The sequence below is a fragment of the Paenibacillus sp. Leaf72 genome (assembly GCF_001422685.1).
In the GTDB taxonomy this organism is placed as follows: domain Bacteria; phylum Bacillota; class Bacilli; order Paenibacillales; family Paenibacillaceae; genus Pristimantibacillus.
The window spans coordinates 230687-346029 of the sequence record NZ_LMLV01000034.1; the positions used below are offsets into that span (position 1 = coordinate 230687).

Here is a 115343-nt window from a genome sequence, read left to right on the forward strand (position 1 = left end):
TGACTACCTTCCATTGAAGAATCAAGAGAAGATGCTTTTTTCCTTTTAATAAGGCCTACTTGATCACAAAACTTCTTAACGACGTTGTTGTAATCCTCACCTCCACCAGGAATTAAATCCAACGAGCGTTGAATGATACTAGGATCATCAGGGATTGTAAGCCATACTTTCCTATCTAGCATTCCCTCCACTACGCCAGCAAGCATTTGAGGAGCGCGATTGAGAATCAATTTAATTCGTTCACTGTCAACGTCCTTCTCCATTCTTTTGAGCTCTTTCAGCGTGTAAAGATTATGCGATACTTGTCCATCCGTAAATACTAAAACTTCATCAGCCAGTTTCATACTTGTTGATGTTCCAGGCATCAATATTTCGCTTGGAAGATCAATAAAGACAGCCTGAAACCCAAGTTCATCCAGTTCCTTGATGATGTGGTAGGGCATATCTGCTTTCAAGCGTAACGAAGCTGCTTCGAATCGGTCCATGTGCTGAGACGGAGTGAATAAATATAGCTCTTGTGGTAAATCAGAAACAGCATCGGAGATATCCGACCTTTCGTTAGACATCTCTTGAGACCAAATATTAGAATTCAAGAGATAATCTTTAATTTCACGATATTTTTCTGCTCCTGCTGCTTTTCCTAACCATGATTCCAAGTTTCGAGTTTTATGACTCATACCCAAAGTAACTGCCGTTGATGCATGAAACAGATCCAACTCGACTAAAGCCGTTCTTATCCCTCTTTTAGCACTTTCTATAGCTGCAGCAGTCATAAACGTATTTACGCCCATTCCACTCTCACAAGACCAACCTGTTATAACTTTGCAACGACGTACGTATTCTTCAACTTCTTGGTTCATCATATTATTCTGCTCCTTTCACAACTGAACTCACAACGGTACTGAGATCCAATTGTTTTGACTTAATGTATTCCTTAATATCTAACGGATTCACTTGTTCAACATCCGGTAGTGTAATGCCGTCTTTATCATCCGGTTGGGGAACCAATATAATGGCACTATCCGAGAATGCTGAAGAAGTAGAAGCTGTCAGTAGCTGAAATTGTTCTTCGCTTACAGCAAGTTGTACTACTGTTGGATAAAGCTCTTTTTTAGCAGAGGTTGTCTTACCATTTGCGTCAGTCGTAGTTGTTGTATTCTTCTGTACAATATCTTCAGCCTTTTTGTTTTTAGCGCTGATCACTTGTACTCCTTCATACAAAGATCCGGCAATCCACTTCTTTGATGTTGCCCCGGTGGTCACATCATTTGTCTGTTCAACTGCTTGAAACCACACATCCACCTTTGTCCCCGGAAGCACATTACCTGCAGCAGACTCGTACAAATTGACATCTCCAGTCCACAATTTTTGACCAGGCTGTAATTTCATACGGGCAGCATCCATTAACTCGTCTTCTGTTACAATTTTTTGTTGGTAGAAGAAACCGTTCTTGGGAATGCCATATTCAGCCTGTGTGAATTTGCCTACAATTTGCGCCTTGTTCAAAATAATACCTGGAGGAAGCCCCTTTTTAGGTAACGAAATTCCCTCTACCATAGCTTCAGTAATTTCTGTGTGAGCAGGAATGTCGTCAACTGCAAAATATACAAGTGTAGCTTGCAATTCATTCTTCACTTTATATTCACTGATAAAGAAAAATGCCCCTACCACCAATGCTGCACCAAGAATAGCTAGTAATCTGCGTTTTTTCATAAAATTCTTCCTCCTGATTAAGTTAATCTTTTATTTTTCATCCCAGATAAATACAACTCGATGCCGCGGATAATGCCAAACATACTTTTCGAATGCGGAACCAAGAAATTTCATGGATCTAGCTTCAGCGGACTTTCCCATTTGCACAGCAGCGAAGGGTGCCAAACGTACGACAGCATAGACTGATGTATAACTAGTATTCATTGCTTTGGTCCCGGCATTTAGAGCTCCATAGTGCTCAAACTCATCATGAAATTGTTCTACATCAATTCTAGGTAGGTGCTTAGTTCGTATCCCGCCTTCTTCAATCGATCTCATCATAGCAATTTGAGTCGTATGCCTTGATGCACTATCAACGGATAGTTTCTTAGTACCAATATCAATGATATCGATTAAAAAGTATGTCAACAGCACCAGCGTCATAAATAAAAGAAGCAACTTAGGAGTTGACATGGATTGATTCTCCTTTCTTAGAATTTCATTGGAAAGAATAAGTAAAGAGTGAGACCTACGGACATAGCAATCATTACCGCACCAGGCAATACCCTCAAATCTTTCCCGTCCAGTTGAGTCACTGGCGCAAAAGCAGCCAAACCTAATCGACTTAAAATAAATCCAACACTCCCGCTGAACAATGTAACAAAAACTCGTTTCACACCATATTTACGTGCAAACCGGTAGGCATCGATCAGAAATAGGAGCAATACAAGACTCCCTGCATAAAGAAACATAGCATTTCTGAAATCAGCTAATACAAACTCTCCTTTCACTAGTAAGATGTAACTACTCAATCCTACTCCGTTTGCCATCATCATTTTGGTGTCACCAGGAGCTGTTGAACCAACACGCTCCAATAAGAGGCCTCCAAAAAGGAAAGCAAAGCAACCACCTAATAAGATCCACCCTACTGAACTTGGTGCCTGCCAGATCACCATACCCAAGAATATGAGCATAAATAGTAGATGCCAAAGATTTTTGGTGATACGCCAACGTATGTCACAATACATGTTGAAAACATTGTATACACCTATTAACACCATACAAATGACCAACAAACTCTTTACCTCCTTCACATTCCTATTCTCATATTTCTTCTTCACTCTCAAATAAAAAAAGAGCCCCCAATATTGGGAGCTCTCGTTTTAATTTGGCCAATTCTTTGTACCGTTAGCAAAATTAGTCCAATCAGTAAGTCCTTGCAGCTGACCAACATCATTTCTCCAAATAGATGTTGGTCCGGCTGGGAAAAGTTCTACCGGGAAAGGACTTTCCGGTATGATTTGTCTAACATAGAAATCATCCATCAGGGTTCCATCAATATTGACCGAAACATATAAACACTTATTTAAGTTATTCACGCCTGTAGCATAAAGATCGATTGTGAAATTGTACGTCCCACTCTCGGACTCTAAAGAAGTATAATATGCTCTGCCGCCTGGATAATAATAATTATCTGCCGTTGGGTCTTTAGATCCCGGATTTGACCCTTCGCGGTAAATAACCTCATCTCCATGTTTTGCTACCCAAGCAGTAGGCAAGCCCCATTTAGCATTGTTTCTGCTGGAGGCTATCTTCACTAGATCAATGTCTAGTACAGTACCGTCAGGCTGCGGGAAATGTGCAACGGCTCTATTTACAGAGCCTGTTAAGTCACGATCCTCCCAGTATCGCGCATCCACTTCAAAGTTAAAACCTTGTCCTGCTTTTACGGTCGTACTCCCTGTTCGAACCAATGGTACGTCAATGCCATTTATCTCATCAGCAGATTCCTCAACAAATGTACCTGATACTCCATTAGTTAGATTTGCATTAAAGTACTCATAATAATAAACCGTAGTAAATCCATCCGTATAAAAACCAGAGATAGCGCTGGTTATTTCAATACCACAATACGTATTTGATGTTCCACCAATAATTTTAAGCGAAGAAGTTAGAGAGTTATCTGCGTATGTTCTCTCTGCTTGGGTAGGAGGTAAATTTACGGTAGCAATGAGTGTATAGTCCCCTATAGCCATATCCCCGGTATTCCATGAAACAAAAACGGTACTTTTCTCACCAGGCATCGCTACGGTTACATTTTGGGTGACTAATAAACGCTCGTTACTATTTGCATCCATTGCATAAAGTCTCACGACTGCTGTTTTAGCTTCTTTTTGATCATCCGGAAGGTTCTCCCTCCCTACTTGAATTCTGGTAGTGACAAATTGATTCTGTCCCGCTGTAGCTCCGCTAACACTTGCTAAATACCAATTAAGCGTCTTTTCATTCAAAGCATATTCTCGCTTAATAATATTATCTTGCCAAGGGTTACCTCCATCTGCGCGAAGTTCGTTTGCCGGCCGATCATGACCACTATTAATTTCTGCTTTAATACTTAATCGATTACCTTCAGGTACACTAGAAATCGTCAAATCAGTGATCCATTTCTGCTCCCTAGGGGCCAAAGTGAAGTTTGCAGGACGTATCTGCTTAGAGCCATTCACTTCCCAATCAAGATAAGTATTCACAATGGTTTCCGTATAACTTTCGTTATAAACAAGAACATCTACTTTTACCTCTTTACCGCTTTGAGGTTTAGTTGGATTAATACGCATGTCCATTGCTTTTAGATTTACTTCCCCCGACCCGATTTTGATCTCACACCGATTATTCGCCCAGGAACTTTCGTTAGTCGGTGAATCTTTATAACCATTAAGATTTAATATTAAGAGTGCCGATCGATCAGGGTACTTCACGCTAAAAGAAATTGTCCTGGTTTCATTTGCCTTGAAATTCTTAATAGGCACTTTTTGAATTGTGCTACCTGAAGTATTCCAACGCCAAATTAAATAAGTTTCCGAAATGTCTACATTACTATGATTTGTTACCTTCACAGATACTGTAGCTTCCGTTCCGACTGGTTGTGGAGCAATAGGATCAATAGTTACGCTGCTGCAATCGCAACCTAAGTCCTGTTCATATACGCCTAGCTTAAAATTTGATACGTTAATGCGATCATAACCATCACTGACAACTAAAGTGAAATCATGAGCTTTCCCATCCGCAGTCATAATGGAGGAAAGATCGGTGATTGGTAATGTCCCATTAAAATTGAAGGTGCGTTTGTTCTGGGTATCAAATGTCTTGTACACACTCTCCGCGTAGCCATTAAAACGTCTAGCATCGTCTTTTCCTGACTTAGCGGTTGTGGCATTAATTTGATTGAGCACAGATTGGGAACTATGCTTCCCTTTCAGTATCCATATCTTATGTTTATTTGAGTTATATGAAAAGGTCGTTGTACTTAAACGGAATTTTCCATTTTTCGCATCAACAACCTCACGTTGAACTCCATTATCTGAACCGTAGGCAGCATATATTTTGGGCCAAGGTGTAGTGTAATATGTGGCTTTAAAAGTAGGAAAAGTTACCCCACGATCTATACTAGTAGTAGGTCGCTGCGCAACCTGATTCTCCAGTTCAATTCCGCCACCAGATAAACCGACGATCGATGGGAACCTGAACCATAGGTTTTGTGTTGGTCTCATAATATTGCGAGCCCCTACCCAATAGTAGTTACTTTCATGCAGGAAATAATTCGCTTCGTTACCGACACCAAATTCATCAACTTTGTTTTTAATGTAGGTTGGGTTCCCACCTGCCCAGCCAGCAACTAAACCAATGTCCTGATAGGGAACAAGGTGATACCCTTCTCTTGCATTGAAATCATCACTTGCCTGAGTTTCTTGAATGTTAAAATGAATTGTTGCAAGGTAATTCCCATTTGGAGTTGCAGGCTCCCACTTGTTATTAATGATATCTTTGAAACGCACATCGAGCCACAAACCTAATGCAGGTCTTATTGCACCATTCAATTCTGGTCGATCTGGTCCACTAGGTGTTAAATCGCCCGTTAATTGATAGCTATTAGATTTAGTATATGGGTAAAACTCCAACCCATATTCCGGAGCCGGAGCTGCCGCAAATACCTTCCATGTAAAAAAAGAAATAAACAAGACAACTAAAAGAAGCGTCGTCACAAAGACGCGCTTCTTTTTACGAGCTAAATTATTCAGTTTTAACATTAGTGTTTTGCCCCCCAATACACGTTGCCATCGGCCATAACAATAATATTTTGCTTTGCATTGTTTTTTACATACAGTGTAAACTCAAAACTCTCGGGCATCTTAAAAGATTTAGTTTCTCCTCCGTTTACCTGACGCATTACTGTAGTGTTGTCAGTCCCAACAAGATAGGCAATATAACCAGCAGGTATATTATCCGGGATAGTTACAGTAGCTAATCCATTTTTAATTACAATAGAAGATATAAACTTTCTAATTGCAGGTTCACTAACCTTATCTTGCGGCATGAACTCAATATACTTTTTCATAATAGGGTTTTTTACATCATCTTTTGACCTTTCGACAATAACAATATTTCCGGCATCAACTTCATCTGGAAGCTTCGGAATATCGTTTGGATCAGATGGAGTAGACGGACGATCCTTCAGCTCATTCAGCCCTTTATCAACAGCATTTTTAATAAACTGGACTGTTTCAGCACGAGTAAGAAAATCATTACCATGGAATCCGCTCACCGTAACTTTATCCTCTTTGCCTTCTGCATATTTGTTGGTCAATAGATAGCGAATAGCGTCATCGCCAAGATAATTCACACCAGCTGCACCGCTGATAATTTCCGCTACCCGTGTTCGGTTTATTTTCTTGTTAGCAATGCTTTTATTACCATAACCTTTAATGGACCAATTTTTTTCTTTTGCAAGCTTGTAGTAACCAGATGACCAATCGCCGTCTTGAACTGGATCTTGATTCTCCAATACAGCGCTGATGAACATTTTCAGGAATTCAGCCTCAGTTACATCCTGATTTGGTTTAAAGGTATTATCACCGTAACCATCTACAATGTTCTGCTCGACCCCCCACGAAATAGTATCATGGGCCCAATGCTTGGTAGGAACATCCGTAAATTTATCATGTGCAAAGGAAGCCATGACAACAGTAACCGTGGTTAAAGCAATTATCAGTTTTTTCCGCACTCTAGATTTTTTTTCTTTCATAACAATGCCCTCCTTATACAAATTTTCTGTCTGGTCACTAGCCTATTAAAACTTTAACATGACTTTAAATATTATCAAGTAAATTAAGGGATAGGTGTTTGGATTTTCCTCACAAAATAAAAAGTGTGTTGCCTCATAGTGGCAACACACTTCAATTATGGAAACGCTGGTATGACTTCGTATGTCCTGCTCTCATAAAATAGTATAACTCATAGCTGTAATTCTTGCAATACAGACTAATAAATTATTTTTCCTTCACTAAAAACTGCATCACCTAAAACAAGCGTCGTCGTTGCCACATCACTTTTCATATAAATTCTAATCTTTTTCTTATTCCGTAAATCCAGATCGATCTTTTCAGGTGATTTATTGGGTTTGATGCTTGCCGTAAAGAAAGATACTTCGTTATTACCAAGTACTTCTACTATCCGAACCTCAACAGCTTTGTCAGGGTCAACATTTTTTGCATTAGCCTTAACTGTCTTTTTGGCTGCTAAATACATAGAAAGACTGTTGAAGGGTGTATCACCAAAATCCAATGTAGTGCGAACAGAACTTCCTTCCATTAACCCCCCTTGTCTAAATTGTACGCCACCAAAATTCAAATCAGTCTGTACTTTTGTTAACATAATCCCTTTATCAACTGTTCCCTTAAAATCAACTAAGTCCAGGGTTCCAAGAGAAGTCTGCGCCTGCTCAGCAAGTACGACAGTTCTAGTTGTTTCATCCCATTGGACTGAAAGACCCAATGAATCCGATATTGCACGTAAAGGCAAATAAGTTGTCCCTTCGATTAACACCGGGGTAACAATCCTTCCTTGTGCGTCTGAGAGGGTGAGGGTAATTCCATTCTTAATGATACGCATATTAGCATCGATAATGCCTTGTACTGTTGCATTTGTATTTGCTAAAGCAGTACCAACAACCATAATAAACAATAAAATTGCCAACATGCTGACTTTCAGCCATTTTTTCGTTCTAAAGATTTTCATATATTTCTCCTTTTACTAATAGGATATAGTGAATGTATGAATGAAAACGATGACTCCACCCATTATTACTGTTCAATTACCCTGTGTTACTTGGATATAAAGCCAAGATGTTGATTTACACTTGTATGAAGTGTATGCTTCCATTTTTTCGAAAGTCTGTCCTTTGTTAAAAACCCAATAACAGGCACCTCTAAAACTCCTGTCCAATCAATTTTCTTCCCGCTTACCTCCTGAACTAAAAGACCAATCTTTTGCCACTCACCACCCATTTTCTTGAGATTAGCCATCTGCAAATCAGCCATTCCCAAGTGTTCATCCGTATCTTGAACGACCCAGATCACCCTTGTAGCCCATTCGTGAGAGCCCATTAGAATCAAAGGTGAACTTTGACTTTGTAGATCGGCCAGAACAGTTTTGCCTGGAAATGCTCTTTGCGAACGACCTAGCCACTCCCTAAGCATTTCCTCGTTGAATGATTTTTTTACGGGAAACACCCACGGTGCACATAAATACTTTTGGTTTAAGACCGCATACTCTTCCATTCCTTCTTCGACGTCAGCTATCGAGTATTTTGGCTTTAAATCCAGTAGCCCAGCAAGTTGACCATAACTGTATGCTATTTCTGCCAATCCTACCGAATTGTTCATTGCATTTTCTGCCAATTCAGTAGAAACAGTGGTAGCTCCTGCTCCACCTTTAGGTGAATATACAATTACTCGATGTGGAACTGAAAAGGTGAAATGCGGCTCTGTTTTATCATCTGGGCTCCCATTCAAGTCGTCCACTTTTTCTCCAACAGCAACTAACTGGTCCTGCAATGGTATTTCAGTTTCATTTTTCATCCCACCTACAAAATTTGTAAAGAAACTATTCACTCTTTTTAACTGACTGGCTACCTTCGAGAATTTAGAGTTGTTCGTTTCACTATTTATAGGATTATCTATATCTAAAGTGTCACAGGCTTCTTCTTCCTGACTGACTCCTTCAGTGAGAGAAGAATTTACAACGATCTTCCTATTATCATTCGTTTCTGCAGTAGCACTAAGCTCTTTAACTGTCTCCTCTTCTATTTGTTGCTGTTTAATCAAATCGAGTCTGGAAAGATATTGGATTTTATCTGCCTGCAGAAGATTCACCAGTGCTAATTCTGCTGCTTTGATGTCATCATAGGATTTCGTTTCTTCTGCTCTCACTACAGCTGCTTCTGCATCTAAAATCCTTGTTTGATGAACGAGCTCGTGTTCAATCATTTCCAAACGTTTTAGAAAATCCATTTGATGTGAAGGTGTTAAGCTAAACACCGTATCCTGTGCTTCCATCAAAACTTCCTTCGTTCTTTTATGTTCTGCTTCTGCAACTAACCCCTCAGCTCGTTTAGAGAGGGCTTTATACTCCGTTTCACTTTTCAGCATTAAAAGCCTAGTGCCATATTTGGATTTCTCTTCATTACGCAATTCGTCAATTAATAACTCAGCTGATGCTATATCTGGTAGTAATTCAGTTTTTTCAGCCTTTAATAATGCTTCGTACGCCTTATCCACCTTAACTTTGTAATCATTTTCAACTTGGAGAGAAGGTACCTCAACGGGAATAACACCTGGGGAATTAACATCCTCCGTCTTCATCGGATTTTCAGCAGAATCAATTTCAGACTGTGCATTAGTAACCGGAGCTACCTTAACTTCTTCAAAATATTCTGCTACCTCTTCACGTGCTCTTGGCACTTTAATGATACGCTCAATATCAATTGATTTGATCTCGTTGCCACATAAAAAGTCATAGAATCCTTTTTTCACAAGGCCCTGCATAAAAGAAGGATTATTTCTTTCAAAGAGTAACATAGCAACTCTTACCTTAGAATTTTTATATTCTTCAACTAACTGCTGAATTTTTAGTTCACGTATGGTGCTTTGATAAGAGGACAAGATACTCTCCTCCAGAAATAACGTTTCAGCTCCATTTAAATTTTTTTGATCTGTTAGTGCCTCTTGAAAGTTATTAATTCTCGCAACTACCGTAAGTCCAGCAAAATTCTCGATCAAGTTAATCATCTTTTGATCAGATGCAACAACCGCAATCTTCAAACCAACTGAAACTGACTGCGTAGTTGTTTTAGACACATCAACGACAGGTTTAGGTACGTCTCCTCCGTTCTTCACTACATCAGTATGATCAGTATTGCTTGCCATTTCTGTACGTAATGATTGTAGCCAATCCTTCGACACTTTACCAAACCCTTGATTTTGCCCGCTGTAAACTAGTAAGGGTAGCGGAAAACTTTTAATTTGTTCGTAAAATTGAACACCAGCTTCAACAATTATCCCATCAACCTTTTTTTCTTGCATGTACTTTAAGGCTTCATTCCATTGAAACAACGGTGGAGAGATAGTCACATCAGTAGCCTTATCTGTTAATGGTGTCGCTATTCGATCATAAATCCCTTGTCTGCATATCACTGCAATATTGATCATATTACACCTCTTCTCAAATACTGGTTCATTCTTTAAAAAAATAAGCGACGGGATCATCCCGCCGCTCTTACTTAAAAATAGTTTCTGAATGTTTCGGTCAAATAATTAATAATATCCAGCATTTTTTTCACATCACCGAGAATTAGCAGTGATAATACCGAAACCAGAAGAGAAATTCCGCCTGCAGCAAGAGCCTTTCTAGAAAAAACCCCACACACTAATAATACGATAGCTAGTATAAGGCTTACAAAGAATATAGGGATAGATATTGATTCACCAAAAGAAGATAAATCATTGCCGGCTTTTTGCATGCCTGCATTTATCCGCCCCTGGTCTAGTGGTGAAATGTCCAACGGTTGTTGAGACGAACTACTAGAGCTAGCTTTCGTTTCGTTTGCATAGGCGGGTACCGCAACTAAAGATAATAAAACAAACATAATTCCGATTAATGAAAAAATTCTAGTTTTCATGGTCATCTTCCTTCCCTTTCACTTAACATCAAATCTATTTATTTGGGAACACATTCCCCCCTTCCATGAGCAACAACTCAGAAACTAAAGTATTGTGCAGGATCTACAGCCGTACCATCGATATGCACTTCAAAATGCAAGTGGTTGCCTGTAGAACGCCCGGTACTTCCGACTCCGGCAATTTGTTGTCCTGTTGTTACTTTTTGCTTAGTCTTAACAAGAAAACTACTATTCTGCAAATGGCCATACAACGTCTGAATACCGTTACCATGGTCGATTATTATGCAGTTTCCGTACCCACCTTTTACTCCTACAAATGCAACAATGCCATCTATAGGTGAACGTACAGGTGTCCCTTCTGGGGCGGCTAAGTCAATGCCCTTATGGCTTTTGGTTTCACCCGTGAATGGATCTTGTCTGATATCAAAAGGACTAGAAACTCTATATTTACCTGGTTCAACCGGATAAACAGCTTCCTCCCATTTTGGCTTAGGTTTCTGAAAGAGTTCTATATAGGATAAAACCTCCTCGACGTACCAATTAGCATGGTTATATTGGTATATAGCCTTTCTAGGATCGGCATTGTAATTATTTGAAGCTAAAAAATATGCGGCACTAAAAATAGCATCTTGAATATCCCAAGGATCTGCCTTACCATCATTATTTGCATCCTGACCGTAACCGCCACCGTCAAATATCGTTACAAGATCCGTAATATCAATATCTGAGGAAACTAAACCTCCACCAACGTTATATTTCCAGCCAACCCAAGTTGCCGGCATAAACTGCATGTGGCCAATGGCACCAACAGAGGATATCATCGTTGGATCAGTAGAGAATCTTGTCTCAACACGATGGATAGCTGCAAGTGCAAACCATGGCACTCCATATTTAGCTTCAGCTGCTTGATAAATTGGCAAAAACTCTGCCGGTACTTGCGCACTGACATATTCAGAATTGCCAAAATGACCACCTTCGCTGCCAAATGGAATATCCACAAAGGATGGGTCATATGTTTTTGCTAGCTCGACTACAAAATCGGTATCCTCATTTATTAAGCCATTACTACTCAGATAAGTTGTTAAACGATCAACCGTGCGTGGTGTTGATACGATTTTATCTACTATTTCACGCTCAATTGTTGTTTGACTATTATCACTTCCACTTGAAGTTATCTCCGTTTTGTAGCTAATCGTCATCGTTTTATTGTACTGGTCCACTGAAGTAATCAAATCCGTTTCATAAGTGACAGAACTACAAGATGTTCCTTCAGATGTTGTGGTACATGTTTTCACTGTAACTGTCGAGTCTTTCCACTTATAACGAGGTCCAATAGCCTTATAAATTTTCTCTGGATTTGGATTACGAGTTTTTCCATCCCCAAGAATAGGATCACCCAGTACACGATCTGCTCCTGCTAATAAAGCCCAAGAAACCTTATAAATTTTTGCTTGGTCAAAAGGACTCATCTGATATGGAACAGCGTTTTTACTACCAAACCTCATATCTTTTGGTGAATCAATCCCATTATTAGATAACTCATCATATTTAACTTGTAACTCTCTATCATTACCTAAATTCCACTCAGGGTCAGATGAATCTACAGTGAAAAATGCCAGTTGCCCTTCTTCTTGCTCATACTCTTTAGGCACAGAAAAAAACATGGCCCAAATACAAACTACTAACAACAAAACAACTAGTGCTATTGCTATATAGGGGCCAGCAACCGTTATTACTTTAGCAACTATCTTCTTCCCTGCTTGTTTCACTAACTGCTTGATAAGTTGTTTTCCTATTGTTTTAACACCGTTTGCTCCATTTTTTATTAAAGATTCAAAATCCATTGCTTCCCCCTTCACCCGACAATAAAGAAAGAAAGCGCCGACTGTGAAACAGACGACGCTTTCTTTTAGGCTTTATAAACTGTGGCACCATTAACTTTCATAGGTTTTACATCGATAACAACAGGCTTCGGCCTACTAGATTGAGTGTTTGGACTATGGCCACTGAAGCCTCTAGGAGGCGCAGAAGGACCGTTTGGCGTTGCTCTGTTGTTTGAGCTACTCTGCGTCCCATTATTCCCTTGTCCCCCGCGATAACCACCTCCAGGTGGTTGTGATCCCATACTCCCAGAAGATCCACCACCCGGTTTCCCTCGATATTGAGGTTGTGCCCTTGCAGAAGATTGTGGCCTCGGTGCTTGTGGTCCACCATACCCGGAATTTCTCCCCCCTGTTGCTTGCCTAACTCCGGTTTGCTGCCCAACGCTTTGTGTTCTCCCATTCGGGGTTTTAGCACCCATTTGTCCAACAGAACCAGGATTAGGTGTAGAGGGATAAACAGGTTTATGTGAGTGACTTACCATAACTCCAGATTTGTCTGCCAACGGCGTATGAACGTCACCAGGCAATTTAGGTGGAGTTCCACCTCCAAATTGCTCATTTCCTGAAGGAAGTGCCAACATAGGTTTACTACTGCCCATTGGTAGGGCAAGTGGAGGCTGCTTCAAGCGGGTTTCCTGAACTGGATTATCCTTACGAAAGTTAGAATAAGCCTTACCTGCCTCATACATACCTTTCCCGACTGACAGGACCCCTTTACTTGCTAGTTCCCCAGCTTTTCCACCCATTGTTGCGCCAACAAATCCGCCACCGACACTACCTGTTAATGCAGTACCAGCAATAAAACCAGTACCCATCCCCACTGCTTTTGGAGTGTGCTTGATTGCGCCAACTACACCTCTCTTAGCTAAATCAGCACTCCCTCTTCCAACTGCTCCCATCGCCATGTAACCAGCTTTTTTCGCAACAGCCGCTTTACCACCATTTGCTTTTGCAAAGTCAGCAAAGGATGCCGACTTTCCTCCGGTTCCTTGGAATCCCCCACCTCCATTTTTGAAAAAGTTACCCATAGGATTTCGACCAGCTGCTACAGCAGTAGTTGCAGATCCTAACTTGCCGAACATCGCTGCCATTGGATTTTTCTGAATTGGTGCATTTCCTGCACTAGAAGGAGCACCTGCAGTGACTGGACCATTCCCATTAAATACACCACTTCCTTTAACACCTCTCATCATGGTGTTCATGGCCATTAGCGAGCCAATCCCCATACCGCCTCCGATTGTTCCACCGCCAGGTGCTCCAAAGAGCAAACGAATTAAACTTGTGATCGTTGGCATGCTGATAAGAAAAGCAAATAAGATCCAAAAACTTGGTTGCTTGGCTAATAGAGCAACAAAAATAGCATATCCAAGAGCATGTCCCCCTTGCGTATATACCTGTGACAAAAACTCCTTAAACCAAGTATCAAGAGCTTTCTGATTACCTGGATACATACCGGCGTACAAAACAAGAGGGAATATAATGATTAAAAACATTAAGGTAACTAGTCGAACAGCATACTGATAATTAAGCATACCAACGCACAATACAACTACGAAAACTAAGATGGAATGTGCGAAGTTGGTCGTCTCCATACTAACGACTTCAAGTATGCTAAATTCATTAACGTTCCACCCGGTTACTTCCTTTAAACCATCTATAGACCATAAAACAATTAAACGGTTACCAAAGAATACGAGGTCAAACATGTACCCGCCGAGATACAATCCCAAAAAATACACTAAGATTCCTCTACTCATTTCACTAATAGAAGACTGTCCTAATTGACTCCCGCCCCGAAACATAATGGTGAAAGCCCAAAAGAATAGGGCGAATACGCAGAGCCAACCACTGACTCTAAGGAATGAATTAAAAAATCCCGTAATGACACTAAATAATTCTGCTTCAAAAGTATTAAAAATTAAACTATTCGCATTTACTTGAAAGATTAACTCATTGTAATCTTTTAATCCTAGTACATCTAAGATAAACTCGGTTGTGCGAATAGTAATTTTAGCAATTTGCCTTTCCAAATAACCTGGTCCATCATCGTCTGATAGCCTATCACCGAAAACACCGTCTTTTATTTGTTCAGTTGGGGTTTGGGCCGCTAATACTTCCTGCGGAGACCATAATCCGTTTAAAATAACCACAAACAAAAATACAAATAAGAGCAGCCTCAAGAACGAGCCCCTCTGCTTACTTATTTGGAGCATATGATCACGCCCCCGCATTTACATAATCATTAAAGTCATTTGGATTGGTTGTATATTGCCAGTACTCATTCTCAGTAGCCTGTATCCTGACAATCGTTGATTCTTCATCAACTTTCAGGATACCAATACCACTACTTGCTGTTAGCAGGAAGCGTGCCTCACCTTCTGCTAGATCAAATTTCCCTTGGACAGCATCAATATCAATTGATTCTTGTCTGAGTAACAATTTAGTTGGGGCATTCTTTAGAATCCCCATTCCCTCTGGAACTCTTAAGAAAACCTCAAATCCTTGTGTAACTGCACACATCGATACATTGAGTTTACGCCCACGACGATATGCGTTTTCCAACCATCTCGCTTCTTCGGGATTTTCCATCATCAGTTGTGCTTCTTCAGCAATGATTCGCTTTGGTTGTTGACGATTTTTCTTAGCAAAACGTTCCCAAACCCACTTGGTTGCAATAAAGGTACCAATCGGTTTCATCCACTCGTCGTCAAGATCAGCAGAGGAAATTCCAAAAACAGGCGCTTCCCTAATACTAAAAGTAGATGGACCATCAAAAATGGCTTTATTCGGATCTCCACCTTCTCTGGTAAACATCTTAATAATTGGGTGAATTCCTTGAAGGTCCGGATGATCTTTCATTAACAAATAATGATCAAACAATTCAGGCATTCGCTTATTAACCCACTCGTCCTGAACTAATTCGTACAGACTTTCAGGAGACTCATCAATCTCGAAATTCTTATATAAGTCATTGACGGTATTGTGAACTGCTACCTTAACCGCCCCGCTTAAAAGATCTGGTGCAACGGTTCGAATCATTTTGAAGATAACCGCTTGAACACCTTTAGACGCTTCATCAATATTGACTAATATTCGACCGTGCTCGTCTTCTTCTTCCGAAACTTCATATATATTGATCCGCTCATGATCAGCCTCTTTTGGAGAGAGTTCCGCATATGATCCACCCATAGCCAAAACAAGATTTTTGTATTCTCGTTCGGGGTCAATGATACCCGTTTGGATGCCAATCATAGCACTTCGCCTTGTTAATACTTTAATGCTAAATGATTTACCGCTTCCTGCTCGACCAAAGACGACCATGTGCTGATTCGCAAGTCGCCTGTCCCACCCATCGTAAAAAACTGGCCGATTATAATGATCAAACCCAAGCAAAACCCCTCGACGATGAGAAAGACCACCATATCCAAACAAGAAAAAGTCAGCAACGTTACTGCTTTCCATCTCCCTATACGTGTCTTTAATATTCTCCCGGTTTCCAATACCAAGGGAATGTCGCCAGGTTTCTAATTGCCTTGTATCAGCAGCTTGGAATTTCACACCCATTGCACCTAAACGTTTAATTATCGTCCGTCCTAATCGCCTAAGTTTTTCAGGCTGGTTAGCAGCAACATTCATGGTTACTGATGTGTTGAACAGTTTTTCCTCGTTTACACGTAAACGACTCATCTGTCCCTCTAAATCCTCAAGTTCTTGCAACATAGCCCCTGATTTTGCCGAATTATGCTGCGTTGTCAATTCAGCTCTCAGTACAGCAATTCGATTTGCCAACTGATTCATGACAATATTCGCTTCTGCTGGTTCTACAGCCACTGTCAAATCAACAGCTGCTTCACCTTCAGCAAGCATGATTGGATCAAGCATGCCAACCCATGTCGTGCGACCGGTAAATTTCATAAACCATGATCTTAAATACCTTGCCCCACCTGTATTGTCACCAAACTCCACCCAGTAATCAGTCGCATCCTTCTCCCCAGGTAGTCGTTCAATAATTGTCGGTGGTGATATCATTTCCGCTTCATGTTCCGTCAATCCGCCCTTGATAGTGAATGAGTTTTCATTTTTGGTTTGATTATCTTTCTTTCGTGGAAAGAGCTTGAATTTAAACATTACGAGGCCCCCTCATACAACGTTTTTCCAAATGACTGAACAGGTTCACCTCTTGCCGCGGTTCGAAGCAGCATCTCTTCAAGGGGTAATACTCCCGCAATTTCACGATTTGTTGTTTTATCAAAATATTGAATAACCTCTTCACGTCGCATCGCATATGTCCAAATTCCAACATTGTGATAAGAAGCTTGAATAATCCTCAAACTATTCATTAATTCTTGCCGAATCGTATCCATGTCGTAGACTGACTGCTGGTTTTGTTTGTTACGTTTTAACAAGTCATGAATAACTGGATTAGAGACGTCTGCAGCCAGCTCACTCAAAAAGCGAGAATCAGTTTCCAAGAATACATAGTACTTCCTGTCTTGAATCTGATTTAGTTCTATCATACTTTTAAACATATCATGCAGCTCTTCCACATAATCTGTATTCGCCAGGTCATCAAGTTCCACAGCCCGCGCTTTTACATCTTGAAAATAGTCTTCCAAATCATAGGGGTGACTCTCTGACTTATATCGCGTCGGATGCGGGATCATGTTGATACAGTCCCTAAACGCTAACCAAATCATTTTTTGCTCTACTGGCGACTTTAGCGCAAAAGACACGGGCTGCACTTCAAGCATAAGGAGAAAACGATCATCCTCCGTCGTAATTAAGCCATCGGCATCAATGTTCTTCACTTGAAGCCAATCTGCTGCTTTTTCCTTTTTAGCTCCTTGTTTTGCTCGGTTGCTACTTCTTTGAAGGTAATAAGCGGCCACCAAAAGTAACAAAACTAAAATGATATCTGACATTACTCATCCTTCTTTCAATATAGCCTGTCTTTATGTTCTCTTTTAGATTTTGTTTTATGTGCAATTAAAGAAGATTCGACTTCTTTAAAAACTAGGTGAATTGAAAAAATTATGAAGCAAGCAGCTAGAAATAAGACGATAGTATCGAGATTGAAAAATACGTATTTATGAATCCAATTCTTCATCTGTTTATCTCCAACGAAAATCTGGAAGGGGCTAGGTTCTCCCCTCCAGATTAAGTCTCCTATCATAGGAAGGTACGTTTTCTCATTCTGCATGCTAAATAACTCTTAATAAACGTAAACAATCCCATACCTGTCGAAGGATGCGTTACATGAGCAAAAGCTAAGCATATTAAGAACGGTATTAAATGCGGGATATAACCCCAAAGGCCAATACCAGGTATAGCAGGAATGTATTCTGTTGCTTTCATTGAAGTAAGTCCTCCCGCAATCCACCAGCCAACTTGTAAGTAAGATAGTCCATAAACAACTGTACTTTTCGATTGACTTTTATACGTCAATAAATGCTGCTCACCATACATCAGTATTCACTTTTTCCTTTCTAGGTTGTTATCGTGAAGACACCTGTAACGAAACCAACGATTTTATCGGCAAGGATGACAACGATTAAAGAATAAATGGTGTACTTAAATTTTTCCTTAGCCATTTGCACTTTCTGAGTATCTCCACCCGCTCCTCCGAGTAAGAGTCCACCCCAGATTAAAAAAACTGCTGCAACGAGCCCAACAATACCTCGTACCGCCTTTGCAGCATTGTTAGCAGCAGTTTCAATTGTTTTCTCTAGACCTGTTGTGTCATTAGGATTCAGCACAGATGCATCCGCTACTGAAGCAAAGCTAAAGCAAATAAACATAATTAAGCTTAACTCCACCCAAAACTTTTTCGATTTCAAAAGTGTTTTTCGTGTCATTCTAATCTTCCTCCAAGTAAGTAGTGTTAGGCCTCTTTTTATCCAAAAAGTTCTCTCTTACTTGTCTCCGATTGTTACCCTCCTTCTATCCCTAAATAAAAAAAAGCCTAGTTCTCAAAATCAGAACTAGGCTTTTTTTATTTAGGGATACTCTACGCAAAATTCTCCAACTTTATTAAAGTTTAAATGAACTTTCAATCAGTTTCGAAAATACATTACTAGCAATTAAGTGATATCCAATAAAAAGTACTAAGAATATCCGAACACTTCCATCTACAATACGGTATAGCCAAAACGGCATCTTTATACCATAGCTTTTTTGATGAGGCCAAAATAATTTAATTTGCCCCGTCATCATATCTCCAATCATATGAGTCAAAATTCCCGCGCCAAAAGCTAGTGATAATTTCCACGAATAGAAATAAGCCGAGATTGGAATAGTTACAAGGATCATCGCTAATAAAAATAACAAAGAATGCGTAACTGTCCGATGTTTTAAAGTCCACTTTAATGGAATCGATATTATTAGAAATAGCCGGCCAATATAACTCTCAGGCTCATCAATATCTGATAGTAGTCCACCGAACATTCCAGCACCCACCCCTAAGAAACTTGGATAAACCAAATATCCCGCAATTGCTCCCGCTAATACGTGCGTCTTAGCATACATAACGTTACTCCTCATTTTAAATTAGTATAGCTATTTCTCAACATAAAAAGAGCCTTCTTTCTGAAGGCTCTTTTTATGTTCTTCACGTTTTACGCGAATATGTGTATTTTTCTTAATTTTCGATTGAAAAAATTACGATAATACCCTTGTTTCCTTATACTATCACACACCAATGTCTGTATTCAACTGTAATCAGGAAATTTCTTATTTTAGGCTTATATGATAGCTATTATCTATTTCTAAAGTTTTAACAGGTTCACCAGCATCAAATAAGCTGATAGATATGACATTTCGGTTAACGATTGAGATTAAATCTTTTACAAGAAGACTCCCATCAGATGAGTTTTCTAAATTCAAATCTACCATTAACCAATTTGATTCACTACACATATAAAAGTTAATTACTTCTCGATTTTCAGGATGCCGCTTTAGTTGATTAATTAAACTTCTTAAACAAACCAACGTGCTCAAAACAGTACCTTTAACCGGTATTAATACTTTACAAACTGGAATAGTCGTTGGATCAATTCGCAATCTAACTGGTCTAACTTTTGTCACTTCACCTTTTTTAGAAATAAACATAATCCCCTTCCCTTAAAGCTAATAATCAACATGATGGCAACTTAACTGCGTTTCTTTTACTTCTCCTTTATCATTAGGAATCTCCAATCTCCACCAAAAGAAACTAAAGATTTTGGCATTTCTGATTCCGACTTTCCTTATACGCCTAGACAATGCCGGATCATCAGACAGGGTATTCATCAATAGAAAATCGCTTTTCAAAAATGTTTCAGCTTCAAATTTTTCAAATGGTCCCTTCTCTTCAGCCAAATAACTTGACGCATGCAAAGCAGTAATCTCCATCACTTTCAACAATTCGTTTTTAATAAAGCTGTATGTACCAATAGAACGATCCTCAGGTAATCGTTTACGCAACAATTCTTCATAACCAGCAACTCGTAGATCCATTTCTCGTTGATCCAGATGTACGACCTGACAGTTCTTAGAAAAGTACTCAATAACATTATCTAAAAATCGTACAGCTACAGTCACAATTTCTTTAAAATGGCGCGTATCAAAAACACCATTATTATTTAAAAACGCGGGTAAGTTAATCGTTCCTTGAATAATTAGATTATGAATACTCTGTACTTTACCATCATTTACAAGTGTATTGTTATTCACTTTTCCTATATACATAAAAATAGGATTGGACGGAATCAATTCTTCATACACCAGAGCTTGATAAAAACGACGATACGTTTTTTTCCTCAAGCTGCTTTTTTCTACTGATGCTAATCCAAAAGCAATTCTATGGCAGATTTGCTCATAATTGAATTCTAGTAGTTTAACCATCTTCACATTTTCTTGCACGAAGTAACCTCCAGCATTAGGGCCAGATATCAACTCTATGATAAGCGACTTCTGCAATAACAGCTCACTACATGTGTTTAAATTATTGAGCTCCGCATCCAAACGAAATGACGCGTTGAGAGGCTCCTTGTTATCCGCGCCGAAATCTTCCCTAATGATACCAATTTCCTTCACTGTGTTATGGGAAGACATAGTTGTCGAACAAATAACCCAATCTCCTATGTATAAATGATCCGATTCTTCTTTAAGTGCATAATGCTCTAATTGATATTTTTCTTTTTCATTTAACAAAGTAATCCTCCATTAGCTTAATCTAATCCTTAAATATCTGCCTCTACAGATCAGAATAACGATTTAAACGTCTCAATCAGCCTTCGTGAGCTTTTAAAAGTGTGGATCTCAAATAGCCCTACTGCTTTGAAGTAGGGCATCAGAAAGGAAATATGACCGTTTAATCAGTAGATCTTTTAGGAATATGGTCCATTGGTAGTTTACCGAGTGAGCGCCATGTTTCATTTCCATTCTGAATCCGGATAAGAGTAGGCGTTCCTTTTATTAAATTATCCTTAACCGTACCATCACTATCGCTGCTTGATACATCTACAGCAAATATTTTGAGTGCTTCAGGAGCAATTGAGTAAGTTTCAAGTGTTGGGAGAAATTCTCTACAGTTTGAACATTCCTCAGAGAAAAAGTAAACAAGATAGTCATTTTCATCTTGAGATTCAAATTGATCTGCTTTGATTATCGCCATATTCTTGTTGTTCAATACTGATTCAACTACTGAGCTCTCACGTCCCTCAATATTTTGGTTCATATTTTCACCATTCTTGGAATCCACAATAAAAAGCACAGCAAGGATTAGCAATGCAAATAGCATATAAAATACAATAAAACGTATGAATCTCTTTAAAGTCATGATATCATCCTAACCTTATCAAATTAATATACGATTTTTTATGTAGGTGTTTCCTAAGGCCAATACATAATAATCTCAGATTATAGAATAGTTTTCTGTGGTTCATGACACATAAATGAAGGAATAAGCCCTATTTTACCTTTCTGAATTACCTTCATATAGTTCGCAACTTCTTTCCCTCTAAGTTCAGCGAGAATTAAATAATCTCGTTTAGCCAACGGCAAATCTAATTTTTTTTCTAGCATAATGACATCACTCTCCATGAATGACAAATTTCATTTCTCAAAGCATTTAATCTAATTTCAGAAGTAAATAAAATGAATAAGTAGCTCGATGCCTGAACCAATAAACATTAGTATAAATACAACAATCAGCACCCACTGCCACCAGTTAAAAGGATTAAATCCAGACATCCCCCACCCTCTCTTTCCCTGTTACTTGGATCTCATTTAATGGGCATAGAAAATAAAGGTCTTTTCCGAGATATTTTATCCGAGTGCCGGTCAAAACCATCAGCAGCTGGTAAGTACCCTTAACCATCTGTTGAATTTAATTCAAGTACCGTTTCTCGAACCTCGAAAGCTCCTCAACACTAATCTGAAAAAAACTCCTAATTGACGAGAGAATGTACTGTGGGTTTCGTTCATTGACCCGATCTCGCAATCCAATATCGAAATCTAAAATATCTTTATATACCGATATTGGTATGCGGAAAATTTCTTTAGAGCCTTTTTCAAATGAACGAAACAATTTACCGAAAAGAGTAGTTTTACGAACGCCCTCAGTACCCACTGAATGAGTACATCTTTCAGAACCCATAACACCTTTTTCATCTCGTTGAACAGCTGGTGTTGAAAACTCCTCTGCTACACACTGACTCTCGTTTTCGGCTTTTTCTGATACATCTGAAGTTTCAACCTTTACATCGATACGAACTTCGACTTCTCCGGCACATTCCAAATGCATTTTTTCAATTTCTTCTGAGCTGATCGGCAGCATATCTAAAATCTTATATACGCCTGGGACACTTTTAAGAAAATGCCAGAGCGTACCTGTGAGTTCATCAAGTTTAACAAAAATATAGCCGGTGAGAACCGCCTCTGAATCCAATTTCCGTCCTCTCGTGGTCATACGTACGATTTTCTTCACTCCTGCAAATGTGTCTTTGATTTGCTCTTTCAAATTCTTCATTTGGGCAAATCTCTTCACATTCTCAGCAATCTCCAATTCAAAGCCTGTTCTCACTTGCAAAGCGTACCAATTTGTAGATGTCATAATTGTCGTTTCCTCCTAATTATGTTTAGAGAAGACCGCAAATAATATGTTTCTAGTCCTCTTGTTTGGAATCGGAATCTTGTAATTCGCGTATGTGTTTCGTCATTTTCCTTATTGCCTTCTCATACCTAATTTTCGTATTGGCTGTTGACAAAGATAAGTTATGGCCAATAGCCGAATACCCTAACCGGTTTTCAATACGCATCCTAACGATTTTTTGATCTTGACTAGACAATATCTTAAGTAAAGCTTCATCAATCTTTTCACCTTGCACATTGATTGATTCGATTGCAAAGTTACAATGTGAGACATAGCGGCTAATGGCACGCTGATGCAAGATCCCTTCTCGCTCTTCTTCGCTAAAAAAATCATCTAGTCCGATTTGATGATCTTCCCGTTTATCTTTCAAGCATTGACTACGGTTATCTTGATAACTAGCCAATAATTCCAAAGAGCTGCTCACAATGAATTACACCATCTTCCTTTAAAAATCCTTATTGCATTACATTAATCAAAAGTGAATGTATTCGAACTCCTCATCAATATATCCATTCAGAAATGATTCAATAAAATGAAAGTGAAATACCCTTCCAATCAGAAGCGCTATAATTCGCGATAATTTTTATATTTTTGTTTACCTCAAAAAGCTAAATGTGCTACAATGTAATCACAGGATTACATTTCTACAAAGATTCGGTTTACACTTCATCTTCCAGGATCTTATAAAAAAACAAAACCGAATAACTTCACCAATCGATTACTTTTATAAGTAATTCATGAAGAACAAAAAGGGTTAGGGAGGTGACGCAGAGTAGGGGGTTGCAATAAATAATTCTTCCACCGGCTTTTTAAGGTGAAAGGCTAGCGCCAGAGCTAACCAAAATTCTGGAGTTTCACCCTTCTCTACTTTACCGATAGTTTGTCTAGTTGTTCCGACCGCATCTGCTAATTCTTGTTGCGTTTCTCCGGTTAGTTTCCTACTATCTCGAACAACGTTTGTAATTACAAAACGAACTTTGGGTTCCTTATTTTTTTTCATTTTTCTCCCTGTTTCAAATCCCTTTGCGAGAGGGAATTTGTGTTATTATTTTGATTGTCCAATCAAAAGCTTGTATCTATATATTAACGAATTTAAAGATATAGTGTCAACCATGAATTACATTTTTGATTACATTTTGATTACGGGGTTTACAAAACATTTTGTTTGGGTACAATATGTTTTAAATATGTTAAGTATTTATTGTAATGAAAGGTGGACCCTATAGATGAGTACGACAAAAAATATGGATTCAAGTAATGAGAACGTACAAGTTGAAAGAACTCAAACGATCCTCGGAAAATTGCTATATGATCTTAGAATAGAGAATGATTTATCCCTAAGAGAAGCAGCCGATATTTCTGATATCAGCCATTCGTATATTAGAAATATCGAAAAAGGCTATGATCCAAGAACATTTAAAGCAATATCTCCAACGCCTGAAATTCTAAGAAGGTTTGCATCAGCCTACAAAGTAAAAGTTCAGTTATTACTTGAGGCAGCTGGTATTATTGATGGGGAACTTGAGACAGATACAAATGTAAAAAGACTTCGCGAAAAAGCATTTTGTCAAAGACTAACTTTCCTTACCGATAAATCAGAACACTCCATTACCGAAATATGCAGAAAAGTCGGTATAAGCCGAACACAATTCGAAGATATCGAGCGCGGGAAAACACTACCTTCTGTCGCAGAAATTTATAACTTAGCTGCACTATTCAAAGTAACCCCGGATTATTTAGCAGGTTATGTAGATGATGAAAAAGCACTTCATCCCGATATGCCAAAGCTCATAGACATGTTGGAATTCATTAATACTAGTAATGTTCAGCTATTTGGTCGCCCAATGTCTAGAATAGATAAGGAAAGACTAGAACTCGCTTTAACTGCTGTATTCTTAGATTCACATCAGAGACATATTGACGATAAATAACATACCTATTGTTATAAATATTTATTCAGAAACAAGCGTAGTGATTTTTACTACGCTTGTTTCTTTGTGTTTTAGATAGACTTATTTCTATCTTCGTGTCGGAGAATAATTAAGTTCTAGATAGACGCTTAAGACTGCTAGTAGAGCAACCAGGACCACTTGCACAGCTACTGTCCACCGTTTAATCGATCACGCTTTATTAACGCATCCGCTCGAACAACCAGGCGTACGAATAAATTTTAAAAGGAGAATCCAAATGAACTTGAAAAATATTATTGGTAAATGCTTTAACTACTTTCGTTACTTTGATGCCGAAAAAGAACGTCATTTCGACCTTATTAGCAATCAATTTTCATTATTATATTCAGAAATTATGAAGAGTGACCTCCCTCCTCTTCTTTCTTTTGATTTTGCTTTGTCAAATCTTCAAATTCTTCGAGAAAAGTTAAAACTCTTTTCTACCCCAAGTTCACTTGATTTACTTAATCAAATTACAGATTTAGAGTTATACTTAACCGAAAATAATAAAATAGAGCAATCGTTCTTACTTAGTCATTTACTTTCGGAGATATTTCTTTCTATCAAAGCATGTGATGCCTTAAAGGTATTTGCTGAGTATAGTAGTCATATAGAGCCTTCTAATTTACATATTGGTATACGTACATTTAATAACATGAAAAAGAGTACATTCATACTATATAAGTTGAATCAAAGTTCTTAGCAAACCCTAGCAAGGAAAAATGAACCATTTGTCGAATAAGAAACAGATCAATAAACGGACAAGTGGGGACTGCCATGGAGACGGTTAAGCTTCCGCAGCGTCACGTTTCAGCGTCGGCTTGATAGCTGATTTTAAATNCTATATAAGTTGAATCAAAGTTCTTAGCAAACCCTAGCAAGGAAAAATGAACCATTTGTCGAATAAGAAACAGATCAATAAACGGACAAGTGGGGACTGCCATGGAGAAGCATACCGAACTGGAAAAAGTAACAATAGCCATGAAACAAGCCAAAGAGCGTCGCATGTATGAACGCTACCAAGCCATTTATTTGCACTTAAAGGGTACTTCGATGTCGGTGATCGCTGACATTCTAAATCGAAACCGAATGACGGTGAGCAGTTACATTCATACCTATGAAAATGGTGGATTGGCAGCCTTGCAGCTCAAGCACTCATCTGGCGCACCTACTCGGTTAACGAAGGAACAGCAAGAACAATTGATACAAACCATCGCCTATTCGGTTCCCGATGAGGTCGGCTTTACGGCCAAGCATAATTGGACGCTTGAGCTCATTTCTGCGTATGTGGAACGAGAATGGGGTCACCGCTACTCGCTTCGAGGCATTTCCAAGGTCATGGAACGATTAGGACTTAGCTATACAAAACCAACCTACACGCTCGCGGCGGCAGATCCCGAAAAGCAACGCCAATTTGCCGAAACGACCTTTCCTGACTTGAAAAAAAGGTACTGAACGACGAGATTGATCACCTGCTGTTCGAGGATGAATCTATGATTCGGGATTATCAAGCGATTCAGAAAACCTGGTTTCTTCGCGGAAAACAACGAATCATACCAACTACAGGTAAACATCGCGGGGTCAAACTACTCGCGACGCTTGACTATGAAACGGGACGAATCGTTTGGCAAGAAGACGAACTCTATACCGCTGAAACCTTTTTGACATTTCTTCAAAAGGTCCTCACGGCCTACCCTGCGGGGAACATCGTCATCGTATTAGACAACGCCCGAATTCATCATGCGAAGCTGCTACTACCTTTTCTGGACGAACAGAAAGATCGGCTTGAACTGGTGTTTCTGCCACCTTACAGTCCTCAGTTGAACATTGTGGAAGGACTCTGGCAATGGCTTAAATCCAGTGTGATCAACAATGTGTTTTATTCCACCGTTGCTCAAATTCGACTGCGTGTCAGGNCAGTTGAACATTGTGGAAGGACTCTGGCAATGGCTTAAATCCAGTGTGATCAACAATGTGTTTTATTCCACCGTTGCTCAAATTCGACTGCGTGTCAGGYAATTCATGGAAGAAATTATGAAGCATCCTCATGTAATCATTGATCGCCTATGTGTTCGGCTTTGATTGCTAGTTTCTTTCGTTCAACTTATATAGATTAACAGACATTCGTCATGCCGCGCTTAGTGAATTGTCCAACTGTAAAAAGCAGAATATAAACTTTGGCCATATTGAGAGGATTGCCGGGGCTTTAGAAATTGAAGATATTCGTAAAATCATTGGTTTAATAGATACTGAAAATGAATGAAGACCGCCCTGGAAAGGCGGTCTTCATTTTGTTTATGAAAGGAACTAGGTTCTATGGCTGTGCCGCCCGATTCATCCGGCACTGGGTGGGGGTTAAAAGAAAGACCTTGAGGATTGCCGCCCCCAAGGCTCTTGTAAAAGTCATACTAAATTCCTGTTTTCTCCTCTTCCAAAGGTAATCTTACTGCATCCAAAAATTCAAGGGATATTGCACCATAATCCTTAAAATTACTCTTTGCTTCTCTCAAACATATGGAGTTAGCCCCACCTACTCGATCCGGTTCGGCATACTGTAAATTATCATCTTCCCAATAACAAACAGGACATATTTCAAAAGTTCCCGGCGGTTCTTCTGACAATGTTAAGTATTTACAACAAGGACATGAATATTTTTCTGTCATACTTAGTTTCCTCCGTATGTTGTAACTTGATCTTTCCAGTAACTCATCCCATCATCTGGTCTAAATAAAGTTTCAATAGTTCCGTCAGGTTTTGCTGTAGCAAACTCGTTCGTTTTTGAATTATATCGAAAAACATAGCCATTTTTCGATGTGAATCCGTGTATATCTCCACCAATATTGCTATTTAATAAATTTTTGGCTCTATTCAAGTACCCTTCTTTTGTAAGTGAAAAGCCTAAGTCAGCCCATTCTTGTTTCTTAACAACATGTTTTTGGAAATGTTTATCAAGCTTTCCAGAAACGAAATTACCTGCCGACCAATTAACTTCACAATTATGAACCCAAATCCCAAGGTTAGACACAAAATAAGAATTAAAGTCCTCGACCTCAAAGTTATAAACCGTTGCTTCGCGCGACTCTTTTTCAATCTTGTCTATCGCCAGTTTAGTGCCGTCACTCGAAACAAGCAAGTCGCCGACTTTCAAGTCTTTAACAAACGTCCATCCCTTGCCATCAAGCCAGAATGGATGCTCGCCTGTGACCTCGATGATTTCATCCCCGATGTGGACGTAATAGATTTCGTCAGCCTGTTTCTGGAACAGCCCCACGACCTCTTTATATGCCACTTCTCCGGTTTCGTCGTCTTTTGAGAGAACCTTATCCCCTACCTCGATTTCCTCGATAGGTTTCTCCCCTTCGTCTGTCAGAACCTTGGTTCCTGCTGTAAAGCAGTTACATTCGTAGACGAGTTTTTTCGTCGTTTTAACCGTACCCTCACCAAAAATATTCTTCAGCTTCGAACCCGCCCAAATGACACCCTTCGTACCATACTTACCCGCATGCTTCAGACCCGGAATCGGAATGATGCTCAGCGTTGCTCCAATTCCTTCGCCCCAACGGTCTCCCGCCGAGAGATGTTCGCCGGTAATATAGTTGTTACCCGTTAATGCCTGCTGGAAGCCTTTTACGTCATATTCTTAATATCCTATCTAAACGGTAACTTTTTTGATTAGCGGTGCCGCTAAAAAAAGACCACAAGAACGAGCGGCTAGCTCGCATTGTGGCTTATTACTTGGGTTATATGTGTTATTGGCTAAATCATGGGTTCATTCAGTACTGGGTAGCCCCACATAAATTTGAGAAATGCAAAACCAATCGAGTCTTATTTTTCACATATCTGAATAATTTCTCTGGGTACGGATTCAAAGACCAACACTTCTGGCTTTGTATAAGTCTTCTTTGAAAAATACTCTTCAAGCGTCATCATACTATCCCAATATCTTTTAATCCAATACTCCAAAGTTTCACCAGTGTCAAAATCTAACGCTTCCTCAAATGTAAACTTATTTTCTTCATAGAATGCTTGATCATAAATATTCATTGTAATATTTCCATCAAAAACTAAGATTTTATCCGTAAAGATAGGAAAGTAAAATGATTTCGGAACGTGTGGTTCTAAATTTGCGCCTGAAGCCTTCTTAAAATTTGCCCACATAGGAGCTTTAAGTGGTCTCACCTTATCAGTTATAAGCGGCTTCACCTCACCACCATTCCCATACCAGTTATTAGATTGTGTTGAAAAGCTTATCCCTTCTTTCATGATTTCTTCAATTGAAACATGATGATCATGGTCTTCAGGCAATACTGCATGGTAAAGAAATTTTGTCATTTTTGTACCTGCTTTCTATTCTTTGTTTCTAGGGACATATGGAAAATGAGAACTACTTTTCGGATTATCCACATTTTCAAAGACTCTGTGACTTCCTGTCGGCGTGTCAGGTGTACTAATATTCCCATCAAATTCTTTATAATATTTCGTTATTCTATTTGAATTTGGATTGTTCGGATTAGGCCAATTTGAATAAGCCTTGTCTGGATTGATCATGGTATCTGTTCTCAATGCATTCACATCAACATCCTGACCGTATTGAGATTTATTCTTTGTAGAAGGTCTGCTAGGGTCATACATGTGTTTTTTCGCGTGTTCATTTACGAAATTATTAGGATCACTACCCCCACCAGATTTTGTAGGTACAGGATTACCATTAATCGAACAGTTATGAACCCAAATCCCCAGATTCGACACAAAATAAGAATTAAAGTCCTCAACCTCAAAGTTATAAACCGTTGCTTCGCGCGACTCTTTTTCAATCTTGTCTATTGCCAGTTTAGAACCGTCACTCGAAACAAGCAAGTCNAAAGTCCTCAACCTCAAAGTTATAAACCGTTGCTTCGCGCGACTCTTTTTCAATCTTGTCTATTGCCAGTTTAGAACCGTCACTCGAAACAAGCAAGTCACCGACTTTCAGGTCTTTAACAAACGTCCAACCCTTGCCATCAAGCCAGAATGGATGCTCGCCTGTGACCTCGATGATTTCATCCCCGATGTGGACATAATAGATTTCGTCAGCCTGTTTCTGGAACAGCCCNTTGCCATCAAGCCAGAATGGATGCTCGCCTGTGACCTCGATGATTTCATCCCCGATGTGGACATAATAGATTTCGTCAGCCTGTTTCTGGAACAGCCCTACAACCTCTTTATAGGCCACTTCTCCGGTCTCGTCATCCTTTGAGAGAACCTTATCCCCTACCTCGATTTCCTCGATCGGTTTCTCCCCTTCGTCGGTGAGAACCTTGGTTCCTGCTGTAAAGCAGTTACATTCGTAGACAAGTTTTTTCGTCGTTTTAACCGTATCTTCACCAAAAATATTCTTCAGCTTCGAACCCGCCCAAATGACACCCTTGGTACCATATTTACCAGCATGCTTCAGACCCGGAATCGGAATAATGCTCAGTGTTGCCCCAATTCCCTCTCCCCAACGGTCTCCCGCCGAGAGATGTTCACCAGTAATATAGTTATTACCTGTAAATGCCTGCTGGAAGCCTTTTACCGTGCCTACCCATGGCACGAGATCAGCAAGGAAGCTTCCGCCTTGCAGCCATGCAGAGTCTCCATCACGGCTTAAGCCAAATGGATCGACATAGGATATTGGGTTGCCATTCACATACGCGTAACGGTTCAGCGTTTGTGAATCGCTAATCGAGCCTGTCAGTACATCCCGGTTGATAAAACGTTTGATTTCTGGATTATAATAACGCGCACGCATATGGTACAAGCCGTTTGCGTCTGTAGCAACGCCATCCCGTCCATTATACTGGAACGGCTGCTCTGTCGTTCCCATATGACGGATTTGTTCACCATACGGTCCGTATTCATACGTATCGGTGATCACGCCGTTGTCATCCGTCAGAGCGACTGTGCTTCCACGACGGTCATAATGATACGTGGCATAACTGCCATCCGCTGCCTCGCGGCCAATCAATCCGAGACCGTACACATAATACGCCGTCGGATTACCTTGTCCATCTGTCTCCATCAGCACTTGCGATAATACCGCCTGCGGATTTACGACATAACGAGTCGTTACCCCGTTTACAGTGACGGAGGTGCGTACGTTTTCGCTATTGTAGCCATAGCTGATGCCGCCTGCTTCCATTAGTCGGTTGCGCGAATCGTAGCTGTAGCTTTGCATGCTGCCACCGCCAGCAAGCGGACCGGTGATCATGTTGCCATCCTGATCATACACGACTGGATTACCGTTATAGGTCGCCAGACGATTGTCCGCTGTGTAGGTCATTTCCGTGTTGCTCATGCCAGGCGGAAGCTGCATCTCTGCTGAATCTGGCTGCAAGCCAGCAGCATCTCCTGGTACGTATACACTGCCCGACACATTGCCGTATACGTTCTCGCCTACACTTAATCCGTTCAAGTATACACTGTCGGTGACGGTTGGACCGCCATTTTCGCTGATGACATTGCCAACCGCATCATAGCCATACGTATACGAAAGAATTATGCTGCTATCCAAGCCAATGTCGTTGATCGTCAGCAATTGCCCCTTCGCATCATACGTTCTGGTTTCCGTTGTGCCATTAGGTCGAAGCGTTGATGCAAGACGGCCATTGGCATCATAGCTGTAAGCTGTTACACGGCCATTCCAATCGGTTACGCTCGTCATACGCCCCGCACGGTCATACGTGTAGGTAACGGTTTTGTTATCTGGATAGGTGAGCAGCGTCATATTGCCTGCTGCGTCATAGCTGTATTTGATGACATTGCCGAATTCATCGGTATATTGCACGACGCGGTCCAGCTCATCAAATACACGCGTTAAGGCTTTGCCTTGCCCATCCGTTACCGCGGTTATATTGCCGTTCGCATCATACGTATAGCTGACTTCACCAGCTTGATCAACGAACTTGCTAAGTCTTGACGCTGCGTCATAGTTATAGGACGTCGTCAGTCCGCGACCATTCGTCTCCACATCCGGCAAGCCTAAAGCATTATACGTGTAAGTCGATGTTTCGCCAGCTGCATTCGTTTCGCCAATTAATCTTCCTGCCAAATCATACGTATACGTTGCCGCATTCTGATTCGGATCGGAGTAACCGATAACTTGGCTTAATGAGTCGTAGCTGCGGCTTGCTTCGCCTTTAAGCGCATCGCTTACGGTCGTCAAACGACTAAGATCGTCATAAGCGAACGTAGTAGAACGATTCATCGGATCAATCGTTTCAACGAGGCGATTGAGTTCATCGTACACATAAGTTTGCGAATGATTCAGCGCATCCTTAATCGTGACCGGATTACCCTTCGCATCATAGACAACCTCGTAGACTTTGGTATTGTCCGCATTATAGGCTTCTACAAGACGATAGAGGGAATCATACACATAACGAACGCTTTCCCCTTCTGCATTCGTCTGAGTCAGCACATTGCCGACTGCATCATAGACAATTGTCACACTGTCGCCAAGCGGATTGACGGCCTCAATCAAACGGCCCTCAGCATCATAAATGAGCTGCGAAGCTTGATTCCGTGCATTTACAACCTGTGTCAAATTGCCATTGTTGTCATAGGTGTAATGTGTCGTGTTGCCACGCGCATCAACCTCTGACGCAAGGAAGCCTTGCTTGTCATAAGCATACGAGTACGCATGTCCCAGCGCATCCGTATCGCTTAGCAGCTGATCATCTGCATTGTACACGAGCTGGCTTGTATTTCCTGCCGCATCGGTTACGCTTGCCATTCTTCCGGCTGCGTCATAACCATACGTCGTAACCTCGCCCGCCGCATTGTTCATGCTGACCAGTCGGCCTCCACTATACGTATAGGAGGTTTGCGCACCTTTTGGATCAGTAGCCGACAATAACATGCCAGCTGCATCATACGCATAGGTAGTCACTTGTCCATCTGTATCCGTTACGGATATCAAACGGTTCTTATTGTCGTACGTATACGTAATCGTATTGCCATCAGGCCCTGTTGCGCTGAGCAAATTGTCCTCATTGTCATAGGTCATATTGACCTGCGCACCCGTATAATCGGTTGAACGAATCAGATTGCGCCTGTCATCATAGACATAGCTGATCGTCTGATTTAGCGGATTAGTCGCGGTTAGGCGATTGCCCTGCACATCATACGTAAAGGACATTTTATTCCCTAAGCTGTCTTCCGTTTGAAGCAGTTGGTACTGCGCATCATGTGTTAACTTCTGCACATCGCCATTACGATTGGTAATCGTCGTAACTAACTGCTTGTCCTTCTCCTCATAGCTGAACGTAGTTGGAGCATGCCCAGCAACTGCATCCTGCTGCTTGATGACGCGACCTTCATGATCATACGTATTCTCGAACAGCTGGACGCCCTCACTCGATGCGCTGACAATCCGATTGCTGCTGTCGTAGCTGTAAGTCGTGGCATTTCCAGCTGCATCAGTTATTTCGCTCAAGCGACCGGCTGCATCATAAGAAAATTGGACGGAACGCGCTGCCGGATCAACTACCTTAGCCACTCGGCCTGTCGCATCATAGCTGAGTGTCAAAGCCGCTCCTGTCAATGGATCACTGATGGTCGATAAAGCACCATTCGCGGCATAACCAAATGCCAGCTTCAGCCCGCTTTTCTCCTCGATTTCAGTCAAGCGCCCTGCAGCTGTGAAACGATAGAATGTACCGTCATTGCGTTCAAGCACATAAGTACCATCCGAATTTTTCGTCAAATGATCCAATCTGGTTGCTTTATCGACTGACGAATAAGTACCGTCCGCTGCTCTATTAAATACATTCGAACGGAAGGCATTCCAGTAAATCGTTACGTTGTTCACGCCAGCCTCAAGCTTCATCTCGAAGTTATGGCTCCAGCCGACTCCCAGATCACCAGTACCCGTTAACAACGAATGATATTGGGCCTGAAAAGGAATCGGAACCGCGCCATGTGCCGTAAGCAAGGTGCGATTAATAATTTGCGCTCCCGTTGCCGTATCGATCGGGTCCGCATGGAACGTCTGTGGATCATAATCCGACGGGTCCAGCGTCTTCACTTTGTCCGCTGCACCGATGCCGGATATCGGTGTGCTATCCACTCCAGGGAAGCTCAGATCAATGGCGCCAAATGGTGCAAATACGATATATTCCGCGCCGCTTGTATTCGTAAGCAGCAGCGTTGCTCCCGCGTTTACATTTAGCGGACTTTGTCCTGGCTGCTCACTGCCCGAACCGCTACGATACGTAAAGGAGCCGCCGGCTTTTAGCGTTTGAGTTGACGAGGTCAGATTTTTAGCCTGAGCCGTTTGATCAGCTTTCAGCGTTTCCTGCTCAAGTGCCGGATCAGTACGATCTACATAGCTGAAAGACTCATACGGTCCCCAAATACTTAACGATTGACTAAGAGGACTCGTTACAATCATCTTTTCAGCTAGAACAAGCTCGTGCGTTGCTGCTGTATCACGAGAAGCGTAACCAAGCACTGTTCCCGTGCTATTATACGATGCCCAGTCCATTGTGCCACTGCTCGTAAAGGACCAAACCTTCGGGCTGGTATTCGTCAGCTCGACCGTATTTTTGAACGAAACCGGAACAATTCGCAGGGCTGGCTCATCCTGCTCCGTTACAAGGAAAGCAAGCGCGCCACCCGTAACAACGGTTCCAGTACCAATCCGGCTCGTGATGACTAGCTTATGACCTGCCGGTACGCTTATAGCTGTATTAGTTGCTTCTCTTAAATAGCGTACAGGAGCTCCCGCGCTATCATACAAAGCGTAATCATATTTGCCGCTAAGGTTGATCGTAGACGCGCCGCCCGATTGATTTTTCACCGCCAGCGTTTCGCCTATTGCCAAAGCTTTTACAAACTCATTGGCATTGCCGCCGTCGGTTACATTAATCGCATCGGTTGGCGCCATAACCGTTATAGGAGCGATATCCGCGTTGGTAATCAGCATCCGCTCGGTTGAATCAATCACACGCGGGTTCACCAAGCTGCCGTTGCCGAAACGCTGCATATTTCCCCATAAATCATAAATCTGATAGTCATATTTCCCAATGATCCGCAGATTGAAAGAATCAGGTGAAATATTGCGCAGCGAATAGGAAGCCCCTGGATCAAGCGACTTAATCGTCACGGCCCGAATCATTCTCGGGGTAATGTCGAAAGCATCATAAGCACCGCTAACGGTGACCGTATGCGTAACAGATGGGGTCAGCACAAACTTCGCATCAACCGCAATAATCTGCTCCTTCTGCGTTGCCCCAGCCCCATAGCTGTTAACGGAGCCATCTGCTGCGTATTCTGCATTATCATATGTGCCATCTAAATACAGGCTCATTCTTTTATTCGTTTTTTGCTTAATTTCCAGCGTCCCATCTCCGGAGAGCGTACGGACAAAAGAAACCGGATTTGCCCGATTGCTAAGCTGGAACAAATCATATGCCCCATAAGCAACCATATTGCTAGTGCCGCTATTCATAATGGCTGCTTTTTCGCCTACAGTGACAGCCTGTCCAATAGAAGCGTTCCGCTCGCGATAGTAGCTTTTAATCTCGCCTGCTGCATCGTACAGCGCCAAATCATAGACGCCTGTCATTTTCACATTGCCATCCTTCGTACCGGTGTAAGCAGCCTCAAAGCTGCTGCCCGGCTGAAGCGTACGCTCGAATAAAGCAGGGTTCGTACGATTCGTCAATTGGAAAGCGTCATAAGCGCCTTCAACCGTAATGGCTTGGGAATTCGCATTCGTTAGCGCGATGCGGTTTCCTGACGAAATAATCTCAAGCGCCGCCGTTTGATCCCGTCCGAGTTCCCTGACATCCTGATCCGCAGCAAACTCAACGAAATCATATAGTCCGCTCGGATAGACCTCATAAGGAGTCAGCTCCTTGTTTGTCGCTTCAAAGCTTTCGCCTGGAGCGAGCGTACGCTGAAACGTTACGGGATTCGTACGGGCATTGTTGTCAAAAACATCATAAGCACCGTAAACGACGATGGACTGAACATCCGTGTTCATCACCGCAATTCGCTGCCCCGTATTTACCAATCTATTTTTAATGATGTTTTGCTGCCTTGCATAGGTTTTTAAACCATTTTGATCAAAAAGCGAATAATCATATTTGCCCGTCATATAGACAGAGGCATCATCCACACCTTTAAAAACAGCCTCCATGCTTTGACGAGGTGCAAGGGTTCGTTCAAAAAGCGCAGGATTCGCCCGGCCTGTCAATGCGAATACATCATATGGCCCTTCAATAGCCATAGAAGAAGCCTGTGCATTCGTAACCGCCAAACGATTGAGCCCAGACACATTTTTGACCGTTGTACCATGCTCACGCTCGACATCGGTTACATCATTGGCAGTATCATATTGCGCCAGATCATAAAGTCCTGTCGAATAAACCGGGAACAGCTTGCCCGTCTGATTTCGCAGCTCCATGCTCTCATTCGCCGTCAATACCCTGCTGAACGTAACCGGATTAGCACGGCTCGTAATCGCAAACAGCTCATAAGGGCCATAAACCTCCATCGCCGTTGTACCGGTATTCATAACGGAGACATGTTTACCTGCATCCACATCGCGGTAAGCGATCGTGCGCCCGCGTGCATAGCTGTCTGGATTGCCGGCGGCATCATAATCCATAACATCGTGCTTGCCTGTCAGATCCACTCGATCATTATAAGTGGACGTATTTTTCGCCTGGGCACTTTGCCCAACTGCAAGCTCCTTCACAGCCAAGGCTGGATTCGTACTCGCTTGAACAAGCGTCACATCATTAGGCGCAAGAATTTGCAGCACGGAGCTACCGCTGCCTGTCAGCGTTATCCGTTCCGAGTTATAAAGAATTTGTCCGAGGGAGGTTTCCTTGCGCTTTGATGAGCGCGGCTCTCCTGTCGTTTTATAACTGGCCTGATCGTACGTTCCTGACATATTTAAATGGAACAGCGTCGGGCTTATATTGGTCAGGCGCATGCTCTGCCCATTGGCCAAAAAGCCCTTGTAAAGCGCAGGAGCTGATCGGTCCGTTAAGCGAAAAGCATCATAAGGGCCCGATAAAACAATTGGCGCCGTACCGCTGTTGGAGATGATGATTCGCTCCGTATCATCTACAATATGGCTGTCAGCCGTCTGCGGATTGCCGAATTCGCTCACTTCATTTCCCGTATCATAGGTGACATAATGATGCTGATTATTCAAGCTGACCGTAAATGATTTAAGCGAGATATTATCAGCCTGAACGGTTTCCCCTGCCACCAGTGTCTTATTAAAGCTTACGGGGCTCAAGCGCGATACGAACCTAAACGCATCATAAGGCGCAATAATTTCCGCTGCCCCGCTGCCGACATTCGTAAAAGCGGCGCGTTCTCCCGCACTGATGCTGAAGCTGCCTAAAGAACGATTTGCATAGTAATTATTAATATTCCCTAAGCTGTCGTACATCGCATAATCGTACAGGCCATTCATCGTAAACGATCCGTTGCCTGACAAGCGATTCGTCGCTTCATAGCTTTGTCCTACTGCTATTGAACCAATAAAAAGGGCTGGATCTGTACGGCCCGTGAAGCTGAATCCGTCTGGAGGCCCGACGACTTCGGCTGTACCTCCATCTGTCTTGGTAATGACGATGCTGCCGCCAGCAGGAATTGTCTTCGTCCCTGCCGTTGTCGTTATTTTCCGTCCATAATCGGCAACACTGCCGTTTGCGCTATATTGTGCAAAATCATATGCCCCTTTTAAATTCAGGACATAGCTTTCGGATGATGTGTTTTTGACTAGAACACTTTGACCACTGGTCAGCGTCTGCGTATAAAGCGCAGGGTAAGCGCGCGCTTTAGTTGGAATCGCATCATAGGGACCCTCGATTACGAGCGGTACGTCCGAATAGTTGCTCACAATTATTTTCCGCCCAGCAGTCAACATATCTGATGTATAGCCTGTATGTCCATAGGAGTCGAGAACGCCTGCGGCATCGTAAATCGCATAATCATAATTTTTATGGCTGAAATACATCGTGAACGTATAAGGGGTTACATTTAGAGCTTCCAAATGCTGACCCTGCTGCAGCGTTTTCACAAACACCGCTGGATTAGTACGGCTAGCGAACGAGAACACCTCATAAGGCGCAAGCACCTCATAGCTGACGGTTCCTGTATTTGTAATCGCTATACCTTCCCTTGCTGGAATCGGCATCGTTCCACCAGCATGAGTGCGGTCATAGGTGTTGGGAATATCATTGGCATTGTAATCGGCATGGCTGTTTTTGCCGCCTACGTCAATGCTTTCCGATGAGGTGATGAGATTGGTTGCCTTCATGCTCTGCCCTGGAAACAGCAAATATTTTTTCAAGGCAGGTGTAGAGGTATAGCTTGCACCAAGCTCTCTTGTTACCGTCTTCAGCACAACTCCGCTGGCTGACGTATTCGTAATAACGAGCCGCTGCCCGCCTACGATGCTAAGCGACTTTTTGCCTGTTCCCTGGCCAAAGTTGACAACTGACCCATTGGCTGCATAACGGGCATAATCATAAGACGTGCCTTCAGCGGTTACCGCTGTAGTGGATGCAGCAAAACTAGAGGTTACAACCGCTGAAGAATAACCTGGAACGGTATAGTTAAGCGGAGCTGCATAAGTGACATTTGGCTTCACGAGGAAACCCATCGTAAAAGCTAAAGCAAGGCAGGCTAAGGTCAGCCACTGTATCGTTTTGCGAATCATTATGGTTGCCTCCGGCTGATTGTGAAGTCATCTACATAAAATCCAACGGTTGCATCAGAGCTTTCGACATACAGAGAAAGCTCCGATGCATCTCCGCTATAGCTGTAGGGCCCTTCAAGAATCGCCCATTCCCCAGCCTTTACGACATTTACACTGACGTTATCGTAGTAATCGGCACCTTCTGCTGTCTTTCTGTGAATCGTCATCAGCAGATTGGCTGGTGCAGAATCGTCTAGCAAACGAAAAGCCGCTCTCACCGTGTAGGACTGGTCCGCTTGCAAGGCGTTCGTCAAATTCAATAGCGGCCCTTGCCACTCTGCCGTGCGATTGGTTACCTTAAGACTGCGTTGTCCACTGCTGGCTGCCTCATCCGAATTGCTTAATACGACTCCTTCTCCGAGCGCATTCCAGCCTTGCAAGCTGCCATCTTCAAAATCATGACTGATAACAGGAGGAGCAGCTTCATGCTTCTTCACCTGAAACTCATCCAAATAGAAGCTGGCCGTGGCGTTCGCGCTTTCCATATAAACGGTTAAATGGGTTACCTCCCCGGTAAAGGTATAAACCCCTTTGAAGAAAGCCCAGCCATCTGCCGTCACATGGCTCGCACTAATATTTTCATAATAATCCGTACCATCCGCGGCTTTGCGATTCATCGTTAATAAAATATCAGAGGAGGGCGTTCCTTCCGAAAGCTTAATTTTGCCGCTAATATCGTAAGTGGCTCCTTTCTTCATAAAGGAGGTCAAATTCAGAATAGGGCCTTGCCAGGAAGCTGTTCTTCCCGAAATTTTGAGGCTGCGGCTTCCGGCACTTGCTGCCTCCTGGGAATTGGCTGCCACAACACCATCACCCTGCGCGCTCCAGCCTTGCGTCGTCCCATCTTCAAAATCATGCAATAGCGTTTCAGTAGAAGGGGCAGGAGCAACATAAACATCAATGCTCACATCATCCAAATAAAAGACAGCTGTATCGCTTGTGCTTTCCAAGTAAAGAGATAGATTAGACGCCTCTTGGCTAGTCATATAAACGCCCTCTAATACAGCCCAGCCATCAGCGGTAACCGTTTGGGTATTCAAATGGTCATAAAAGCTGCTTCCATCAGCCAATGTCCGCCTAATCGTCATCATGATTTGTGTCGATTCTTCCCCTTGAGCAAGACGTACAGCTGCTTTAATGCGGTAGCTTTTTCCTTTCTCTATCCATTGGGTTGCATCAAGAATCGGGCCCTGCCACGCCGCTGTGCGGTTGGTGACTTTCAGACTGTGCTTCCCGCTTCTCGCGATCTCCTGAGAATTAACGAGTTGAACACCGTCGCCTTGCGAGGTCCAGCCCTGGGTGGTGCCATCTTCAAAATGGTGGACTACGCCTGTTCCACTTACCGGAGGAGCTACTGGGGGAACTACATCCGCTTTCGTATATTTGGAAGAAAGCATATTTCCATTTTTGTCATAAACATATTCCACACGATCGCCATTGTCATAATCTACAGCTACCAGGCGATTAAGCTCATCGTACGTGTACGTAGCCGCAAAAGCGGCTGAACTAAGCAAACCAAACATAATCAATGTAAACAAACTAATTTTGCCCCACAAGGTGAAACGGCTGCCGCTGTCCTCTGGCGGTGCAGCGCGTTTCATTCCAAGAAATATAGAGAAAGGATGAAAATCATCTACTTTCCTATATTTAGAAAAATACGTAAAACCTTTTAATAATCGACTTCGCCTCCTGCTTTCTCTTGCTGCATCCTGCATGTCATCCATCCTTTTTTGTCATTTATTAGGTCCCAACTTTACTATACAGACATTTCCAATCCTTTTCATTGAGGGATTTTGTCGAATATAGCTTTAAGATGTCGAATCGCGTGAACAAATTTTGATTTAACGACATTTTTCTCCTTTTTATTTTCCTTTTCAAGGTTTTAAAACAAAAAAATAGAACGATTTGTTAACCGTCTATGAAGACAGTTAAACAAGTCGTTCTATTGTTATAGCCACGCTATAAAATATCGGTTACCCCTCGCGCGCTGCCTCTCCACCGGAAGCATAATACAGAATACGCTCAAGCGTCGCTTCCTCTCTTAACATCGTATGGCGGATGGACCCGCCGTGCATGACGGCAATTCTATCGGACATGCCGAGCATTTCCGGGATATCGGAGGACAGCATAATGATCGATTTGCCGGACAGCACCAGCTCGTTCATAATGTTGTAAATGTCGATTTTGGAGACGACGTCGATGCCTGCCGTTGGCTCTTCAATAATGAAAATACGGGCATTGCTGAACAGCCACTTAGCTAAAATGACCTTCTTCTGTTTGCCGCCGCTGAGGTGCATCGGCAGCTCCGTCTCTTCGCCGGTAATTTCCAGGCGATCCATCAAATCTCTCGCATAAGCAGCTTCCTGTCCGCTGCGTATAAATCCGGCTCGCGACACGCGCGGGAGATTCGTCAGCGTAATATTTTCAGCAATCGGCGCATTTAAGATCAGCCCTTCCTCTGAATGGAGGCCCGTCACATAGCAAATGCCATTTGCCTTCGCCTTATGCGGCGTCATCTCCTTAAAGATACGCCCATTCAAATGAATCGCACCTTCATAAGGACCCTCTATGCCAAAAAGCACCTTCGCGAGCGTTCGCCTCCCCGCGCCGCCAAGCCCGGCAATCGCCAAAATCTCGCCCCTGCGCAAGCTCAAATTGACATGGTTCAGCCTTCCCGCCACGCAAAGCCCTTCCGTTCTCAGCAGCTCGCCGCCGAGCTGTACCTTCAGCTTCGGATAGCGGTTATGCAGCTCCTTGCCCGCCATCGCTTCCATTATTTCCGGCATGCTGGCCGCATCGTTCATGCGCCAGGTCCGAATGACCGCACCATCACGCAGCAGCGTAGCCTGATCGGCAATTTGCTGGAGATCCTCCATGCGGTGGGAAATGTAGATAATGGCCACACCCAGCTTTTTCACATGACGAATAGCCTTGAACAGGCGCTCGCATTCCTGATTGTTCAGCGCGGCCGTCGGCTCATCCATAATAATGATCCGGGCCTGCTGGGACAGCGCCCTGATCAGCTCGACGAAACGTTGATCGCCGATGGACAGCGTATTTACGCGAGCCCGGGAATCGACCGCCATATTAAATTGCTGCAAGTAGCTTGCGGCCTGCTCATGCAGCCGCTCCCAGTCGATCAGCTTCGGCCATAACAGCGGCTTCAAGGGCTCGCGGCGCATAAAAATATTTTCCGCAATGCTCAAATCCTGAAACAGCCGCAGCTCCTGATGAATCGCTGCAATGCCAAGCTCCTGCGCCTCATTCGGGCTGCCAATGCTGACAAGCTCCCCACCAATCGCAATCTCTCCAGAGTCTGGCGGAAACAGTCCGGCTAATATTTTCATCAGCGTCGATTTGCCCGCCCCATTTTCCCCGATAATCGCATGAACCTGGCCGCTTTCAATCGTCAAATGGATGCCATCCAGCACACTCATTTCATTAAAGCGCTTTCTAATATTTCGCAGCGTCAATAATTCGCTCAACTTCGTTCTCTCCCCCGCAGGACTACTCCAGCTCAAACGTCGTATACAGCTTGATTGCATGTTCAAAATAATATTTTTTATATTCGGCCGGCAGCTGTTTGTTTGTGATTACTTTGCCCGCCATCGTCAGCTCTCCCAGCTTCGCAAAGCCCGGCGCATCAAATTTCGTATAATCCGCTGCTATAATGATTTCACTCGCCATGCGCTGCACGCTCTGAATCATCATCGCTTCCTCATAGCTGTCTACCGTATAACCCGCCTGAAAATGAGCTCCCTTCACGCCAATAAACGCCTTCGTCACATAAATGCCGCTCAGCGTCTGCAGCGCAAAACCGCCTATGAGCGTAGAGGTGCCTGCAATTAAATCGCCGCCTGTCAGCATAACCTTCACACCTTGCGTATCTTTAAGTGCTAACGCGACTAGCAAATCATTGGTGACGACCGTCACTTTCTTCTCCTTCAAATGCCTGGCAATTTCCAAACAAGTTGTACCCGTCCCGATAAAAATCGCTTCGCCGTTCTCAATATGCCGCGAGGCAATTTGCCCAATAAGCCGCTTCTCGCCCTGCAGCTTGTCTTCTACTGCCAGTGTCGGCATGCCCGGCTGATCTTCCTCATTCAGCACGGCACCGCCATATATTTTCACCAAAAAACCTTGCTGCTCCAGCTTGTCGAGATCCCGGCGAATCGTTACCTCGGTTACCGAGAAACGTTCGCTCAGCTCCACAACGTCAACACGCTTGTCTTTTAATAAAATTTGTTTGATTTTTTTGATTCTCTCTATCGCAAACATAAGGTATGCTCCACTTTCTATGAATGATTCTTATGGTGCGATTATAGCATATTTCTGTTTGTTTGTGATTGGCCCTCTGCCCGCCCTAATAACGCCTTCTATTTTTGCCGATACATATAGGTAGTAAAACTTACGAACTATTGCTGCAAAAGATGCCAGGGAGGCTGCTTTCATTGATGAATAGCTTGTTTATGCGTATTTTTTTGTTTTTCTCGATTATTTTGCTTATTATTGGCTCGGTGCTTGGTGTTACGCTCTATCGTGCTTCCGCTCATTTAGTAGAAAACTCGATGGGAATGCAAGCGCAATCCGTAGCGGAGCGGGCAGCCAGCCTTGTTGATACGCAGCAATATGATAAGCTCAGCGAAGGCATGGAGCAAACTGATTATTACAATGAGCTTCGTGCCCAGCTTAACGATATGCGTGAAGCGAACGGCTTAAAATATTTATACACGCTCGGCATGCGCGAAGAGGACGGACAGCCGGTCTACTTCTACGTCGTTGATGGCGCCCCTCAGGACGTAGCAGAGGATGATTTTTCCCCCTTCGGTTCGGTTGAAGAGACTCCCTATGCTGGCATGATTACAACCTTTCAAGAAATGAAGCCGAGCATTGGCGAGCTGACTCAAGATGATTATGGGTCTACTTTATCTGCTTATGTGCCGATTATGTCTGCCGATGGCAAGCTGCTTGGCCTCGTCGGCGCTGATCTTGATGCGACTAAGGTGTTCGAGCTAATGGAACAAAACCGCAACACGATGATATGGATGGCACTGGCGATTTTTGTGCTCAGTCTGCTGCTCGTTTATTTGCTCGCCCGTTATTTGACAGGGCCGCTCGTCCAGCTTAAAAAGCTGATTGCCCGTGTCGGCAGCGGCGACTTAACGGTCGCCATTGACCTGAACCGCAAGGATGAGGTTGGACAGCTGGCCGCTGCTTTCAAGACGTTTGTAGAAGATACGCGCATGGTCATTAGCGGCATTCGCAGCAGCTCAGACCGGCTGCTTACAGCTGCCGAAGCCGTTTCTTCCCATTCCCTTGCGACGAAGGAAGCAGGCGTTACGATTACAGACAGCATTCAGCAAACGTCGGAAGGCGCTGCCGCTCAGGTTGTACGTGCTGGGGAAGTCACGCATGCGATGGAAGCGATAACTTCAAGCATGCAGCACATTGCCCATTCCGCTGCCATCGTCTCATCCGTTTCGGAAGCGACGACAAGCAGCGCTAAAAATGGCGAAGAAGCGATTTCCGCTGTCATTGAGCGGATGGACACCATTCATGCCGCCACTTCCAAAATGACCGAAACGTCTGCCCAGCTTGAGCAGCATTCCGGTAAAATTGTCGAGATTATTGCGATTATGAAAGGCATTGCCGCACAAACCAATTTGCTTGCCCTTAATGCTGGAATCGAGGCTGCCCGTGCAGGCGAGGAAGGGCGCGGCTTCGCCGTCGTTGCCTCCGAGGTGAGGAAGCTTGCTACACAATCACAGGAATCCTCCGAGCATGTGGCAACGCTCATCTCTGAAATTGTCCGCCATACCTCCGAGCTGTCCAGGCAGATGGAAACGAGCAATACGGAAGTAGTCGCAGGATTAAGCGTTGTACAGGAGGCCGGAGCATCGTTCTCCTCCATCCATTCCGGCATTGGTACGATTAATGAGCGCCTGCACGAAGTATCTGCCGCATCCGAACAGCTGTCCGCCGGATCGCAGGAGGTTGCGGCCTCCATCGAGGATATGGAGAGCATCTCCCGCGGGTCGGCCTCCCGTTTTGAACAGGTTGCTGATGCTTCCGGGCTGCAGCTGGCCTCGATGAATGAGATCAGCTCATCAGCGGAATCGCTGCGTCAGCTCTCTGAGGAGCTAAACGCACTCATTAGCCGTTTTAAAACGGAACAAGCGTAAATAAACGTTTCCTTCCTTTGTATGCGGCGCCCGTTTCGCAGTGAAATAGAAGCATAAAATCCCGTCATTTCTAGGGCCTTCATTTCCCCGAAGGCCCTCCTTGTTATATAATGAAGGTTGGCCCATTAGCCCTGCCATGCTGGCATGGAAGCCTGGTTTATAGATAGGAGAGTAGATATGGACATTATACAAATGGATATTAATCTGATTGATGAAGATACGGACCAGCCCCGTTACCAATTCGACGAGCAGTCGCTGCAGGAGCTCATAACCAGCATCTCGGAGCTTGGCTTGCTGTCGCCGATTAAAGTCAGAAAAACGGATAACGGACGCTACAAAATCATATATGGCAACCGCAGATATAAAGCTTGCATCGCGCTTGGGAAGCCGACGATTCCTTGCATCGTCTCGACGATGACCAATGAAATGGATATTTATTTGGAGCAAATTGCCGAAAATTTGACGCGCGAGGGCTTCTCGCCGATTGAAGAGGCGGAGGCGTTTCACAAGCTGCTGAACAATGAGAAATTCAGCAGCTCGGTGAAATTTCTGGCGAGCAAGCTCAGCAAGCCGGAATCGTATATAAAAAATAAATGCGAGCTGCTCAAATTCAGCAGCGCGGTCAAGAAGCGGATCGTCAGCGGCACAGCAATCCGCAAGGATATGCTGACGGAAGATCAGCTGCTTCCGCTTAAAGATTTGCCGATGGAGCTGCGCGACCCGCTCGCGCTTATTTTTGCGCGTGACGAAATGCCAGTCAGCGATGTCAAGAAAATCGCCAAGCTATTCAAAGATCCAGACATTTCCGCTAGCACGAAGGAGAAGCTGCTGTTCAAGAACGGCCCCGCGCTGCTCGAAACGTGGTCCATCCGCCAGAACAACAAAGCTGAACGGGCTAAGCCCGCCCAGCCAGCAGAGCCGAAAAAGAAAGCTGCCCCCTCGCAAGCGGAGCAGCAATCTGGGCAGCAGCCTATGCAGCAGCTTGTACAAGGGCAAGAACAGCAGCAGGTCGGCGTATTGGACAATCTGCCTAATCAAACAGCTTTGCTTGCTGCTGATGCGGCTTCTGCAGATATCGCAGCTGTTTCGGTTTCGACCGCGCAGCCACCAGCTGCTAATGGGTCTGCAGCAACTGCTCCTGCTCCTGTTACAGGCGTAGTGACAGGAGCTACTGCCGAAGCAGAAGCGGATGTCGATGGCATGCCTCCTGTGCTGGCCCAGCTTCAGCAATTAATGATGACGCTGGAGGCTGCGGGCGCGCCGCCACTGGCGAAAGCGCTTGAAAGCATGGAAACGGAAGCCAGAGACACTTTTCTACAGGACGTCGACAAGCTAATTGTCCATTTGCAGCATCAGCTGATGGAATGGAACCAGCTTAAAGAATAGCCTACCTAATACCAAGCTTTATACGTTCTTTAAGAGTTTACTATTGCTATTGCTAGTGCTACTACAATTGCTATAAACCCGCTGCATCAAACACAAAAAAGGCTGCCCTATCGTCCATACAGACGAGTTGCAGCCTTTCTCTATTGCAAGCTGAATCCAGCTCTATTATTCTGCGTACATTTTTTCCCGAAGCGCTTTAACCTCTTCGCTTTCAAGGTACTCATCATACGTCATCATGCGATCTATCAGTCCGTTAGGCGTAATTTCCATAATGCGGTTGGCAATCGTTTGAACGAACTGATGGTCATGCGAAGTGAACAGAACCGTGCAATCCGTATCGATTAAGCCGTTATTGAGCGCTGTAATGGATTCGAGATCCAAGTGATTCGTCGGCTCATCCATCAGGAATACGTTGGAGCCGCTGAGCATGATTTTGGATAGCATACAGCGGACCTTTTCTCCACCGGACAATACGCTTGCTTTCTTAATCGCATCGTCGCCAGAGAACAGCATGCGTCCAAGGAAGCCGCGAATGAAGGTCTCATCCGGATCTTTGGAATACTGGCGCAGCCACTCGACCAAGTTCAGATCAACACCGTCGAAGTACGACGAGTTGTCTTTCGGGAAATAGCCTTGCGTTGTTGTAACGCCCCACTGGTAAGTACCAGCATCCGCTTCAACCTCGCCCATCAAAACTTGGAACAATAGCGTCTTCGGCTGTTCGTTCGGGCCAACAAAAGCGATTTTATCGCCTTTATTAACGGCAATCGTCAGGTTATCCAGCACCTTCACGCCTTCTACAGACTTCGTCAAGCCTTCTACGAGCAGCAGCGATTTGCCTGCTTCGCGTTCGCCCTTGAAGTTGATAAACGGATATTTCCGGTTCGAAGGACGAATGTCATCGAGGGAAATTTTATCAAGCAGCTTCTTACGGGAAGTTGCCTGCTTGGATTTCGATTTGTTCGCGCTGAAACGCTGAATGAACGCTTGCAGCTCTTTAATTTTGTCTTCCTTCTTCTTGTTCTCGCCGCGCATCAAGGAAAGCGCCAGCTGGCTGGACTCATACCAGAAGTCGTAGTTGCCGACATACATCTGGATTTTACCAAAATCGATATCGGCGATATGCGTACATACCGTGTTCAGGAAGTGACGGTCATGGCTGACCACGACGACAGTTCCTTCATATTTTGCAAGGAAATCTTCTAACCAGCGGATCGACTCAATGTCCAAGTGGTTGGTAGGCTCATCGAGCAGCAAAATGTTCGGTTCGCCGAACAATGCTTGCGCGAGCAATACACGTACCTTCTCGTTACCGCTCAGCTCCGACATCGACTTGTCATGCAGATCTGGCGTGATGCCAAGGCCGTTCAGCATTTCTGCCGCTTGCGACTCGGCTTCCCAGCCGTTCATGTCGGCGAATTCAGCTTCCAGCTCGCCTGCGCGCATGCCGTCTTCATCGGTAAAATCAGCTTTCGCATACAGCGCATCTTTCTCTTTCATTACATCATAAAGCTTCTTGTGGCCCATCATAACCGTTTCAATAACAGCAAACTCGTCATATTCAAAATGGTTCTGTCTCAGTACAGCAAGACGCTCGCCCGGTGTAATATGAACCTCACCGCTTGATTGCTCTACTTCTCCGGACAATATTTTCAAAAACGTCGATTTACCTGCGCCGTTCGCGCCAATAAGGCCGTAGCAGTTGCCCGGCGTAAACTTAATGCTAACATCTTCAAAAAGCGCCCGCTTCCCAAATCGAAGCGTTATGCCAGTAGTACTAATCATGGTTCCAATCCCGTCCTTCACATTCATTCTCATTATCTTGCATTATTATAGCACAGTATGCCCGCAAACGAACCTCGAATTGTCAATTCGCTGCATTTTTGCGCGCGAACAGGCCCCGGTGAAGCTGCCGTTTCAAACGGCGACCTTCGGGACCGTGCTCCTTATGTGCCCTGCGCCTGCAAGGCCGCATACGGCCTTCTGCGCTGCTAACCCTGCTCCAAGCTTAGTCCCAGTGCAGCTTCACTTCATTGCCGGTACGGGAAGATTCGTAGATCGCATCCAATATCCGGCTGTTCGTATATCCACTTAGCGCCGAAGCAATCGGCTGCTTGCCTTCGTTAATGCAGTCGATGAAATGCCTGCTCAGCAGCACGCGGTCCTCTTCTCCATCAAATGGCGCGATTTCTGATTCCACTACTTTATCATCCTCATGGGTAACGAAGCAGCCGTTCGTGCCAACAAGCGCCGCTCCGCCTTCCGTACCCATCAGATGGATAAATGGCTCCTCGCTTAGCGAAGCCGAATGTGCAGCCCAGCTTACGTCCAGCGACAAGGTCGCGCCATTTTCAAACTTGATCAGCGCTGTCGCCAAATCCTCAACATCATAATAGCCGTCCCAATTCGGCGTACCCCAAGTGCCGATGCCGCGGCGCTTCGGGCCAAACTCGGCATACGTCGAGCCATATACCGATACCGGACGCGGGTTTCCCATCAAATATAGCGACAAATCAAGCATATGCACGCCAATATCGATAAGCGGGCCGCCACCTGCCTGATCCTTGCGGGTAAACCATGAACCCCAGCCTGGAATGCCTTTTTTGCGGAACCAACCGGTTTTTACATTGTAGATGGAGCCGAGATCGCCATTTTCCACACGCGCTTTAATGGCACGGTTAATGCCGAGCCAGCGCATTTGATGCGCCATCATAAGTACTTTGCCAGCAGCCTGCGACGCTTCATAAATGGTGCGGGCCGCCTCGGAATCAATTGCCATCGGCTTCTCAAGCAGCACATGCTTGCCCTGCTTCAATGCCTCAATGGCTAAAGGCGCGTGAAATTGGTTCGGAACGCCGATAATGACTGCATCGAGCTCCGGATCTTCCAAGAGCGCCTGAGGGCTTTCGTGAATCGTCGCGATGCCAAATTCCGCTGCGCGCTGCTCAGCAAGCGGCAAATATACATCCGTTACTGCCGTTACAATTGCGGCTTCGGCCCCAACCTTCTGAAACGTTTCCATATGCACTTTGCCGATAGCCCCGGCCCCAATAATCCCAATACGAATCGGTTGACTCATTACGTGCTCCTCCTAATAACGATGCGCTGTTATTTATTATTGTCGTTCATTGTCTATTTGCCTGCTTACTAAGTATACGCTTGAAACGGGCAGGAAGTCATTTCACAGTTTTGGCTTTCTCTTGTCCGCGTTTGGCATTTATTGTCCTGCAAGCCGCCAAGATTCCCCATGAGGCAGCACGACTATCCGCTCTTCCTCAATACAGCGGCTTTCCCGGCAAGCTTCTAGGCGGTCCAGCGCTTCGCGCGGCGTATCATCAGCCAGCTTGAAGGCACCATAATGCATCGGCACAAAATACTTCGCCTTCACATCCTCGAACGCCTGCAGCGATTCCTCCGGCGTCACATGCTGCGGCCCCATGAACCATTCCGGCTCATAGGCGCCTATCGGCATGAGCGCAACATCGATATGGAATTTGCGCCCAATGTCCTTAAAGCCGGGAAAATATCCGCTGTCACCTGCAAAATAGACGGTGGGCGCAATTCCCGTTACAGGACGGGCAGCATGTCCCGGCCCGTGGGAATGGCCCAGGCAATCTGCTGCTTTGACTGCTTCCGATGCCGCTGCTGCTGGCTGCTCACGCTCCGCCACACTGCTACTTCCGCCCATGCCGTGCAGATGCACTTGCGCGTGCGAGTGGTCGCCGCTTCCGCTTGGCAGCGTTGCATATGGCTCCATCACCCAGCCGCCCCAATGCGAGCTGTTCGTATCCCACGGATTGCGCCTCGTCCAGTGCTGAGACGGCACGAACGTGAATTTTACGCCATGAATATGGACCGATTCCCACCAATGCAGCTCCTTAATGCGGCGAAAACCCTTGAGCTTAAGCTTGCCTGCAAGTCCCGCAGGGACGAGAATTTGCTTCACGCCTCCCAGCTTGCGGAGCGAGTTAATGTTCAAATGGTCATAGTGCGAATGCGAAATGAGCACGACGTCAACCGGGGGCACATCGCTGATGGGAATGCCCGGGGGCGCAAGCCTTTTTTCAAAAGCCATATTCCCTGACCAGACCGGGTCCGTCACAATGTTGAGCCCCGCCATCTGGATTAGAAAAGTCGAATGTCCGACCCATGTGACGGAAGGATGCTTGCGATTGTGGTGCAAATATTGCAGATCCGGCTCTACATTCGGCACGGTATATGAATAATCTTTGATTTTCATCTTGTTTGATCGTTCTGAGCGCCATCTTTGAAACTGTTTAAAGGAGTTATGCTGTTCAACCTGCTGCTGATTCTCAAATCTTCTGGGTTTCATCCTGGCTTCCTCCTACGCGTTACGAAAATAGAGTATAGCTTTAAGATACCAACTAAGAGTGATCGAAGCAACTTTCCTGACACTTCTAATGCACCTTGTATTCGCATCCTCCTGCAAATTCATGTAAACTAAACCCATAACCTTTGAATTGTATGAACGGAGGATGATAAATGTGAAGCTTTTATCCATTGAACCGACGCCCAGCCCGAACTCCATGAAACTGAATATGGATGAATCGCTGCCGCGCGGCGTAAGACAAACTTTTTCGAAAAAAGAAGCAGAAAGCGCACCGGAGCCACTGAAAAGCCTCCTTGCTATAGAAGGGGTGCGCAGCATTTTCCGCACCGCTGATTTTATTGCCCTGGACCGCGTATCGAGTGCGGATTGGGCGTTCATTCTCGCCGAAGCAAGAACGCTGCTGCACGGCGACGACAGCGGAGCTGGGCAAGCAGCCTTGACCGAGAACAGCTACGGCGAGGCGCATGTGCTCGTACAGATGTATCGGGGCATTCCGATGCAGGTACGAGTGAAAAATGGCGAGCGCGAAGCCCGCTCCGCGCTGCCCGAGCAGTTCACGAACGCCGTCAGCGAGGCGGCCGGCTCCTCGATGATCCGCGAACGCAAGCTGGAGGAGTTCGGCATCCGCTATGGCGAGCTTGAAGAAATCGCCGCCGATGTCGTCCGCGAGCTGGAAGCCGCCTATACGGCGGAGCGGCTAGTAGAGCTAATCGCCGCCGCCAAGGCGCAAGGCGCAGCGGACGGCGATGCCGCACCCGCTCCGGCACGGCCGGCTCCGCTAACCGCGGGCGAAATTGCCGAGCGGCTGGAATCGCCGGACTGGCGCATTCGTTATGCCGCGCTTGACCGCCTGACGCCCGAGCCTGCGCTGCTGCCGCTGCTTGCCAAGGCGCTGACCGACGACACGGTGTCGATCAGACGGCTCGCCGTTGTCTATTTGGGCGACCTTCGCACAGATGAGGCGATGCCTTATTTATTCCAGGCGCTTCGCGACAAATCGGTATCGGTTCGCAGAACAGCTGGGGATACCCTTTCCGATTGGGGCGATCCTGCCGCTACTGCGCCGATGATCGAATCGCTCAGCGACACGAACAAGCTTGTGCGCTGGCGGGCCGCCCGTTTCCTGTATGAAGTTGGCGACGAATCGGCTATTCCTGCCCTGCGCATTGCAGCACAGGACAGCGAGTTCGAGATTCAGCTGCAAGCGCAAATCGCCTTGGAGCGCATCGAGCGTGGCGAGGAAGCGGCAGGCTCCGTCTGGCAGCAAATGACGGCCGCCCGCCAGCAGGGCAAATAAAGCTCGAGCTGCATATGCTTTGCGCTCTTACTTAAAGATTACCTTTTCTTTTGCCGCTATAAACAAAAGACCTCCTGGCTCACCTTCAGTAAGTTGAAGGGAGACAGGAGGTTTTTTTGCTATTTGAATCGCTTTGCTATTGGGATCATTTTTTCACTGTGAAGCTTATGCTTAACTGTGCGGCTCGTACAATATTCAATAGGTCAGCTGCAATTTCACCAGCTGCGAGCCATCATGCAAATAGGGCTCATAGCGCGCTGAATAGCCAATCGGCACTTGCAGCGCAGCTACGGCGCTTTTGAGATCAGCAGAAAACGTATCGCCTTTCAAATAGCGAAACTCCAGGCTGGTCGCTCCGCGCTTTACGCCAGCGCGGATTTTTTCGGTCAGCGCCGCGCGATCAGCGACGATGTTTTCCGGCTTCAGCCACTGAAAGCCAAGCTGCTGCCCAAGCTTTTTGTAAGAAGCTGCGGCGGAGCCGCCTTTCTTCTCAAGCTTGTCTAGCTCTGCGGAATACGAAGTAGTCGCGGCTGGATAGCTTTTTTTCCATTGATGGTCATGACGCATTTCCTTGTCCGTTTTTAAATAATAGCTGTACTGGATCGTATCGGCTGGCGCTGCGGGATCGGTCGCTACCGGATCATCCCATGTCACATCGAGATGGTACCAATGCCCATCCAGCTTCACCATATTCCACGCATGATCGCCCGTATCAACTGTACCCTCGGCAATTTTCGTCGTAATGCCCGCTTCACTCAGCATTTTGTAGGCAAGCAGCGCATAGCCCTGGCATACCGCGCTTCCAGTCGTAATCGCTTCATAAGCGGTATAATTGCTCAGCGACTGGTCATATCTCAGCTTGCCCGCAATCCAGTCATGAATAGCCTTCACCTTCAAATGGTCATTCATGCCTGAGGTTATAAGCTTCTTAAGCTGCTGCGCGACTACGCGGTCAACCTCGGCCGTCTGCTCCTTCGATTCCCGGTAGCTCGCCTCCATCTTGATCGTTGAACGAGTACCGAGACTGCGCGTCGTATACACATACGACTCCAAAATATACGCCGTATAATCATCCTTCGCCATCGCGCGGTCAATAATAGATTTAAGCTCCGCCGACAGCTTGCTGCTATCCCCGTTATATTGAAGCGTAAAATGCTCTTCTCTATTTTTAAAATGTGCGGCCAATTCCTGCTCCAATTGACTGATCGTTCCGCTGCCTTGGCCCTGCTGCTCCGATGCTGCAAATACAGGCAGCCACTCCGGCTTCATTGTAAAATAAAGCGTGCCTAACACCGCCACCGCAATAACTGCCGGTTTCCAAATGGAAAAACGCATCATACTCACCCACCTTTTTTGTAACCGATTTCCTTCTTGTAATAAAACTGTAATATATCGCTCAGGTTATATTCATCTTATCCAATTATACTAGCTTTATGACCCCCCTTTATTATATATTCTCTCTTGCAGCCTGCGGCCTTGTTGCCGCAGGCCCTTTTGTTTATTCATTACCCCCATTGGATGATAGAAAACTCATAATATACAATTGCTAGTTTGGGGTAACGATGGATGAGCCCGAATTACAGCTTGCTCACCGCATCAACGAACTGCCGCGCCCGCTCCGTAACAAGTTCAAGCTTGCCTTCGCGTACCCATTCAAGGTTAACGAGCTTGCTGCCCAGACCGACGGCATTTGCGCCAGCGCCGAAATATTCGCCGAGGTTATGCAAATCCGCTCCGCCTGTCGCCATAATCGGAATATGGTCCAGCGGGCCGCGAATTTCAGCCAAATATTTTGTGCCCAGCGTTCCCATCGGGAACAGCTTGACCGCTTCCGCTCCAGCCTTCCAAGCTTTGACGATTTCGGTAGGGGTCATGACGCCAGGCCACACAGATACGCCATGCTCCGCGCCGTAAGCAATAACCTCCTCGTCGAGATTCGGCGAAATAATAAACTGTGCCCCTGCCGCTAATGCCTCCTGCGCCATCTTAAGGTCCAGCACCGTACCTGCGCCGACAATAGCCTGACCGTCAAACTTGTTTCGCCAGCGATGGATCATCGTTGTAGCGCCTTGCGTATTCAGCGTAATTTCCATTAGGCGGATTCCGCCGTCTATTAATGCTTGTCCTGCCGCATCAGCATGGCGATCCTCAATTCCTCTAAGAATTGCAACGATTTTGTGCTCAAGCAGTTGCTTCAACGTTTCGCTCATTCCAAAGCTCCCCCTTCGGCTTTACAAATCCTGATTCCAATAATCTCGTAAAATTTTCAAAAATAAATTCGGAAAGGCCAGCTCATCCATATGCTCCGGTCCAATCCATCGATACGGCTCGCGGGGCTCTCCCTGCTGCTCCGTCTGCTCTGTTCGCTCTGCCTGCCCTGCTTGCTCAACCTGCTCTGCAAGCTGCTTTCCAGCAGCTGTATAGACAGCCGCAGCTTCAGCAGCCATTTGCGCCATTGGCACCGTAGGCCCTGCATTCATCGTACCTAGATCCGCCTTATAAACTCTCATTTTCCAATGGATATGGCTGAAAATATGATCGGCATCCATCAGCTGGCGCTGAGGACGAATGAGCAAGCCCGTATCGCCTGCGACGGCCTCGGTCAGCAGACCGCCAAGCGGTGCTTGCTCTGTCAGCTGCTCTTCCCCGAAACGCAGCAGCGGTTCCAGCTCCTTCGGCACGAGCAAATGCGGCAGCTCCCACATTTGGGCAAGCAGCCCGGTTGCCGGACGCTGCCGGACAAGCACCTTGCCTTTATGCTCACCTGAGCCTTCGATTATGACGCCAATGCGCGCTTCCGGCCGCGGCGGCTTCGCCTTCGATTTAATAGGAAGCACCGTCTCGCGGCCTTCGATTCTTGCCTCGCAATGCTCCATAACCGGACATGGCAGGCAGCTAGGCGACTTTGGCGTACAGACGAGCGCTCCCAGCTCCATTAGTGCTTGATTGAAATCGCCTGCTGCGCCTTCAGGAATGAGCTCGGCGGCGAGCTTTTCGATTTTCACCCGCGTGGCTGGCTTCGCAATATCATCCTCCAGCGCAAAATAACGGGAAAGCACGCGCATGACGTTGCCATCTACAGCTGGCTCAGGCCGATTAAAGGCGATGCTCATAATCGCCCCGCTCGTATAAGGCCCAACGCCTTTCAATGCGGCGACGGCTGTTTTATCATCCGGCACCTGCCCTTGATGCAGCTCCATCACTTGGCGCGCTCCCGCTTGCAAATTCCGCGCCCGCGAGTAATAGCCAAGCCCCTCCCAGCACTTAAGCACCTCAGGCTCGGGAGCTTCGGCAAGCGCCTGAACCGAGGGGAATTTGTCCATAAATCGTTCATAATAAGGAATAACGGTATCGACTCTCGTTTGTTGAAGCATAATTTCCGATACCCATATCCGGTAAGGATCGCGGCTTTTACGCCATGGCAAATCGCGATTGCCTCTCCGGTACCAATGCAGCAGTTCTCTGCTGAAATGTTGTTTTGCTTCCGCTGTCATGTATTTCTGTACTCCTCTCGATCTGTTTGCCCCGCCTCCTGCCAAGCGCTGCTGCATATAATTCGGCGGTATTCCGAAGGCGTAATGCCCGTCTGCTGCTTGAACAGCCGTGACAAATAATGATTGAGCATGCCGACCTCCGCCGCAATTGCGGCAATCGGCAAATTCGTCGTGCGCAGCAGCTTCTTGGCGGTCGCTATTCTCCGCTGCGTGATGTATTGAACGAGCGAGCAGCCGACTTTATTTTTAAACGCAGCATGAAATCCTTCAGCCGACAGGTCTGCCAGTCTGGCCAGCACACCAATTGGAATTTGATATTTCAAATTTTCTTCAATAAAATTAAGCACTTCATCATAGACGAGCACATCATTCCAGTGCTCATGCTCGGACAGCTGCAGCAAAGTTGTGTTTTGCGTCCGGCTGTCCTCCATGAAAAGCGCAATCAGCTCGAAAAGCACAGCCTTCGTCCGCAATTCTCCCGTGAGGTCGCTCTCTTCCTGCGCCGCGAGCATCTTCGTAAACAGCTGCTTCACGATCTGCGCATCCTTTACTTCAACCTCTAACGGCAAATGAGCCAAATGGATATAGGATTCGGCAGCCATCTCCGCGCGGAAATGGCACCAATAATGGATAAAATGATTATCGCCCAGCGAGCCATACCTTCGTGCCCAGCCTGGACGCAGCAAATACAGCCGCCCGGCGCTGACCTTATATTGGGTCTCGTTCATTTCCAGCCAACCTTCACCTTTATCGACGTAGCATAAGCAGAAATAGTCAGGCTCAGCGCGCCTCATTATCCAGCCTGCTGGGCTTTTCGAATAGGATGCCACCATCACATCAGCCTTTAGCTGCTTAAACTGTTGGTTGAGCATATGTTCGCCAGTTATTTCCATATTCCTTCCATGCCTACCGATCTCTTGTCGTATTTTCTTGTTAGCCTTTTCTATTATAGCGCCCCCCTTGGCAAAATCCTATGGAAGTTGCAGCAAGCAATCCGCTATACTGAGTCTATGATTTCCTAAAATTGATAACTTGGGAGGAACCCTTATGTTACGCATTTCTCTATCAGTCTGGGGCAAAATGCTGCTGCTTGCAGTCCTGACTACCGTTTTGCTTGCTGCCTGCGGAGGCACTTCACAGCCAGGAACGAAAGCAACGCCGCATATGGATGCGCCTGACGGCACCGCCTCTGTCTATAAATCCAATTGCATCAGCTGCCACGGCACAGACCTGCAGGGCCGCATGGGTACTGAGACCAATCTGCAGCAGGTTGGAGCCCGGATGAGCGAGGCAGACATTGTGAAGCAGCTCCAAAATGGCAAAGGCTCCATGCCTCCCTTCAAGGATCGTCTCACAAGTGAGGAAATCGCTGGACTAGCCGCTTGGCTTGCTGGCAAGAAATAGACGAGCAGGCTTGTCCGCCGCCATCGGAATAGGCGGCGAGCAAGCCTGCTGCCAACACATGCTGTATAATATAACGTGCCGAATGCTAGCGGCAGCTAAGATGCTTGAATTCAGTCTCCTTATCTTTATCGGCAGCAAGCCCCCTGATAATGACAAAGTTGACATCAACATTACAATTCGTAGCATAATTTTGTATAACCAACTATTTTGCTACAATAAGCAGCTCGTTTAGGCAAGCTGTTCGACAATGGCTACGGCAGATGCCAGCTCCCGGTCATGCGTAATCGTAATATGAACGCGTATTGCGGCAGCAGATAAACCCAGCCTTTGCCACGCCCCTTCGGACAATACACACTCCGGCTTCCCGGATTCCGAACGTAAAATATTAATATCGCCAAAGCCAATAATGCCGCCAATGCCACAGCCAAACGCTTTGACTACCGCCTCCTTCGCCGCAAAACGGCCCGACGCAAATTGAACTTTTCGCTTCCCTTCATAACCCTCTCCGAGTTTAAGCTCCTGCTCTGTCAAAATTCGCTGCAAAAATCTCCTCGCCGAGCTGCCGGCAAGTATCCCCTGCATTCTGTTCATATCCGTTATATCATGGCCAATTCCTACTATCATTGCTTCGCCTGCCTTCAATGATTACTCGCTCTGTGCTCTGCCTGACTCCTGTGTCCTATCGCTATCCCGCCTGCAAGTGCTACCAAGGCCGCTGCGAGCCATCTGGATTCAAAAGCATAAGCTCCGGTCTTGCCCCTGACTTCACTTCGACAAGCTGGCGCTCCATCATTTCAATAAGCGCAATCGCCGAACGATCCGGCGTAAAATCACCTTCTGCATCAAGCTTGCCCTGCATATAGGTTTGAACCCGGCCGGGATGAAGCACGAGCACATGGCCTCCGCCCTCTTTAATACGGTTGTAAACGAGTTTGGATTGCATATTTAATGCTGCCTTCGACATACAGTAGCCAAACCAGCTCGTACGCGTGCTGTCTTCGATGCTGCCCGCTTCAATCGAGCTCATCCACCACGCTGGCCTCAATATCGCCAAGTATGGCCGCATTGTTGATAACGATATCCAGCTTATCGGTATGTATAGCTACAAGCCGCGATGCTTCCTTAACGGAATCATCAACTGCGACGTTTAATTCAATCATATGAAGCCGCTCGCCGTACTGCTGCTTTAGCTCAGACAAGCCTTCCCGATCCGAGGCATAACGCCCGGCAAATACGGTAAATCCCTTCAACAGCAGCTGCCTGACAAAGCCGAGGCCCAGACCGCGATCCGCTCCGGTCACTAACGCATATTCCATACCCTATCCCCCATATGACGTATTTGCTCCATAATAACAGAAGCTTGCCCGCTTTTGCAGCGGACAAGCTTCTAAAAATACGTTTTTAACTATATGCCAGGAATAGGCGAGCGCTTGTGCTCGGTTTTCAGGTATTGCTTCTCCAGCTTTTCCTTCGCCTCTGCGCCAATTTCCTTACCTTCCAAATAATCGCTGTTGTCATTGTAGGTAATGCCAAGCTCATCCTCATCGGTCTGCCCATCCCATAAACCAGCGGATGGCGCTTTATCCAAAATGCTCTTCGGCACGCCAAGATGCGAAGCAAGCTGGCGTACCTGGCGTTTGTTCAGCGAGCTGAGCGGCGTAATATCAACCGCTCCGTCGCCCCATTTTGTATAAAAGCCTGTAATCGCTTCGGATGCATGATCCGTACCAACAACGAGCAAATTGAGGTCAAAGGCGAGCGCATATTGGACAACCATGCGCGTTCTCGCCTTCACATTGCCTTTGCCGCCACGGCTAAGATGACGATGGATGCCGATACCTTTCAAACCATGCTCCGTCTCAATGGCGATTTCGTCTACCGCTTCGCCAATGTTCGTTTCCACAGTCTTCGTAATACCGAATGCCTCCGATACCGCGTAGCTGTCGGAAATATCCGACTGCTCGCTGTACGGCTGGTACACGCCAAGCGTCATATAGTCACGGCCGGTTTCAGCTGTCAGCTCATCGGTCGCTTTTTTGCAGAGGCCCGCTGCGACAGCGCTGTCGATGCCGCCACTGATGGCGATCAACAGACCCGTCGTATGGGAGTCCAATACATATTTTTTGAGAAAATCAACGCGGGTGCGGATTTCCTGATCTACATCAATGACCGGCTTAACGCCAAGCCTTTTAATAATATCTGCTTGTAAGCTCATAGTTCCTCCTGCCCTTAGCGGCAGAACCGATCGAACGCATCAGCCAGATCGGCTGCAATATCCGACGCGGAACGGTTCTCGATTTGGTGACGCTCAATGAAATGAACAAGCTCTCCGTCCTTCATTAGCGCGATGGATGGGGAAGATGGCGGGTACGGTGCGAAAAACTCGCGCGCTTTAGCCGTTGCTTCTTTATCCTGTCCAGCAAATACAGTAAACAAATGATCTGGTGTAATATCATGCTGCAGCGCTTCCGCTACACCCGGGCGGCACTGGCCAGCTGCACAGCCGCATACGGAGTTTACGACTACAAGCGCCGTTCCTTTTGCATCGGGAAGATTTTGTTCCACATCCTCCGGTGTGCGAAGCTCTTGAATGCCAAGACGCGTCAAATCATCACGCATCGGTTGAACCATATCCAACATGTATCTCTCAAATGACATGGACACTGAAATACACTCCTTTTTGATAACCTAAATTTAGTTACTATTATAACGCCGGGCAGGAAAATAAAGCAACAGCCGTCCATGTCGCAACTGCTGCTCTATGTTTCCGCACTCCTCCTGCAAGCTGCAAGCAGGCAGCGCTCATCGCTCGCCTCATTAAATAGACGGACGATTCGGGCCGTCCAGCTTCTTGTCGAAACCAGCTTCTGTTTCGGACGTCCCTTTGCGCTTCTTGGCATTTTCAGCATTTTGCTGCTCCTGCTGCAGGGATTGTTCAGACTTCGCTTGATTGCGCTCCATATGTTCTCCTCCTTCATCCGTCTTATGATGACTGACAGGCAAAGGTAGTATGTGCAGGTTTAGTTTCCATTATGTTAATAGCGCGCAGACAAGGCATCCGTTTCCCCTAGCATAAAGGTTAAAATAAAAGTCGTCCCCTCGCCTTCCTCAGACTCCACCTCCAGCTTGCCATTATGCCTTTCGGCAATGCTGAGGCAAAGCGGCAGCCCGAGTCCCGTTCCTTTGGACTTCGTCGTATAAAATGGCTTAAATAGCTCGCTCATCTGATCTGCTGGAATACCTACACCATTATCACGAATGCGAAGCACCACTTTATTTTCCAGAGGGATATAGCAAGTAAATATGTGCAGAACGCCCTTCTCCCCCATCGCTTCCATGCCGTTGCGCACAAGATTAATAAGCAGCTGCTTCATTTCCTTGTCTGACATAAGAAAGGCGGGCAAATCCTCGGCAAGCTCCGTCTGCACAACCTGACCTCTAAGATTGGCGTCTGCCTCAAGAAGTGGCAATATTTCCTGAATAATCGTTTGCAAGGAATGTTTCTGCATCGGAACCGAACGATTTTGCGCCAATGACAAAAAGTCGCTAATAATCGTATTCGCCCGATCCAGCTCCTCCATAACGATCTGATAATACTGCTGCTCATTCAGCCGGCTGCGCTCCCGCATCAGCTGCATAAAGCCCCTTATTACCGCCATCGGATTGCGGATCTCATGCGTAATGCTTGCAGCCATTTGACCAATTAGACTAAGGCGCTCCATTCTTCCCAGCTCATCGCGCAGCAGCGTAAGCTCCGTTACATCTTGGACAATAAGGGCGGCTCCCGCAATGGATTGATCCTCCTGCCTACGGATGGCGAATGCTGTCTTAAGCAGCGTTTTGCCATCATAGGTGTGCGGTCCTGTACTGCTCTTGGCTCCAGCGAGCGCATCCTCAAGCAGTTTTATATAAGCACCGTCCTCTTTTGCAGCAAAAAAGGTGTCCATACGTACATTTTCGGAAAATAAATCTCCGCTTGCCTCAAACTGCCGCTGGAACAGCTCCTTGCCCTTCGCATTCAAATGCGTGATGACGCCGTGCTCATCTGTGAACAAAATCGCCAGCAGCATTTCATCTATGAACTGCTGCTGTTTTTCTACTTCGAGCCGATAGCTGGACGAAACATTTTTGAGCTCCAGCTGCAGCCGCGAATTTTCAACAAATTTTTCCACAATAAAAATAGATAACCAAATGGCAATGATCGAACCAATCATAAGTAAAATAAATACCGCCACCAGCTCAGTCGACCAGTAAAAGTCCTCATTCATCATAAACATGACAAACATAAATGATATGTAGACGGAGATCGGCGTTATCGATTTCACGCCTATGAGCCGCTTTCGATGCAGAGGCTTTTTGCTAAATCGCTTGGCATAGAGCAATATAATAGGCACATGAACAAACATAAAAAAGACAAAAACCATTTTCTCCGCATCGGTGTCAAGCGCTGGCACTCTAAGGAAAATATAAAGCAGATCAAGAACGAGCGCGCCATACACCCCTCCGTATAAAGAGCCCAAAATAAACGGAACGAAGCGGAAATTCAGCTCATATCCATTAAAATCCATCGAAACCGACATGCACGCAACCATTGCGATAGCGCTTGCAGCCGTTATAAACACTCGAATATGGTTTTCCTTGCGCTGCTTATAATGCCAGAGCTGAAAGGAAAATACAGGAATAAGTGAAATAACGAATTGTAACAGCAATTCTTTCAACACGAACGACAGGTCTCCCCCCCTAATCGCTTACTAGATTAAATTGCGTGATCCTTATTTTCATCTGTATGCATATCCAGCCAGTTCGTCACCACTTCAATAAAACGTTGTGCTTCAAGATCATTATGCAGTTCATGATAGCCGTCAGGCCAAGAAACAAAGGTGCATGCCTCGCCAAGCCGCTGCGCCACCTGCTCGCTCGCATGATGAGAGGTGATTTTGTCAGCTGCGCCGTGAATGAGCAGCAGCGGCACATGCAGCTGGCCGCAATTGGCTATCGCCCATTCGCCTGAATCATGGAGACTCAGGAAGGTTTTAACCGTAATACGGGAATGGCACAGCGGATCTCCTTCAATATGGGCGGCCTCCTCATAGCCTCGCCGATACAGCTTCCCACTTCCCAGTCCCGTCGATTGCGGCAGCCCTGGCCAAAAGGCAGCCAGCCGCTTCCCCAGCCAAAGCTGGGCACGGGGTGGTGTAAAGGCCAGCCTTAGCCATGGGCTAGAAAGCACTAGCGCCTTCACTGCAGGCTGGAGCCGCAGCGCGCAATTCATCGCGATATTTCCTCCCATGCTGTGACCATAAAGAAAGATTGGCAGCTCTGGATGACGCTGCGCGGCCTGCTCCACCAGCATGGCGGCATGGGCTGCCGCATCATCTACAGACGGCAGATGCCCTCTGGGGCCGGATGAACGGCCGTGGCCTTGCTGATCGAGAGCGATTACAACATATTGAGCCGCAACGAGCTTCGCCGCGTAGGCGCTATAACGATCACCATGCTCGCCCATGCCATGTATTAGACATAAAACGCCTTTTGGACGCTCCTTATCAGGCTTCCACTCCCTTACGTATAGTTCGGTATCCCCACAACCTTGAAACGTCCATTCCATACGAATCATCCAAGGCACCTCCAGCTGATGAATTATGTTCTATTATAACTCAATATTTTGTCGAAAGAATGGTACAATGAACAAGATTGTAGAAAGAAAGGCTGAGTGAATCATGTACGATATTATAATTGTTGGCGGAGGCCCCTCCGGCTTAATGGCAGCAGTAGCTGCAAGCGCGCACGGAGCCTCTGTTCTTCTCGTTGACAAAGGAGACAAGCTGGGGCGCAAGCTCGGCATTTCCGGAGGCGGACGCTGTAATGTAACGAACGCAAAAGAGATGGATCAGCTCATCCAACATATACCCGGAAACGGGAAGTTTTTATTCAGTGCGCTAAATGCGTTCGGCAATCGCGATATTATCGCCTTTTTCGAAGGGATGGGCATCGCCTTGAAGGAGGAGGACCGCGGCCGGATGTTCCCGGTATCGGACAAGGCCAAAACGGTCGTCGATGCGCTCATTCGCAAAGTCCGCGAGCAAGGGGTCGACATTCGGACGAATACGCCAGTACGAGAAGTTCTATATAAGGACGGTGCGGTAAAAGGGCTGCTGCTGCAAAATGGTGAAAAGCTCGCAGCGAAAGCCGTCATCATCGCTACGGGAGGCAAATCCGTCCCCCATACCGGCTCAACTGGAGACGGCTACCCTTGGGCGATCAGCGGCGGGCACACGATTACGGAGCTGTATCCGACAGAAGTGCCTCTCACATCCTCCGAGCCTTGGATACGCAGCAAAACACTGCAAGGCATTTCACTGCGCGAGGTAGAGCTTACGGTATGGAATGCGAAAGGAAAAAAATTGATTACCCATGAAGGCGATATGATCTTCACCCACTTCGGCTTATCTGGCCCAACCGCCCTTAGATGCAGCCAGTTCGTCGTCAAAGCGCTCAAACAGGCGGCTAGCAAAGAGAAGAACGCTTCTGGCACCGTTGAAGGTTCCAGCGCAGCAAATGGCAGTATAGGTGACGCAGGCGCTTTAGAATCGATAGAGCATTCAGGAAGCGGCGCAAGGGAGGCTGCAACTGTGCTCCTCACAATCGACCTGCTGCCGGGACGCTCCGAGGCTGAGGTTTATCAGGAAATGATGCAAATGGCGAAGCTGGAGTCGAAAAAAGCGATTAAAAATGTGCTTCGGGGCTATTTGCAGGAGCGGCTGCTGGATTTTCTGCTTCAGCAAAATGGCATCAGCGGCGATATTACGTATGACAATCTTCCCAAGGGGCCGTTTCTTGCGCTCGCCAAGCAAATCAAAGCTTTCCCCGTAAAAGTGAACGGCACGCTGTCCATTGAGGAAGCTTTCGTCACCGGCGGCGGAGTCCATCTGAAGGAAATCGATCCGAAGACGATGGGCTCCAAGCAAAGCGCTGGCCTTTATTTTTGCGGCGAAGTTCTCGATATTCATGGCTACACAGGTGGCTATAACATTACTGCGGCCTTCTCAACAGGCTATAACGCAGGAAAAAGCGCGGCACTGGCTGTCTCAGACAGCTAGGAGACCGCGCTTTTTCTTTTGCCAAAAATGCTGGCTACAGCTCCTCGTTCCAATCCTCATTCACAATATGCGCGGGGATGGTGATGCCGTCAAGCGAATAAGCGGTATCTGTGTAAGCGTTCGCATCAATGGCAGCTTCCTGAATAAGCCGCCCGCCATGCACCTGCATAATTTCGAGAGCAGAGATGAGATCATTGCCCTCCATATGAATATGCAGCCTGCCTCCTTCATGCAGAACCGGATCATAGCCAAGCTGCTCCAGCGTATCAAAGGCCATTCCAGCGCTCGTAATATCTGCGAAATCAAACAATAATGCCGAATTCATCGGTTATTTCTCCTTTCGGGCGTTGACTCTATTTGTAGTCTGCCCCAATTTGTTAACGAAGTATGACTAAAGGGTGTTGTCATTTCGAGTTTTTTTCTGCATAATTTAAAATACGAGATATGTCACGTTTAATAACTCTTAATGTAATCAAACATAACCTTGAGATATACCACTGATTGAAGGAGGCATTATTAGCATGCATACGATCTTTTACCAGCTAGCCGACCCGATGATGATTGTGGAATATGATTTTAACCGCTGGTATATTCGCGATATTAACAAAGCCTTTACCGGGCTGTCCGGCTATCGAAAGCATGAGCTTCTAGAGGTCAACCCGGAGGATTTTGTAAAGGATTCGCAGCCCTTCGGGCAGCTGATGGCAAGGCTTATTGAAGATGATCAACTGACGTTCGATTGCGAGCTGACGACGCGCTCTACGATGACGGCGACCGTTCGGCTGAGCTGCCGCAAATTTCAAATGGAGGAGCAAACGTATTACATGCTCGTCTGCAAGGATGTTTCTGCCGAGCGCTGGGGCGATGAATTCGCTGTCGATCATAAAATTATGATGGCTATCGGCATCTCTGAACAATTCCGCATTTTTTCGCTGAAGCGTTATTTCGCTCCGCTTGCCCAAGGCTCAGCTAGTTTCTTGAATCGCAGCATCTTTGATCTGGTTGCCGAGGAGCACCGCGCGCCGCTGCGCCGCATCATGGAACGGGCCAGAAGCATCGGCAAAATCGAGCATTTGGAGCTGCATATGCATATCGGAGAAGACAAAAACACGGCAAAAGCATTGATTAAGCCATTTTATTCGGGCAACAGGGCGTTTAACAGCTACTTGATCATGCTCACCGAGCTTAACCAGCAGGCGCCGGAGGAGGACCCTTCCTACAAGCTGAGAATGCTGATGCTGAACAAAAATATTTCCGCTACATCGCTTGCCCGCTCCACGCTCATTTCCTTGACGACCATTTCTAAAATCCGCAATGGCAAAATAAAAAAGCCCCAGCGGCTCACAGCCGAGCTGATCGCCGGAGAGCTGGGGGTAAAGCCGGAAGCGATATGGAGCAGCTTCAAACAGTGATTGGGCAGGTGAGCAGGTGGTGTAAGCTTATTGTTCAGAGAATATAAAGGATTAGACTGGCCTATTAAAATAAGCAGCGGCGGCCTAGACTTGAGAAATAAAGTCTTAGACTGCCGCTGTTGCCATTAAACAGACGTTACCCGTTAATTAAATATTAATTTGCTGAATAAATCATTACCTCCCTATTAAAACTTTGCTGTCGATTGAATAAAGGCTAGTGAGAATTTAGTCCGTCATTTGTCTAACATTTTTGAAAAGTACTTAGGAGCCTCCTTAAAACCTTGTCTCTCATAAAATTTATGAGCGTCTATTCTTCTGGAATGACAATGAACTTGGATACTGTCACATCCCCTTTTTCTGGCAGAGGCAGAGGCAAATTCCTCTAATTCCTTTCCAATTCCTTTACTTCTAATTGAGGAGTCTACAACAAGATAACTAATTGATGCAATATCTCCTCTAATACCTAATTGTGGGATATAATGAAGGGAAATACAGGCAATAACGTGTCCTTCATCTTCATAAACCATTAATTCTTCGTTGGGGTCAGTTAGAAGTCTTTCCATGTTCTTTTTAATAAAAAATTCGGTATCCGGGTAGCCTAACTGTGCCAATAGTTTGGCTATATCTTTCCTATCCTCCAATTTTGCAACTCTAATCATAAATTTCATCTCCACTCATCTCACACTTTATAGGGTGTCGCTCGACATAAATCATAATTTGGTTTTGATATGAATAAATAACTATCGGCAACTGTAACCCTTCACCATAATCATGGCATTATATTAGCGAATTTACTAGAACCACGGTGTGACTATTTCAATGCAGCTGTGGTTTATTGTTGCTAGACCATAACTCATAAAATATGCCAGCTAGCGCTTTTACGCCATTTGTTTAAATAAGAAAAGCCATAACAAGGACCGTCTGCTTTCTTGTTTTTTTATTGAGTTAAACTGCCTGTTAGCTTAATGAAGCTTCATCAGTCTAATACCTTAATTTCTCTGTCTAGAACTTTATTTTCTTCTGACACTTCTCACTTCTTCACTATGTTCATTCCACAAAAAAAGCCGCTTCTCCTGAACGACAGAAGAAGCGGCAGCCATATGTGTTCTTGCGGGTAACCTCGCTAGCTGCGGTAAGCGGCTAACGCTTCGTTCAAACTGCGCGTTTGCGTGTAAACCTGCTGGTAGATGCGGAACAGCCCTTTATAGGCTTCTACAGCTTCAGGCTGCGGCAAATATTGCTCGGCATGCTTCACGAACTTCGCTGCACAAGCCTCCAGGCTCTCAAACCAGCCGCTGCCATAAGCAGCAAGCATAGCTGCGCCGAGGCCAGGCCCCTGCTCGTTCTCGAGCGCTACTACCTTCGCATCAAAAATGTCCGCCTGCATTTGCAGCCAAACCGGATTTTGCGCGCCTCCGCCAATCGATACAATCGTATTGACCGTTTTACCAGCCGCACGGAACATATCGACTGATTCGTGCAGTGAGAACGTAATGCCCTCCATCACTGCACGGGCAAAATGAACCCGCTCATGCGAGCCATCAACGCCGATAAAGCTGGCGCGAATAAGGGAATCCGGATGCGGTGTACGCTCGCCTACGAGATAAGGCGTAAACAATAGACCGCCTGCTCCCGGCTTCACTTCCCCGATGCCTGCAAGCAGCTCATCAAAGGATTCGCTCGGCGCAAACGTCTTCTTGAACCAGCTCAGGCTGTAGCCTGCCGCCAGCGTCACCCCCATCGCGTAGAAAGCATCTTCCTTGCCGTGATTGAAGAAATGCACCTTGCCGGCAAAATCCTTATTTTTGTCATTTTCATAGGACAAAATAACGCCGGACGTGCCGATGCTGCATAACGTCAAGCCTTCGCTCAAAATACCTGCGCCGATTGCGCCGCAAGCATTGTCGGCTCCGCCTGCGAACACTTTTACTGTAGCTGGCAGTCCTGTGCGCTGTGCCAATTCAGCAAGCAGCGTACCCGTCTGGCCATGTGACTCGGCGAGCGGCGGACAGAAGCTTGCCGGCAGCTCAAATGCGGCCAGCACCTCTTCACTCCAGCGCTTCGCTGCTACATCCAGCAGCAACGTGCCCGCTGCATCGGAATAATCCATGTGCTGCTCGCCTGTCAGGCGATAGCGTACATAATCCTTAGGCAGCAGGAACAGCTCCGCCTGTTCAAAAGCAGCAGGCTCATGCTCGCGCACCCACAGGATTTTCGGCAGTGTAAAGCCTTCCAGCGCAGGATTGCGCGTAATGCCGAGCAGCTTGTCGCCAAGCGTACGCTCGATTTCACGGCATTGCGCCGTTGTGCGCGTGTCATTCCAGAGAATGGCATTGCGCACCGGATTGCCTGCACCGTTCAGCAGCACAAGACCATGCATTTGACCGGAGAAGCTGATGCCCTCAATTTGCGCGCTTGCTTCTGGTCCAATCGCAGCAGCCAGCTCGCCAAGCGCTTCAAGCGTTGCATCGACCCAATCATCAGGCTTCTGCTCGCTCCAGCCCGTATGCTCATGATAAAGCGGGTAGCTGCGTGAAGCTTCGCCCGCAACCGTGCCTTCTTTATTAATGAGGAGCGCCTTGACGGCGCTCGTTCCTAAATCTATTCCAATGACATAGCTCATAGCCGAAGTCCTCCCGACTTAAACGCTGAAAATAACTTCGCTCAGTTGCAGTCTAATGCGCTCTTGACGACCGGACTCCAGACGGATCGGGTTGTTTTGCAGCGCGTATTGCTCAAGCGAAGCCAAAGTTGCTTTGCCGGAAACGATGTCAGCGCCGATGCCTTCTTTAAACGTACGGTAACGGTTGTCTACGATGCCATCCAGAATTTTCTCTTCTGTCAGCTTCGCAGCTGCTTTCAGACCCCATGCAAAGCTGTCCATACCCGCAATGTGACCGAGGAACAGATCGTCCGCTTCGAAAGATGCACGACGAACTTTCGCATCAAAGTTAACGCCGCCACGGCCGATGCCGCCAGCTTTCAGCACTTCAAACATCGTCAATGTAGTGGAGTAAAGGTCCGTCGGGAATTCATCTGTATCCCAGCCCAGCAGCAAATCGCCTTGGTTCGCATCAAGGGAGCCGAGCATGCCGTTGATAGCTGCTGTACGGATTTCGTGCTCGAACGTGTGGCCTGCAAGTGTCGCATGGTTCGCTTCAAGGTTCAGCTTGAAATCGTTGTGCAGGTTGTATTTGCGCAGGAACGAAATCGTTGTTGCTGCATCAAAGTCATATTGGTGCTTCGTTGGCTCTTTCGGTTTAGGCTCGATCAGGAATTGCGCGTCGAAGCCGATTTCTTTCGCATAAGCAAGCGCCATTTCGTACAGGCGTGCCAGGTTATCCAGCTCGAAGCCCATATCTGTGTTCAGCAACGTTTCGTAGCCTTCGCGGCCGCCCCAGAAAACATAGTTTTCAGCGCCAAGCTCTTTACCGACTTCAAGACCCTTTTTGAGCTGTGCGCCAGCATAGGCATACACGTCAGCGTTGCAGGTTGTGCCAGCGCCATGAACGAAGCGCGGGTGCGAGAACATGTTAACGGTGTTCCAAAGCAATTTTTTGCCGGAAGTTTTCATATTTTCTTTCAGCAGGCCTACGATGACATCGAGGTTTTTGTTCGTTTCTTGCAGCGTAGCGCCTTCTGGAGCGATGTCCACATCATGGAAGCAGTAGAATGGAATGTTCAGCTTATCCATGAATTCAAAGTTAGCTTCTACGCGCGCTTTGGCACGGTCAAGACCGTCAAGCTTATCCCACTCGCGGAACATCGTTGCCGAACCGAAAGGATCTGTGCCGTTAGCGTTAAAAGTATGCCAGTAAGCAACCGCGAAGCGCAGGTGCTCTTCCATTGTTTTACCAAGAATGACTTGCTCCGGGTTATAGTGTTTGAATGCAAACGGATTGTCCGAACCTTTGCCCTCAAATTGAATTTTGCCAATGTTAGAAAAATAGCTCATTTTTATAAAACCTCCTGATTATGGTATGGGATAAATGCTTTGTCTCAAATCTGATGATGTAAACGCTCCCCAACAGCATAACATGATCAAACTTAGTTTGTCTATTGACTAAACTAAGTTTTTTTGTGCTAAAATAGTCCTATTAACCCTTACTAATGATTCCGCTTGCATTTCAATAGGACACGAGCTTTTTCGCCTGCTGGACGGTCATATCGTTTACGCCTGTGATACAATACACTACATGGATTTTTAGATGGACGGAGGCAATCTGTTGAAACTGAAGACGACCGGCGACTTGGCGCTTATCAAAAAAATGAATACCGCGATTGTGCTAGAGGCTGTTATTAAGCATGCCCCCCTCTCTCGCGCTCAAATATCCGAACGGACCGGACTTAATAAAGCGACCGTTTCCAGCCTTGTTCAGGATCTGATCGATAATCATCTCGTTTTTGAAAATGGCCCCGGCGAGTCCAGCGGCGGACGCAAGCCCGTCATGCTGCTGTTTAATGGGCAAGCCGGACATGCCATCGGCATTGACCTTGGCGTCAACTATATGCGGGGCGTGTTAACCGATCTGCAAGGGACTGTCATTAGCGAACGGCAGCTTAGCTTCAAAAAACGCGAGCAGGATTTTGCCCTGAACCAGCTCATCGCCTTTATTGAGGAGCTGGCGTCGCAAGCTCCGAGCAGCCATTACGGCCTGATCGGCATCGGAGTTGGCGCGCCGGGCATCGTCGATGACAAAGGCGCAATTTTGTTCGCGCCTAACCTCGAATGGCAGCAGGTTGAGCTGCAGCAGATGCTGGAAGCGCGCTTTCAGCTGCCTGTGACCATCGACAATGAAGCGAATGCCGGCGCGCAGGGCGAGCAGAAATACGGCGCGGGGCGCGGCATCGCCAACCAAATTTACGTCAGTGTCGGCATCGGCATCGGGACGGGCATTATTTTAAACAAGGAGCTGTATAAAGGGGCTTCTGGTTTTTCCGGCGAGCTGGGACATTTGTCGATTGAGTATGGCGGCAAGCCGTGCCGCTGCGGCAATCAGGGATGTTGGGAGCTTTATGCTTCCGAAAATGCGCTGTTGGAGCAGGCTGAGCCGCTTGGCTTTGAGTCGCTCGAGGAGCTGCTTGCTGCCGCAGAAGCAGGAAACCGCGAGGTGCAGGCGTTATTTTATGCCATTGGCGAATATTTGGGCGTAGGCATTTCCAACATTGTGAATGTGTTTAATCCGAACGTCGTCATCATCGGCAACCGCATGAGCCGCGCACAAGCTTGGCTGGAGGAAGCCATCCATGCCTCTATTGCCCGCCGCACCCTCAGCTATCACCGCGAGAAGCTGCAAATTTTGTTCGCCGAATTGCAGGATCAGTCCGCCGTCCGCGGCGCCGCTTATTATGCGATTAGTGCTTTTTTCGCGAAGGTTAAGAGTGGTCAGCCGGTTTGAGGCTGAAATAGGATTGGTTTTTTCGACTAAGAAGCCGACCATAGCAGGTCGGCTTTTTGCATGATTACAAACAACAATCCATGGAACTCCCTTTGCAAATAGGTGTAAGATAGGAGTAATTATGGCTATATATCGTACTCGCAGCGGAAGGAGCAAATTACCCCAAATGAAGGAAATCGACAGAATATATAGGCTCATTGATGCTCACAGCGTTAGCTCTGTCCCGAATGAACTAGTACTTCACCATTCAGACCACTGCACCCTTCTCATTACTACGAAAGGCATAGGGGAAGGGGATTGGAACGGGCAGCCGTTTATTTTGCCCCCTTCACATGCCCTTCTGCTTTCACCGAAAATGAGCTGGACGTTAAGAGGTCGGGGCCTGGCGCCATTTGAATATGAACGAATTTCGTTTGATGTCTATATAGAAGGCTCTGATAGCACACTTCACCGCCAGATGACAGAACCGAGCCTCCAACAAGCTGTATCAATACCAGAAGTACCGCAGTTGGCTAAGGAAATAAGCACAGCATGGAGAGCAGGCAACAGATGGGAGCGCATGGAAGCCAACATTCGCTTTCAAGAGCTGCTCTTGCTAGTGCTTAGGCATGCCGAGGCGGAGCCTGAGCTGCTGCATAACCATGTCCGTGAGCTGATGCAGCGATCTAAAGCTCATATCGATGCTGCTTTTCACCACAGCCTCACCCGTGAAGTATTGGCGGCAAAAGCAGGTATGAGCGTGGCGCATTACTCCAGGCTTTTCAAAAGGGAATTTGGACGTGGGCCTATGGAATATTTAAATGAAGTCCGCCTTTCACAAGCGAGCAATCTGCTGATCGGTTCTGAACATACAATCCGCGAGACGGCACATAGGGTCGGTTACCAGGACGAGTTTTATTTCAGCCGCAAATTTAAAGCTGCCACGGGTGCTTCGCCAACGGTTTTCATTAATAAATATCGAAATTCGGCGCGGGTCGCTTCTGTAGCCATCCCTTACACGAGCCATTTGCTGGCACTCGGCATGCAGCCTTATGCCGCAATGGTCAACCCTTCGCAAGAGCCCCTTGCCGAGCTGCGAGATACTCTGGAGGTCGGCAATGATCAGCCTGATCTGGACAGGCTCTTGCAGGCCAGACCCGAACTGATCATTGGATTTGAGCGTACAGATTATGAGGAGCCAGACAAAGCTGATCTCTTTCGGCATATTGCCCCTACCTGTACGGTGCCCTTCCATGGGGAGTGGCGCGACCATCTTCGCATGATTGGACGGGCAGTAAATCGGACCGAGGCGGCTGATCTATGGCTGGAGCAGTATGAAACATCGGCTGAACGCTCGCGTAACGCTATTCAACACCAAATCGAAGATCAGACCGTTGCCGTTGCCCAATTTGAAAATGGTCGATTCCAGCTGTTTGGAAGCCGAAATCTGGGTACGGTTCTGTATCGCGATCTAGGGTTTGCAATGCCGAGAGAACTCGCGAATGTCTCCCATTCCCAAATGCTTACGATTGAGGAGCTAGCCGCCTATAATATCGATCATTTGATTTTATTCACCGGAGAGGAGCATCAGAAACGGGAGGCATTCAAGCATTCGATCGAATCAAATGCAGCTTGGCGTGAACTTAAAGCGGCGCGCAGCGGACATATTTATGATCTCGGAGCTTCCCGCAGCTATTCCTGCTACACCTCTCTATCCCATGCCTTGTTTCTGCGCCGTGCAACCGAATTATTCATGAGCCAAACGTCCATGCAGTGAGCATGATCGTCCATGGCTTTAAAACCTACGCCTGCCTATAATAAATAACGATAATGATTATCAAAATCATAAAGGAAGGCGTGTGGCAAGTTTTGTTTAAAATAAGTGTGTTCTCTCAAATGATGAAGCGGGGGACTCTTCTTCTCTCGATCCTGCTTCTTATCGGATTGTTAGCCGCCTGCGGCCAAAGCAGCAGCACTGGAAATACAGCAAGCGGATCGCCTTCTGCGTCGGCGGAGTCGTCAGGCACGGAGTCTTCAAGCGCAGAGTCCCCATCAGCTTCGCCAATGGAATCTGATACGGAAACCCGGACTATTTCTACGGTTAAAGGCGATGTTGTCGTACCTGCTCATCCGAAAAAGATAGCCGGCATGCTGTATGTTTTCGCCGACCATCTGCTTGCGCTTGGCATCGAGCCCCATGCTATGGTTACTTATAACGATCTTGGTTTTCCTGACTACATGGCTGACCAAATGAAGAATACGATTGAGATTGGCTCAGGCGAAGCGCCAAATTACGAAGCACTGCTTGAAGCAGCGCCAGATCTTATCCTCGCGTCGAAAACACTCAGCGATTCCAATTATGACCAGCTGTCCAAAATCGCGCCAACCATTCTTTTTGACAATGAGAATGAAGGAGACTGGGAAAGATTCCATGAAACCGCTGCTGTGTTTGGCATGGAAGCTGAAGCAGAGCGCATTCAAGCGGAGTATGACAAGAAAGTCGCTGATGCACATGACAAGCTGGCTGCCGCAGCCCCGAATGAAACGGTTGCTTTTATGAGGGTACAGGACAAGCAATTACAGCTGATTCAGCCTAGCGATAACTTCGTCATGTTCGGTGCACTAGGCTTAACACCAGCATCGGTAGAAGCTGTCGATTTTAAAGATTCATGGAATGTCCCGATTTCGGCAGAGGTGCTCCCTGAGCTGAATCCGGATCGCATGTTCATCATTCTTCGTCCTGGCGATGTCAACAAGGTAGCGCTGGATACCATTATGAGCACCTCCATCTGGTCGAACTTAAACGCTGTTAAAAATAATCGCGTCTATATCGGAGATGCAAACTTATGGTTTGCAGGCTACGGTCCGATTGGGCTTAACAAAATAATCGACGAAATTACGACTGCTTTTTCGTTGAATTCCTAATGGCGATTGGGGTATGAAAGTAATGAATAATATTGCAAATATCATTCGAGAACGAAGGACGATTCAGGATTTTAATGGTGTGCCGATTCCAAAGGAAGTAATATATACGCTTCTGGAGGACGCTGTATGGGCACCGTTCCATTCGAAGAAAGAGCCTTGGCGGTTCATTCTTTTTATCGGTGAGGGAAGACGCGGATTTGCAGAGGCTGTCCTTCATACAAGGCCGCCGGAGTTCGTTGCAAAGTATGGAGAGCAAATACGCGAGGCCTATTGCAGCCAGACGCCTGTTCATCTCATTGTCGTGATGAAGGCAGACTTGCCTCAGAAGGCATGGGAAGAAGCTTTCGCAGCCACATCCGCGCTCATTCAAAACATTCAACTGCTCGCTTGGGAAAAGGAGATCGGATGTGTATGGAAAACAAGTCCTTACAATGAGCATGCCGATTTTCAGGCGGCAGTCGGAGTAACAGCGGCGGAGAAAATCGTCGGTACGCTGCATCTGGGCTATTTTAACTCGGAAGCGCAGCCTGCGCCGAAGCCTCGTACGCCTTTGGCAGAGCTTTTGACAATGATTGAGCATTAGATAGCTTAGCTAAGGGGCAACTCCCTTGCTCATTCTACTCCATGAATCAGAAGAATAGGCATTATCACCAAAATCGACGATTGGTCTGAATGCCGGATAAAATAATTGTGGTTTTGTACATCCACAATTTGCCCCTACCACCACAAACACCATCCATATGAGGATGGTGTTTGTGCTTTATATTTGAGGAGTAATTTGCTATTATGTACATACGTTATAAAAGTTATTACAGTTATAAGGTATAACAAATTGAGTATAGATCATACTTATAGAGATGAGAATATCAATGAATGGTGTGGTCAAAGTGACAAATAATAAACCAAATGTAACGCGGTATTCCCGCAAAATTGGACGAATGGGCAATAGTTTGGGAGTAAGCTTGCCAAAAAGCCTGGCTGAGAAGCTGAATATCTCACAAGGTGATGAGATCGAATTTATTGAGAATGATCGCGGTGAAGTGGTGTTGAAGAAGGTGCGGCAAGGTCAACTCCCAGATAATGTAAGACCAGAAGTTCTTGAAGCCTTCTTTGACGTGTTTGAAGAAGATGAAGGTATCCTTAAAGATTTAAGGGATCGATGATATGGCCATATTCCTAACCAAAGAAGAGGTTATTTCGGCCCACTACTTCATGATGAAAAAAATGAACGACGCAGACCAAGCAGGTGTGAAGGATCACGGCCTGCTGGAATCTGCGGTACATAGACCTCAGCAAAGTGTTTTTGAAGAAGATGCTTACCCCCATTTATTCGACAAAGCTGCAGCCCTACTAGAGTCGCTAGTTAAAAATCTTTGCTTTCACAATGGAAATAAACGGACAGCTCATCTGGTGACAAAATCATTCCTTTTGTTAAATGGAAAACATCTAAGAATGGAACGTGAATATGCCGTGGAGTTTATCGTAGATATTGCAAAAGGAATTCATTCGTTGGAGACTACTGCGCATATATTGAAAGAACATTCTGTAAGCAGATGAGCCAAAGGCGGCTTCTCAGGTGACATCAAATCCTTTACTACACCTATAAAAGCAAGCTTGGCGTAATCTTCGAAAAGGGGTCCGACTCCCTCGCCATCACCATGTAATCCGCAACCGCTTCGGTTGTGGATTTTTTGCATGTCAAGCAGCACTACCCCATTGCTAGGTTCGATCCCAATTTCCATTGCAGTAGATGATGTCCATCATGAAAAACCTAACCTATACATATTCAGGTTCTACTTACCAAAAGAATTATTAATTTTTCAACCTAAATAAATATAATTTCTTAATAGTTAATGAGTTTTAAATTTACATAGCGCTGTTATAGTACTCGTTGGACAATCATTTTATTAAAGGGAGTAGGAAAAGTAATGAAAATCAGAGCATGGCGCAAGGCAATAGTAACCTTATCATTGGTAACATTGCTGGCAGGAGGATTAAGTCCAGGTTTTGTTCAAAATAATCATGTCTATGCTGCAGATATGGTTACGCCCTCCGTTATAGTTGAGGATTTTGAAGATGGAATCTCAGATGTGAAATTTAATCCTAAACGGATGTATGACGCTACGCTGCACCTGGAGGATAACCAGAAGCATGTAAGAAATGGACAATATTCGGCTAGAATTGATTACGATATGATTGGCATAGTGGATAACCCGTCTCAAATCGAAGTAGGGTACAAAACAGGGAATATTCCCCTAACAGGTTACCCTACTAAAGTAGGCATGTGGGTTTATGGCAACAATGAAGGACATTTGCTAACGACAAAATTTAGAGATCAAGGCGGCTCCTCTTTCCAAGCAGAGTTTTATGACGCAAATCAAACGGGTATCAACTGGTCTGGTTGGAAATATATTGAGGCTGCTGTTCCGCAGGGCAAGCCAGGTCCAATTGTCCTTGAATTGTTTTTCCAATTGAAACAATCGAATATGAGCAAAAAAAATAAAGGCTCGATTTGGGTAGATGATATTACCCTTATCTATGAGGATTCGGATGAGGATAAAGACGTGCCTAGCATTAAACCTATATCCCCCGTCGAGAATGACGTATTAAATGCTCCGCTTGATGAATTAAAGGTTGAGCTAACCGACAACGGAGCAGGTCTAGATTTAGATACGTTATCGGTTCTTTTGGATGGATCGGATATTACACAAGGAGCAAACTATTCTTCTGACACTGGTTTATTAACCTATCCGGGAGCATTTCTGGACGGCGGTTATCATGAGCTTATTATTGACGTGAAGGATATGGCCGGCAACCCAGCAAGCAAAACATATGCTTTCACGATAAATGCAGGTGAACGTTTGTTCATGACTGCTGACGGAGAAGCAGTCAGCAATGAAATCTACCCTGTTCAAGTTAACATCAAAGACTACTTGAATGCTGAATCGGTAAAATTCGCATTAAATTATGATGCAAGCACTCTTCAAGTTGAAAGCATTACTCAGGCGGCTGGAGTTGCCTTAGACTCAGCTATCGACAATGATCACGGAATGGTTCAGGTAGCTCTTGATAACGTGACAGCCGCAACCCATGATGTCGTTACGGTTAACTTCAGAGTGAGCTCTCATGCCATTTTAGAGCGTGGTGAAAATTACAAAACCATAACTATGAGTAATCCTAATCTTACAGCGGGCGGAGTTCAGACTAGCTCACCGCTAGCTTCCCCCATCCACTATACAATCGCATTTCCATATCAGCTAGCAATGACGGGAATGGGTTTGGGCACATCGTCTACTTTTACTGTATTAGACCGTGAAGGCAAACCTTATGAAGGTGCGGATATTGTTTTCACTGGCTTATTAAAGCAAAGCTCGGTAGTTACAGTTAACACGGTAACGTCTAGTGTATATGAGGATGATGATACATCTTCTGATGTCTTAATGGTTGCAAAAGCTGGAGAACGCTTCTATGCTTCAGCTGAACCCGAGGATGGATTATTCGAGGTTATTCTCGCAGATGGCCAAACAACAGGCTATATCTCTGAAGCCGATGTTAGCAGTCAATTACTGAGTAGCAGCCTCGGTAAAACAGATGCTAAAGGACAATTAACGACAGACCTGACTACGTTGGCACTTGGAACCTATCAGGTTCAAGCTGTCATCGGTGATCAGAACAGTAAGGTTGTCCATTACGAAGTTGTGGAGCAGTATGGGACGGATGAGCCGCAATATGTTCAGACCTATGTGACAGAGGATATGTCTTCACAACTGAGCGCCGCCTGGCAAACAAAACCAGACCAAACTTCTACTTATATTCAATACATCGAAGCTAGTGATTGGGGAACAGGAGAAAGCCCTGATTTCAACCATGTAAAACAACAGCATGCTGAAAGCGAGCTTCAAGTGCTGAGTATGAAGGAAAATGGAACGAAGGGCGAGATCCGCTTTCATAATATCCTGATTGAAGGCTTGAAAGCAGATACTGCTTACAAATATCGTGTAGGCTATGAGGGCAATTGGTCGGAGTGGCATGAATATTCTACTGTAGACCAGAACAAATCAACCCCGACCTCATTCTTGTTTATTACGGATTCGCATACGAATCAATCACAAGGAATACAAGCATATCAAGCACTAATGACTAGCGCTTTGACACAATATCCATCAACGCAGTTTATTATGCATGGCGGAGATATGGTTGATGTAGGCGGCGCATTTGAAGAATGGCAGAAGTTCTGGCAAGCTTCTTCGGTCTATGCAGCAACACTTCCAACGGCTCTAACCTTGGGTAATCATGATGTGAAGAGCGAAGGTAAGGAAGTATTTACTAAAGGTGCGAATTTTCCAAAGAACGGACCCGCATCCCAACTGCAATATGCTTATTCTTATGAGGTCGATGACACTCATTTCGTCGTATTGAACTCAGAAGGCACAGAGGAACAAATGATTGAACAAGCAGCATGGTTGAAAGAAGACTTGGATCAAAATGATAAAAAATGGACGATCGCTATGTTCCACCGTCCTGCCTACCATACGGAAAATGGTCGGGAATCCCTTGTGGAGTATACCCAAACGTATTTTGCGCCTATTTTGGAAGAGAAGAAAGTTGATTTGGTTCTAGTGGGTCACGATCATGTGTATGCCCGCACCTATCCAATGCTGGAGGGCAAGCCGAATAAAGCTACAAATGAAGGTACTGTATACCTGGATGGCGGTGCTTCGGGCTGGAAATTCTATGATGGCACCCAGTATAATTATTTGAATTTCATATTTGATGAAGACGTTCCTGTATATTCCGCTATTGAAATTTCCGATGATAAGATTCGTGTGGAAGCACGTACGAGTGCAGGGAATATCGTAGATGAGTTTTCCGTTGTGAAAACAACGGATAATGAGCCGTCGACACCAACGCCAACACCTACACCGACGCCGACACCAACTTCGCCATCTACATCGACACCAGTAACAACACCATCGCCAGTACCGACGTCGACACCAGTACCAACGCCAACGCCGGCACAGACACCAACGCCTTCGACGCTGGTTTTCAACGACAAGGTTGATGTAGACGTAGTTAAGGCTATCGTAGAAAAAGAGCAATCTGCTCCTACCGTAAGCTTTACGGACGTTCCAGCAGCTTCATGGAGTGCAACAGTAGTCGAGCGTGCCGCTAAGATGGGCATTGTAACAGGGTACAGTGATGGCTCTTATCATCCCAATGAAAAGGTAACTCGCGCTGAGTTCGCCACAATGCTTGCGAAAGCTTTTGGGCTTGCTGATGCGAGCAGCAGCTCCTTCTCTGACACACAAGGGCATTGGGCCTCAGAAGCGATTTCAGCCTTACAGGCTAAAGGGATAATCACGGGTTACAGTGATGGTTCTTTCCATCCTAATCAAGAAATTTCCCGCGCTGAGATCGTTGCAATGCTTGCTCGGTTGACGAACTATGCTCCTAATACATTCAATCCATTCTCGGATGCAACTGCGAATTGGGCCTCTGAACAAATCAGTGCTTTCGCAGCTGCCGGTATCGTAAGTGGCAAAGGCAACGGCTTGTTCAAACCGAATGAATCGGCTTCCCGTGCGGAGTCCGTTGCGATGATCATTCGATTGTTGGATAAATTGCTCGCACAGTAAGTACAAAGTGATCATTTTCAAATAGCGGAATCCAAAACCATAGTCGGAACGAAGCTGTGGTTTTGGCATTTCTGCTGTCAATCATAAGCTTGCCTTCGAGCTGAATTTTCATAAATAAATAACTCCACACTAGGGCAGACTTACTTAAGTCCACAAACGTCCCAACTAGAAAATAGTCTAACATTAAAATTAATAAATCACTTATTGAAATTAACTTAAAAAAAGTTATAATGGAGAAGTACCATTTAAATTTGAAGGGAAGTTATAATTATGTCTACTGTATTGTACATTACTGCACACCCGCATGATCACTCCACATCTTTCAGCCTTGCTGTAGGTGAAGAATTCGTTAACGCTTATCGTGAAGCTAATCCTTCTGATGAAGTCGTTCGTCTTGACCTGTTCAATCTTGATATCCCTGCTATCGATGCTGACGTATTCAGCGGCTGGGGCAAGCTTCAATCCGGCACTGCTTTCGACCAGCTTTCTGCTGCTGAGCAAGCAAAAGTAGCACGTCTGGGCGAGCTCGTTGATCAGTTCGTTGCAGCTGATAAATATGTTTTCGTTTCCCCAATGTGGAACTTCTCGTTCCCTCCAGTTCTGAAAGCATACATTGATGCGGTTTCCGTTGCTGGCAAAACGTTCAAATACACTGCTGAAGGTCCTGTAGGCCTGCTTACTGATAAAAAAGGCTTGCACATCCAAGCTAGCGGCGGCGTTTATTCCGAAGGTCCTGGAGCTGCAATGGAAAGCGGCTTTAGCTACCTGAAAAAAATCTCGCTGTTCTACGGAATTCCTTCCTTTGAGCCGCTGTTTGTTGAAGGCATGGCTGTATCGCAAGATCAAGGCCAAGCCATTAAAGCACAAGCAATCGTTAAAGCGAAAGAAATCGCAGCAAGCTTCTAATTTTTCACTGCTATCTTTTCACTGCTTTAATAACAAAAACGGCCGAGATCGGATCTCGGCCGTTTTTTTGTCGTTGGTTGTTGCTAGTGTCAATGCTTTATCGCATACCGATTACTCGGCACTTCAAGTCCTAAATTGCCGCGCAGCGTATCGCCTTCGTATTCGGTACGGAATAGCCCGCGCTGCTGCAAAATCGGAACGACCAGCTCTACGAAATCTGCCAAGCCGCCTGGGACGACCGTTCGAACGTTAAAGCCGTCTGCCGCCTCCCCTTCAAACCATTGCTGAATTTGGTCTGCAATTTTCTCCGGCGTACCGATAAACGAGGTGCGTGGCGTCGATGCCCGAAGCGCAACCTGGCGCAGCGTAAGTCCCTGCTCCTTTGCCTCCTGCTTGATTTTGTCCGTTGTGCTGCGGAAGCTGTTGCTGCCGATATTGCCAATGTCGGGGAACGGCTCATCCAGCGGAAACTGGGAAAAATCAAAATGATCAAAGTAACGCCCCAAATAAAGCAGCGCTTGTTCAATTTCCACAAGCTCAGCTATTTCCTGATACTTCTGCTCCGCCTCCGCTTCGGTTCTTCCGACAATTGGCCCGATCCCCGGGAAAATCAGCAGCTCGCCAGACTCCCGGCCCAATGCTGCCGATCTTCCTTTCACATCCTGATAAAAAGCCCGCGCTTCCTCAAACGTTTCATGTGCCGAATAAATCGCATCAGCCGACCTCGCTGCTAAATCCTTGCCCGCTTCCGAGGAGCCAGCCTGGAACACAACCGGATAGCCCTGCCGAGAGCGCGCCACATTAAGCGGCCCCTGCACTGAGAAAAAAGCTCCTTTATGATGCAGCGTATGCAGCTTCTCCTTGTCAAAAAACACACCAGCCGCTTTGTCGCCGACAAAAGCATCATCTTCCCATGAATCCCATAAGCCTTTCACTACTTCCAAATGCTCTTCGGCTATTTCGTAGCGGAGCGCATGATTCGGATGCTCGCCCTTGCCAAAATTGAGTGCCGAGCCTTCCAGCGGCGAAGTGACAACATTCCAGCCCGCTCTGCCTCCGCTCAATTGGTCAATGGAGGCGAACTGTCTAGCGACCGTAAATGGCTCGCTGTAGGAGGTCGATAACGTCGCAACAAGGCCGATATGCGAGGTTGCTCCCGCGAGCGCAGACAACAGCGTCAATGGCTCAAATCGGTTTAAAAAATGCGGATTGGACTTCTCGTTAATAAACAAGCCGTCCGCGATAAACAGCAGATCAAATTTGCCCTGCTCGGCTATTTGCGCCTGCTTTTTATAAAAATCCAAGCTTACGCTCGCATTAATCGGCACATCTGGATGACGCCAAAAAGAAATGCTATTCCCTACCCCGTTTAAATTAGCCCCTAGCTTTAATTGTCGTTTTGTCATGACTTGCCTCCCTTATTCCCCATGCTGCTCCCAGCAAAGTAATGCCCGTTAATAAAAATACAAATGGAATACCGGCCCACCCGCCGAGAAATCCGCCCAGCAGCGGGCCTACTACAATGCCAAATTGACTGGCAGTTTGGCTCAGACTAACCGCTCTCCCCCGAAAATCCTTATCCGCATATTGGATAACGAGCGCATTTAGCGCTGGATACACAGCGGCGAAAAACAAACCGTAGCCAAAGCGTAAAATGCCAAAGCCGATCAGATGCTGCATGGTCAGTTGAAGCAAATTGCCAATGCCGCCGCCAATCAGCCCAATAAGCAGCACCTTGCCATAACCGATTCGCCCGCCAAGCCTCCCCCAGTAAGGGCCCATAATGACGGTAGCAACCCCTATCGCCGAAAATACTATACCCGAGCTGAGCTTAGCGTTGCTTATGCTGCCGCCAATTTGCACAACATAGAGCGTCACCAATGGCTCCAAAATCATGACCGAGGTGGACACCAGCAAAATCAGCCCATAGACCCGAAATAATTTGGAATTAAGCGCTGCCTGCTTCAAATCCTGAAGCACGCTCGGCCGTGCCTCGGTACGGCGCTCATGCACTTCTTTTACACCTAGAACAACGGTTGCTGAAATCAGCGTAATGATGCCTGATGCAATGAAGCATTCACGCAGTCCAATCCATTGGCTCAGCACGCCTCCGACAAGCGGACCTACAATGCCGCCAGCAGCGGTTGATGTGGAGATGACGCCCAGCGCGTATCCAACGTGTTTTTCCGGTGTGTTCGTCCCGACCAAAGCGAGCGAGGCGGGCGTAAAACCCGCCATCACCCCTTGAAAAATCCTCACAATGATAAACGTATAAGGATCATGGACAAAATAGTTCGCCACATGCGCGGCCCCAAGGCCAACGCCTGAACGGACAAGCATCAGCTTGCTGCCATATTTATCGGCAAGCGAGCCCCAGAAGGGCGCACATAAACCGCTGATCAGAAAGCTGATCGCAATGGAAACGCCGGACCAAGCCTCCAAACCTTTGTCTACACCCAAATCATGCTGCAAAAACAACGGGAAAAATGGCACCGAGAGCGTATATGCCATGTGATTGAAAAACAGCCCAAACCATAAAATATAAAGATTACGCTTCCAGTGAAGCACCGCGCCGCTCCTCCATTCGTTCCCGCCCTTCACCTCTCGTTCAATTCCCGATAATTCTCATTAACTTAATCGGTATTAATATAAACAACACTCTATCACTTCCCATCTCTTACCGTCAATTTACTTGCTAATAGAAATTGTCTATGAGCCGATTCAGTTTATCGATTGGGCAATCACTATACCTGCATGCAGCAGCATGTTGCAAAGCGGCAAGCATACAAAAACAGGACCATCCGTCCCCTTTCGGGCGTATGATCCTGCTCTCTTGTTGTCGTGCCGCTTTATGAAGCTTGAACCATACTTGCTTTCCCAGCCTACTGCGGCCTATTCCGGCTCGTTATAACAATCGACGCCTTCAGCCAGCAGCTTTTCCAGCCATTTCTGTTCCAGCTCTTCAGCCGCTTTTTTATATTTGCGCATTTGCTCGGCTGACGTGCCTCCCTGCTCCGCTGGGAACACATCCTTATAATCGTACAGCACCTTCTCTTCAAGCTTCATTTTCTCCAAAATATCAAATTCGAACTGCGCCGCTCCCTGCTCATTCCAGTCCATTTGCAGCTCATCATTTTTGTGCGTGCCAAAGTCCAGCTCAAACCGCACCCGATTTAATGCCCCATCCATATTGGAGGTCGAGCCAATAAACTTGCGTCCGTTTTGCGTATTCGTAATTTGATAGACGCCCATCACCCGTTCCTGCTCCATATACTGTGCCGTCAGCTGCTTGCGCTCTTCTTTATTCATCGCTGCTCCTCCTCAAATTTGTCTCTTCGTCCTATTCGTCCCCATCCATAAAGCTGCCTTGCCTCAGTCAGTTCTTAACCCAATATTCGCTGCAATCATCCGTGCGGTCAAGAAAGCCATATTCGATCAAATAGCGGCGCAGCGTCACATAGTCCGCTTCCCAGTAGCGTTTGAGCTGCTCATTTATTTCCTTCTCCGTGTACTTGCGCGATGCTTCAAAATCAGCTGAAATATGGCGCAAAATCGCCACCTTGCGCTTCTCCTTCCGTGGAAAAGAAGCAAGCGGACCATCCGGCCCCTGTGGAAAATATTGCTTCATGATCAACTCGTACTCATCCTCGGTAATTGCATACCGTTCATCAACCTGCGTCGCTGTGCGGTGGATCGGCATAAAACGCGGCGTATCTGCGGACACTCCACTCTCCATCAGCTCAATAGCAGCAAGCAGCAGCTTCGCCTGCTTCGCTTTCTCCTTCAGCACAAACCGATGATTGCGAATCGTCGATGCGCTGCCGCCTCCCGAGCTTTTGACGATTTCCGCATCGGACATGCCCGAGGCAAACTGCCGGATGAGCTGCTTTTGCAAATCGGTCAGCCCGCTCGCCTTCTTATCCAGACCGAGCAAGTAGTCGAGCATCGAGCCATGGCTATGCTGAACATGATATGCTGCATATTTGCGGGCTTCATACCATTTATCACTATCCGGTACTCGAAACACTTCTCCGTCCTCAAAGGCTGCTCCACACACGAGACAGCTATATCGGCCTTCGTCTTGAACGAATACAAAGCCTTTCTTTAGGTCGGCAAGCTCTGCTGACCAGAACAAATCATTTTGCGACAAAACAAACACCACCCAAATGAAAACTATTATTTTATAGACATAATAACATTTTGTTTGGTTATTTTCAATATCCATTTCAAATGCTCAAAGAGCATAAATGATTTCGCTATATTTTATTTTTTATAATACCTTGCATTATATAGTATTATAATTTATATTCATTTCAGGGGGGATGAACGTTTTGGAAATTAACAAGGAAGTTTTGAAGGGGCATATCGATACGATCATATTGTCCTTGCTGCACAGCCGGGATCGCTACGGTTATGAATTAGCTAAAAATGTGCGCGACCAAAGCGCCAATCAATTTGATCTAAAGGAAGGCACCTTGTATTTATCGCTCAAGCGGCTGGAGAAAAATAAGTGGATTACATCCTATTGGGGCAATGAGCAAGGGCCCGGCGGCAGACGCAAATATTACAAGCTTACCGCGGAAGGCGTAGAGGGCTATTTGGTTAAACGCTCCGAATGGGAGTTTCTGAAGCATATGATGGAATCATTTTTGCAAGGGGGAGACCATGTTGAAGGAAATTGAAGTGTATGTGAACAGGTTGTATCAGCATGCGGCCGGGAATAAGAAGGAAATAAAAGAACTGAAGGATGAAATGCGCAGCCATCTAATGGAGGCCGTACATGAGTTAAAGCAGGAGGGCAAATCCGAGCAGGAGGCCGTTCATCTGGCTATTGAGCGATTTGGAGGAGAAGCCGAGCTGCAATTGGTCATTGGACAGCTGTTTCAGGCACAGCGGATTTTCGCAAAAAGAGTGCTGTACACGGCGATTTTTTTCCTAATCGCCAGCCTTCTCACCGTTTTCATCATCTGGGTAGATGAACTCGGAAATAACAACGAGAACCGCGCTATTGCCGATCGTATTTCTGACCTGCTAGGGACTCAGTCCAGTATTACCGCTGATCAGCAGGAGCACATTAAGCAGCTGGCGCAATCCGCTGGACAAATTGCCAGCATTAAAGTGTACAAGCTTGATAAGGTCGAGCGAAGCAACGGGGAATCCTCCGATTTTAATCCCGAAGGCGCTATTCCTGACTATCAATATGATACGTCCGTCCCTATTTTTGAATGGATGGATTACTACTACTCACTTGATCAGGAATGGTTCATTCATATTAAATCCCGCCATTTCGCTGGAGTGTTCGATGCCGTCCTTGTTGGCGGACTTACAGCCTATATTGTGCTTTTCACCATTTGGGCCATTATCAACGCCTACCATCATAGAAGGCTTAATACCGGTTGGATAATCGTCTTTACTTTATTTAACGCAGTCGGCTATATCGCTTACCACCTCATTAGGCGAAAAGCGCGCTTGAACGCTGCGAGTTAAATCAGCAGTCTTACAACCCACCCTTTTGTATTATTCAAAAAAAAGTCTCCAAAGCCGCTCTAATCCACGGTTTTGGAGACTTTTTCATTCGCAACTTAGTTCCGCCGATCCTTCGGCAGCAAAATGCCGAACAGGCCGAGCAGCGGCAGCACGCTGGAGGCGTACATCACCTGCGCAATGCTGTAATGGTCGGCTGCTGTGCCAAGCACGATTGCTCCCAAGCCGCCCATGCCGAAGGCGAGCCCGGTAATCAGCCCGGATGCCATGCCGACTTTGCCTGGCATTAGCTCCTGCGCATAAACGACGCTGACCGAGAAGCTCGATTGGAGAATGAGGCCAAGCAGCGTAATAACCGGATACACCCAAAAAATCGGCAAATGCGGCAAAACGACGGTCAGCGGTGCTGCCCCAGCAATTGAGAACAGCAGCATCCGCTTGCGCCCGAAGCGGTCGGACAGCATGCCGCCGAGGAACGTTCCAGCGACGCCCGCCGCCATAAACAGAAAGAGCGGCACCTGCGCGGCGCCAATCGACAATCCATAATCCCGCTGCAAATAAAATTGGTAAAAGCTTGTGAGCCCAGCTGCATACCAAGAGCGGGCAAACACCATCACGAGCAGCAGCACTAGCGCAATGGCTACTGCTTTCGTGCTGAGTGTATCCGCATTTGCTGCTGCGCCGCTCTGTTTCGCCTTGCGATCGGCGAGTCCTTTCGCTGCGAGCTCCGCCGCGTACCAAGGCACGATGCGCAGCAGCAGGATAATGCCTGCCAGCGCCAGCAGCGTCCCCCATACGGCGCCTCGCTGCCCAAGCGGGACGAATATAAAAATCGTCATGAGCGGCGCTAGCGCTTGTCCAAAATTACCGCCGACCTGATAGATCGACTGCGCCAGACCTCGTCTGCCGCCCGCAGCAAAATAAACAACCCGCGAGCCCTCGGGGTGGAATACCGCTGAACCAAAGCCAACGAACACGACAGCGAGCAATAGCGTCCAGAAATTTGGCGCATAGGCGAGTCCCGCCATCCCTGCCATACTGCAGCACATGCCGGCGATAAGCATCCACGGTGCAGGCTTTTTATCCGATAAAATGCCAATAACCGGCTGCAGCACGGATGAGGTCATATACAGCGTAAACGTAATCCAGCCGATTTGTCCGAACGTTAGACCGAGCGATTGTTCAAAAATCGGGAATAGGGCTGCGACGACCGACTGCATCGAATCATTCAGCAGGTGGACGCCGCTAATGGCGAATAATATGCCAAATAACGCTTTATTTTTCGTATCCATCGTTTTAATCGGTTTGCTTAATGTATCTACATTGGACATGCCGCCCGCCTTCTCTCACTGATTGTGCTGTGTTTAACCAATCCAGACGAACACAGGACTCGAAACTTGTAAAAGCTCGCCCTCAGACGTCAGCATACCGCTGCCTGCATCAACCTGATAGCTCAAAAGGTGATTGGTCTTCTGGTTCGCCACGAGCAGCCTGCTGCCATCAGGGGCAAGTGCAAAATTGCGCGGGCCTTCCCCGCCGCAGGAAATATGCTGCAATAGCGTTAGGCTGCCATCAGCCGCATTCACTGCAAATACCGCAATGCTATCATGGCCGCGATTGGAGCTGTACAAAAACTTGCCCGACGGTGCCAGCGCAATATGCGCCGCATCGTTGTAAGCATTAAACCCTTCAGGCAGCGCGCTAATAGTCTGCACCAGCTCCAAAGAGCCTGCATCCTCTCCATTCTTTCGCAGCACCGACACCGTCGAATCCAGCTCATTCATCACATAGACGATTGGCAGCTGCTCATGCAGCGCCAAATGCCGCGGCCCTGCTCCCGCATGCAGCTGGTAGGAGGACGCAAGCTGAAGCGGCTCTGCTGCCTGTGGATTGTGGCGGTAAATAAGGATGGAATCCGTGCCGAGATCCGTTATGTAAACATAAGGCGATGGCCCGCCGAGCGGCAAAATCGCATGGGCATGCGGCGCATCCTGACGGCCCGCATTTGGCCCAAGCTCTCCCTTGCTGCCGACAACTGCTGCCGCCGGCTGCAAAGAACCATCCTCTGCAAGCGGCAGCACCGCTGCATTTCCCCCTGTATAATTAGCTACGAATACCGACTGGCCATCCGAGCTGACATAACAAGGATGCTCGCCATGCGTAGACTGGCGGTTCAACTCGCTCAGCTTGCCGGTTTCCGGGTCAATCGCATAAGCAGCAACCTCTCCGCCCGGCACGCCGTTCGCCTCCGCCGTTTCACTGACCGCATACAACCGGTCCCGTGCTTCATTCACGCTCAAAAATGACGCATTTTCAATGCCTGTTACCTGCTGAATCACATTCAGCAAGCCGGATTCGCTATCCTGTTTCGCTACGTAAATACACGGCTCCGAAGCACTGCCATAGCAGCCGATATAGACGATTCCTGCGAGCTTATTTGCTTTCAATCGTATTCATCCTCTCGTACTCTCATTATGTAAGCGTAATTTTTATATTTATAGTGACCATAGCACAATGAAAATAAGCAGACAACCGTTTTCGAAAAAACGCTTTCCAATGTCTTCTGCCCATGATATAATGTAAGCGCTAACAATTTTCCGTTTTCATTCTCATTTCTTGAAGGGGGCTTATGGAATGATGAATACTGGATTGAACGGTGAACGCAACATTTACGAGGATTTTGAAATTGAGTCGGACGTCCTTTTTTTCAAGGTCGGCATGCCCGAGCTCGTCAGCTTCCACGGCAGAAACTACAATATAAAGAAAAGAATGACCGGGGACCAGATTCGCAAGCTCATTGATGACAGCCACTTTTATCAAGTGAGCTCCAATTGCTACATTAACATTCGCAAGGTGAAGGCGATCACGGACGGCATTGCTTATTTCGGAACCGATGCATCCGACTCCAAGAACGTCCCTATCCCTAGACGCAAGCAAACCGTCATCAAGCAGCTCTTAGGGCAAGCGCAGTAATCGGTTAACAGGCACATACCGCACAGCACACTAATAAACGACGTCCATATGCGCACGCAGTCGCCGTTCATTCACACACAACCGCCGTATACCGTGTCTAACGGAATACGGCGGTTGTGTGTTTACATTGATCCTGTTATTCTAATCTGGAGCATGAATCGCCAAATATTCGCCAAATTTAAGGAGGCTATTATGAGCAAGCAAGGACAAGCGCTTGAGCAAGCATTTCATGGAGAACCAGCCGTTTGGCTAAAATGGGGCGCCTACGAGGCTGCGGTTTTGCCCGCAGTAGGGGCTAACCTGATTGCGTTCCGCGATATAGAGAAGGGCTATCATTTTTTGCATGAGCCAGCTGAGAGTGAAATGGCCGCATTTAAAGCAAGTCCCGGCACTCACGGCATTCCCGTGCTGTTCCCTCCGAACCGTTATCAAGATGGCACGTTCACAATGAACGGCAAGACGTATACGTTCCCAATCAATGAGGCAAGAACAGGAAACCATTTGCATGGCTTCGTACATACGGCTGCATGGGAAGTGCTGGACTACGGCACACTGAAAACCGAAAGCTTCGTGCTGCTTCAAATCGCAGTGGATGAGCAGCATCCGATTTATACGTATTTGCCGCATCGTTTTGCGATTACGCTGCGTTATTCATTGAGTGATCAAGGACTATTTCAGCATATTTCCGTACATAACCGCGGGAACGACGCTATGCCTTGCCTAATCGGCTTCCATACAGCCATCAATGCGCCTTTTGCCCCACAAAGCTCTTCCGAAGACTACAGCTTCACGCTGACAGCCGGAAAACGCTGGGAGCTGAACGAGCGCATGCTGCCAACCGGACAGTTTTTGCCGCTTAGCAGCGACGAGGAGAAGCTGAAGACGACGGGCTCTTCCCCTTACTTTGAGCCACTGGACAATCACTATACGGTGGAGACGCGCAATGGCCGCAATCAGATGGAGCTCACAGATGCCCGCGAGCAAGTGACTTTGGTCTATGATGCAGGAACAGCCTATAAACAGTGGATGGTGTGGAACAGCAACGCCTCCGGTCAGTTCTTCTGCCCTGAGCCGCAGCTTAACCTCGTCAATGCACCGAATGTCGATTTGCCAGCAGACGAAATCGGCCTGGTCAGCCTGGAGCCAAACGGCATCTGGGAAGAGACGAGCCGCCTGTATGTGAAGCCAGCTGCCAAGTAATAGGCAGCAATAATATAGGAAAAAGCCGAAGCCCCGCGTACGAGCGGGTGCTCCGGCTTTTTTTCATGAAAGGAACAGCGGTATCTTCAGCACAGGGGCTTTAGCGCAGCCCCTACTCCTCTACTTCAAAAATCGAATCCACAATAATCGGGAGATTATTTCTTACTGAAACGGCTCCGAGTACGGAGCGGGCATGGCTTCCTTTTTCCCCGAACACATCCATCATTAAGTCCGAGCAGCCATTCAGCACCTTGTGATGCTCTTCAAATTCAGCTGTCGCATTGACGAAGCCTTGAATTTTCACGACCCGTTTTACTTTATCTAGAGAGCCCACTGCTTGCTGCAGCACAGCGAGCACCTCCAGCCCCGCCTGCCGGGCAAATTCATAGCCTTCCTCCGTAGAGAAGTCTTTGCCCAGCTTGCCTTTCGGATTTCCAGAAGGCCCCTTGCCGGAAACAAACAGCAGTCCATTCACATTTACAAAGTTTGCGTATTTAGCCGCCGGCTCGCTCGCCGCTGGCAGCACAATATCAAGCTCAACAAGTCGTTTGCTAATCATAGACTCGGACAAGAGAACTCCCCCTATCGATTTATGTAGCTTAATTAGATGGCTGGCATAACATTTCCGCCATTGACCGGCACATACGCCCCCGTAATGAAGCTCGACAGCTCGGAGGCCAGAAATGCGACTGTGTTGGCAATTTCCTGATCGCTTCCCCGCCGCTTCAGCGGCACATTTTTCTCATAGCCTTCATTGCGCTCGCTGCCTGTCGCACGGTCCCGATCGCTGATCGTCCAGCCCGGTGCCACTTGATTGACCGTAATGCCGCTCTCGCCAACCTCTTTGGCAAGCACACGGTAGACGCCGTCCATGCCTCTTTTGCCTGCTACGTAGGCCGATTGGCCGGGCGCATTTTGCATGGCGCATTCCGTATTAATGCCGATAAAACGGCCGCCGCCGCGCTCCACCATTGCCGGAACGAATGCTTTGGCCAAATAGACGCTTTGCATGACGCAGGATTCGAACTGGCTTTCATAGTCCTCCACCGGCTGCTTCAGCACGCTTTCCCATTGGTACTGAATGACGGCATTTGCCACGACAATGTCCACATGTCCAAGGCTTGCCGCTGCTTCCGCTTGAAGTTTATCCACATCGCCTTGCTTCGTAATATCTGCCTGAACCGTAATCGCACGTCTGCCCAAGGCCTCAACCTCCTGCTTCAGCTCCAGCGCCTTGTCCTCATTGCTCCGATAATGAATGACGATATCCGCCCCGCAATCTGCGAGCGTTCTAACCATTACGCGTCCCAAATCTCCAGTTGCTCCGGTTACGAGCGCGGTCTTTCCAGTCAAGTCGAGTTGCAGCATAAACGTTCAGCTCCTTTGTTCATTCATCATTCGTCGTTCATCATTGGTAACGCTTCCCTCCTAGGCTACCATATCCTTGTACCATGCGTATATTTAAAATTTCAATATTGTGCTTATTTTGACGAATGATGCCTAATGCTGTTCATGGGTCCGCTGGCAATGGGCTTTATGCCGAAACGTCAGCCGTTCGCATTCGGTAAATGGCACCGGCGCTGAATGCAGCTGTATAAAGCAAATTCACAATCACAACCGTTAGCTGCTGCAGAGGCGGCAAACTCTCCGGGCTAAGCACGCCCATTCCAATCGTCAGCAGCGAATGCGGAAAAAACAGCCCGGCCTTCGCTACATACATGCCCAGTCCCAGAAAAGTTGCCCCTAGCCCGATTCCTACGGGGACGGCAAAGCTGCGTATCTGCATGGACAGCAGCAATTGGAAGCTGCTGATCGTAACAGCAGCCAGCCAGCCCCGCACCAGCCAGCCGAATAATTCTCCCGGCAATTCGGAGAGGCTTAATCCAACCATCGTGCCCCCTATTATATACAGCAGGACAAACACTACTTGTACAAAAGCCGTCAGCATGCTTGCTGTAAAAAGCTTGGCCCAAAAAATGCTGGCAACCGGAATCGGCGCTGTCATCATCATGTTCCAGTTTTTACCTGAATGCTCCAGTCTGCACAGATAGGCACAACAAATAGCGATCAGCACCGGAAAGAAAAACTCGCCATAAAACAGCCCGACTTGCGACCATAAGCTATACCAGCCATTTTGCAGGACACCCTGATTCATATAAAAATTACCGCAGCCCATCAGAATACTGACGATCGGCAGCGCTATCAATACGATCCATAGATGCGAATGGCGCAGCTTCAGCCATTCAGCGGGAACTACCCTTTTTAGCATAAACATTCTCTACACCTCCTGCCTGGATATATGCCATCGGCCTGCTCCATAGATCAACAACCCCATGAATAGCAGCAGCCCCAGCAACGGAAGCCCCGCCCCTAAATCACGTGCTATAAATTCAAGCTGATTATCCGTATAGCTCTGGGCAACCGGACTAAGTCCCGAATAATACGACCAAATGAACAATGGCCTTATCGCACTCGGAAACAGATCAGCAGCCATGCCAATGAACCCGCCAAGCATACCGAGACATAGCGCGAAGGCCTGATTTTTAAGCGCCATGGATAACCACTGCTGCAGGGCAATGACAGCCAAGTGGGCAGCCATCGTTCCAGCAAGCAAGCGTCCGAGCAGTATAATAGGCACCACTTCTTCAAAAGCATTTATTTTGCCGAAGCCGATTAGCGCCAATACTTGCACAAAACAGGCAAGCAGCAAAATAAGCGCCACACAGCCATATTTGGCAGCATATAACCTCTCCCGCTTGACAGACATGGAAAGCAGCAGCTTCCACGTATTGCCTTTATGCTCTATATCACAAATACGCGATACGCAGATCGCTGCGAGAATAGGGGCAAACAGACCGTTCAAGGATGCCGTCATCGCAATAAGCGGCTCCCAGCTAGCCTGATCAGGATTGCGGGCGATGGACATGCTTGTTGCCATAAACGCCCACCCCATTTCCACCCCAATCATCAGCAGTACCGTCAACCCGACGTATCTTCGGCGCAGCTTGTAGCCTTCCAGCCAAATCGAGCGAATCATAGGCTGCGCTCCTTTCCCGTCAATTCGAGAAACAGGCTCTCCAAGCTTTTTTTATGCTCTTCGATGCGCAGCACGTCAATATCTGCGGCAAGCAGGTCCTTATTAATTCGCGCTATCTGGGCATCTGTCAGATGACGCAGCCGCAGGAAGCCATCCTGTAAAATCGGCGCAAAGCCTTGGGCAGCGAGCAGCGAATGCGCCATCGGATTTTGGCTCGTCTTAAAGGCAATCGTCGGCAGGCTTTCATTTCGCAGCTCATCCAGCTTGCCTTGGAACAGCATTTTACCTTGATGGATAATGCCTACCGAGGTGGCGATCTGTTCGATTTCCGACAAAAGATGGCTGGATATTAGCACCGTCATTCCCATGCGCTGCGGCAAAGATTTGATCAGCTCGCGGATTTCACCGATACCTGCCGGATCAAGCCCATTCGTCGGCTCATCCAGCACCAGCAGCTTAGGCGAAGCCAGCAGCGCCATCGCGATGCCTAAACGCTGCTTCATGCCCAGCGAATACTGCGATACTTTTTTATGCTGCTGCTGCTCCAGCCGGACAATTTTTAGCGCCTCCCGCACATGACTGCCAGGCATATTCCGCAGCCGCTGCACGACGCGCATGTTTTCTAGGCCCGTCAGATGTCCGTAGTAGGAAGGGGATTCAATTAGAGAGCCCGTTTGGCTTAAAATAAGACGGCGGTGCTTGGCCAGCTCCTTGCCGAATACGGTCACGCTGCCCTCCGTCGGCTGGGCGAGCCCAAGAATCATTTTTAATGTCGTCGATTTCCCGGCTCCGTTCGGCCCAAGAAAGCCATAAATCTCTCCCTCTTCCACCGATAAATCGAGCTTTTCGACGGAATAGCTGCTGCCGTATCGTTTGGACAGGCCGCGGGTAGATACAATCGCTTGCATCGTCATTCACTCCAATCTTGATTTTGTCAATCAAGCATAACGATGCCGCCTTGCTGTAAACTGAAGCTAACCTTACGCCAGCCTTAAATCGGGCCAATGGCGGCCCGTCACGCTCCAAAACCAGCAAAAGCAAGGTATACTAAAAATGGGTGATGAACAATATGGAAGACTTAAAACATAAAAAGCTGCTCATCGTCGATGATGAGAGCGATTTGAGGGAAATGGTCGAAGGTTTTTTACGTAAAGAAGGCTTTACCCGCATTTTCCAGGCAGCTACCTGCGCGGAGGCACTGCGTACCATTAGGTCGGCCAAGCCGGACCTCGTCCTTTTGGATATTATGCTGCCTGACGGGGACGGGTTCTCTCTGCTCAAGTCGCTGCGGCACTTCTCAAGCGTTCCTGTGCTGTTTCTCTCTGCCAGAGGAGAGGATGAGGATCGTTTGCTCGGCCTTGGGCTGGGCGCCGACGATTATATGGTGAAGCCTTTTTTGCCGCGCGAGCTGCTGCTGCGTTTGAGCGCGATTTTACGGCGAGTATATGCACCGTTCCGCCAGGAGCAGCGCCCTATTTTTCAACTGGGGCCCCGTGTTATTGATTTGGAAAGCGGCGTTGTGCGGACGTCCAGCGAGGACGTTTCTTTAACCGCTAAAGAGCTTGTTCTGCTAACCAAGTTTTATGAAAACCGGAACCGCATTGTGACCAATGATGCTCTTTGCCAAGCAGTATGGAGCGATGATTATTATGGGTATGAAAATACCTTAATGGTTCATATTCGCCGCATTCGTGAAAAAATAGAAGAGCTGCCCTCCAATCCTGAGCATCTGCTGACCGTTCGCGGCTTGGGGTATAAGCTGCTAGTCAAGGGGGAGGAGTAATGGGAGGCACCGTTCGTATTTTAAAGCGTTTTATTGGGGCGACGATGCTCATCTCGCTCTCTTTGCTCGTGCTTAACTTTTTGCTGCTGCTCATCTGGGTTAGTACAGGGACGGTCGAGGGGAGTTCGCCAGCCGCGGTTGTGCGGCATACGGCTGAAGGGCTGAAGGCATCGAATAATGGGTATGTTCTTGAGGCCGAAACGGCGGCACGGCTGGATGACCAGCAGGTGTGGGCGATGTTAATTAGCTCGGCGGGGCAGGTCACATGGGGGCACAGCTTGCCCGAAGAGCTCCCTGCACATTATAGCTTGACGGATGTCGCCAAGCTTTCCATGAGCTACTTGATGGATTATCCCGTATTTGTGTGGGAGCATGCAGACGGACTTATTGTGATTGGCTATCCGAAGGACAGCCTTGTCAAATACCAGCATATACTGCCGATCGACTGGGTCAAAAATTTGCCGCTGCGCGCCCTGCTCCTACTCATAGGGAACCTTGTGCTGGTGCTGATTGTCGCCCTGCTGATCGGTTCCCGGCTCCTGCTTTCCATCCGCCCGCTGACGCAGGGCATACAGGCGCTTGCCGCGGATCAGGAGGTGCAGCTTGAGCCCAAGGGAATGCTCGCTGACCTTGCCCAGTCTGTCAACCATGCCTCATCGCTGCTGCATCAGAAAAATGCTTCGCTCAAAAGCAGGGATGAAGCGCGATCCAACTGGATCGCTGGCATTTCCCATGACATTCGCACCCCGCTTTCCATGGTGCTCGGCTATGCCAGCGAGCTGGAGGAGCATCAAGAAATTCCACCGTTGCAGCGAAAGCATGCGGGTATTATTCGTTATCAAGCAGAGAAGCTGCGCACCTTAGTAAGCGACTTGAATCTCGTTTCCATGCTGGAGTATGAAATGCAGCCGCTCACTCCAAAGGCTTTGCGGCTGGCCGCACTGACTCGCCAGATGGCATCCGATATGATTAATGCGGGGCTTGAGCCCAGCTTTACGCTCGAAATGGACGACATAAACGAAACCGCCCAAATATACGGGGACGAGCGTCTGCTGCTGCGGGCCATGACCAATCTCGTCCACAATGCGATCCGCCATAATCCACAGGGATGCGACATCAGGCTGCGAGCAGAGCTTGCGGCCGACAAGCATACGTGCCGCTTCATCGTATTAGACAATGGACGAGGCATCCCGCCGGAAGAGCTGGCCGATGTGCTGGAGCTGCCTTTTTCCGCAAATCGAAAATATGCCAGACCTTCCGGACATGGTCTAGGGCTGCCAATGGCTTTCCGAATAGCCAAAGCCCATCACGGGCGACTGACGTTAACTAACGGGCCTGGAGCCGGACTCACCGCCGAGCTTGAGCTGCCTTGCTTGGAAACGCGATAAGCTGTTGTGTGCTAGGAATACTCTAGAGGCAAAATAGCTGCTTCCTGTACTTGGATCGACTTGGCGGACACAGCAGCAGCTATTTTAGCAAAATCATGGGTTATGGCACCTTATGCGGACTCAGGAGCCGCTAATGCGCTGCTTTTCGCCATTTTGATGGGATAATGAGGGCAATAGCGGATTTCCTGTCCGCTTAGGCAGACTCAAAAAAATAGTAGACACATTCAATCAAACGAGGGCAGTTCTTCCTTCGTATAGCCGTTCTCGCGAATCTGCAATTCGTGAATGACTTTGACCGTCAGCCGGGTATAGAGTCTTCCAGTTTGCGCAACCCTTTGCGAATGGTATTCCGGCTGACCTGGGAGATGGCTGACGCTGCTCTGCCTATTTTTCTTCATCCATTCATCCACTCATTCATTCACGGAGTTGTTTGGGTCTGTTTTTTCTTTCATGTGCCTTATACCGTGCGATTTCTGGAGGCGCCGAGGCCGGACAGGAGCAGCAGAGCGCTAACGACAAGCAGCAGCAACAGCGGGGGCTTCCAGCTTGCCGTAATATCATGAAGCAGACCGAACAAGATCGGTCCGGTTGCCGCCAGCAAATAGCCAACCGATTGCGACATGCCGGAAAGAGCAGCGGAATCGAAGGCATCTTTCGTGCGCAAGCTTAAAAAGATCATGGCCAAGCTGAACGCACATCCTCCGCCAATTCCGAGTAAAACGGTCCACAACGAAATGAACGCATTTCCTCCGAAATAAAGACCTCCCAATGAAACAAACAACAGAACCGACATGATGATGACCAGCAAACGTTGGTTCTTCATGCGTCCCGCCACGATCGGCACAATGAACGCAACGGGCAGCGCGGCCATCTGAAACAGCGACAGCAGCAAGCCGCCGCTGTCTTCATTCAAGCCCCGGCTTGACATGATTTCAGGCATCCAAGCGATCAGCACATAGAACAAGAGAGACTGCATCCCCATAAAAATCGTAACCATCCATGCCAGTGGCGAACGCCACAGACTTCCACGCTTCGATGCACCGCTCGTCGCTGCCCCAACAGCCGCCCGACTCGCCCGGGCTTGAGGCAACCAGAACAGCGCGGCCAACAGAACGAGTATGCCCCATATGCCGAGCGCGCCATTCCAGCCGAAACCGAGGTCACGGGCGACCGGAACACTGACACCGGATGCGATTGCCCCGCATAAATTCATTGACACGGAGTACACGCCGGTCATGAGGCCGACTTGATGAGCAAAATTCCGTTTGACCAAACTTGGAATGAGCACGTTGCACACCGCAATCGCCAGCCCAATCAAAGCAGTGCCTGCAAACAACGAAGCGGTTGCGGTCAACGAACGGATCGCGATACCCGCCATGAGTAAAACCAGCGCATAAAGCAGGGTCCGCTCCGCCCCCAAGCGGCGTGCCAGAAAGGGTGCGAACGGTGAAAGCAGCGCGAAAGCAAGCAACGGCAGTGTAGTGAGCAGACCTGCCGCAGCATTCGACAGTCCGAGGGATTCGCGAATCGAGCCGACCAATGGGCCTACCGACGTTAGCGGCGACCGCATGGTCAGTGCGATCAGGACGATGCCGAGGATGATCGGCCAACCCAGCGACAAAGACTTCTTCGCCATCATTGACTTCGTATCGCTTGTTACGCTCATAGCCGCTCGCCTCCTTTGACCTCAAGAACTGCTTTCGATTCCGCAATATAACGGTGAACCGTTGCCACGGCACGATCGGCGTCTTGATCGACAATCGCTTGAACCAATTGCCGGTGCATCTCCAAGAAATCCCCATCGGCTTCATAACGAGTCAAGCTTGTAATCGAATCTTGTGACGCGTCCGCGATATGGTTGTACAATTCAATCAAGATTTCATTATGAGACGCCGCGATGATGCCTTGGTGAAGACGGATATCCTCCGTAACAATGGCATCCATGTCACCGCGTGCTGCCGCCCCCTCCCAGCGTTCCAGTTGGAGAAGAAGCTCGCGCGCCTCTTCGTCCGTTCTACGCTGTGCAGCCAGATGGGCTCCCTCGCGTTCGAGTGCATGCCGGACTTCCAACGTCTGCAGCGTATCGGAGCGCATAATTCGTTTTTGCAGCACCACTCCCAGCGCGCTCGAAGAGCTGACGTACGTTCCGTCCCCTTGCTTCGTCTTTAAGAGTCCCGCGTGGATCAAAGCCCGAACGGCTTCCCTCAATGTATTGCGGCTAACATTCAACTCGACCATCAACTCCGGCTCGGCCGGAATACGCATCCCCACAGCCCACTTGCCGGACTCGATCTGTCTTTCCATTTGCAATGCGACTTGCTCGACCAGCGTCAATCGATTTGTTTTCTGAAGCATACGTCAGTCCTCATTTCATCTATTTATCAAACATAGGATGTTTGGTTAATTGGTATTTTAACATACTTATATCGTGGAGACAACTCCTTCCCTAAAAAACCAAGCTTCGATATATTGAAGTTTGCATAAACATCCTAGTAAAATTGTAATTCTATTATTTTCTATCGTTACCAATCCTCATTTAATGTCGTATAACTCTTTAGATTGCTTTGCTGCCCGCATGGATGCTGTCGAAAAAAATCGTTCTTTCGATAAACTTGTCCAGCCAATCTAGCAAATGGGCAAAAAAGAAGCTACACTAAAGCTATCGCAATATCTGAGGAGGGATCAACGTTGCCAAAAGCGCCATTCCTTGTTTCTACTCTATTATTCATGTCCTTGCTATTTCTGTTATTTCCGCATCAGGTTGCCGAAGCAGGCATGTGGAGCAACATAAAGGGCATTTTCTCCGCCCCCGAAAAAATCGACGCGCTGGAGCAGCAATATATGGATGCCAAGCAGCAGCTTGATGCACAGAAGGAGCAGCTCACCGAATCGCTGCAAAGTGCAGAGCAATACGCAGCCAGGCAAGAGGAGCTCATGCAGCAGAACGAGCAGTTCCGCAAAACCAACGAGCAGCTAATGGAACAGAACAACGCGCTTATACAAGAAATGGAGCAAATCAAGCAGAAGCAAGCCAGCTTTACGCAAAAGCTCATCAATACAGCAATCATCATTATGATTATTATTTTCGCCTATATTCTTTCCCTTCGCGTTTGGCGCTATCTCGTTTGGCGCAAACAGAAGCATGTCGGCAGAGGAGTGTAGCGGATGAAAGCAACCTCCCCCGCGCCGATTGGACATGTGAAGGTGACGCTTCAGGAAGCGGACAAGCTCCATGTGCTCCATCCGGGAGCGATTATTGCTTACCAAGGCGCACCGCAGCAGCGCGAGGATCGTTTTATGAATTTGGCAGGCGTCTATCGCAAAAAGAAATGGGTGCGCGCCCTGCTGAGCGGCCCCTCCGAATTTATTATCGGCTTGCCGCCGGGCTGCTCGCTGGAGACGATCCCCATCGGACCGGAAAGCGATTTGCTGTTCGACTACCGCCACGTGCTCTATTTCACAGACGGCATGCAGCTCAAAAGCGTCATTCAAAAAATGAAAAATGTGTGGATCACCCGCGAGCTGGTGCGGATGCGCTTCTCCGGCCCCGGCGAGCTTGGCGTCATCACAAGCGGCGACATTGCGGTGCTCCAGTTGGACAAGGAGCGCCCGCTTTTTGTAAATACGAGCTCGCTCGTCGCTTATCCCGCCAATGCGAGCATCCAGCTTGCCGTTTACGGCAATCAGCTGGCGAGCCAGAACATGAACGTCCAGTGGAAAATAACCGGCAGCGGCCCTGTCCTTATTCAGACTGGATCGCATGGGAAAGACCTGGAGCATCCGCTGCAAAACGATGGCTTTTTCAAGCGATTGCTGCGTGAAGTGCTGCCTTTCGGCAGCGTGTATATTAAGTAGTAAAAGGGCAAGGCAAAAAACACCCGAAATCGCTGTTTTGGCGGATTTTGGGTGTTTTTTGCATTTAAGGGGGTATGTTTTTTCAAGGGAGTATGCAATACCTACGAAGTGCGACGCAAGATTTGATTATTATGACACAGGGGGACTCAGAAATTCTTGCTTAATAAGTGCTTTTCCATTAGTGATGCTCGATATCTCAATTGAATTAAGCTCTTTCAACAAATCACATAAAGCTGTTCACCTGCTACAACAGTACGTGTGGTTAAATCCGACTTAGGATCAATTCAGTGCTCTCGTCCTTAGTTGAAATAACAGGGGTTTCGATTATAACTTCAGTCCAAAGTCTATAACCTACAAATCTATTTCTTGTCAATGGTTAAATACTTTAATCTATTTACAAAATGTAACCCCCTCGATTGCTCCCAATTGAGTGTTTCAGTGCAGAATCCATCATATTTATTAAACCTGATCCATAATACTGTACTTCATCAATAGTCTTAAACCTCTGTCTTAAAATTGGACTTGTGCTTAGCCAACGATTTAGACCAACCGCCTGAAGCGTTGTGCAGCGATCTACAGCATCATCGAGACAGCGAAGGAAAACGGACTTCATTCGTTTGAATATTTGAAGTATCCGTTCCAGAAACTACCAAATATTCCGGATGTTCAAAATCCAGAAACACTCGAGCCTTATTTGCTATGGTTATCTTCCGTACTGATAACCTGCAAGGTGTTAGTAACCAAATAGTAGTGTAAATAGCTCTCACATATATAGAAGACGGGGCTATTTTACGCTTACCCCATAGATCCCAAGCGAACAGGAATAACGCCTGATCCATTGGGGGCTCGAATAATCAAACAATCATCTGTACATTCTATACCCTAGATTCAATTCCATTTTAAAAGGAGCTGCTTGTGTGATGAACCTAACTTTGATGCATTGCGTTGAGAAAAAACTATCTGAAGATCAAATGATTGATTCAGCTCGATTGGCTATACTGGAAAATCCGGAGAACGCGTCCAAAAACTCAAACGAAGTCGAAAATTTGGAAATGGCAATTGAGGTTAGTAAAAAATGGAGTAATGGTCGTACTCTACGTGTCCGATTCATGGGCGGTTTGCCATTTGTTCATGAAAAAGTGAAACAATATGCTAACCAATGGAGTCAATTTGCGAATATTAAGTTCTCGTTTGGCAACGACCCTGATGCCGAGATTCGAATTTCATTTAAGCAAGATGGACACTGGTCATACATCGGAACTGATAATCTGAGTATTCCGAAAAACGAAGCAACGATGAATTTTGAAGGATTTAATGAAAGTACGCGCGAGTCGGAATTTTCCCGTGTTGTCATGCATGAGTTCGGTCATTGTATTGGGATATCTCATGAACAGTCGAGTCCAGCAGCTAACATTCCTTGGGATGTTAAAGCCGTTTATAAGTACTATGAAGATAGAGGATGGTCTAAGCCAGTAGTTGATCATAACGTATTGGCGAAGCATCCAGCCGAAGGGTTCGCTTTTACTCCGCATGATCCTCAATCCATTATGCAATATCCTGTACCGAACGAACTAACGATAGGCAATTATGAAATTGGATGGAATACCAAATTATCGGATACGGATAAACGGTTTATAGGACAGATGTATCCGCTTGGCCGGCGATCTCCTCAATCGGATGATGCGGCTTACCTTAAACCTGATGTAGCGGCCGCAGCCATGAACAGCGATTCCCATAGCTCACATCTAGATACACACTAAATCTTATCAATAAAACCGGAGGGATCAAATCATGTCCATCTTAGTGACGAATAAAAACGAAACGAGTCAGAGCGAACTAACAGAGCAGCAGAAACTGGCGTTGCAGCGTTATATCGATCGTATACCGATCAGGGAAGGCCATCTTAGTCAATTGTATGTAAAAACTCCATTTGAGGTGGATGAGCCCGAACGGGTCAATGCCAGAAAGGCCATGCTTGATAACCGCGACAATCTCTCGCTGGAACGACTCATTGGCAATAACGATTTATTCCCCTTGCATTATCTGGAGAAGGGCCTTCGAGTGGCCAAATCAATATGCCGTATAGTTATAAAGGATGGGAACGGACGCAATGAAGGCTTCGGAACAGGCTTCATGGTTGCTCCTAATCTGCTGCTTACAAACAATCACGTTCTTCCCGATAAGGATTATGCTTTATCCAGCAGGGCCCAATTCAACTACGAAGTGGACGAGAACTTTAACCCGCGAACGGTACAGGAATTTCAGCTGTCTCCAAACCAATTGTATATCACGAATAAGGATCTGGATTACACCCTTGTTGCTATACAAGGAATGTCAGCGGAAGGTGTAGACATTCAGGAGTTCGGTTTTTTGCCCCTAATCAAGCAAACAGGCAAAGCGCTGCTTGGCGAATACGTGTCCATAATCCAGCATCCAAAAGGGGACTTCAAAGCAGTCGTATTGAGGGAAAATCAGATTACGGATATACTGGATAACTTTATTCATTACTCCGCCGATACGGAGCCAGGTTCGTCCGGCTCAACCGTTTTCAACGATCAATGGCAAGTCATTGCGCTTCACCACTCCAGCGTTCCTGATCCGAATCACGATGGACAATTCATCGCTAACGAAGGGGTTCGCGTTAGCAGTATCTTAGCCGATATCGACACACAAAAGTCTGTGTTAACTAATGCGCAGCGCGAACTTCTCAGCAAGGTCGGGGGCGAAGGAGCGTCTGCGGACTCAAGTCCTAGTTCGGTTCAGAGTAATGATGACGATGAGTCCGTTGTAGCCGAGTCGTTCGCGCTTGAACGATTCGAGCAGATGTCGGGATACGACCCCAAGTTTCTTGGTAATAGCTTTGCGGTTCCGCTCCCTGATCTGCGTGATGATTTAATGCAGGATGCGGCACCACTCATTCGAGGTGGCGGGCATATCTTGAATTACACGCATTTTTCCATCGTTATGAGCAAATCGCGCCGATTAGCCTTCTATACGGTTGTGAATATTGACGGGAAGCAGTTAAAAGGCAATATCGGCCGTTCGGACAAATGGCGATTCGATCCAAGAATCGATCAGCAGTTCCAAATCGGTAATGAGCTGTATAAAAACAATCCGTTGGATCGAGGACATCTAGTACGCAGGCGCGATCCGATATGGGGAACGGATGCGATTGCTGTTGTCGCCAACGAAGATACGTTCCACTTTACCAACTGTTCTCCTCAGCATGAGCAGCTAAACCAAGGGAAGAATTTGTGGTTAGGACTTGAGGATCATATCTTGAATCACGTTCAGAATATGAATATGAAAGCAACTGTCTTTACAGGTCCCGTCTTCCGCGACAAGGATAAGGCTTACCGTGGGATCAAGCTGCCGGAGGAATTCTGGAAGGTAGTCGTTGTCGTTATGGAGGACGGCAAACTGGACGCTGTCGCATTCCTGCTATCGCAAAAAGAGTTGATCAGCAATCTAGAGGCCGCCGCCATCGCTCCGTTTCGAACGTTCCAGGTGAAAATTTCGTCCATAGAGGCCTTAACTGGCTTGAGCTTCGGTACTCTCCGCATGAACGATCCATTAGAAGCTATCGAGATGACAACCGACAGTCTACCGATAGAACGGGTTGAGGATATTCGACTATAGATCCTGACACATAATGAAGAACACGCTGTGCTCATCAAACTAATTACGTTATGCTACAAATTTAGCCCAAACTCCTTTGAGTTTGGGCCGTATACTTTTTCAGAAAGGTAAATGTAGCTATTCCTATTTTCTCACCAACAACACACAGCACTCCATACGGAGTGCGACGCCGTAAAGCAGACGAACAGGTTTATGCGCTTCGGTTTCAATCCACGCAATCCATACGGAGTGCGACAACAAGCTGCTTACGACTCTTTATTTCACAATTATGTTTCAATCCACGCACTCAATACGGAGTGCGACACAGGTGGATTCAAGCAATAGCAGCCCTAATCCGTTTCAATCCACGCACTCCGTACGGAGTGCGACATCGCGGTGAAAGAACAGGCGGCTGTTATCATGGTTTCAATCCACGCACTCCGTACGGAGTGCGACAACATACAATGATTGTATGATAATGACATACAAATGTTTCAATCCACGCACTCCGTACGGAGTGCGACGAGTGCGATTGCTGCTTTTTTCGATGCTCGGGTTCTCGTTTCAATCCACGCACTCCATACGGAGTGCGACAAGGCAAGCTTTACTCATGATGATAAACGAAGCAGTTTCAATCCACGCACTCCATACGGAGTGCGACTAACCGCTATGATAATCAAGCAAATGGCCACTAGAGGTTTCAATCCACGCACTCCATACGGAGTGCGACATCAACATCTATGAAGGTGATATTACAGTAGTTGTGTTTCAATCCACGCACTCCATACGGAGTGCGACGATATAGAGTTAAGAGCCGAGATGTTGCTAAGGTGTTTCAATCCACGCACTCCATACGGAGTGCGACCATGTCCGTTATCGGACGTCAACTGTTTTTATGGTTTCAATCCACGCACTCCATACGGAGTGCGACCTGGCTGCAAGAGTTTTGCTGCGAGTTCATTGACGTTTCAATCCACGCACTCCATACGGAGTGCGACACCGTCGCATTGTTGAAATGTTCCGTTATGGAGCTGTTTCAATCCACGCACTCCGTACGGAGTGCGACGACTAAACCCCATGTTTTTTTACAGTCATATACGTTTCAATCCACGCACTCCGTACGGAGTGCGACACCAAAAAAGAGCTGCGATAAGCCCCGAAGAGCGAGTTTCAATCCACGCACTCCGTACGGAGTGCGACAGCGAAAATACAAGTGATTGATCCCATCATGGCATCAATCACCTCATTTTACAATAAATATAATACTAGAAAAATCTAGATCAAATCTTGACTTTTCTTGAAATAGCTCAAAATCGACATGCTTCTACAATTTCTGAGGTGCGAATCCCCTAGGGTTTTTATGTGAGCTTCACATTCGCACCTGGGCATGTAATCTCAGCTGCTAAAAAACTTTATGCAACTACGCCGTCTTAAAGCTCGACACCGTATGCTGGAGATCATCCGCCAGCTGGGCCAGCGATTGCGCGGTCGCTGCGGATTCTTCGCTGCTCGCTGCGGACTCCTCGGCAGCAGCGGAAACATTTTCAACGGTAGTCAACACGTTTGTCGCTTGGGCCGCCTGCTCTTCGCTCGCTGCGGCAATTTCGGATACGCGATGGCCTGTATCGTTGACCATCTTCGTAATACGCTCGAATGCTTCTCCCGTTTTCTCCGACAGCGTTGCGCTTTCCTCAACTGCATTCACGCTGCGCTTCGTATTTTGCTGCATGCCTTGAATAATGACCGTAATTTTCTTCGTCGCTTCGCCACTTCGCTCCGCCAGCTTGCGTACCTCATCGGCTACAACAGCAAAGCCTCGTCCTTGTTCGCCTGCCCGTGCTGCTTCAATGGCTGCATTCAGCGCAAGGAGGTTCGTTTGATCGGCGATATCCTCAATGACCTCGATAATATCGCCAACCTGATGGGAATCCTGCTCCAGCTGGGACATTTGCTCGCGCACGCCATTCATGCTTTTCACCGAGTTGTCGATAATGGTGCGGCCTTCTCTAGCAATTTTCATCGCGGAATCCGATAGCTCTGATGCTTGCTCTGTACTTTGAGCGACCGATTGAATGGCCATCGTCAGCTCGCTGAACAGCTCATGAATCGTCTGTGCCGCCGATGCTTGAGCTGTGCTCCCGCCGGCAATTTCCTCTGTAGCAGCCGAAATTTGCTCTGCAGCCGCAGCTACGCTGTGCGATGATTCAATAATACCGCTAACCGTTCCGTTCAAACGGTCAATCATATGGTTGAAGGAGCTTGCAAGATTGCCGACCTCGTCCTTCGTATGGATGTCTACCTTTTCACGCAGATCGCCGTCGGCCACATTTCTCGCCAGAACAACGATACGGCTGAGCGGCTTCGAAATCATCCGGGACAACACGATTCCGAAAATAATGCTCAGCAGGAATGCCAGCACCACAATGACAATTGTAATCAACAAAGCGCTATTATATGCTTCCGCCCCCTTCTGGTTCGCTGCGTCCGCTTCACGAATCGAAAGCTCGATGCTATCCTCAAGAATCTTGAAAACAATATCACCCTGCGTTTTTAATTCGTTACTGATCAAATTTTTAAACGCGGCATCATCGCCGGAATTATTGAGTTCAATACCCCGGTTGTAAATGACCAAATAAGCTTTCCAATCCGTATCAAAGCTATCAATGATCCTTTTAGCATCATCGCTCATATTCGTTGCTTTATATTTTTCAACAGCCTGCTCGACATGTGTTGTCGTTTCCCTAATTGTAGCAAGCTCTGCCTGCATTTTCTGCTCCGTATCATGCATATACAGGCTTCGGATTTGAACCCGCATACTGGTATAGTTGACCTGTGCCTCATAAGCTTCTTTAACAGGAATCAAATTATTGGAATACATATCATCCTGCGACGCATGCATTTTATTCAAATTATAAATACCGAATAAACCTACGACACCTAAAATAATCGCAACAATCAGAAATGCGGATATTAATTTGACACTGATTTTCAAGTTGTAGAACCAATTCATATCAAATACCCTCCCTATTCTATCTAATATTTGCTGTTAGTTTGTTTTCTTGCAGATCTGGCAAACGACGTTCTAGCTGATGCCGCTTGCTTTTTTCATAATGCCGCCAATTTCCAAAATCAACGCAATTCGCCCGTTGCCCAAAATCGTTGCTCCTGAAATACCGTCCACCTTGCCCACATAGGAACCAAGCGTTTTAATAACGACCTCTTGATTGCCAAGCAGCTGATCGACCGCAATAGCCAGCCGCTGCTCCGCTCTGCCGATCATTACGACCGGAATTTTGTCGGGTCTGCCCTCCGTGCGTGTATAGCCGAACATTTCATGCAGCCATACGAACGGTACGATCTGATTGCGGATTTTAATAACCGGCGAGCCTTTTATCATTTTGAGCGTGCTTGTATCGACTCGAATAATTTCCACAACGGCGCTCATTGGCAAAATAAACGTTTGGTCGCTCGCCTTGACGAGCAAGCCCGTTGTAATGGCAAGCGTCAGCGGCAGCCTTATCGTGAACTTCGTTCCAACGCCGACGGACGTATCAATATCAATAATTCCGCCAAGCCGCTCGATATCCGTCCGCACGATATCCATGCCCACGCCTCTGCCCGATACATCGCTAAGCTGGGAGGCCGTTGAGAAGCCTGGGTGAAAAATAAGGCGCAGCGCCTTATGCTCATCGAGCAGTGCCGCCTCCTCTGCGGTGATGACACCTTTGGCAACAGCGGATTTACGCAGCTTGTTCGTATCAATGCCGCCGCCATCATCCTCGACGACAACAACAACCTGATTATCCTCATGCGCCGCGCTTATTCTAACTGTTCCCTGCTCAGGCTTGCCGCATTTAACCCGCTCTTCCGGCATTTCAATACCGTGGTCCACCGCGTTGCGGATCAAATGAATCATCGGATCGCCGACCTCTTCAATAAGCGTGCGGTCAAGCTCTGTATCGCCGCCGACCATTTGCAGATCAACGCTTTTATTCAGCGTTTGCGCCAAATCACGGACCATGCGCGGGAAACGGCTGAACAGCTGCTCGATCGGCAGCATCCGTACTTTTAGTACGTTTTCCTGCAGGCTGCCAATCAATCTGGACAGATGATCGCTGATTTCGCCGAGGTCATCCATCGTCTCGGAATACCCATATGCTTGATGCAGTGTTTGAATGGCCTGCTTCAAGCGGGTTTGGTCGATTACTAGCTCTCCGAGCAAATCGAGTACATTTTCCAGTCGTTCCACGTTGACGCGAATCGTCTGCTGTTTCACTGACGCTTTGGACTGCTGCGTCTTGTCTGCTTCATCCTGCGCTACGCTTACGGCAAAACCGGGCAGCATGTCCACGTTCTCCTGTTCCAGCTCCAAAACTGCGGCTGTCTCAGCCTCCGGTTGGGACGGCATCGCTGCCTCCACCCTTACGCTCTGCACGTCCATCAGCCCAGCTACCGCCAGCTCAAGAGCATCTGGCTCCACCTCTTGAGTGGCAATCAGCCACCGTATCGCATGAATATCCTGATCATCCTGCACCAGCTTCATATTGGGCTCATTCCACAGCACCTCGCCAAACGCACGCAAGGAAATATCAATAATGCTGATGCGAGCGAGCTTCATCATGCAGTCCTCAGTCAGCTTGACGGTAATTGTATATACGGTTTGACCGCTATGTATATATTCTCGCAGCAACTGCTCCGCCTCTTCCGGCAAAGCTTCGCCTGCTGATTCCTTTGCAGCCGCGACTGATTCCGTATTTGCTTTCGAGAAGCGTCCCAATTCCTTGATGACCGCCGAAGGGTCCGGCAGCAGCTCCTCGTGGATAATGCTGTTTTGCAAATCTTTAATAAAGTCGAGACATTGAAAAAATAAATTCGTTAATTCCCGTGTCATCTCAAGCTCTTCATTGCGCAGCATATCAAGCAGATGCTCCCATTCATGGGTTAGCTGCTTGAGCTCCATATAGCCCATTGCCGCGGAAGAGCCTTTAATCGTATGTGCCGCCCGGAAAAGCCGCTGAATGCCCTCAGAATGAGAGCCTTGCTTTTCCAAAGATAAAATCTCTTCTTCCATCGTCATAATTTGTTCCTCAAGCTCTTCGAGAAACACTTGCCTAAATTCCGAGTTATCGAACATATGCACCACCTTGTAAGCGTTGACTTAAGAGCTCCCTTGCTGCTTGAAGTATGCCATGTGAAGCAAGAAGCATTAATCGCGCAGCAGCACCTCATCGATCTTTAATATGCCGACCAATTCTGACTCTGTAAGACCGATTCCTGTAAAATAGGCACCGTTAATGCCGCCTACCCGCTCCGGCGGTGGCTGAATATCGTGAAACGACGTAACCTTGTACACCCGATCCACAATAATGCCGATCGACTCCTCCTGATGATGAACAACGACGATTCGCGTCGCTTTTGAATACACATCCTCATCCAGTGAAAATAACGCTCGCAGGCTAATAACCGGAATAATTTTGCCGCGTAAATTAATGACACCCATCACATAAAACTGGCAATTCGGTATTTCGGTAATTTCCTGCATACGTATAATTTCATGAACTTCAGCTATACGTATGCCATAGCTTTCTTCCCCTACGCCAAATTGTACATACTGCATTTGCTCTACCCCCTGCATGATTTCACCCCCTTTCATATTCTGCCTTTGGTAACGTCCAGCAGCTTTCTGCCAATCTGCTCAATGGGCAGCACATAATCGACGGTTCCCCGATCAACTATCGGCGCTCCGGTTGCGTTTTTTATTTTTTACACAATTCTGACTTTACTTTATATATATCGGCTGACAGCTCTCCCGACGGCTTGGCGACAAAATCAACCGCCCCGCACTGAAGCGCCATAATGGTCTCTTCTCCACCAAATTTTACATCTTCAGTCCTCCCGTTTTGCTGATTGCTGCGCCTTATTTCCTACACAATAACAAACATCTCTGAATCATAACTGAATCTTTTGTCGATTTTTGTAGCATTTTAACGAATTTAATTAGCATTACGCGTTAACTTGATCAATTTAGGAAACTTTTCATAATCTTCTCAAAAGCGCAAAAAAACTACCTTTGTCTCAGACAAAAGGCAGCTTCTTATTATCCCCTATCAGGTTGATTGCATTAGCGACTCATATCGGTCTACAAGCTCGGCATGTGGACAAGCTCCAAGCTCCCCTGCACTGCGCTTGCAAAACTGCTTAAATACGGTGTCGGCCTTCACCCGATTGCCTCCTCTCTTATAGCAGCGGACTACGAGCCATAAGGCCCCCTCATCGTAAGGCTCCTTGTTTAAGTATTCGAGCGCATAATCCGTTGCTACAAGAATATCTCCCTGATTCAGCAGCTCCTCGACAAGCCGCTCCACAACCAGGCCTCCGATAAGCCTATAATGCTCGCGCAGCCGATAAACCCAGACGCTCTGAATGTCAGTCAGCACTTCCTCCTTGTATAAGTTCACCGCCTGTCGGAGCAAAAATAGGCTGCCCATGTCGACCGCACGTTTCGCTAGCTGTTGAAATTCAAGCATATCTGAGGACATATGCTCGGCAGTCAAAATATACTTCTCCCGCAGCGATTTAATCCGAACCCTCCCGTCCAGCCCATTACGCTTCAACAGCTGACGGAGTTGATACACGCAGGTGTGAATGTATGCCCTTGCCTTCGTATCTTCCATTCCAGGAAAAACATCATCCATAATATTCTCCACGCGGCATTCCCGGTTCGTCCATAAATACGCAAACAGCTCCTTCGTTTTCAGCACCTTCCATTTGACGGGACCTGCTGTCCCATACAGGTTCAGCTTGCCGAAGCATTGAACGTCGACTCTGTCTTTCTGCTTTACCGCCTCGGCGGCCAATTTATTTCTCCCAATTCTGCGTTGACGTACACGCTCCACCGTTCGCTGAAGCCGCTGCGGGGCTACCGGTTTCAAAATATAATCCTCCACATTCAGCTCATAAGCCTGCAACGCATGATTGTCAAATGCCGTGACAAATACGGTAGCCGTCCCTGGGCAATAAGCGAGCATTTCCTCCGCGAACATAAGACCAGAAATTTGCGGCATGTAAATGTCTATGAACACGACATCCGGCGGCTCGCGCTTAATGGCCGCAAGCCCCTCCAGCGGATCATCATAAAGCTGAATGGAGCCGATTCCTTCACAGTTCGATAAATATTCCTTCATTTCCTCAAGCGCCCAGTGCTCATCATCCACCACCGCGACGTTCAACATTTCAAATCCCTCCCTGTGCTGGTATCAAAAAGGTAACGGTCGTGCCTCCGCTTTCGCGCCGTCTAATATGTAGTCCCGTTCCAAAATGGCGAAGCAGCCGCTCGTTTGTATTCGCAAGCCCAATTCCCTGCCGCAGCTGTTGCCCGCTTGGCAAACGCCTGCCTGGCGGCTGCTTCCTTAAGCGCATGAAGCTTTCAAGCTGCTCCTCCGGAATACCGACTCCATCGTCCTTAATAATGACGCGGATGCCCCCAGGAACGGAGAGCGTAATAATTTCAATCGTGCCGCCAATGAGCTTGGCTGTAATGCCATGGCGAATCGCATTTTCCACCAGCGTCTGAATGACAAAGGGTGGCAGGTGAAACTGCGTCGCTCCGAGCTCGTAATTCACCTGCAGACGGCTGCCAAATCTAGCCTTCTCCAAATCCAGATAGGCGCTGACGAGTGCAAGCTCGACCTTGAATGAAACTGCCTCCGCCTGATTCTCAAAATCAAAGCTGCTGCGCAAAAATTCACTCAGGCTGCGAAGCAGTCCCCTCGCTTCCTCGGCATTACGCTTGCTGATGAAAATGATTGTGCCGATTGCATTAAACAAAAAATGCGGCTTAATCTTCGCACGCAGCATCGCCAGCTCCGTCTCTACAAGCCCGGCCTCTGATTTTCTCAGCTGCATGAGCATGCAGAGCTTATGCTTAAGCTCTACAGCGGCGAAGGGCCGCAATAAATAATCATTCATCCCAGCTGTGTAGAGCCGTTCCAGCTGACTCCTGGCCTTGATGTCAAGCAGTAGGAGTATGTATAGCTCCTTGCTGCCGCTTGCCTCACGAATAGCGCGGCACGCGGCTTCAGCATCCTCTGCCAGAGAAGCGTCAATAAGACATAAGTCAGCCTCGTCGCCCTGCTTGAACCAGAGCAAAGCGTCTTCCAACCTGCTCTCAGCCGAGACTTGTATATTTTGTTCTGTGAACACATCCGTAATAATCGCTCTTTCGATTACGTGGTCATGAACGAGAAGCGCATGAAGCAATGCAAATCCCCCATTCCAAATTATAGTAGATAAAAACGTCTAGTAACTATATCGGTTATAGTGGCTTCTCTTTACACTAAACCCCACAGGGAGACGCAGAAAAGACCGGTTGTATTCAACCGGCCTTGCACGAAACCTATGTTTTTTATACGTATGCTATGTTGTGCGAAATTCTGCTGTCTACTCTTCCTTCGGAATCAGCTTGTAAATTTCTCCTGATTCAAAAGCATCAATGAGGCGTCCCAGCCATTTGTAATACGCAAGGGCTTCCTGAAGCTTCTGCCTGTCGCTAGCTAGCACATCCAGAAAGGCTTCGGACTGCTCCGTGTTGTTCTCAAGCTGTTCAATTTCCTTAAGAGAACGGGTTAGGGCGAGCACATTTTGCTCCGCAGCCTTCCTCCATTTAATAGAGAAGAAGTCCGTGAAGTTTTCATGCCAATCCGGCACCACCTCATACAAATCTTTGCGTGAGCCTTTGCCCCATACTTTATTGATCATTTTCAGATCGTATAACGTCCGCATTCCGGTGCTCATTGACGTTTTGCTCATTCCCATCGTAGCACTCATTTCGTCCAGCGTGACAGGCTCGCGGTTGAAATACATATTGCCGTATAAATGCCCGATGGACAACGTTATGCCATATAGATCCATGTTTTTGCCGATTGATTCAATGACGCGCCGACGCGTCTTCAGCAACTGCTGCTGCTGCTCTTCTGTTAATGCTGCAAGTTCATCCATGTCGTTCCTCCTGAGGAGTGGCGTGTCCCATTCATCCTACAACATGTATTGTAATCAAACGTCTAGGGAAATGTAAAGAAACATGTTGATATGAAAAAGGGAGTTATCAGGAGTATTCTGTACGAAAAGTTTGTAAAGTTGTAACTGTACAAAGCATACAGAGGCTCACGCCTTTTGACCATTACATTGTTATCCAACTACACTTATAAGCAGACGAACACTCGAAGCTTGGTGAAGAAGCGTTATGATAAAGCGTACACCTCGCTTCCTGTGCCAAGGATCGTGGAGGGGGTACTACATGGCTATTATAGAAGCTAAAAAGCTGACCAAGATTTTCGGAGCGGACCCAAAAAAAGCGATACCGCTGCTGGATAAGGGCTGGTCAAAAGAAAAGATTTTAAAAGAAACGAAGCTGACTGTCGGCGTGAATCAAGCCAATTTTTCGATAGAGGCCGGACAAATATTTGTCATTATGGGCTTATCGGGCAGCGGCAAATCGACGCTCGTTCGCTTATTGAATCGCTTAATTGAGCCGACGGGCGGACAAGTGCTGTTTAATGGCAAGGATGTGCTCAAGATGACGGCTGAGCAGCTCCGGCAGTTTCGGCGCAAGCATGTCGGGATGGTGTTTCAGAAATTTGCGCTGTTCCCGCATCGCACCGTTTTGCAAAATATCGAATATGGCCTTGAAGTTCAAGGCATCAACAAGTCGAAGCGCCGGGAAATGGCGATCCAATCTTTAGAGCTAGTAGGCTTGAAAGGCTACGGCGACAGTTATCCCGAGCAGCTAAGCGGCGGGATGCAGCAGCGCGTAGGCCTTGCAAGAGGACTTGCCAGCGATCCCGAAGTACTGCTGATGGATGAAGCGTTCAGTGCACTTGACCCGCTTATCCGCAAGGATATGCAGGATGAGCTGCTGGAGCTGCAATCGAAAATGAAAAAAACGATCGTCTTCATTACCCATGATTTGAATGAGGCGCTGCGCATTGGCGACCAGATTGCCCTAATGAAGGATGGCAGCATCGTGCAAATCGGCTCGCCGGAAGAAATTTTGATGCAGCCTGCCAATAAATATGTCGAGCGTTTCGTCGAGGACGTCGATTTGTCCAAGGTGCTCACCGCCTCTCATGTGATGGCGAAGGCCGAGACGATTACGAATGAGAGAGGACCGCGCGTTGCGCTCCAGCTCATGCGTGCCAGAAGCATCTCCAGCTTATATATGGTGGACAGGGAGATGCGCTTGCTTGGTGTCATTACGGCCGACGATGCAGCCAGAGCTTTGAAGGAAGGGCTGTCACTCGAATCGCTGACCCAGCGTGATGTTCCAACCGTGTCGCCCGATACGCTGCTCAATGAGCTGTTCGAGCTTATGGGCAATGCCAGATTGCCCGTTGCTGTCATCGGCGAAAATGGCCGATTAAAGGGCATCGTCATTAAAGGCGCAGTGCTCGCCGCACTCGCAGGCAATACCGAAATAGAGGCAGGTGTTAAAGCATGAATATACCCAAAATCCCTTTAGCGGACTGGATTGGGGCGCTGGAAACATGGCTTGAAACCCATCTCGGCCCGCTTTTTAAGCTTATTAAAGTGGTCGTAGGCGAAACGGTTGGCGGATTAAATGTCGCTCTCGACTTTTTCCCTCCGCTTGTGCTTATTATTCTATTTACCGCAGCAGCTTGGTTTCTCGGCAAATGGCGCATGGCGCTGTTTACGTTTGTCGGCCTGCTCATCATTGATAATCTCGGCTATTGGAGCCAGACGATGCAGACGCTGTCGCTCGTGCTGACCTCCGCCCTCATTTCAGTGGTGGTTGGCGTTCCAGTTGGCATTTTGTGTGCACGTAAAAATAGCATTCAAAATATTGTTACTCCGATTCTTGACTTCATGCAGACGATGCCGGCCTTTGTCTATTTGCTGCCTGCCGTCTCCTTCTTCTCGCTTGGCGTCGTGCCAGGCGTCATCGCTTCGATTATTTTTGCGATTCCACCAACGATTCGCATGACCAATCTCGGCATTCGCCAAGTTCCAGAGGAGCTGACTGAAGCGGCTGATGCCTTCGGCTCTACACCGTCGCAGAAGCTGATCAAGCTGCAATTGCCGATTGCGCTGCCGAGCATTATGGCGGGCATCAACCAGACGATTATGCTGTCGCTTTCGATGGTCGTTATCGCATCCATGATTGGCGCACAGGGCGTTGGATCGTACGTGTACCGCGCTGTGACGCAGGGCAACACCGGAGTTGGCTTTGAAGCGGGGATCGCAATCGTTATATTGGCGATTATCCTCGACCGCTTGACGCAAAATGCGATTCGCCGTACGAAAAAGGCGTAAGCAATCTTAAGTGCTCTCCGCCTTTACAGCGGAATAGCTGCAATATCAATCGAAATATTTTCAGAAGGAGTGTTATTGTTGAAAAAAGTGAAAATGCTAGTTGCTGCCGTTATGCTCGCTGTTCTAGCCGCCGGCTGTTCTTCCGCCAGCGGAAGCAAGAACATTACCCTTGCTTATGTCGCTTGGGATTCAGAAATTGCGAGCACCTATGTCGTTAAAGAAGTGTTGGAACAGAAGCTGGGCTACAAGGTTGAAATGCTTCAAGTGGATGCCGGGCCGATGTGGGCTGGCATTTCCGACGGAAGCGCAGACGGAATCGTTGCCGCTTGGCTCCCAAGCACGCATGCCTCTTATGCAGATAAATATAAAGGGCAATATGAGGATCTCGGCGCTAACCTCGAAGGCACCAAAACCGGACTTGTCGTTCCTAAATATATGGACATCAACAGCATCGAGGATTTGAATGATAAGACGGGTCCCGAGCTGGACTATAAAATTATTGGCATTGAGCCGGGTGCCGGACTTATGATGGCTTCGGAGAAAGCGCTCGATGCATACGGCCTGCGTGATAAATGGACGCTGCTTGAAAGCTCGTCCGCTGCAATGTCGCAGGAGCTTCAGAAGGCGTATGACAATAAAGAGCCGATCGTTGTAACGGGCTGGACACCACATTGGATGTTCGCCAAGATGGATCTGAAATATTTGGATGATCCGAAAAATGTATACGGTAGCGCGGAACAAATTCATACGATTGTACGCAAAGGACTGAAAGAGGACAAAGCGGAAGCTT

At 46.9% G+C, this 115343-nt stretch carries 100 protein-coding genes, 6 pseudogenes and 1 CRISPR repeat array (2 of these 107 running past the window's edge); of the genes and pseudogenes, 32 read left to right on the forward strand and 74 right to left on the reverse strand.

The genetic code is table 11. From position 1 onward, the window contains the following. From ASF12_RS30330 to ASF12_RS30430, 23 genes are all read right to left on the reverse strand, one after another. A protein-coding gene (locus tag ASF12_RS30330; protein ID WP_056042616.1) for a hypothetical protein crosses the window boundary here: on the reverse strand, positions 1-863 show its 5' portion. 55 nt of this gene lie to the left of the window's left edge; the window shows 863 of its 918 coding nt (coding positions 1-863); the start codon lies at positions 861-863; its stop codon lies off the left edge, out of view. 1 nt (position 864) lies between these two features. Beyond that, a complete protein-coding gene (locus tag ASF12_RS30335; protein WP_056042617.1) occupies positions 865-1713 on the reverse strand; it encodes an RcpC/CpaB family pilus assembly protein in 849 nt (282 codons plus the stop codon). A 30-nt stretch (positions 1714-1743) separates the two neighbouring features. Continuing rightward, complete coding sequence (locus ASF12_RS30340) at positions 1744-2166, reverse strand: hypothetical protein (protein ID WP_056042620.1); 423 nt, start codon at positions 2164-2166, stop codon at positions 1744-1746. Positions 2167-2183: 17 nt separating this feature from the next. Further along, positions 2184-2567, reverse strand: coding sequence for a hypothetical protein (locus ASF12_RS34800; RefSeq protein ID WP_155973579.1), 384 nt, complete (start codon positions 2565-2567; stop codon positions 2184-2186). Between the two features lie 288 nt (positions 2568-2855). Then, complete coding sequence (locus ASF12_RS30350; RefSeq protein ID WP_056042624.1) at positions 2856-5777, reverse strand: hypothetical protein; 2922 nt, start codon at positions 5775-5777, stop codon at positions 2856-2858. Further along, positions 5777-6772 carry an S-layer homology domain-containing protein gene (locus ASF12_RS30355; RefSeq protein WP_056042626.1) on the reverse strand — a complete coding sequence of 332 codons (996 nt, stop codon included), beginning with the start codon at positions 6770-6772 and terminating at the stop codon, positions 5777-5779. The genes ASF12_RS30350 and ASF12_RS30355 overlap by 1 nt, the downstream gene beginning before the upstream one ends. A gap of 236 nt (positions 6773-7008) precedes the next feature. Next, positions 7009-7764 (reverse strand): stalk domain-containing protein, encoded by a 756-nt coding sequence (locus ASF12_RS30360; RefSeq protein ID WP_056042628.1) that lies wholly within the window; start codon positions 7762-7764, stop codon positions 7009-7011. Positions 7765-7850: 86 nt separating this feature from the next. Next, positions 7851-10235 carry a hypothetical protein gene (locus tag ASF12_RS30365; RefSeq protein WP_056042630.1) on the reverse strand — a complete coding sequence of 795 codons (2385 nt, stop codon included), beginning with the start codon at positions 10233-10235 and terminating at the stop codon, positions 7851-7853. A gap of 71 nt (positions 10236-10306) precedes the next feature. Further along, positions 10307-10705, reverse strand: coding sequence for a hypothetical protein (locus ASF12_RS30370; RefSeq protein WP_056042631.1), 399 nt, complete (start codon positions 10703-10705; stop codon positions 10307-10309). 77 nt (positions 10706-10782) lie between these two features. Beyond that, a complete protein-coding gene (locus tag ASF12_RS30375) occupies positions 10783-12549 on the reverse strand; it encodes a peptidoglycan DD-metalloendopeptidase family protein (RefSeq protein ID WP_056042633.1) in 1767 nt (588 codons plus the stop codon). A gap of 65 nt (positions 12550-12614) precedes the next feature. Further along, complete coding sequence (locus ASF12_RS30380; protein ID WP_155973581.1) at positions 12615-14768, reverse strand: hypothetical protein; 2154 nt, start codon at positions 14766-14768, stop codon at positions 12615-12617. Between the two features lie 37 nt (positions 14769-14805). Then, entirely contained in the window at positions 14806-16716 is a 1911-nt protein-coding gene (locus ASF12_RS30385) for a VirB4 family type IV secretion system protein (RefSeq protein ID WP_056042637.1), read from the reverse strand. After that, positions 16716-17510, reverse strand: a complete 795-nt coding sequence (locus tag ASF12_RS30390) for a hypothetical protein (RefSeq protein ID WP_056042639.1) — start codon at positions 17508-17510, stop codon at positions 16716-16718. The genes ASF12_RS30385 and ASF12_RS30390 overlap by 1 nt, the downstream gene beginning before the upstream one ends. A 247-nt stretch (positions 17511-17757) precedes the next feature. Further along, positions 17758-17943 (reverse strand): hypothetical protein, encoded by a 186-nt coding sequence (locus tag ASF12_RS34805; protein WP_155973583.1) that lies wholly within the window; start codon positions 17941-17943, stop codon positions 17758-17760. 131 nt (positions 17944-18074) lie between these two features. Beyond that, entirely contained in the window at positions 18075-18443 is a 369-nt protein-coding gene (locus ASF12_RS30400) for a pilin (protein WP_056042643.1), read from the reverse strand. A 175-nt stretch (positions 18444-18618) separates the two neighbouring features. Continuing rightward, complete coding sequence (locus ASF12_RS30405; RefSeq protein ID WP_056042645.1) at positions 18619-19113, reverse strand: metal-dependent hydrolase; 495 nt, start codon at positions 19111-19113, stop codon at positions 18619-18621. Positions 19114-19317: 204 nt separating this feature from the next. Continuing rightward, positions 19318-19695 carry a hypothetical protein gene (locus ASF12_RS34810; protein WP_155973586.1) on the reverse strand — a complete coding sequence of 126 codons (378 nt, stop codon included), beginning with the start codon at positions 19693-19695 and terminating at the stop codon, positions 19318-19320. Between the two features lie 18 nt (positions 19696-19713). Then, positions 19714-20778 (reverse strand): hypothetical protein, encoded by a 1065-nt coding sequence (locus tag ASF12_RS30410; RefSeq protein ID WP_056042647.1) that lies wholly within the window; start codon positions 20776-20778, stop codon positions 19714-19716. Between the two features lie 160 nt (positions 20779-20938). Continuing rightward, positions 20939-21406: a thioredoxin family protein gene (locus ASF12_RS30415; RefSeq protein ID WP_056042649.1), complete on the reverse strand. Its 468-nt coding sequence runs from the start codon at positions 21404-21406 to the stop codon at positions 20939-20941. 80 nt (positions 21407-21486) lie between these two features. Further along, complete coding sequence (locus ASF12_RS34815; protein ID WP_155973589.1) at positions 21487-21651, reverse strand: hypothetical protein; 165 nt, start codon at positions 21649-21651, stop codon at positions 21487-21489. 304 nt (positions 21652-21955) lie between these two features. Next, positions 21956-22681, reverse strand: coding sequence for a transcription termination/antitermination NusG family protein (locus tag ASF12_RS30420; RefSeq protein WP_056042652.1), 726 nt, complete (start codon positions 22679-22681; stop codon positions 21956-21958). Positions 22682-22733: 52 nt separating this feature from the next. Next, positions 22734-23144 carry a hypothetical protein gene (locus tag ASF12_RS30425; RefSeq protein WP_155973592.1) on the reverse strand — a complete coding sequence of 137 codons (411 nt, stop codon included), beginning with the start codon at positions 23142-23144 and terminating at the stop codon, positions 22734-22736. Positions 23145-23474: 330 nt separating this feature from the next. After that, the gene (locus ASF12_RS30430) at positions 23475-23720 is read right to left on the reverse strand and encodes a helix-turn-helix transcriptional regulator (protein ID WP_056042656.1); all 246 of its coding nucleotides are present in this window, start codon (positions 23718-23720) and stop codon (positions 23475-23477) included. A gap of 226 nt (positions 23721-23946) precedes the next feature. On the opposite strand from ASF12_RS30430, the gene ASF12_RS30435 reads away from it, so the two are divergent. The 4 genes and pseudogenes from ASF12_RS30435 to ASF12_RS36405 form a co-directional block, all read left to right on the forward strand. Continuing rightward, positions 23947-24651 (forward strand): helix-turn-helix transcriptional regulator, encoded by a 705-nt coding sequence (locus ASF12_RS30435; RefSeq protein WP_056042658.1) that lies wholly within the window; start codon positions 23947-23949, stop codon positions 24649-24651. Between the two features lie 256 nt (positions 24652-24907). Continuing rightward, a complete protein-coding gene (locus ASF12_RS30440) occupies positions 24908-25372 on the forward strand; it encodes a hypothetical protein (protein ID WP_056042660.1) in 465 nt (154 codons plus the stop codon). Between the two features lie 239 nt (positions 25373-25611). Beyond that, a protein-coding gene (locus ASF12_RS35995; RefSeq protein ID WP_235533323.1) for an IS630 family transposase occupies positions 25612-26585 on the forward strand; the annotation gives its coding sequence in 2 pieces (ribosomal slippage) (positions 25612-26109 and positions 26112-26585; 972 coding nt annotated over the 2 pieces). This gene is flagged as partial in the annotation. 188 nt (positions 26586-26773) lie between these two features. Next, positions 26774-26932 (forward strand): annotated as a pseudogene (locus tag ASF12_RS36405) (helix-turn-helix domain-containing protein); the annotation flags it as partial. Positions 26933-27077: 145 nt separating this feature from the next. Here ASF12_RS36405 and ASF12_RS30455 read toward each other — a convergent pair. The 11 genes and pseudogenes from ASF12_RS30455 to ASF12_RS30490 form a co-directional block, all read right to left on the reverse strand. Then, entirely contained in the window at positions 27078-27332 is a 255-nt protein-coding gene (locus tag ASF12_RS30455) for a CPCC family cysteine-rich protein (RefSeq protein WP_056042665.1), read from the reverse strand. A 2-nt stretch (positions 27333-27334) separates the two neighbouring features. Then, positions 27335-28180: a polymorphic toxin-type HINT domain-containing protein gene (locus tag ASF12_RS36000; RefSeq protein ID WP_442952567.1), complete on the reverse strand. Its 846-nt coding sequence runs from the start codon at positions 28178-28180 to the stop codon at positions 27335-27337. After that, a pseudogene (locus ASF12_RS36715) lies at positions 28160-28291 on the reverse strand (pre-toxin TG domain-containing protein); the annotation flags it as partial. The pseudogene ASF12_RS36715 and the gene ASF12_RS36000, both read right to left, overlap by 21 nt. 203 nt (positions 28292-28494) lie before the next feature. After that, a complete protein-coding gene (locus tag ASF12_RS30465) occupies positions 28495-29001 on the reverse strand; it encodes a hypothetical protein (RefSeq protein WP_056042670.1) in 507 nt (168 codons plus the stop codon). 15 nt (positions 29002-29016) lie between these two features. Beyond that, a partial coding sequence (locus ASF12_RS34830; protein WP_235533324.1) for a polymorphic toxin-type HINT domain-containing protein occupies positions 29017-29529 on the reverse strand: 513 nt, incomplete at its 5' end. Position 29530: 1 nt separating this feature from the next. Next, positions 29531-29758: pseudogene (locus ASF12_RS36720) on the reverse strand (polymorphic toxin-type HINT domain-containing protein); the annotation flags it as partial. Positions 29759-29762: 4 nt separating this feature from the next. Then, positions 29763-30322, reverse strand: a pseudogene (locus ASF12_RS36725) (polymorphic toxin-type HINT domain-containing protein); the annotation flags it as partial. Then, positions 30308-38377, reverse strand: a pseudogene (locus tag ASF12_RS36415) (RHS repeat-associated core domain-containing protein); the annotation flags it as partial. The pseudogenes ASF12_RS36725 and ASF12_RS36415, both read right to left, overlap by 15 nt. Beyond that, on the reverse strand, positions 38377-40131 hold the full coding sequence (locus ASF12_RS30480) for a carbohydrate binding domain-containing protein (protein ID WP_056042673.1): 1755 nt from the start codon (positions 40129-40131) through the stop codon (positions 38377-38379). The gene ASF12_RS30480 and the pseudogene ASF12_RS36415, both read right to left, overlap by 1 nt. A 258-nt stretch (positions 40132-40389) precedes the next feature. Continuing rightward, positions 40390-41901 carry a sugar ABC transporter ATP-binding protein gene (locus tag ASF12_RS30485; protein WP_155973595.1) on the reverse strand — a complete coding sequence of 504 codons (1512 nt, stop codon included), beginning with the start codon at positions 41899-41901 and terminating at the stop codon, positions 40390-40392. 22 nt (positions 41902-41923) lie between these two features. Beyond that, positions 41924-42694 (reverse strand): DeoR/GlpR family DNA-binding transcription regulator, encoded by a 771-nt coding sequence (locus tag ASF12_RS30490; protein ID WP_056042675.1) that lies wholly within the window; start codon positions 42692-42694, stop codon positions 41924-41926. Positions 42695-42870: 176 nt separating this feature from the next. Between ASF12_RS30490 and ASF12_RS30495 the strand changes: the two genes are divergently transcribed. Both ASF12_RS30495 and ASF12_RS30500 read left to right on the forward strand, forming a co-directional pair. Continuing rightward, positions 42871-44598 carry a methyl-accepting chemotaxis protein gene (locus tag ASF12_RS30495; protein ID WP_056042677.1) on the forward strand — a complete coding sequence of 576 codons (1728 nt, stop codon included), beginning with the start codon at positions 42871-42873 and terminating at the stop codon, positions 44596-44598. Positions 44599-44775: 177 nt separating this feature from the next. After that, positions 44776-45984: a ParB/RepB/Spo0J family partition protein gene (locus ASF12_RS30500; RefSeq protein WP_056042679.1), complete on the forward strand. Its 1209-nt coding sequence runs from the start codon at positions 44776-44778 to the stop codon at positions 45982-45984. Between the two features lie 165 nt (positions 45985-46149). On the opposite strand, the gene ASF12_RS30505 is transcribed toward ASF12_RS30500, so the two are convergent. From ASF12_RS30505 to ASF12_RS30515, 3 genes are all read right to left on the reverse strand, one after another. Then, positions 46150-47769, reverse strand: coding sequence for an ABC-F family ATP-binding cassette domain-containing protein (locus tag ASF12_RS30505; RefSeq protein ID WP_056042681.1), 1620 nt, complete (start codon positions 47767-47769; stop codon positions 46150-46152). A gap of 223 nt (positions 47770-47992) precedes the next feature. Further along, on the reverse strand, positions 47993-49063 hold the full coding sequence (locus ASF12_RS30510) for a Gfo/Idh/MocA family protein (RefSeq protein WP_056042682.1): 1071 nt from the start codon (positions 49061-49063) through the stop codon (positions 47993-47995). A gap of 138 nt (positions 49064-49201) precedes the next feature. Further along, complete coding sequence (locus ASF12_RS30515; protein ID WP_056042686.1) at positions 49202-50317, reverse strand: MBL fold metallo-hydrolase; 1116 nt, start codon at positions 50315-50317, stop codon at positions 49202-49204. A gap of 172 nt (positions 50318-50489) precedes the next feature. Between ASF12_RS30515 and ASF12_RS30520 the strand changes: the two genes are divergently transcribed. After that, complete coding sequence (locus ASF12_RS30520) at positions 50490-51632, forward strand: virulence factor (RefSeq protein ID WP_056042688.1); 1143 nt, start codon at positions 50490-50492, stop codon at positions 51630-51632. Between the two features lie 195 nt (positions 51633-51827). Here the strand turns inward: ASF12_RS30520 and ASF12_RS30525 are convergent, their stop codons facing one another. The 4 genes from ASF12_RS30525 to ASF12_RS30540 all read right to left on the reverse strand — a co-directional run bounded on the left by ASF12_RS30525 (position 51828) and on the right by ASF12_RS30540 (position 56019). After that, positions 51828-52970: a transglutaminase domain-containing protein gene (locus tag ASF12_RS30525; protein WP_056042690.1), complete on the reverse strand. Its 1143-nt coding sequence runs from the start codon at positions 52968-52970 to the stop codon at positions 51828-51830. 239 nt (positions 52971-53209) lie between these two features. After that, positions 53210-53842: a bifunctional 4-hydroxy-2-oxoglutarate aldolase/2-dehydro-3-deoxy-phosphogluconate aldolase gene (locus ASF12_RS30530; RefSeq protein WP_056042692.1), complete on the reverse strand. Its 633-nt coding sequence runs from the start codon at positions 53840-53842 to the stop codon at positions 53210-53212. Positions 53843-53863: 21 nt separating this feature from the next. Next, positions 53864-55126 (reverse strand): A/G-specific adenine glycosylase, encoded by a 1263-nt coding sequence (gene mutY / locus ASF12_RS30535; RefSeq protein WP_056042694.1) that lies wholly within the window; start codon positions 55124-55126, stop codon positions 53864-53866. Next, positions 55123-56019 carry an AraC family transcriptional regulator gene (locus tag ASF12_RS30540; RefSeq protein ID WP_056042697.1) on the reverse strand — a complete coding sequence of 299 codons (897 nt, stop codon included), beginning with the start codon at positions 56017-56019 and terminating at the stop codon, positions 55123-55125. The genes mutY and ASF12_RS30540 overlap by 4 nt, the downstream gene beginning before the upstream one ends. A gap of 154 nt (positions 56020-56173) precedes the next feature. Between ASF12_RS30540 and ASF12_RS30545 the strand changes: the two genes are divergently transcribed. Beyond that, positions 56174-56530: a c-type cytochrome gene (locus ASF12_RS30545; RefSeq protein WP_056042699.1), complete on the forward strand. Its 357-nt coding sequence runs from the start codon at positions 56174-56176 to the stop codon at positions 56528-56530. 228 nt (positions 56531-56758) lie between these two features. Here ASF12_RS30545 and acpS read toward each other — a convergent pair whose 3' ends face one another. From acpS to ASF12_RS30580, 8 genes are all read right to left on the reverse strand, one after another. After that, the gene (gene acpS / locus ASF12_RS30550; protein WP_056042701.1) at positions 56759-57154 is read right to left on the reverse strand and encodes a holo-ACP synthase; all 396 of its coding nucleotides are present in this window, start codon (positions 57152-57154) and stop codon (positions 56759-56761) included. A 79-nt stretch (positions 57155-57233) separates the two neighbouring features. Then, entirely contained in the window at positions 57234-57557 is a 324-nt protein-coding gene (locus tag ASF12_RS34875; RefSeq protein WP_056042703.1) for a hypothetical protein, read from the reverse strand. Beyond that, positions 57544-57846 (reverse strand): SDR family NAD(P)-dependent oxidoreductase, encoded by a 303-nt coding sequence (locus tag ASF12_RS34880; protein WP_056042706.1) that lies wholly within the window; start codon positions 57844-57846, stop codon positions 57544-57546. Before ASF12_RS34880 ends, ASF12_RS34875 begins: the two co-directional genes overlap by 14 nt. A gap of 89 nt (positions 57847-57935) precedes the next feature. After that, on the reverse strand, positions 57936-58745 hold the full coding sequence (gene nadE / locus ASF12_RS30565; RefSeq protein ID WP_056042708.1) for an ammonia-dependent NAD(+) synthetase: 810 nt from the start codon (positions 58743-58745) through the stop codon (positions 57936-57938). 14 nt (positions 58746-58759) lie between these two features. Beyond that, complete coding sequence (locus ASF12_RS30570) at positions 58760-59194, reverse strand: BrxA/BrxB family bacilliredoxin (protein ID WP_056042709.1); 435 nt, start codon at positions 59192-59194, stop codon at positions 58760-58762. A gap of 153 nt (positions 59195-59347) precedes the next feature. Then, positions 59348-59491 (reverse strand): hypothetical protein, encoded by a 144-nt coding sequence (locus tag ASF12_RS35350; protein ID WP_200931690.1) that lies wholly within the window; start codon positions 59489-59491, stop codon positions 59348-59350. Positions 59492-59565: 74 nt separating this feature from the next. Then, positions 59566-61251: a two-component system sensor histidine kinase NtrB gene (locus tag ASF12_RS30575; RefSeq protein WP_056042711.1), complete on the reverse strand. Its 1686-nt coding sequence runs from the start codon at positions 61249-61251 to the stop codon at positions 59566-59568. 35 nt (positions 61252-61286) lie between these two features. After that, positions 61287-62147 (reverse strand): alpha/beta hydrolase, encoded by an 861-nt coding sequence (locus ASF12_RS30580; RefSeq protein WP_056042713.1) that lies wholly within the window; start codon positions 62145-62147, stop codon positions 61287-61289. 100 nt (positions 62148-62247) lie between these two features. Between ASF12_RS30580 and ASF12_RS36015 the strand changes: the two genes are divergently transcribed. Then, positions 62248-63630, forward strand: coding sequence for an NAD(P)/FAD-dependent oxidoreductase (locus ASF12_RS36015; protein ID WP_056042715.1), 1383 nt, complete (start codon positions 62248-62250; stop codon positions 63628-63630). Positions 63631-63664: 34 nt separating this feature from the next. Here ASF12_RS36015 and ASF12_RS30590 read toward each other — a convergent pair whose 3' ends face one another. Further along, on the reverse strand, positions 63665-63955 hold the full coding sequence (locus tag ASF12_RS30590) for a hypothetical protein (protein WP_056042716.1): 291 nt from the start codon (positions 63953-63955) through the stop codon (positions 63665-63667). A 196-nt stretch (positions 63956-64151) separates the two neighbouring features. On the opposite strand from ASF12_RS30590, the gene ASF12_RS30595 reads away from it, so the two are divergent. Beyond that, the gene (locus ASF12_RS30595) at positions 64152-65042 is read left to right on the forward strand and encodes a helix-turn-helix domain-containing protein (RefSeq protein WP_056042718.1); all 891 of its coding nucleotides are present in this window, start codon (positions 64152-64154) and stop codon (positions 65040-65042) included. 233 nt (positions 65043-65275) lie between these two features. Here ASF12_RS30595 and ASF12_RS30600 read toward each other — a convergent pair whose 3' ends face one another. The 3 genes from ASF12_RS30600 to xylA form a co-directional block, all read right to left on the reverse strand. Then, a complete protein-coding gene (locus ASF12_RS30600) occupies positions 65276-65701 on the reverse strand; it encodes a GNAT family N-acetyltransferase (protein ID WP_056042720.1) in 426 nt (141 codons plus the stop codon). A 464-nt stretch (positions 65702-66165) separates the two neighbouring features. Continuing rightward, the gene (xylB, locus tag ASF12_RS30605) at positions 66166-67665 is read right to left on the reverse strand and encodes a xylulokinase (protein WP_056042723.1); all 1500 of its coding nucleotides are present in this window, start codon (positions 67663-67665) and stop codon (positions 66166-66168) included. A gap of 18 nt (positions 67666-67683) precedes the next feature. After that, positions 67684-68997, reverse strand: coding sequence for a xylose isomerase (gene xylA, locus ASF12_RS30610; protein WP_056042724.1), 1314 nt, complete (start codon positions 68995-68997; stop codon positions 67684-67686). 253 nt (positions 68998-69250) lie between these two features. Between xylA and ASF12_RS30615 the strand changes: the two genes are divergently transcribed. From ASF12_RS30615 to ASF12_RS30650, 8 genes are all read left to right on the forward strand, one after another. Continuing rightward, positions 69251-70441 carry an ROK family transcriptional regulator gene (locus ASF12_RS30615; protein WP_056042726.1) on the forward strand — a complete coding sequence of 397 codons (1191 nt, stop codon included), beginning with the start codon at positions 69251-69253 and terminating at the stop codon, positions 70439-70441. 166 nt (positions 70442-70607) lie between these two features. Next, the gene (locus tag ASF12_RS30620; RefSeq protein ID WP_162241950.1) at positions 70608-72197 is read left to right on the forward strand and encodes an AraC family transcriptional regulator; all 1590 of its coding nucleotides are present in this window, start codon (positions 70608-70610) and stop codon (positions 72195-72197) included. Positions 72198-72289: 92 nt separating this feature from the next. Continuing rightward, a complete protein-coding gene (locus tag ASF12_RS30625; RefSeq protein ID WP_162241951.1) occupies positions 72290-73345 on the forward strand; it encodes an ABC transporter substrate-binding protein in 1056 nt (351 codons plus the stop codon). Between the two features lie 22 nt (positions 73346-73367). Beyond that, positions 73368-73928, forward strand: a complete 561-nt coding sequence (locus ASF12_RS30630; protein WP_081419136.1) for a nitroreductase family protein — start codon at positions 73368-73370, stop codon at positions 73926-73928. A gap of 286 nt (positions 73929-74214) precedes the next feature. Further along, entirely contained in the window at positions 74215-74508 is a 294-nt protein-coding gene (locus ASF12_RS30635) for an AbrB/MazE/SpoVT family DNA-binding domain-containing protein (protein ID WP_056042735.1), read from the forward strand. A gap of 1 nt (position 74509) precedes the next feature. Continuing rightward, positions 74510-74902, forward strand: a complete 393-nt coding sequence (locus ASF12_RS30640) for a type II toxin-antitoxin system death-on-curing family toxin (protein WP_056042737.1) — start codon at positions 74510-74512, stop codon at positions 74900-74902. 371 nt (positions 74903-75273) lie between these two features. Further along, a complete protein-coding gene (locus ASF12_RS30645; protein WP_056042739.1) occupies positions 75274-78981 on the forward strand; it encodes an S-layer homology domain-containing protein in 3708 nt (1235 codons plus the stop codon). 270 nt (positions 78982-79251) lie between these two features. Next, positions 79252-79887 carry an FMN-dependent NADH-azoreductase gene (locus ASF12_RS30650; RefSeq protein WP_056042741.1) on the forward strand — a complete coding sequence of 212 codons (636 nt, stop codon included), beginning with the start codon at positions 79252-79254 and terminating at the stop codon, positions 79885-79887. Positions 79888-79976: 89 nt separating this feature from the next. Here the strand turns inward: ASF12_RS30650 and ASF12_RS30655 are convergent, their stop codons facing one another. From ASF12_RS30655 to ASF12_RS30670, 4 genes are all read right to left on the reverse strand, one after another. Further along, entirely contained in the window at positions 79977-81293 is a 1317-nt protein-coding gene (locus ASF12_RS30655) for an LLM class flavin-dependent oxidoreductase (protein ID WP_056042743.1), read from the reverse strand. Further along, positions 81262-82455 (reverse strand): MFS transporter, encoded by a 1194-nt coding sequence (locus tag ASF12_RS30660; RefSeq protein ID WP_155973598.1) that lies wholly within the window; start codon positions 82453-82455, stop codon positions 81262-81264. Before ASF12_RS30660 ends, ASF12_RS30655 begins: the two co-directional genes overlap by 32 nt. Before the next feature lie 324 nt (positions 82456-82779). Further along, positions 82780-83196, reverse strand: a complete 417-nt coding sequence (locus tag ASF12_RS30665; protein ID WP_056042745.1) for a GIY-YIG nuclease family protein — start codon at positions 83194-83196, stop codon at positions 82780-82782. Between the two features lie 67 nt (positions 83197-83263). Further along, positions 83264-84037, reverse strand: a complete 774-nt coding sequence (locus ASF12_RS30670) for a DUF2087 domain-containing protein (RefSeq protein WP_235533325.1) — start codon at positions 84035-84037, stop codon at positions 83264-83266. 181 nt (positions 84038-84218) lie between these two features. On the opposite strand from ASF12_RS30670, the gene ASF12_RS30675 reads away from it, so the two are divergent. Both ASF12_RS30675 and ASF12_RS30680 read left to right on the forward strand, forming a co-directional pair. Beyond that, on the forward strand, positions 84219-84569 hold the full coding sequence (locus ASF12_RS30675) for a PadR family transcriptional regulator (RefSeq protein ID WP_056042747.1): 351 nt from the start codon (positions 84219-84221) through the stop codon (positions 84567-84569). Continuing rightward, complete coding sequence (locus tag ASF12_RS30680; protein WP_056042749.1) at positions 84553-85374, forward strand: permease prefix domain 1-containing protein; 822 nt, start codon at positions 84553-84555, stop codon at positions 85372-85374. Before ASF12_RS30675 ends, ASF12_RS30680 begins: the two co-directional genes overlap by 17 nt. 95 nt (positions 85375-85469) lie before the next feature. On the opposite strand, the gene ASF12_RS30685 is transcribed toward ASF12_RS30680, so the two are convergent. Then, on the reverse strand, positions 85470-86702 hold the full coding sequence (locus ASF12_RS30685) for an MFS transporter (RefSeq protein WP_081419138.1): 1233 nt from the start codon (positions 86700-86702) through the stop codon (positions 85470-85472). A gap of 33 nt (positions 86703-86735) precedes the next feature. Continuing rightward, the gene (locus ASF12_RS30690; RefSeq protein WP_056042751.1) at positions 86736-87818 is read right to left on the reverse strand and encodes a lactonase family protein; all 1083 of its coding nucleotides are present in this window, start codon (positions 87816-87818) and stop codon (positions 86736-86738) included. A 187-nt stretch (positions 87819-88005) separates the two neighbouring features. Here ASF12_RS30690 and ASF12_RS30695 point away from each other — a divergent pair, with 187 nt between their 5' ends. After that, on the forward strand, positions 88006-88344 hold the full coding sequence (locus ASF12_RS30695) for a LytTR family transcriptional regulator DNA-binding domain-containing protein (RefSeq protein WP_327204957.1): 339 nt from the start codon (positions 88006-88008) through the stop codon (positions 88342-88344). 192 nt (positions 88345-88536) lie between these two features. Next, positions 88537-89544, forward strand: a complete 1008-nt coding sequence (locus ASF12_RS30700) for an aldose 1-epimerase (RefSeq protein WP_056042752.1) — start codon at positions 88537-88539, stop codon at positions 89542-89544. A gap of 112 nt (positions 89545-89656) precedes the next feature. Here the strand turns inward: ASF12_RS30700 and ASF12_RS30705 are convergent, their stop codons facing one another. The 5 genes from ASF12_RS30705 to ASF12_RS30725 all read right to left on the reverse strand — a co-directional run bounded on the left by ASF12_RS30705 (position 89657) and on the right by ASF12_RS30725 (position 93495). Then, complete coding sequence (locus ASF12_RS30705) at positions 89657-90103, reverse strand: RidA family protein (protein ID WP_056043011.1); 447 nt, start codon at positions 90101-90103, stop codon at positions 89657-89659. 44 nt (positions 90104-90147) lie between these two features. After that, on the reverse strand, positions 90148-90909 hold the full coding sequence (locus ASF12_RS30710) for an SDR family NAD(P)-dependent oxidoreductase (protein WP_056043014.1): 762 nt from the start codon (positions 90907-90909) through the stop codon (positions 90148-90150). Positions 90910-91078: 169 nt separating this feature from the next. Then, the gene (locus tag ASF12_RS30715) at positions 91079-91813 is read right to left on the reverse strand and encodes an ABC transporter permease (protein ID WP_056043015.1); all 735 of its coding nucleotides are present in this window, start codon (positions 91811-91813) and stop codon (positions 91079-91081) included. A gap of 9 nt (positions 91814-91822) precedes the next feature. Further along, on the reverse strand, positions 91823-92581 hold the full coding sequence (locus tag ASF12_RS30720) for an ABC transporter permease (RefSeq protein ID WP_056042754.1): 759 nt from the start codon (positions 92579-92581) through the stop codon (positions 91823-91825). Then, positions 92578-93495: an ABC transporter ATP-binding protein gene (locus ASF12_RS30725; RefSeq protein WP_056042756.1), complete on the reverse strand. Its 918-nt coding sequence runs from the start codon at positions 93493-93495 to the stop codon at positions 92578-92580. Before ASF12_RS30725 ends, ASF12_RS30720 begins: the two co-directional genes overlap by 4 nt. Before the next feature lie 155 nt (positions 93496-93650). On the opposite strand from ASF12_RS30725, the gene ASF12_RS30730 reads away from it, so the two are divergent. Further along, positions 93651-94364, forward strand: a complete 714-nt coding sequence (locus ASF12_RS30730; protein WP_056042758.1) for a response regulator transcription factor — start codon at positions 93651-93653, stop codon at positions 94362-94364. Then, a complete protein-coding gene (locus tag ASF12_RS30735) occupies positions 94364-95752 on the forward strand; it encodes a sensor histidine kinase (RefSeq protein ID WP_056042759.1) in 1389 nt (462 codons plus the stop codon). Before ASF12_RS30730 ends, ASF12_RS30735 begins: the two co-directional genes overlap by 1 nt. Before the next feature lie 224 nt (positions 95753-95976). On the opposite strand, the gene ASF12_RS34885 is transcribed toward ASF12_RS30735, so the two are convergent. Genes ASF12_RS34885 through ASF12_RS30745 form a run of 3 tightly spaced genes read right to left on the reverse strand, consistent with a single transcriptional unit; the run spans position 95977 to position 98107 of the window. Continuing rightward, on the reverse strand, positions 95977-96150 hold the full coding sequence (locus ASF12_RS34885) for a hypothetical protein (protein ID WP_155973601.1): 174 nt from the start codon (positions 96148-96150) through the stop codon (positions 95977-95979). A gap of 59 nt (positions 96151-96209) precedes the next feature. Then, positions 96210-97418: a CynX/NimT family MFS transporter gene (locus ASF12_RS30740; protein WP_056042761.1), complete on the reverse strand. Its 1209-nt coding sequence runs from the start codon at positions 97416-97418 to the stop codon at positions 96210-96212. Then, positions 97415-98107: a FadR/GntR family transcriptional regulator gene (locus ASF12_RS30745; RefSeq protein WP_056042764.1), complete on the reverse strand. Its 693-nt coding sequence runs from the start codon at positions 98105-98107 to the stop codon at positions 97415-97417. The genes ASF12_RS30740 and ASF12_RS30745 overlap by 4 nt, the downstream gene beginning before the upstream one ends. Positions 98108-98440: 333 nt before the next feature. Here ASF12_RS30745 and ASF12_RS30750 point away from each other — a divergent pair, with 333 nt between their 5' ends. The 5 genes from ASF12_RS30750 to ASF12_RS30765 all read left to right on the forward strand — a co-directional run bounded on the left by ASF12_RS30750 (position 98441) and on the right by ASF12_RS30765 (position 103246). Beyond that, positions 98441-98914, forward strand: a complete 474-nt coding sequence (locus ASF12_RS30750; RefSeq protein WP_056042766.1) for a hypothetical protein — start codon at positions 98441-98443, stop codon at positions 98912-98914. Between the two features lie 3 nt (positions 98915-98917). Continuing rightward, positions 98918-99607, forward strand: coding sequence for an AIM24 family protein (locus tag ASF12_RS30755; RefSeq protein WP_056042767.1), 690 nt, complete (start codon positions 98918-98920; stop codon positions 99605-99607). 625 nt (positions 99608-100232) lie between these two features. Further along, complete coding sequence (locus ASF12_RS36730; protein WP_442952564.1) at positions 100233-100355, forward strand: hypothetical protein; 123 nt, start codon at positions 100233-100235, stop codon at positions 100353-100355. Between the two features lie 172 nt (positions 100356-100527). Next, positions 100528-101367: a matrixin family metalloprotease gene (locus ASF12_RS30760; RefSeq protein ID WP_063892692.1), complete on the forward strand. Its 840-nt coding sequence runs from the start codon at positions 100528-100530 to the stop codon at positions 101365-101367. 31 nt (positions 101368-101398) lie between these two features. After that, positions 101399-103246 (forward strand): DNA/RNA non-specific endonuclease, encoded by a 1848-nt coding sequence (locus ASF12_RS30765; RefSeq protein WP_056042770.1) that lies wholly within the window; start codon positions 101399-101401, stop codon positions 103244-103246. 202 nt (positions 103247-103448) lie between these two features. Continuing rightward, positions 103449-104425: a CRISPR direct-repeat array (repeat unit 33 nt; unit sequence GTTTCAATCCACGCACTCCATACGGAGTGCGAC). A 220-nt stretch (positions 104426-104645) separates the two neighbouring features. Here ASF12_RS30765 and ASF12_RS30770 read toward each other — a convergent pair. The 7 genes and pseudogenes from ASF12_RS30770 to ASF12_RS30795 form a co-directional block, all read right to left on the reverse strand. Beyond that, positions 104646-106235, reverse strand: coding sequence for a methyl-accepting chemotaxis protein (locus ASF12_RS30770; RefSeq protein WP_056042772.1), 1590 nt, complete (start codon positions 106233-106235; stop codon positions 104646-104648). Between the two features lie 72 nt (positions 106236-106307). Continuing rightward, on the reverse strand, positions 106308-108359 hold the full coding sequence (locus tag ASF12_RS30775) for a chemotaxis protein CheA (protein WP_056042774.1): 2052 nt from the start codon (positions 108357-108359) through the stop codon (positions 106308-106310). 72 nt (positions 108360-108431) lie between these two features. Further along, on the reverse strand, positions 108432-108860 hold the full coding sequence (locus ASF12_RS30780; protein ID WP_056042776.1) for a chemotaxis protein CheW: 429 nt from the start codon (positions 108858-108860) through the stop codon (positions 108432-108434). Positions 108861-108984: 124 nt separating this feature from the next. Further along, a pseudogene (locus ASF12_RS36020) lies at positions 108985-109098 on the reverse strand (chemotaxis response regulator protein-glutamate methylesterase); the annotation flags it as partial. Positions 109099-109332: 234 nt separating this feature from the next. Beyond that, positions 109333-110457, reverse strand: a complete 1125-nt coding sequence (locus ASF12_RS30785; protein ID WP_056042778.1) for a BTAD domain-containing protein — start codon at positions 110455-110457, stop codon at positions 109333-109335. A gap of 1 nt (position 110458) precedes the next feature. Further along, entirely contained in the window at positions 110459-111484 is a 1026-nt protein-coding gene (locus tag ASF12_RS30790) for a histidine kinase (RefSeq protein ID WP_056042781.1), read from the reverse strand. Between the two features lie 180 nt (positions 111485-111664). Then, entirely contained in the window at positions 111665-112222 is a 558-nt protein-coding gene (locus tag ASF12_RS30795) for a GbsR/MarR family transcriptional regulator (RefSeq protein ID WP_056042783.1), read from the reverse strand. A 298-nt stretch (positions 112223-112520) separates the two neighbouring features. Between ASF12_RS30795 and ASF12_RS30800 the strand changes: the two genes are divergently transcribed. The 3 genes from ASF12_RS30800 to ASF12_RS30810 form a co-directional block, all read left to right on the forward strand. Continuing rightward, positions 112521-113720, forward strand: coding sequence for a quaternary amine ABC transporter ATP-binding protein (locus ASF12_RS30800; RefSeq protein WP_046228969.1), 1200 nt, complete (start codon positions 112521-112523; stop codon positions 113718-113720). Next, entirely contained in the window at positions 113717-114553 is an 837-nt protein-coding gene (locus tag ASF12_RS30805; RefSeq protein ID WP_056042785.1) for an ABC transporter permease, read from the forward strand. The genes ASF12_RS30800 and ASF12_RS30805 overlap by 4 nt, the downstream gene beginning before the upstream one ends. Before the next feature lie 87 nt (positions 114554-114640). Next, positions 114641-115343 carry the 5' portion of a glycine betaine ABC transporter substrate-binding protein gene (locus ASF12_RS30810; protein ID WP_327204959.1) on the forward strand. It continues 143 nt past the right edge of the window, so the window shows 703 of its 846 coding nt (coding positions 1-703); its start codon is at positions 114641-114643; its stop codon lies off the right edge, out of view.

Excerpts from the sequence above, each read along its gene's own strand:
- ASF12_RS30335 (WP_056042617.1), bottom strand. The coding sequence starts at position 1,713 with ATGAAAAAACGCAGATTACTAGCTATTCTTGGTGCAGCATTGGTGGTA.
- ASF12_RS30340 (WP_056042620.1), bottom strand. The coding sequence starts at position 2,166 with ATGTCAACTCCTAAGTTGCTTCTTTTATTTATGACGCTGGTGCTGTTG.
- ASF12_RS30350 (WP_056042624.1), bottom strand. The coding sequence starts at position 5,777 with ATGTTAAAACTGAATAATTTAGCTCGTAAAAAGAAGCGCGTCTTTGTG.
- ASF12_RS30355 (WP_056042626.1), bottom strand. The coding sequence starts at position 6,772 with ATGAAAGAAAAAAAATCTAGAGTGCGGAAAAAACTGATAATTGCTTTA.
- ASF12_RS30360 (WP_056042628.1), bottom strand. The coding sequence starts at position 7,764 with ATGAAAATCTTTAGAACGAAAAAATGGCTGAAAGTCAGCATGTTGGCA.
- ASF12_RS30365 (WP_056042630.1), bottom strand. The coding sequence starts at position 10,235 with ATGATCAATATTGCAGTGATATGCAGACAAGGGATTTATGATCGAATA.
- ASF12_RS30370 (WP_056042631.1), bottom strand. The coding sequence starts at position 10,705 with ATGAAAACTAGAATTTTTTCATTAATCGGAATTATGTTTGTTTTATTA.
- ASF12_RS30375 (WP_056042633.1), bottom strand. The coding sequence starts at position 12,549 with ATGGATTTTGAATCTTTAATAAAAAATGGAGCAAACGGTGTTAAAACA.
- ASF12_RS30385 (WP_056042637.1), bottom strand. The coding sequence starts at position 16,716 with ATGTTTAAATTCAAGCTCTTTCCACGAAAGAAAGATAATCAAACCAAA.
- ASF12_RS30390 (WP_056042639.1), bottom strand. The coding sequence starts at position 17,510 with ATGTCAGATATCATTTTAGTTTTGTTACTTTTGGTGGCCGCTTATTAC.
- ASF12_RS34805 (WP_155973583.1), bottom strand. The coding sequence starts at position 17,943 with ATGAAAGCAACAGAATACATTCCTGCTATACCTGGTATTGGCCTTTGG.
- ASF12_RS30400 (WP_056042643.1), bottom strand. The coding sequence starts at position 18,443 with ATGACACGAAAAACACTTTTGAAATCGAAAAAGTTTTGGGTGGAGTTA.
- ASF12_RS30405 (WP_056042645.1), bottom strand. The coding sequence starts at position 19,113 with ATGTATGCTAAGACGCACGTATTAGCGGGAGCAATTGCGGGATATTTG.
- ASF12_RS34810 (WP_155973586.1), bottom strand. The coding sequence starts at position 19,695 with ATGTTTATTTCTAAAAAAGGTGAAGTGACAAAAGTTAGACCAGTTAGA.
- ASF12_RS30415 (WP_056042649.1), bottom strand. The coding sequence starts at position 21,406 with ATGACTTTAAAGAGATTCATACGTTTTATTGTATTTTATATGCTATTT.
- ASF12_RS34815 (WP_155973589.1), bottom strand. The coding sequence starts at position 21,651 with ATGCTAGAAAAAAAATTAGATTTGCCGTTGGCTAAACGAGATTATTTA.
- ASF12_RS30420 (WP_056042652.1), bottom strand. The coding sequence starts at position 22,681 with ATGACATCTACAAATTGGTACGCTTTGCAAGTGAGAACAGGCTTTGAA.
- ASF12_RS30430 (WP_056042656.1), bottom strand. The coding sequence starts at position 23,720 with ATGAAAAAAAATAAGGAACCCAAAGTTCGTTTTGTAATTACAAACGTT.
- ASF12_RS30435 (WP_056042658.1), top strand. The coding sequence starts at position 23,947 with ATGAGTACGACAAAAAATATGGATTCAAGTAATGAGAACGTACAAGTT.
- ASF12_RS30440 (WP_056042660.1), top strand. The coding sequence starts at position 24,908 with ATGAACTTGAAAAATATTATTGGTAAATGCTTTAACTACTTTCGTTAC.
- ASF12_RS30455 (WP_056042665.1), bottom strand. The coding sequence starts at position 27,332 with ATGACAGAAAAATATTCATGTCCTTGTTGTAAATACTTAACATTGTCA.
- ASF12_RS30465 (WP_056042670.1), bottom strand. The coding sequence starts at position 29,001 with ATGACAAAATTTCTTTACCATGCAGTATTGCCTGAAGACCATGATCAT.
- ASF12_RS30480 (WP_056042673.1), bottom strand. The coding sequence starts at position 40,131 with ATGCAGGATGCAGCAAGAGAAAGCAGGAGGCGAAGTCGATTATTAAAA.
- ASF12_RS30490 (WP_056042675.1), bottom strand. The coding sequence starts at position 42,694 with ATGTTTGCGATAGAGAGAATCAAAAAAATCAAACAAATTTTATTAAAA.
- ASF12_RS30495 (WP_056042677.1), top strand. The coding sequence starts at position 42,871 with ATGAATAGCTTGTTTATGCGTATTTTTTTGTTTTTCTCGATTATTTTG.
- ASF12_RS30500 (WP_056042679.1), top strand. The coding sequence starts at position 44,776 with ATGGACATTATACAAATGGATATTAATCTGATTGATGAAGATACGGAC.
- ASF12_RS30505 (WP_056042681.1), bottom strand. The coding sequence starts at position 47,769 with ATGATTAGTACTACTGGCATAACGCTTCGATTTGGGAAGCGGGCGCTT.
- ASF12_RS30510 (WP_056042682.1), bottom strand. The coding sequence starts at position 49,063 with ATGAGTCAACCGATTCGTATTGGGATTATTGGGGCCGGGGCTATCGGC.
- ASF12_RS30515 (WP_056042686.1), bottom strand. The coding sequence starts at position 50,317 with ATGAAACCCAGAAGATTTGAGAATCAGCAGCAGGTTGAACAGCATAAC.
- ASF12_RS30525 (WP_056042690.1), bottom strand. The coding sequence starts at position 52,970 with ATGATGCGTTTTTCCATTTGGAAACCGGCAGTTATTGCGGTGGCGGTG.
- ASF12_RS30530 (WP_056042692.1), bottom strand. The coding sequence starts at position 53,842 with ATGAGCGAAACGTTGAAGCAACTGCTTGAGCACAAAATCGTTGCAATT.
- mutY (WP_056042694.1), bottom strand. The coding sequence starts at position 55,126 with ATGACAGCGGAAGCAAAACAACATTTCAGCAGAGAACTGCTGCATTGG.
- ASF12_RS30540 (WP_056042697.1), bottom strand. The coding sequence starts at position 56,019 with ATGGAAATAACTGGCGAACATATGCTCAACCAACAGTTTAAGCAGCTA.
- ASF12_RS30545 (WP_056042699.1), top strand. The coding sequence starts at position 56,174 with ATGTTACGCATTTCTCTATCAGTCTGGGGCAAAATGCTGCTGCTTGCA.
- acpS (WP_056042701.1), bottom strand. The coding sequence starts at position 57,154 with ATGATAGTAGGAATTGGCCATGATATAACGGATATGAACAGAATGCAG.
- ASF12_RS34875 (WP_056042703.1), bottom strand. The coding sequence starts at position 57,557 with ATGAGCTCGATTGAAGCGGGCAGCATCGAAGACAGCACGCGTACGAGC.
- ASF12_RS34880 (WP_056042706.1), bottom strand. The coding sequence starts at position 57,846 with ATGGAATATGCGTTAGTGACCGGAGCGGATCGCGGTCTGGGCCTCGGC.
- nadE (WP_056042708.1), bottom strand. The coding sequence starts at position 58,745 with ATGAGCTTACAAGCAGATATTATTAAAAGGCTTGGCGTTAAGCCGGTC.
- ASF12_RS35350 (WP_200931690.1), bottom strand. The coding sequence starts at position 59,491 with ATGGAGCGCAATCAAGCGAAGTCTGAACAATCCCTGCAGCAGGAGCAG.
- ASF12_RS30580 (WP_056042713.1), bottom strand. The coding sequence starts at position 62,147 with ATGATTCGTATGGAATGGACGTTTCAAGGTTGTGGGGATACCGAACTA.
- ASF12_RS30590 (WP_056042716.1), bottom strand. The coding sequence starts at position 63,955 with ATGAATTCGGCATTATTGTTTGATTTCGCAGATATTACGAGCGCTGGA.
- ASF12_RS30595 (WP_056042718.1), top strand. The coding sequence starts at position 64,152 with ATGCATACGATCTTTTACCAGCTAGCCGACCCGATGATGATTGTGGAA.
- ASF12_RS30600 (WP_056042720.1), bottom strand. The coding sequence starts at position 65,701 with ATGATTAGAGTTGCAAAATTGGAGGATAGGAAAGATATAGCCAAACTA.
- xylB (WP_056042723.1), bottom strand. The coding sequence starts at position 67,665 with ATGAGCTATGTCATTGGAATAGATTTAGGAACGAGCGCCGTCAAGGCG.
- xylA (WP_056042724.1), bottom strand. The coding sequence starts at position 68,997 with ATGAGCTATTTTTCTAACATTGGCAAAATTCAATTTGAGGGCAAAGGT.
- ASF12_RS30615 (WP_056042726.1), top strand. The coding sequence starts at position 69,251 with ATGGACGGAGGCAATCTGTTGAAACTGAAGACGACCGGCGACTTGGCG.
- ASF12_RS30620 (WP_162241950.1), top strand. The coding sequence starts at position 70,608 with ATGAAGGAAATCGACAGAATATATAGGCTCATTGATGCTCACAGCGTT.
- ASF12_RS30630 (WP_081419136.1), top strand. The coding sequence starts at position 73,368 with ATGAATAATATTGCAAATATCATTCGAGAACGAAGGACGATTCAGGAT.
- ASF12_RS30635 (WP_056042735.1), top strand. The coding sequence starts at position 74,215 with ATGAATGGTGTGGTCAAAGTGACAAATAATAAACCAAATGTAACGCGG.
- ASF12_RS30640 (WP_056042737.1), top strand. The coding sequence starts at position 74,510 with ATGGCCATATTCCTAACCAAAGAAGAGGTTATTTCGGCCCACTACTTC.
- ASF12_RS30645 (WP_056042739.1), top strand. The coding sequence starts at position 75,274 with ATGAAAATCAGAGCATGGCGCAAGGCAATAGTAACCTTATCATTGGTA.
- ASF12_RS30650 (WP_056042741.1), top strand. The coding sequence starts at position 79,252 with ATGTCTACTGTATTGTACATTACTGCACACCCGCATGATCACTCCACA.
- ASF12_RS30655 (WP_056042743.1), bottom strand. The coding sequence starts at position 81,293 with ATGACAAAACGACAATTAAAGCTAGGGGCTAATTTAAACGGGGTAGGG.
- ASF12_RS30665 (WP_056042745.1), bottom strand. The coding sequence starts at position 83,196 with ATGAATAAAGAAGAGCGCAAGCAGCTGACGGCACAGTATATGGAGCAG.
- ASF12_RS30680 (WP_056042749.1), top strand. The coding sequence starts at position 84,553 with ATGTTGAAGGAAATTGAAGTGTATGTGAACAGGTTGTATCAGCATGCG.
- ASF12_RS30685 (WP_081419138.1), bottom strand. The coding sequence starts at position 86,702 with ATGTCCAATGTAGATACATTAAGCAAACCGATTAAAACGATGGATACG.
- ASF12_RS30695 (WP_327204957.1), top strand. The coding sequence starts at position 88,006 with ATGATGAATACTGGATTGAACGGTGAACGCAACATTTACGAGGATTTT.
- ASF12_RS30700 (WP_056042752.1), top strand. The coding sequence starts at position 88,537 with ATGAGCAAGCAAGGACAAGCGCTTGAGCAAGCATTTCATGGAGAACCA.
- ASF12_RS30705 (WP_056043011.1), bottom strand. The coding sequence starts at position 90,103 with ATGATTAGCAAACGACTTGTTGAGCTTGATATTGTGCTGCCAGCGGCG.
- ASF12_RS30715 (WP_056043015.1), bottom strand. The coding sequence starts at position 91,813 with ATGCTAAAAAGGGTAGTTCCCGCTGAATGGCTGAAGCTGCGCCATTCG.
- ASF12_RS30720 (WP_056042754.1), bottom strand. The coding sequence starts at position 92,581 with ATGATTCGCTCGATTTGGCTGGAAGGCTACAAGCTGCGCCGAAGATAC.
- ASF12_RS30725 (WP_056042756.1), bottom strand. The coding sequence starts at position 93,495 with ATGACGATGCAAGCGATTGTATCTACCCGCGGCCTGTCCAAACGATAC.
- ASF12_RS30730 (WP_056042758.1), top strand. The coding sequence starts at position 93,651 with ATGGAAGACTTAAAACATAAAAAGCTGCTCATCGTCGATGATGAGAGC.
- ASF12_RS30735 (WP_056042759.1), top strand. The coding sequence starts at position 94,364 with ATGGGAGGCACCGTTCGTATTTTAAAGCGTTTTATTGGGGCGACGATG.
- ASF12_RS34885 (WP_155973601.1), bottom strand. The coding sequence starts at position 96,150 with ATGAAGAAAAATAGGCAGAGCAGCGTCAGCCATCTCCCAGGTCAGCCG.
- ASF12_RS30740 (WP_056042761.1), bottom strand. The coding sequence starts at position 97,418 with ATGAGCGTAACAAGCGATACGAAGTCAATGATGGCGAAGAAGTCTTTG.
- ASF12_RS30745 (WP_056042764.1), bottom strand. The coding sequence starts at position 98,107 with ATGCTTCAGAAAACAAATCGATTGACGCTGGTCGAGCAAGTCGCATTG.
- ASF12_RS30755 (WP_056042767.1), top strand. The coding sequence starts at position 98,918 with ATGAAAGCAACCTCCCCCGCGCCGATTGGACATGTGAAGGTGACGCTT.
- ASF12_RS30760 (WP_063892692.1), top strand. The coding sequence starts at position 100,528 with ATGAACCTAACTTTGATGCATTGCGTTGAGAAAAAACTATCTGAAGAT.
- ASF12_RS30765 (WP_056042770.1), top strand. The coding sequence starts at position 101,399 with ATGTCCATCTTAGTGACGAATAAAAACGAAACGAGTCAGAGCGAACTA.
- ASF12_RS30770 (WP_056042772.1), bottom strand. The coding sequence starts at position 106,235 with ATGAATTGGTTCTACAACTTGAAAATCAGTGTCAAATTAATATCCGCA.
- ASF12_RS30775 (WP_056042774.1), bottom strand. The coding sequence starts at position 108,359 with ATGTTCGATAACTCGGAATTTAGGCAAGTGTTTCTCGAAGAGCTTGAG.
- ASF12_RS30780 (WP_056042776.1), bottom strand. The coding sequence starts at position 108,860 with ATGCAGGGGGTAGAGCAAATGCAGTATGTACAATTTGGCGTAGGGGAA.
- ASF12_RS30785 (WP_056042778.1), bottom strand. The coding sequence starts at position 110,457 with ATGTTGAACGTCGCGGTGGTGGATGATGAGCACTGGGCGCTTGAGGAA.
- ASF12_RS30795 (WP_056042783.1), bottom strand. The coding sequence starts at position 112,222 with ATGGATGAACTTGCAGCATTAACAGAAGAGCAGCAGCAGCAGTTGCTG.
- ASF12_RS30800 (WP_046228969.1), top strand. The coding sequence starts at position 112,521 with ATGGCTATTATAGAAGCTAAAAAGCTGACCAAGATTTTCGGAGCGGAC.
- ASF12_RS30805 (WP_056042785.1), top strand. The coding sequence starts at position 113,717 with ATGAATATACCCAAAATCCCTTTAGCGGACTGGATTGGGGCGCTGGAA.